Here is a 113,071-nt window from a genome sequence, read left to right on the forward strand (position 1 = left end):
ACTCGCTGCGATCTCTCGTCAGCGGGAGGCGAATTCTACAGCGTTTCAATCCGCTGTCAACCACCTTTTTCACCGCTGCCGATCTTTCGATCGAAGCCCCTCCGGTACTACCTGGAACATCTAACTCGTTGAATCTCAAGGAGTTTTCCGTTCCGACTGCGCCGGAAGTGGGGCGAATTATAGACAGATCCACAGGGGCGTCAAGGACTTATTTCAAATTTGTTTCAGACGGGGTGTTTTGGCTATATATAAGCAAAGCGGGCGCTCCGCGCCCGCTTATAGCTTGTTGCTTCAAACCACCTTGGACAGTTGCAGCCGCTCAATCTCTGCCGACGTCAGGCCAAGCACCTCGCCCAGTACCTGCTGGGTATGCTCACCCAGCAGCGGTGGTGCATTGCGGTACTCCACAGGCGTCTCGGAAAGCCGGATAGGGCTCGCCACCTGTGGCACGTGCCCGGCCAGCGGATGCGGAATCTCGATGGCCAGCCCGCGCGCCTTGACCTGAGGGTCGGCAAACATCTGCGCCAGATCGTTGATCGGCCCACAGGGCACACCTGCCGTCTCCAGCTGCGCCACCCACTCTGCAGTAGTCTTGAACACAGTAGCCTGGCGAATCAGCGGAATCAGCTCCGCACGGTTGGCGACCCGCTGCTTATTGGTAGCGAAGCGCGGATCATCTGCCCACTGCGGTTGCCCGGCCACTTCAGCGAACTTGCGGAACTGCCCGTCATTACCCACGGTAAGGATGAAGTCACCGTCAGCCGTAGGGAAATCCTGGTACGGCACAATGTTGGGATGCGCATTACCCAGGCGCCTTGGCGGCGTACCCGTGGTCAGGTAGTTCATGGCCTGGTTGGCCAGGCATGCCACCTGCACGTCGAGCAATGCCATATCAATATGCTGACCACCACCGCCATGGTCACGGTGGGCGAGGGCGGCCAGGATCGCCACGGTCGAGTACAGACCAGTGAGAATGTCTGTCAGCGCCACACCCACCTTTACCGGGCCGGCACCGTCTTCACCCTCAGGGCGCCCGGTCAGGCTCATCAGCCCGCCCAGCCCCTGGATCATGAAGTCATAGCCGGCACGCTTGGCGTACGGCCCCGTCTGGCCGAAGCCAGTGATCGAGCAGTAGACCAGTCGCGGATTGAGCGCCTTCAGGCTTTCGTAGTCCAGGCCGTAAGCTGCCAGGCCACCCACCTTGAAGTTCTCGATAACCACATCGGACTTCGCCGCCAGCTCCCGCACCAGGCGTTGCCCTTCGGGCTGGGTGAAGTCGATGGTCACCGAACGCTTGTTGCGATTGGCCGACAGGTAGTAAGCGGCTTCACTGGTGTTCTCGCCGTAGGCGTCCTTGAGGAAGGGTGGCCCCCAGGCACGCGTGTCATCACCGGTTCCCGGGCGCTCGACCTTGATCACTTCGGCTCCGAGGTCAGCGAGGATCTGACCGGACCACGGCCCGGCCAATACACGCGACAGGTCCAGCACCCGCAGATGAGATAGCGCGCCCATGGGCTGGCTCCTTATTAGTAGAAGGACTGGATGCCGGTCTGTGCACGCCCGAGGATCAGGGCATGGACGTCATGGGTACCTTCGTAGGTGTTGACCACTTCCAGGTTGACCAGGTGACGGGCGACGCCAAACTCGTCGGAGATGCCGTTACCACCGAGCATGTCGCGCGCCATACGGGCGATGTCCAGCGCCTTGCCGCACGAGTTGCGCTTCATGATCGAGGTGATTTCGACGGCGGCGGTGCCTTCATCCTTCATCCGACCAAGGCGCAGGCAGCCTTGCAGGGCGAGGGTGATCTCGGTCTGCATGTCGGCCAGCTTCTTCTGGATCAGTTGGTTGGCTGCCAGAGGACGACCGAACTGCTTACGGTCCAGGGTGTACTGGCGGGCAGTGTGCCAGCAAGCTTCCGCAGCGCCCAGGGCACCCCAGGAAATACCGTAGCGAGCAGAGTTCAGGCACGTGAACGGACCTTTCAGGCCACGCACTTCAGGGAACATGTTTTCTTCCGGCACGAACACGTTGTCCATGACGATTTCACCGGTAATCGAGGCGCGCAGGCCAACCTTGCCGTGAATAGCCGGGGCGCTCAGACCCTGCCAGCCTTTTTCCAGCACGAACCCGCGGATATCGCCGGCATCATCCTTGGCCCAGACCACAAACACATCGGCGATCGGGCTGTTGGTGATCCACATCTTGTTGCCGGTCAGGCGGTAGCCACCTTCGACCTTCTTGGCACGGGTGATCATCGATCCCGGGTCGGAACCGTGGTCGGGCTCGGTCAGGCCAAAGCAACCGATCCACTCGCCGCTGGCCAGCTTGGGCAGGTACTTCTGCTTGGTGGCTTCGTTGCCGAATTCGTTGATAGGCACCATCACCAGCGAGGACTGCACGCTCATCATCGAACGGTAGCCGGAGTCGACACGCTCGACTTCACGGGCGATCAGGCCGTAGCACACGTAGTTCAGGCCGCTGCCGCCGTATTGCTCAGGAATGGTGGCGCCAAGCAGGCCCACTTCACCCATCTCGCGGAAAATCGCCGGGTCGGTCTGCTCATGACGGAAGGCCTCCAGCACGCGCGGGGCCAGCTTGTCCTGGGCGAACTGATAAGCGCTGTCACGCACCATGCGCTCTTCTTCAGTGAGCTGTTGGTCGAGCAACAGCGGGTCGATCCAGTTGAAGCTTGCTTTACCGGCCATGAGTGAATCCTCGAATGATGGGAGCAGAGTTGCTGTGCCATTGATCCTAGGCCTGTTCAGTGCACGAGACAAACGAGGAATACGCATGGTCTTGTGATAATTTCTCACTTCGTAATGACTGCAAAGGCCATCTTCAGGCCCTATTAGTGAGGTTGGCGTACATGCGTCGGAAAATCCCCAGCACAACGGCACTCGTCTGCTTTGAGGCCGCCGCCCGCCACGAGAGCTTTACCAAGGCTTCTCAGGAACTGTCGCTGACGCAAGGCGCCGTGTGTCGGCAAATCGCCGGGCTGGAGGAGTTTCTCAACGTCGAGCTGTTTCGCCGCTCACGAAGGGGCGTAAAGCTGACCGAAGCGGGGCTTTCGTACAGCCGTCGGGTGGCCACGCAACTCGATGCGGTGGAGCGCGATACCTTGTCGGTGATGGGTCAGCAGGGCGCCAACGTCATCGAGCTGGCCGTGGTGCCGACCTTCGGCACGCAATGGCTGCTGCCCAGGCTCAAGGACTTTCAGCAACGCCACCCGGAAGTGACCGTCAACCTGACCAACCGCACCCGGCCGTTTCTGTTCGCCGACACCAGCTTCGATGCGGCCATTTATTTCGGTGACGCCGACTGGCCCGGCACCCACTCCCACCGGCTGATGGGCGAGAACCCCGTCCCGGTGTGCAGCCCGGCGTTGCTGGGGGGAGCAGGGCGCCTTGATGCCCAACAGATCGCGCAGCTGCCGTTGCTGCAGCAGACCACCCGTCCCTATGCCTGGCGCCAATGGTTCAACAGCCTGGAAATGACTGTTGCACGCGACATGACGGGGCCACGCTATGAGCTATTCTCGATGCTGGCCCAGGCAGCCATGCACGAGATGGGCGTGGCACTGATTCCACCCTTCCTTATTCAGCGTGAATTGGCTGAAGGGCGCCTGGTGGTGGCCAACCGGCACGCGCTGTCGAGCATCAAGGCGTATTACCTGATGATCCCGGAGCGCAAGGTTGAATCCGCTTCGCTGCGCGCTTTTCGCGATTGGCTGGTGACCGAAGCTCACCGCTACGCCGCAGCACACAAGGATGACAGCTATAACTTGACTCCGTAGTCAAATAAAATGTAACCCTACAGATGTACGGAAATGTCGCAATTGATAAAACTGTTATAACACCCCCTCAAACAGCCCTTAACCCTTCTGGCCATGCGGGTTTCACCGCATAAATCGCGTTTTGTTTCGGGCACCCAGAGAATTCGACGGATTTTTTTAAAAAATCATCGTAATCTCCCTAAAGCCCGTCGTTGACGGGCCCGCAGCCTATTCTTGCGACATTCGGTCACAGGGTGACTTGTAGTTTACTTAGCGTCACCCTTCAAAACTGGTTGAAGCGATTCGAGAATCACCTGCAAAATGCCGCGCCCCGCCTGAATTCGGCGGGATCGTGCTGATCGGCCGCCCCAGACGCACCATCCGTAGTGCGCTGGTTTTCCAAAAAAAGATCACGCAGGAGATTTGACGTGCACATTGGTGTTCCTCTCGAAACGCAGACGGGCGAAACACGGGTTGCTGCAACCCCCGAAACCATCAAGAAATTGATTGGCCAAGGGCATCAGGTCACCGTTCAGAGCGGCGCCGGCATTAACGCCAGCGTCCCGGACAGTGCCTATGAAGCAGCAGGCGCCACTATTGGCAGCGCTGCCGATGCGTTTGGTGCGCAACTTGTTCTTAAAGTTGTGGCACCTGACGATAGCGAACTGACCCAGATCAAGAGCGGCACCGTACTGGTGGGCATGCTCAATCCGTTCAATAACGACATCATCGCCAAGATGGCCGAACGCGGCATTACCGCTTTCGCGCTTGAGGCTGCTCCACGCACCTCACGGGCGCAGAGTCTCGATGTCCTGTCGTCGCAAGCCAACATTGCCGGTTACAAGGCGGTGCTGCTGGCAGCGCATCACTATCCGCGCTTCATGCCGATGCTGATGACCGCCGCCGGTACCGTGAAAGCCGCTCGCGTGCTGATTCTCGGCGCCGGGGTGGCCGGGCTTCAGGCGATCGCCACGGCCAAGCGCCTGGGCGCCGTCATTGAAGCCTCGGACGTCCGTCCGGCGGTGAAGGAACAGATCGAGTCGCTGGGCGCCAAGTTCATCGATGTGCCGTACGAGACAGAAGAAGAGCGCGAGTGCGCGGTAGGGGTCGGCGGTTATGCCCGTCCGATGCCGGCCAGCTGGATGCAGCGCCAGGCTCAGGCGGTGCACGAACGCGCGAAACAGGCCGACATCGTCATCACCACTGCACTGATCCCCGGCCGCAAGGCACCGACGCTGCTCAGCGCCGAAACCGTTGCGCAGATGAAACCAGGCTCGGTGGTCATTGACCTTGCCGCTGCCCAAGGTGGCAACTGCCCGCTGACCGTTGCCGACCAGGTAGTGATCGAGAATGGCGTCACCATCGTCGGCCCGACCAACCTGCCGGCGCAGGTCGGCGCGGATGCTTCGGCACTGTATGCGCGCAACCTGCTCGACTTCATGAAGCTGCTGTTCGACAAAGACAGTCAGCTGGTGATCAACCTCGAAGACGATATCGTCGCCGCGTGCCTGATGTGCCGCGACGGCCAGATCATCCGCAAGAACGGATAAGGAGCCAGACAATGGAAGACATGCTGATCTCTCACGGCGTCTATAACCTGATCATCTTCGTGCTGGCGATCTATGTCGGTTATCACGTGGTATGGAACGTCACCCCTGCACTGCATACCCCCCTGATGGCGGTTACCAACGCCATTTCCGCCATCGTCATCGTCGGCGCCATGCTGGCTGCCGCGCTGACCGTGACCCCGCTGGGCAAGATCATGGGTACCCTCGCGGTGGCCCTGGCAGCGGTCAACGTATTCGGTGGTTTTCTGGTCACCCGGCGCATGCTGGAGATGTTCAAGAAGAAAGCCGCAAAGGCTGAGGGGAAGCAGTAAACATGAGCATGAACCTGGTAACACTTCTCTACCTTGTCGCCTCGATATGCTTTATCCAGGCGCTCAAGGGCCTGTCGCACCCGACCACCTCACGCCGCGGCAACTTCTTCGGCATGCTGGGTATGGCGCTGGCGGTCATCACCACCATCGGCCTGATCTACAAGCTCGGTGCGGAACTGGCCACTGCCGGTATCGGCTACGTGATCGTCGGCCTGCTGATCGGCGGCACCGCCGGTTCGATCATGGCCAAGCGCGTTGAAATGACCAAGATGCCAGAGCTGGTGGCGTTCATGCACAGCATGATCGGCCTGGCGGCGGTGTTCATCGCCATTGCTGCCGTCATCGAGCCGCAGTCGCTGGGTATCGTCTCCAGCATCAGCGACCCGATCCCGACGGGTAACCGCCTGGAACTGTTCCTCGGTGCTGCGATTGGTGCAATCACCTTTTCCGGTTCGGTCATTGCTTTTGGCAAGCTCTCGGGCAAGTACAAGTTCCGCCTGTTCCAGGGCGCGCCTGTGCAGTTCAGCGGCCAGCATCAGTTGAACCTGGTGCTGGGCCTGGCAACCATCGGCCTGGGCCTGGTATTCACCTTCACCGGTAGCTACAGCGCCTTTGCACTGATGCTGATCCTGGCGTTCGTCATGGGCGTGCTGATCATCATCCCGATTGGTGGTGCCGACATGCCGGTAGTGGTGTCGATGCTCAACAGCTACTCGGGTTGGGCGGCAGCGGGTATCGGCTTCTCGCTGAACAACTCGATGCTGATCATTGCCGGCTCACTGGTCGGTTCGTCCGGTGCGATCCTCTCGTACATCATGTGCAAGGCGATGAACCGCTCGTTCTTCAACGTGATCCTCGGCGGCTTCGGTGGCGCCACCGATGCTGGCGGCCCAGCCGGTGCGCAAGAAGCCCGCCCGGTGAAGTCCGGTTCGGCCGACGACGCCACCTTCCTGCTGAGCAATGCCGACACCGTGATCATCGTTCCCGGCTATGGCCTGGCGGTGGCCCGTGCCCAGCACGCGCTCAAGGAACTGACCGAAAAGCTGACCCACAATGGTGTGACCGTGAAGTATGCGATCCACCCGGTGGCAGGCCGTATGCCAGGGCACATGAACGTACTGCTGGCGGAAGCCGAAGTGCCGTACGACCAGGTGTTCGAGATGGAAGACATCAACTCCGAGTTCGGCCAGGCCGACGTGGTGCTGGTGCTCGGTGCCAACGACGTGGTCAACCCGGCCGCCAAGAACGATCCGAAGTCGCCTATCGCCGGCATGCCGATCCTCGAGGCCTTCAAAGCCAAGACCATCATTGTCAACAAGCGGTCGATGGCCAGTGGTTATGCCGGCCTTGATAACGAACTGTTCTACCTGGACAAAACCATGATGGTCTTCGGCGACGCCAAGAAGGTCATTGAAGACATGGTCAAAGCTGTCGACTAAGTCTTTTCCAGGCTGTGACAATTAGCCCCAGCGCGGTACCGGCTGGGGCTTTTTAATGCCCGCCCCGCCGACAGAAGGCTCTGTTTCATGGCTTCGCATTCGACCTTGGTCGCGGGACGCCGGGCTGCTAAATCACTAGACTGCGCATCTAGCTTTAGTAGCCTGAGATAACAATCCATGTACCGTGATCGTATCCGCTTGTCCTCCCTGCACAGCAAGGTAATGAGTGCGGCTGATGCCGCTGGCCTGATCGAGGACGGCATGACCGTCGGCATGAGCGGCTTTACCCGCGCCGGCGAAGCCAAGGCCGTGCCGCATGCACTGGCCGAACGCGCCAAGCAATCGCCGCTGCAAATCAGCCTGATGACCGGTGCCAGCCTGGGTAACGACCTGGACAAACAACTGACCGAAGCCGGTGTACTGGCACGCCGCATGCCTTTCCAGGTCGACAGCACCCTGCGCAAGGCCATCAACGATGGCAAGGTCATGTTCATCGACCAGCACCTGTCGGAAACCGTGGAACAGTTGCGCAACCAGCAACTGAAACTGCCAGACATCGCTGTCATTGAAGCCGTCGCCATCACCGAGCAAGGCCACATCGTGCCGACTACCTCGGTAGGTAACTCGGCCAGCTTCGCCATTTTCGCCAAACAGGTGATCGTCGAGATCAACATGGCCCACAACGCCAACCTGGAAGGCCTGCACGACATCTACATCCCGACCTACCGGCCAACCCGCACGCCGATCCCGCTGGTAAAGGTCGATGACCGCATCGGCAGCACTGCAATCCCGATCGACCCGGCCAAGATCGTCGGTATCGTCATCACCGAGCAACCGGATTCGCCATCTACCGTGCTGCCACCGGATGATGAAACCCAGGGCATCGCCAATCACCTGATCAACTTCTTGAAGCAAGAAGTCGACGCCGGCCGCATGACCAACAAGCTCGGCCCGCTGCAAGCCGGTATCGGCAGCATTGCCAACGCGGTGATGTGCGGCCTGATCGACTCGCCATTCGAAGACCTGACCATGTACTCCGAAGTACTCCAGGACTCGACGTTTGACCTGATCGACGCCGGCAAGCTGAGCTTTGCCTCGGGCAGTTCGATTACCCTGTCGACCCGTCGCAACGCCGACGTGTTCGGCAACCTGGAGCGCTACAAGGACAAACTGGTCCTGCGCCCACAGGAAATCTCCAACCATCCGGAAGTGGTCCGTCGCCTGGGTATCATCGGCATCAACACCGCCCTTGAGTTCGACCTGTATGGCAACGTCAACTCCACGCACGTCTGCGGCACGCGGATGATGAACGGTATCGGGGGCTCCGGTGACTTTGCCCGCAACGCGCACCTGGCCATCTTCGTCACCAAGTCCATCGCCAAGGGCGGTGCGATTTCCAGCGTGGTGCCAATGGTCAGCCATGTCGACCACACCGAGCATGACGTCGATATCCTCGTCACTGAACAAGGCCTGGCCGACCTGCGTGGCCTGGCACCTCGCGAACGTGCCCGGGTGATCATCGACAACTGCGTGCATCCGGATTATCGCGAAGCGCTCAACGACTACTTCACCCGCGCCTGCGAGCGTGGTGGTCATACCCCGCACATCCTGCGCGAAGCGCTGGCATGGCATGAAAACCTGGAAGAAACCGGGCGCATGCTGGCCAGCTAAGCCTCACTGTTTCAGCCGGTTGGGTGCAATGCTCACCGGCTGAAAACAGTTGCCACCAATCATCAGTCAAAAACTGTTCTACTGTACCGGTGTTTTAGCCTCAATTCTCCGACCCCCAACCTCCCTCTCATTCAAAAACGCACCACATAAGTGCGCACCAGTACAGTTGCGTCTATTTTGAGTGCAACAGTGCTCTAAAACAGTTAACTGGCCCATCACAATGTAAGTGAACTGTATCTACTGTTCTGGACGACAGAGGAGGATCATTGGCATCAGTTAAATCACTACCTAATGCCGCCACAAGCGGAAGGATGACATCATGGAACGTACCCTCAGTTCCGATCTGGTTTTCGAAAACACCGCCCAACAATCCAAGGCTGCACTGCCGCTGCGCCTGCTGGCCAACCTGATGCTGTGGCAACGCCGCATCGCCAGCCGCCACCAGCTGGCTCGCCTGGATTCTCGCCTGCTGGCCGATGCAGGTATCAGCGAAGCACAGCGTTACGAAGAACTGAGCAAACCGTTCTGGCGTTGATGCAAGGCTGGTCGGCCGATGCCGACACCTTGAATTCCCAAAACCCGTCGCAGGTGACTGCTGACGGGTTTTGTCGTTCTGGAGCCGCGTAATAGAGCGGCCGCCAACATCACAGGTACAGTTGTAAAAGAGTTATTTTTTATAAGTACAGTTGATACTTTTGCCTGCGACACTGTCGAAGCTCGCAGGCACAATTGGCGTGATAACCTTAAGGCACCCAGCTTGGTGAAAAGTAGCGCAACCAGCTGAGCGTGCGTCTGACACAAACGAACCCGCTTAATCAGGAGATCGACCATGTTCCGTTCACGCTTGTTTGGCGCCGCGCTGGTGCTGGCCGTGGCTTCCACTGCCAATGCAACCAGTTTCGTCGTAACAACTGACACCGTGGTACGCGGTGTTGCCGCTTCCACCGACGCCACGTCCGATGTGACCTCGTCCTTCAAGGACGACAAGGTCGTGCGCGCCGCCCGTGACGACGCGGCCAGCTTTGTTGCCAGCCAAGGTAATATCCGCGGCGTAAAACTCGAAAGCGCATTCGCCCACATCCGCCAGCAGGCCCCAACCCTGCAGGCCAGCGACGCCCAACTGGCCCAGGCTATCCTGGCGCTCTGAGGTCGTCTGTCACCGGCTTCAAGCATGTAACAACATGCAATGAAGCCGGGCACCCTGTGCTGGTCCTTGCCGGCGCATTGGGATAGCCTTTGCGGCCAGTTTCACCGGCCTTGCGAGACCCATGCGCTATCTGTCATTGCTGTTGCTTGTATGCTGCTGGAGCAGTACCGCCCAGGCGTTTGACCTGACTACCAACACCCTGGTCGTCAGCGGCTATGTCACCAGCAAGGTGACCTCGGCGCCCTTCGATCGCAAATTGATACTGCATGCCCAGGATGACGCGGCCATGTTTGTCGCGAGCGACGGCACGGTGCGCGGTGTTCGACTGCAGGCAGCCTTGAATCAGTTACGCCAGGCCTACCCCAAACTTCATGCCGGCGACCTTGAACTGGCGCAGGCAATTCTCGTCCAATGATTACCCATGTTTTTCCGGAGATGTTCCATGCGTAACCCGCTGATTGCCGCCACTCTTGGCTTTCTGTTGCTGGCCGATGTGGCCCAGGCACAAACCCTGGTGGCCACCAGCAACATCATCGTGCGCGCGTTCGGCCGTTCAATCGACTTCACGTCCGATACCACCACCTCGATCCGTGATTCCAAGGTCGTGCGTGAGGCCCGTGACGATGCCGCCAGCTACGTTGCCAGCCGCGGTGAAATCCGTGGAGCACAACTGGAAGCCGCCTTCGATACGTTGCGTCAGCGTGTGCCCGAAGCGCGCCTGGCCAGCGATCAAGACCTGGCTGAAGCCATTCTCGCTCTGTGAGAAACCTGCGCGCCTGGCTATTCGGTGGCCTGCTGACACTACTGGCAGGCCCGGCGCTGGCCGATTTGCAGCTGCAGTTGCAAACCGACGGGCTTGGGCCCGCGCAGCAACGTGCCAGCCAGGCATTGCTGGATGAAGCCATGCAGGCACTGCCGCCCAGCTTCAAGGCGCGCCTGGACCGTCGCGTCCAGGTCAGCTGGAGCGCAAACATGCCGGAAGATGCCTATGGACAGGCCTCGCTGGTATCAACCCTGACGCTCAATAGCCGGCTTCTGCCTGGCCTTGTCGATGGCAGTGCTGCCACCCGCAAGACGGGGCGGCCCCACGGCACCGTGCGCCAGGAGCTGTTGGCTACGGTGCTGCACGAACTGACCCATATCTATGATCGCGCCCGCCTGTGGCAGGGCGCCGAACGCCAGTTGATCAGTCGCTGCACGCAGCAGTTGAACAGCCTGGGCAAGGTTGGCCTGCCCGAGCCATGCCGCGGGCAAACCGAACGACGCTTCACCCTCAGCGATGACCCGCGCCTGCTCGACCTGGCCGGGTGGCCGCAATATGTGGGCAGGCGAGGGGAGCGCGAGCAGTACAACCGTCAAGTCGCGCGCAGTCCTGACAGCTATGAGCTGAGCAGCCCCAAGGAATTCATTGCGGTCAACATGGAGTACTTCCTTCTTGACCCTGGCTTCGCCTGCCGGCGGCCAGCGCTGCACAGCTACCTGAAAGCGCATTTCGACTGGGCTCCGGAGCACCCGGCCTGCCCGCAGCAGCTGCCTTTTCTCAATGCCGGCAACGACTTCGAGAAAGCCCCATTGGGAGAGATCGACCCTGAACGGGTCTACTCCGTGGACTATCTGCTGGCCGAAGCGAACCAGAACCTGGTGAGCCGCTGGGGGCACAGCATGCTGCGCCTGGTGATCTGCGCCCCGGGGCGGCCACGCGGGCCTGACTGCCGACTCGATCTCGACCAGCACCTGGTGTTGTCGTATCGGGCCTTCGTCAACGATGTGCAGCTGTCGAGCTGGGGCGGCCTGACCGGCGCCTATCCGTCACGGTTGTTTGTTCTGCCCCTGGCGCAGGTTATCGACGAGTACACCAAGACCGAGCTGCGTAGCCTCGCTTCCATCCCGCTCAAGCTTGATCGCACCGAGCTGGAAAACCTGGTACGCCAAGCCGCCGAGATGCACTGGAGCTATGACGGCAACTACTACTTCCTGTCCAACAACTGTGCAGTGGAAACCCTCAAGCTGCTGCGCAGCGGCACTGCCAACCCGCGCCTTACAGACCTGGACAACATCATGCCCAATGGCTTGCTCGAGGTGCTGCAAGGGCGTGGCCTGGCCGATACCAGCGTCCTTGATGATCCCCATGAGGCGCTGCGCCTGGGGTATCGCTTCGATTCCTACCGTGACCGCTACCAGGCCATGTTCCTGGTGCTCAAGCAGCAACTGCCGGTGCCACAAGACACGGTCGAAGCCTGGCTTGAGCTATCTGCCAGGCAGCGCCAGCCATGGTTCGAAAAGGCCGACCTGCGCACCAGCGCAGCCCTGTTGCTGCTGGAGCAGGCCAGTTTGCGCCAGCAACTGCTGCTGGCACAGGAAGAGGTCAAGCAACGCTACCTGACCGGTCGTGAAGCGAACGACGCCAGCGTCGCCAAGGCCAACGGCACGCTGCAGCAGATTCTCGCCAACAGCGGCTTTCTCAGCCGGCCGGCCGAGCTGTTGGGCACCAGTGGCTACGGGTTGCCGCAGGCCAGTGAACAGGCGCTGTTACGCCAGGAAACCAACCTGCGGCAGAAGCAGCTGCAAACGCTCACCGCCGAGCTGGACAAGGAAGTACGCGCACTGCTCGGCCCGGAGCGGGCGGCCGAAATCGCCGCCGTCGAGGCCAACATCAAGCAGGTTGGCGAACACCTGCGGGCCCTGCACAAGGCTGCTGGTGGTTTGCAACTGCCCTGAACCCGGCACCTAGAGCGTCTCTTCGGCCTCACCGGGGAGATGCTCATCCAGGTGCAGCCAGGGCAGACGGTTGCTGGTCCAGATGTGCTTTCGCGGCGTTACGCGCTCGGGCTCATCCAGGGAGGTAACGGTGATGTCGATGGTTTCCGGGCTCAGGTCGGTGCTCAATGCCAGGTGGGCACCACAGCGGCTACAGAAGTAGCGCACGCAGCTGGGTGACGAGTCGTAACACTGCGGCGTGCCGCTGAGCCACTGGAAGTCAGTACAGGGCAGGGTGGCCCAGGTCACCAGCAGCCCGCCACTGACCCGGCGGCACACCGAACAATGACAGTGAGCGACGTCCGTCAACGGCCCTTGCACCCGGTAGCGCAGGGCGCCGCAATGGCATCCACCTTCATACGTCTCGCGCATCGTTTCCTCCGCTTCCCGTAACTGCAGTTGATTGATACTCAACAATGCACCTCTCGTCGCCTTTGAGCCAGCGAAAGCTGGCTGAAAGCTTCCCGACTTAGCATTGCAATCACCACCGGCACAGACCGGTCAGCCAGGGCACCCGATTCGCCCGGCCCAATTAACAAAAACAATGGTGATACTGATGTCCTTCTACGCCCGCCTTCTCGCTGCACGCCCGCCATTACTCCCTGCGCCGCGCCTCACGCGCTGATCCCGCCCGACTCGTTCCTTTTCGACGCGATACGCCTGGAGTACTCCCATGCTGACCTTCCTCGGCTTTGCCATGGTCCTTACCTTTATGTACCTGATCATGACCAAGCGCCTTTCGGCCTTGATCGCCCTGATTCTGGTACCAATCCTGTTCGCCCTGTTCGGCGGTTTCTCGGGCGATATCGGCCCGATGATGCTGCAAGGCATCACCAAACTGGCCCCCACCGGGGTGATGCTGATGTTCGCCATCCTGTATTTCGGCCTGATGATCGACTCCGGGTTGTTCGACCCGGCAGTGCGCAAGATCCTCAAGCTGGTCAAGGGTGACCCACTGAAAGTCTCGGTCGGCACAGCTGCACTGGCCCTGATCGTGTCGCTGGACGGCGACGGTGCCACCACCTACATGATCTGCGTGGCGGCGATGCTGCCGCTCTACAGCCGCCTGGGCATGAGCCCGCGGATCATGGCCGGCCTGATCATCCTCGCCGGCGGCGTTATGAACATGACCCCTTGGGGCGGCCCGACCGCACGTGCCGCCAGCGCCCTGCATGTCGACCCTTCGGATATCTTCGTACCGATGATCCCGGCGATGCTTGCCGGCGTAGTAGCAATCCTTGCCATTGCCTACATGTACGGCAAGCGCGAGCGTGCCCGCCTGGGCGAACTGCACCTGCCAGGCGACGAGATCGATCACAGCGAAATCAGCGTTTCGCAGTTTCCTGACGCCCGTCGCCCGAAAATGATCTGGTTCAACGGCGCACTGACCGCAGCACTGATGGTGACCCTGGTCCTCGGCCTGCTGCCGTTGCCGGTGCTGTTCATGGTCGCCTTCAGTATCGCCATGATTGCCAACTACCCTTGCCTGCAACAGCAGAAAGACCGTGTGGCGGCCCACTCCGGTAGCGTGCTGGCCGTGGTCGGCCTGATTTTCGCCGCCGGTATCTTCACCGGCATCCTCTCGGGCACCGGTATGGTCGAGGCCATGTCCAAGAGCCTGCTGGCGGTGATTCCTGAAGCGCTGGGCCCATACCTGGCGGTGATCACCGCAATCGTGAGCATGCCGTTTACCTTCTTCATGTCTAACGATGCCTTCTACTACGGGGTTCTGCCTGTGCTTGCAGAGGCCGCCAGCCACTACGGCATCACGCCGGTAGAAATGGCCCGTGCGTCGATCGTCGGCCAGCCGGTTCACCTGCTCAGCCCACTGGTACCCTCTACTTACCTGCTGGTAGCCCTGGCTGGCATCGAGTTTGGCGATCATCAGCGCTTTACCCTGAAGTGGGCAGTGCTGGTCTGCCTGTGCATAATGTTCGCCGCGCTGCTCATGGGAATTTTCCCGCTGTTCAGCAGCCTATAAGGCTACAGATTCATCTAACCGCAGCGGCGCTCCTTGCCCGGGCGCCCTGCATTTATCGCTTGAAGGAATACACATGGAATGGCTGACCAGCCCAGAGATCTGGGTTGCCTTTTTCACACTGACTGCACTTGAGATCGTTCTCGGCATCGACAACATCATCATGATCTCGATCCTGGTCAGCCGCATGCCCAAGCACATGCAGCCACGCACCCGGATTTTCGGCCTGGCCCTGGCCATGGTTACCCGCATTTTGCTGCTGCTGTCGATTACCTGGGTCATGCGCCTGACCACCGACCTGTTCGTGGTCTTCGAACATGGCATTTCCGGACGTGACCTGATTCTGTTCTTCGGTGGCCTGTTCCTGCTGTGGAAAAGCTCCCAGGAGATCTACCACGGCCTGGAAGGCGAAGATGAATCGCCTGATGAGCCGACCAGCAAAGGTGGCAAGTTCTTCTACACCATCATTCAGATCGCCATTATCGACATCGTGTTCTCCCTGGACTCGGTGATTACCGCCGTCGGCATGGTTTCCCACGTGCCGGTCATGATTGCCGCCATCGTTGTCGCCGTGCTGGTGATGATGCTGTGCGCCGGTGCCATCAGTAACTTCATCGACAAGCACCCGTCGCTGAAGATGCTCGCCCTGTCGTTCCTGATCGTGGTCGGTACCGTGCTGATCGCCGAAGCCTTTGATGTCCACGTGCCGAAGGGCTACGTCTACTTCGCCATGGCGTTCTCCCTGGCGGTCGAAGCCATCAACATCAAGATGCGCACGGCCATGGCCCGGAAGAAAAACCAGGAGCAAACCGAGCCGGTGAAACTTCGCAAGGACATTCCGGGTCAATAAACCTGGTTTGGCAACAGAAAAGGGCCCTGCGGGGCCCTTTTTCATGGGCGTTCATGACGGTTTTGTTTCAAAGGCCACATTGCCTATGCCATGCTGGCGCCCAGGCCTTGGGCCGACTACAGCTTAAGTGAGCACTGGGAAAAACCGCCTGTCACCAGGCCAGGCTCACCGCTTCATCCATTTGCCCCCGCTGGGGCACGCCAACAGGGGGCCCGACCAATGCTGACCCTGCTCAATCTGCTCTCCGCTGTGGCACTGCTGATCTGGGGGACGCACATTGTGCGTACCGGCATCCTGCGCGTGTACGGTTCCAACCTGCGGCGCGTGCTGAGCCAGAACATGTCCAAGCGACCGCTGGCGTTTGTCGCCGGCATTCTGGTGACCGCCCTGGTCCAGAGCAGCAACGCCACCGCCATGCTGGTGACGTCGTTTGTCGGTCAGGGCCTGATGACGCTGACCCCGGCCCTGGCGATCATGCTCGGCGCCGATGTCGGTACGGCGTTGATGGCGCGGGTACTGACATTCGACCTGTCGTGGCTGTCGCCGCTGCTGATCTTCCTCGGCGTGATCTTCTTTCTGTCGCGCAAGCAGACCCGCGCCGGGCAATTGGGTCGTGTCGGCATCGGCCTGGGCCTGATCATTCTCGCTTTGCAGCTTATCGTTGAGGCGGCCGCGCCGATCACCCACGCCCAAGGTGTGCGCGTGCTGTTCGCCTCGCTTACCGGCGACATTCTCCTCGATGCCCTGGTCGGTGCGCTGTTTGCGCTGATTTCCTATTCGAGCCTCGCCGCCGTGCTGCTCACGGCGACCCTGGCCGGCGCCGGGCTTATCAGTCTTCCAGTGGCCATTGGCCTGGTTATCGGTGCCAACATCGGTAGCGGCTTGCTGGCATTTCTCAGCACCAGCATGCAGAACGCGGCCGGGCGCCAGGTAGCGCTGGGCAGCCTGCTGTACAAGCTTATTGGTCTGATCCTGATCATTCCGGTGCTCAAACCGCTGGTGAGCTGGATGGACAGCCTGAGCTTCAGCCCCCAGGAACTGGTGATCGGCTTTCACCTGCTCTACAACAGCCTGCGTTGCCTGATCATGCTGCCAACTGTTACCCCGATGTCGCGCCTGTGCGCCTGGCTGCTGCCTGAACGGCCAGAAACCAATGGCAGGGCTCGCCCCCGTCATCTGGACCCGGCAGCGCTGGGCACCCCGAGCCTGGCCCTGGCCAACGCGGTGCGCGAAACCCTGCGCATGGGCGACCTGATCGACACCATGCTCGACACCATGCAGGACGTGCTGAAGGGCAAGCAAACGGCGATGACCCAACAGATGCGCAGCCTGGGTGAAGATGTCGAAGCCTTGAACAATGCGATCAAACTGTACCTGGCGCAGATGCCGCGCGAAGACCTCAGCGCGCAGGACAGTAAACGCTGGGCAGAAATCATTGAGCTGGCGATCAACCTCAAGCTGGCGGCCGACCTGATCGAGCGCATGCTGCGCAAGGTGCAGCAGCAAAAGACCTCACAACGCCGGGAGTTCTCCGACGTGGGCCTTGAGGAACTGACCGGGCTGCAAAGCCAATTGCTGTCCAACCTGCGCCTGGGCCTGTCGGTATTCCTCAGTGCCGACCCGGAAAGTGCCCGGCAACTGTTGCGGGAAAAACGTCGCTTTCGCGCCCAGGAGCGGCGCCTTGCCCATGCTCATGTCAGCCGGTTGCAACGTAAAGTGGTACAAAGTATCGAAACCAGCGCCTTGCACCTGGAGCTGATTGCCGATATGAAACGATTGAACTCCTTGTTTTGCAGCAGTGCCTATGTAGTGTTGGGTAGCGCCGATACGGGCGGTCTGTTGCTCGACAGCGTCCCGGACGATGCCCATTCACCCTGACTGTTGCCACCCAGAACTCCCGCAAGGAAGCTCGACATGCGTTGCCTGATGTTCCTGTGCCTGCTGCTGGGCGCGATGCCCGGCTTTGCCCTCGACCGTTCGCAGGTCGAAGGCTACCTGCTGCCCAACGGCTTGCAGGTGCTGCTCAAGTCAGGCTATGAACGCAACCATGTGTCGATTCGCCTGGTGGTCGGCGTCGGCTTCGATGACTTTCCTTGCGAGCAGCAAGAGTTGCCCCACTTGCTGGAGCACCTGTTGTTCAGTGGCATCGACGACGGCGGTGAAGGCGGGCTGGAAAAACGCATGCAGGCGCTGGGCGGAGAATGGAACGCCTACACCAGTAGCGCCGATACCACCTTTGTCATTGAGGCGCCGGCGCGCAACCAGCGCAAAGTGCTGGACCTGCTGCTGACGGTAATCAAAGACACCCGCTTCGACGAAAAGGCCCTGGCGCTGTCGAAGAAAATCATCGAGCGCGAAGACGGTGGTCACTATTCCCGCCTGCAACGCTGGCTGGACCGCCAGGACATCGGCCACCGTGCCAGCGATCAACTGGCCATCGAACTGGGCCTGAAGTGCCCGGAACGCTCATCGGTGGCCGACATGACCCTGGAGCAGGTCAACGACCTGCGCCAGCACTGGTACGCCGCCAACAACATGAGCCTGATCGTGGTGGGTGGCCTGGACCGCTTGTTGCCGGCCTACCTTGAGCGCTCCTATGGCGAGCTACCCCCGGCCGAACCCGGCGAGCGCCGGGCACTGGACGGGGTCACCGGCAAAGCCGAATTTCGTCGAGAGCTGGTCCGTGGCTGGCTGGGTGACAGTGCCCGCTTGCACTGGTTGTTCCTGGAGCCGGTACTCGACAACGATCACGGGCAAACCTTCGACCTGCTGCAACGCTACCTGGACTGGGCCCTGTACGAAGAGCTGCGGCTCAAGCACGGGCTGTCTTATGGCCCCTCGAGCCAACGGGAAAGTTTCGGTGACAGCGGCATGATGAGCCTTGATGCCGACCTGGACCGCGCCGATGTCAAAGAGGCCGAGCAGGTGCTGGGCGACATGCTCGACCAGCTGCGCAAGCACGGCCTGGACCCCGCCACCTTTGCGCGGGTCAAACAGGCAACCATTGACCGTGAGGCCTGGAGCACCCAAGGCAACGCAGCGTTGGCGGACTATTACTGGGGTTCGCTGAACGACTACCTCGATGGCCGCTTTGCAGACCCGGTGCGCGCGCTGCGGCGCGTCAGCCTCCACGATGCCAACCGGGCGCTGCAACAGTTGCTGGCGGAACCCGGGTACGTGCGGATCGAGCAACCGCTGATCAGTTACGACGAACTGTATGGCGGGGTAGCGCTAGGGTTTGGAGTGTTGCTTGCCGGTGGCCTCGTCTGGAGCAGGCGGCGCCGTCACTGACGCTATGGCGGGGTAGGCCCGTGTTGCGATCAGCGCCTGCCTGGCGAGGCAAACCGGAGTATCCTTAAGCGGTTTTTACCTGACCCTGCGAACACCTTCATGCCTCTCTACCTTCAGCGCCTGATCGAATTGATCAAGCGCTATCCCGGCGTCATTGCCCTCGGTGGCTTTATCTCCGGTATTGCCAGTTTCATCCTGGTTGACCGCCAGGAAAGCCTGGCCAGCTGGATCGCTATCGTAATGCTCATCAGCTGGGTCTGGCTGATGCTGGAAAACACCTTCACCCAGCTGTTCGCCAAGGTGTTCAAGCGCGAAATTCCGCAGCCGTTGCTGCGCTACGCGACCCAGATGATCCACCAGGAAAGCCTGTTCTTCGTCCTGCCGTTCTTTTTCGTCACCACCACCTGGAACAGTGGCCAGCTGGTGTTTACCGGCCTGCTCGGTGCAGCCGGCCTGATCGCGATCATCGACCCGCTGTACTACAAATGGCTGGCCCCTCGCCGCTGGCTGTTTCTCGCACTGCACACCCTGACCCTGTTCGCCGCTTTGCTCACCGCACTGCCGATCATCCTGCACCTGACCACCTCGCAAAGCTTCAAGCTGGCCCTGATAGCAGCCATGGTGCTGTCGTTCCCAAGCCTGGCCAGCAGCTTTCCGATCAATCACTGGCGCCGGGCGGTAATGCTGGTAGTGGTGACCCTGGCCGTCGGCGCCAGTGGCTGGATGCTGCGCTCCTGGGTGCCGCCAGCCACACTGTGGATGACCGAGGTGGCGGTCAGCACCCAGGTGGAAAACCGTACACCCGGCAAGAGCCTGACAGAACTGAAGGCCAGTGAAATCCGTGCCGGGCTCTATGCATTTACCGCGATCAACGCCCCGCGTGGGCTGAACGAGCGCATTTACCACGTCTGGCAATTCAACGGCAAAGAAGTCGACCGGATTGCCCTGGACATTCATGGCGGGCGCAAGGAAGGCTACCGGGCCTGGACCCACAAGCAGAACTTCCCTGGCAATCCGGTTGGGCGTTGGCAGGTGAGGGTGCTGACCGAAGATGGCCAGGTCATTGGCGTGTTGCGTTTCCGTGTGGTTGACGACGGTCAAGCGCCAACGACCGAGTGACGCTATGCTCAGGGGCTGCGAACCGTTGGTCTGACTGCATGGAGCCTATGACTACACAAGCCGGTGCAACCCTGGACACCACGAGCAGCCCCGCGTGCCTGCGGATTGTGGGTGACTGGACGCTGGCCAACTACACAAGCCTAAAGCGCGACAATGAGGCCTTGATCGGCCAGTACGATACGGGCACCGACGTCGACCTGAAGCAGCTCGGCCAACTGGACACCGCAGGCGCCGCACTGTTGGTCGAACTGCTGGGCCCCGAACGGCTGGCCCAGTTGCTCAAGGGTAACCAGCTACCAGAGGCCAGCCGCGCACTGCTGCAAACGGTGCACTGCTCGGTGCAGGACTACTGCATTCCGCAGAAGCAGCCGGAACAACCTCTTTTCATCCAGCTGCTCAGCCGCATCGGCTGCGCTGTCGATACCGCCTGGCAAGACACCCTGCAACTGCTGGGGTTTGTCGGCCTTATCCTGCAAACCCTGTTTCTGCGCCTGTTCCAGCCTCATCGATGGCGTATCACCTCGGTGGTCGCGCACATCGAGCAGACCGGCCTGGATGCCGCGCCGATCATTGCCTTGCTGACCTTTCTGGTGGGCGCCGTCGTCGCCTTCCTCGGCGCGACCGTGCTGGCCAGCTTCGGGGCCAGCATCTTCACCGTCGATCTGGTCGCCTTTTCCTTCCTGCGTGAATTCGGTGTGTTGCTCACCGCCATCCTGATGGCGGGGCGCACCGCCAGTGCCTTCACCGCACAGATCGGCTCGATGAAGGCCAACGAAGAAATCGACGCCATTCGTACCCTGGGCCTGGACCCGGTCGAATTGCTGGTCGTGCCACGAGTGGTGGCGCTGCTGATCGCCCTGCCGTTGCTGACCTTCATTGCGATGATCTGCGGCATTGTCGGGGGGGCCGTGGTCTGTGCGCTGTCACTGGGCATCTCGCCGGCGATGTTCCTGTCACTGCTGCAAAGCGATATCGGCGTGCAGCATTTTCTTGTCGGTTTGGCCAAAGCTCCGTTCTTTGCCTTTCTGATTGCCGCCATTGGTTGCCTGGAAGGCTTCAAAGTCAGCGGTAGCGCCGAATCGGTTGGCGCCCACACCACCTCCAGCGTCGTCCAGTCGATCTTTGTGGTGATCGTGCTCGATGCCATCGCCGCGCTGTTCTACATGGAGATGGGCTGGTGAACCCGACGATCCCTACCCCCCCCGCCACACGCGAGACCGTGATCGAAGCGCGCGGCATCTGCAACCGCTTTGGCACCCAGAGCGTGCACGAGCAACTGGACCTGGACCTGTACCGCGGCGAGATTCTCGCCGTGGTCGGTGGCTCCGGCAGCGGCAAGTCGGTACTGCTGCGCAGCATCATCGGCTTGCGCAGGCCCAACGAAGGGCAGGTGAAGGTCTTCGGCGAAGACCTTGTCACTCTCAACGACGAGCAGCGCTCGAAGGTCGAGCGGCGCTTTGGCGTACTGTTTCAGAAAGGCGCGCTGTTTTCGTCACTGACGGTGACCGAAAACGTTGCCTTGCCCCTGATTGAACATGCCGGCCTGTCGCGCGCCGACGCCGAACACCTGGCCGGGGTCAAGCTGGCGTTGGCCGGCTTGCCGATCTCCGCGGCCGATAAATACCCCTCATCGCTGTCAGGCGGCATGATCAAGCGCGCCGCGCTCGCTCGGGCCCTGGCCCTGGACCCGGACATCCTGTTTCTCGACGAACCCACCGCCGGCCTGGACCCCATCGGTGCCGCTGCGTTCGACCAACTGATCCTGACCCTGCGCGACGCATTGGGGCTGAGCGTGTTCCTGATCACCCACGACCTGGACACGCTCTACACCATCACCGACCGGGTGGCCGTGCTCTCGCAGAAGAAAGTGCTGGTGGCAGGCCCGATTGCCCAGGTCGAAGACACCGACGACCCCTGGATTCACGACTACTTTCATGGCCCGCGTGGCCGCGCGGCGTATCAGGCCGCCACAGCGGCAAAGGAGAACTGAGATGGAAACCCGCGCACATCACGTGCTGATCGGCCTGGTCTCGGTCATTGTGGTCGTCGGCGCCATGCTGTTCGGCCTGTGGCTGACCAAGTCCAGCGTCGACAGCACCTTCAAGGACTACGAGGTGGTGTTCAACGAAGCCGTCTCCGGTTTGTCCAAAGGCAGCTCGGTGCAGTACAGCGGGATCAAGGTCGGTGACGTCACCAGCCTGCGCCTGGACCCTGCAGACCCGCGCCGGGTGCTGGCACGTATACGCCTGAGCGCCGATACTCCGGTCAAGGAAGACACCCGCGCCAAATTGACCCTCACCGGTATCACCGGCACCTCGTTCATCCAGCTCAGCGGTGGCACCCCGCAAAGCCCCGAGCTCAAGGGCAAGAGCGGCAAGCTGCCAGTGATAGTCGCCTCGCCTTCGCCGATCGCGCGCCTGCTCGACAACAGCAGCGACCTGCTGACCAACATCAACGTGCTGGTGCACAACGCCAACGAACTGTTTTCCGAGGACAACGCCGCGCACCTGAGCAAGACCCTCACCAACCTGGAGCAGACCACCGCCGTATTCAGTGAGCAGCGCGACGACATCCGAACTGCCATCCAGCAGCTGTCGCAACTGGGCAATCAGGCCAGCGCCATGCTCAAGCAGACCAACGACCTGGTGCGCAACGCCAATGGCCTGCTCAGCACCCAAGGCAAGCAGACTTTCGGCAGCGCCGAACAGGCGATGCAGTCGCTGGCCCAGAGCACGGCCACCCTCAACAGCTTGCTCAACGACAACCGCGAGGCCCTGAGCGGCGGCGCACAGGGCCTGAACCAGCTGGCGCCGGCGATTCGCGAGCTGCGCCAGACCCTGACCGCACTCAAGGCGATTTCCCAGCGCCTGGAAGCCAACCCCAGCGGCTATCTGCTTGGCCGTGAAACCAACAAGGAGTTCGAGCCATGAGTCGTCCTTGCCGTTACCTGGCCCTGGCCGTGGCGCTGAGCCTGGCCAGTGCCTGCTCGATCCTGCCCAAGGCGGAGCCTTCCGACGTCTATCGCCTGCCTTCGGCTGCAACCAGCCGGGCAACACAGGGCCCCGTGGCCGACTGGTCGTTACGGCTGAACAAGCCCCTGGCCAGCCACGCCCTCGACAACCCGAAGATTGCCGTCGTGCCTCAGGGTGACCTGATCAGCAACTACAAGGGCGCCCGCTGGAGTGATCCGACCCCGTTGCTGGTGCGCAACCGCCTGCTCGATGCCTTCCAGCGCGATGGCCGGGTTCCGCGCCTGAGTGCCGACGACAGCAACCTGCAGGCCGATTACGAGCTGGCAGGCGAGCTACAGGCCTTTCAGAGCGAGTACAGCAACGATGGCCTGGCGGTGGTGATCCGCTATGACGCGCGGCTTGTAGAGGGGCGCAACCAGCGCATCCTTGCCAGCCGGCGCTTTGAAGTTCGTCAGCCATTGACTGACAAGCAGGTTCCGGCAGTGGTCAGCGGCTTTGGTGTCGCCAGCGACCGCCTGATGGCGCAACTGGTCGACTGGACCTATGCCCAGGCCAACCAGGCGCAACGTCAGGCAAAGAACCAGTAGCAGACACAAATGGCGGCAATCACCCCGGACAGCTCGGCGAGCAGCGCACAGCCCACTGCGTGGCGGGCACGCTGGATTCCGACAGCACCGAAATACACCGCTAGCACATAGAAAGTGGTTTCCGTGCTGCCTTGAATGGTCGCCGCCACCAGCGCCGGGAAGCTGTCGACACCGTGAGTCTGCATGGTTTCGATCAGCATCGCCCGTGCCGCGCTGCCTGAAAACGGCTTGACCAGTGCGGTGGGCAGGCCCTCGACAAAGCGCGTATCCATTCCCAGCCATTCCACCACGTGACGGATGCCGTCCAGGCTCAACTCCAGGGCCCCTGAGGCGCGCAGCACGCCGACCGCGCAGAGCATGGCCACCAGATACGGCAGCAGGCTCTTGGCGACGTCAAAGCCCTCCTTGGCGCCCTCTACGAAGGTTTCATAGACCTTCACGCGCTTGAAGGCGCCAATCACCAGGAACAGGATGATCAGGCCGAACAGGGTCAGGTTGCCCAGGATCGACGACAGCCCGGCCAGCGCCGAAGCCGACAAGGTGCCGAGAAAGGCCATGAAGCCGCCCAGCAGCAGGGCGCCGGGTATCAGGTACGCCAGCACCACCGGGTCCCACAGCCGCAACCGTTGCATCACCGCCACCGAGAGCAGGCCGACCAGGGTCGAGGCACTGGTTGCCAACAGGATGGGCAGGAACACCAGCGTCGGGTCCATCGCGCCTTGCTGTGCGCGGTACATGAAGATGGTCACCGGCAGCAGGGTCAGGGAAGAGGCGTTGAGTACCAGGAACAGGATCTGTGCGTTACTGGCGGTCGTCGAGCTGGGGTTGAGCTCCTGTAACGCACGCATGGCTTTGAGGCCAATGGGCGTGGCCGCATTGTCCAGGCCCAGGCCATTGGCGGCGAAGTTCAGGGTAATCAGGCCCAGCGCCGGGTGACCGGGCGGGACTTCCGGCATCAGCCGGGCGAACAGCGGGCCGAGAATTTTCGCCAGCCAGTCGACGATACCGGCCTTTTCGGCGATCTTCAGAAAACCCAGCCACAGGGTCAGGGTGCCGAACAGCAGGACCATCACCTCGACCGACAGCTTGGCCATGGCAAAGATGCTCTCGACCATCGCGGCGAAAATCCCGGCGTTGCCGCCCACCAGCCATTGCGCCAGCGCGGAGACGGCCGCGACCAAGAAGAAACCAAGCCAAAGGCCGTTGAGCATCCGTTATTCCCCCACACAGTTGCGACGCATGATAGCGGTAGCGGTCGAGCAATGCACCGCTGCGGCCAATCGACTGCAGAAACGAAAAAGCCCCGACCAGGTCGGGGCTCTTCGTTCAGCCGGACTGCACCTTAGTGGTTGGCAGTCTTGCCGGCAGTTGCAGCTTCTTTGCTGCGCCAGTGCGGCAGCGAGTTCCAGTAGCGCTGGCCTTTGGCATCGTCGTACATGCCTTCCCAGCGAGCGATAACCAGTACCGCCAGGGCGTTACCAATCACGTTCAGTGCGGTACGGGCCATGTCCATGATGCGGTCGACACCGGCGATGAAGGCCAGGCCTTCCAGCGGGATACCCACGCTGCCCAGGGTCGCCAGCAGTACCACGAAGGATACGCCCGGCACACCGGCAATACCTTTGGAGGTAACCATCAGGGTCAGCACCAGCAGCAACTGCTGGCTGATCGACAGGTCGATGCCGTACAGCTGGGCAATGAAGATTGCCGCGATGCTCTGGTACAGGGTCGAGCCGTCAAGGTTGAACGAGTAGCCGGTTGGAACCACGAAGCTGCAGATGGCTTTTGGCGCACCGTAGGCTTCCATCTTCTCGATCACGCGCGGCAGCACGGTCTCGGAACTGGCGGTGGAGTAGGCCAGCACCAGCTCATCCTTGAAGATGCGCATCAGCTTCAGGATCGAGAAGCCGAACAGGCGGGCAATCAGGCCCAACACCATGAAGCCGAAGAAGGCGATGGCGAAGTACACCAGCAACACCAGCTTGGCCAGCGGCAGCAGCGAGGCGAAACCGAAGTTGGCAACTGTCACCGCGATCAGCGCGAACACACCGATTGGCGCGTAGTTCATGATCATGTGAGTGACCTTGAACATGGCTTCGGATACGCCCTGGAAGGTTTTCACCAGCGGGTCGCGGATGTCTGCCTGCAGGCTCGACAGGCCCAGGCCGAACAATACCGAGAAGAAGATGATCGGCAGCATTTCGCCACGCATCAGCGCTGCGAAGATGTTCGACGGAATCAGGTTGAGGATGGTCTCGATGAACGCGTGTTCATGCTGAACCTCAGCCGCAGTCGCCTGGTACTTGGAGATATCGACGGTACCCAGAGTACTCATGTCGATACCTGCACCCGGATGGAACAGGTTGGCCAGCACCAGACCGACGACGATCGCGATGGTGGTCACCACCTCGAAGTAGATGATGGTTTTCAGGCCGATACTGCCCAGTTTTTTCGCGTCGCCTACCCCGGCGATACCCACGATCAGCGACGAAATCACGATCGGGATGACGATCATCTTGATCAGGCGAATGAAGATGTCACCGGCAGGTTGCAGGACGTTACTGATCCACCATGCCTTTTCTGCACTGAAATGATTCAGTAAAGCGCCGATTGCAATCCCCAATACCAGACCGATGAGGATCTGCCAGGCGAGGCTTAGCTTTGCCTTCTTCATGTCATTACCTTTTCTTCAAGTGGACACGGGCACCTGGCTGACAACCGCGATCCAGAGCTGTTTCCAGCGTCAATTGATCGTTGATGGTATCGACAGGCGACTCCGTAGAAGGTCACCGCAAGCGAGCGTAGGAACGCTCAGGCCAGCGAAAAAAGGCGCAACTATTCCCACGTGAAGGGGGGGCGTCTAATGCCGTAAACGACTACCCTATGCCGAATCGGCATGACGCTTTCGGATCAAAACGAGCGTCCCAGAGCGTTTTTCGAACCGCGTTCGGAATTCCGACGATGGCCAAAGCGCCACATTTCGGCCGATTTGGACGTATCCACCTGAGTGGAATCACTCACTGTTCGACAATCCGAATGCGTGAAATCACCTGCACCGACACACCCGGACGGGGTGAAAAAATATCGATGTACGGTCACCCGAAAATATGCGTCGCCGCACTCGGAAGGAAAAGAGGATAGGTAGCGTAGGACGATGGAGTGATGAACAAAGCGTTACGGAAGTCAGATCAAGCATCTCCCGGCAGGGTGACGCCCGACCTGTAACTTCCGCTACCGCTCAACCCGACCCGGCCCTCATCGGAGGTACTCCATGTACCCCTAGGCCTCTCCGATCCTGAAACAATCAGAGCAGCCCGGCCCCTTGGTCGTGCGCCGGCCTTCCTCAGGCGGGCGCAACATAGAAGCCTGAAATGGAAAAAGGTTCAGCTTCTATATATGTACTGAATGCCGGAGCGCATTCAGTACCAGTTGGGATCACGTTTGAGTTGCTCCTTCAACAGCGCCTGCATGCCCGAATCCGGCTTGCCCAACCACCGGTAGTCGGCATGACGGGTCGGGGATTTTTCGCCCGGCAGCCCCTCCGGTACCTCGACCAGCATGGCGTAGGCGTCCTCCTTGTCCCAGCTGAAGGCAACGATCAAGCGCTTGTTCAGGCACTTCTGCGCGGCTTCACACAGTGGCCCGACCAAAAACTTGTCGCCATCTTCCACTTCGCCAGACATTTGTTGCTCAGAAACGCCAGAGAGGTTGAGCACCCATTCGGGCAGACGCTCTTCCTTCTCGACCACCTTTTGCCACGTGCTCTGGTATTCGGGGTCCGAAGCCAGCAGCTGGTTGACTCGTACCTGGCCATCACTGGCCGCCATCGCCCAACCGCTGCCGCCCACGAGCAGGGCGGCAGCCAAGGCGTTGTACAGCGTCCCTTTCATGTTCAACCCCTGCCGCGACGACCAAAGAAGAAGGAAGCCACAAACAGCACCAGGAAGATAATGAAGAGGATCTTCGCGATGCCGGTAGCGGCGCCAGCAATACCACCAAAGCCCAGTACGGCTGCGATAATGGCGATGATCAGGAAGGTGATAGCCCAACTCAACATGGTGATTCTCCTTACCGTTCTAGAAAAAATCGCTGCAGTCTCAGAACACCCAGCGCTCACGTACCACGCTGCTTTCAACTGGAGCGGTGGTTGCCACGGCTGACCGCGACTGCATCACGGCCATGGGGGTCGGCTTCGGCACTGTAATCGCCTGTACCGTCCCGACTGCATCACTGGCATCCCCGGCAACCTGCACGCTGCAATAGAGGTGGCCAGCAATCAGGGTCAGCAGCAGCGCCAGACTCAAGAACAACCCTTGGCGTACCAGAAGCGGGGAAACCTGCATTCGGGTGGCGGGTACGTGGTTCATTGCCGGGCTCCTCCTGCTGCATTTATCGATGTCTTGCAGGGGTAGTTGCAGCGTGCATGCCAGCCATAGGAAATTTAATTTCCCTTATTAATCAATATGTTGTTTTGAGTTCTGAATTTCAGCAGGGCGTATCCTGCACGATGCGCCTTGTGACGTCGGGCGTTTTGCATGATTTGTCCGAAACCAGCGACTACCATGCAGGCATTGAAGTAATTCGGTAGCAGGCATGCAACTTGCCCGACTTCTCCGGCACTAATAGAGATCATTCTTAAAAGGAGCGTAGGAAATGGATGCACCCCAGGAACATCAAGGTCGTATCCTGTTGGTCGACGACGAATCTGCCATCCTTCGCACCTTTCGCTACTGCCTGGAAGATGAAGGCTACAGCGTGGCCACCGCCAACAACGCGGCCCAGGCAGAGAGCCTGTTGCAGCGCCAGGTCTTCGACCTGTGCTTTCTCGACCTGCGCCTGGGTGATGACAACGGCCTGGATGTACTGGCGCAGATGCGTATCCAGGCGCCGTGGATGCGCATCGTGATCGTCACGGCCCACTCGGCCGTCGATACGGCCGTCGACGCCATTCAGGCAGGCGCTGCCGACTACCTGGTAAAACCCTGCAGCCCTGACCAATTGCGCCTGGCCGCCGCCAAACAACTGGAAGTACGTCAGCTGTCGGCACGCCTTGAAGCGCTCGAAGGTGAAGTGAACAAACCCAAGGACGGCCTGGACTCCCACAGCCCGGCCATGATGGTGGTGTTGGAGACCGCCCGGCAAGTCGCCACCACCGATGCCAACATCCTGATACTGGGTGAGTCGGGTACCGGCAAGGGCGAACTGGCCCGGGCCATTCACGGCTGGAGCAAACGCGCGCGAAAAGCCTGCGTAACCATCAACTGCCCGTCGCTGACAACGGAATTGATGGAAAGCGAACTGTTCGGCCATAGCCGCGGGGCCTTTACCGGCGCCAGTGAAAGCACCTTGGGGCGGGTCAACCAGGCCGATGGTGGCACGCTGTTTCTCGACGAGATCGGCGACTTCCCGCTGCCGCTGCAGCCCAAACTGCTGCGTTTTATCCAGGATAAGGAATATGAAAGGGTCGGCGACCCGGTAACCCGCCGTGCCGATGTACGCATCCTGGCCGCGACCAACCTCAACCTTGAAGACATGGTTCGCGATGGGCGCTTTCGCGAAGACCTGCTCTATCGCCTGAACGTCATCACCTTGCACCTGCCGCCCTTGCGCGAGCGCAGCGAGGACATCCTGACCCTGGCCGATCGCTTTCTTGCCCGGTTCGTCAAAGAGTACTCACGCCCGGCACGCGGCTTCAGTGACGAGGCACGGGCGGCGCTGCTCAACTACCGCTGGCCAGGCAACATTCGTGAACTGCGTAACGTGGTTGAACGTGCCAGCATCATTTGCCCGCAGGAGCGGGTCGAGATCAGCCACCTGGGCATGGCAGAGCAACCGGCAAGCAACACCCCGCGCATCGGCGCGGCGCTGAGCCTCGATGAGCTGGAGCGCGCCCATATTGAAGCCGTTCTGGCTACCGCCGAAACCCTTGATCAGGCCGCCAAGACCCTGGGCATCGATGCCTCGACCCTGTACCGCAAGCGCAAGCAGTACAACTTATGAAATGGGCGATGAAGCTGCGTACGCGGCTTTTCCTCAGTATCTCGGCGCTGATTACCGTGGCGTTGCTCGGCTTGTTGCTCGGCCTGGTCAGTGTCGTACAAATGGCCAGTTCGCAGCAGGTACTGATCCGTGAGAATGCCGTAGTCCTGGACCTTGGCCTGGAGCTACGGCGAAATCTCGGAGAGCAACTGACCCTGATACTCAATGCATCCCCCGACCCCGCCTTGCTGGAGAGCCTGCAGGCACGCTTTCAGGCATCGCTGGACGAAGGGATCAGGCTGGAGAGCGAGCAGGGCACCGACAAAGGCTTTGCCGACACCAACAACCATTACCAACACTATCTCCAGGTGCTTCGCGACACACCTACACCGCGCAACCTGGGCGCAGATCAACCGCTGGGCAAAGCCTTCAGTGCGCTTCGCAGTGACCTGCTCGAGGCACACAAGCGCGCTCTTGAGCACATCAGTCAAAGCCAGCAGCAGACCTACGACCGCGCCTTGTTGATTGCTGGAGTACTGGGCCTGGTAGGCCTGGCCGTCTTGATTCTGGGGTTCGTGACCGCTCACGGCATCGCCCGGCGTTTTGGTCAGCCCATTGAAGCTTTGGCCAAGGCGGCAGACCAGATAGGCCAAGGCGACTTCGACGTTACCCTGCCCGTGTCCCAGTCGCAGGAAATGAACCTGTTGACCCGGCGTTTCGGCCTGATGGCGCAAGCCCTGCGCAAGCATCAGGCTACCAACGTCGACGAACTGCTCGCTGGCCAACAACGCCTGCAAGCGGTACTCGACAGCATCGATGACGGTTTGTTGATCATCGACCGTCAGGGTCACATCGAGCACATCAACCCGGTCGCGCAACGGCAACTGAGCTGGGACGACAGCCGCCTGGGGATCGGGCTGGGGGAAGCGCTACAGCGTCCTGCGCTGGATGAGCAGCTGCGCCTGGTATTGCGCGGCGCCAGCCTCGACCGGGTGCCCGAAGACCTGAGCCTGGATATAGAAGAAGAGCCCCGCCTGCTGGCTTACAGCCTGACACCGGTCTGCCATCCCGACGGCCAGATTCTCGGCGCCGTCATGGTGCTGCATGACGTGACCGAGCAACGGGCCTTCGAGCGGGTACGCAGCGAGTTCGTCCTGCGCGCCTCGCACGAACTGCGTACACCCATTACTGGCATGCACATGGCCTTCGGCCTGCTGCGTGAGCGCCTGACCTTTGCGCCACAGGCGCGTGAAGCCGATCTGGTCGACACCATCAGCGATGAAATGCAGCGCCTTACCCAGTTGATCAACGACCTGCTGAACTTTTCCCGCTACCAGAGTGGCCAGCAAAAGCTCGAACTCATGCCCTGTGCCGTGGACCAACTATTGGCCAGAGCCAGCGACCGCTTCGCCGCCGTTGCAAGCGACAAGCAGATCAACATCCAGGTGGAATTGGTGACACCACTGCCCCATATCCAGGCCGACGCGACGCAACTGGACCGGGTGATGGACAATCTGCTTGATAATGCCGTGCGCCATACCCCCGTGGCCGGCTGTATCCGCCTGCACGCCAGGCGTAATGCCGAGCGGGTCATCATCAGCATCGAAGACAATGGTGAGGGCATTGCCTACAGCCAGCAGGGACGAATCTTTGAACCGTTCGTCCAGGTCGGGCGCAAGAAAGGTGGGGCAGGGCTTGGGCTGGCGCTGTGCAAGGAAATCGTTCTGCTGCATGGCGGGCGCATGGGCGTCTACTCTCGTCCCGGCCAGGGTACCCAGTTCTACATGGCCTTGCCCGTTTGAAGGCGTTCCGTATCACGCCTCATCATCGAGTCGCCGCGGCGTCATGCGTCGGCCCCGGGTAATCAGCTCGACAAATTGTCGGGCACTCAAGGGGTGGGCGAACAGCCAGCCCTGACCGTAATTCACCCCTTCGCTGTTGAGCAGCATGGCCTGGTTCTCAAACTCGATACCCTCGGCAATCACCCGCAACTGCAGGGCATGCGCCATGCGGATGATGTGCGGCGCCACACCGCTGCTGGCCGCGTCATGCCCCAGCGCATCAATGAAGGCCTTGTCGATTTTCAGGCAGTCCACGGGCAGCGTCTGCAGATAGGCCAGGCTGCAATAGCCGGTGCCAAAATCGTCGATCAGCACTTGATGGCCGACTGCGCGCAACGCTTGCAGGTTATCGCGGGCGACCACCACGTCGATCAGGCCACGCTCGGTAACCTCAAAGGCGATCTGGCTGGCAGCTACATGGTGCAACGCCAGCAGCCGTGCGGCCACCGGGCCTATCCTCGGCACCATGACATCGCACGCAGCGAGGTTGACGGAGATATAGAGTTGCCGGTTGGCACGCAATACCTGGCCCAGCTGCTCAAGCACGCGTTGCAAGACAAAATCGGTGATCTGCCGGATCTGGCCGGTATTTTCTGCCAACGGGATAAACAGATCCGGGCTGGTCAAGGTACCATCCGGCCGCCGCCAGCGCACCAGGGCCTCAGCTCCAACGCAGCGTCGGCTATTGAGCTCGAAGATTGGCTGATACAGCACCTGCAACTCACCCCGACGCAACGCACCTTGCAGCTCTGAACTCATCGAGCGGTGCTGACGGACCAGTTGCAGTACCAGCCAGCCAATACACCACGCCAGCACCAGGCTGCCAGGGAACAATAGCCAAAGCACACCGTTCATCTTCAACGGCAGGCTGGCACGCGGGGCAATCAACACCAGTTGATAATCCGGCGACTTGGTCGGCATGCGGTAGATCAGGCGATCAGGCAGCTCCAGCAACGCATCCAGGGATTTGGGCGGCCAGTGGCTGGAAGGCGGCCAGGCCTGGGGTGGCCCCAGCACCGGTACCGCACGCGCGCCGTTGTCCAGCACCACCAGCAGGCTGCCATTGGGCGGAAGATCGACGACATCGGTCAAATGCCCACGGGACGTCGACACCAGAAACTTGCCTCGCCCCAGCATCAGTGCGGCGAGGTTGTCATCCGGTTCGGTGGTGGTGTTGAGCCAGTAGCTGTAGGTCGGCCCCTGAATGTCCGGGGCCCGCAACGGGTTGATGGTGCGCTGGCCAATGCGATTGGAACAGGCAAGCGTGCCATCGACGTAGGCCGCCTCATACACAAAGCGGTAGCTGAACCCCACATACTGGAGCACCTTGAGCATTTCGGTGCTACAGCCACGCAGGGGTTGAGCCTGGAGTTCGTCGACACCTTCGCGCAGCTGCCCGAAAATCTGCTCCAGGCGCTCAAGAAAACGCTCGCCCTTCGCGTTCATCTGCTCGCTTTCACTTACCTGTACCTGGTGCATCGCCACACCGATACTGGCCAGCAGCAATAGGATTGCGCTGGCCGAAGCCGCGAGTGTGGCCAATAACCAGGGACGATAGAGCAAGTGGCGCAGCACGGATAAGGCAGCTGACATCAAGTAACATCCAGTTGAATACCAAGAGGTATAGCAACTGTCGGACAAGTCAGCCTGGCCGTTTGGCGGCGCCGGTGATCAACGACTGTTGAGCACCTGCAGCATCGCCGCCGTTTGTGCGTCAGGTACCCCGTCAAAACGCTGGGGCCGGAAGCGCATCTGGAAGGCGGCCAGCACATGCTTGGTGCTGACGTCGTAGACGCCGGTCTGCTCAATGGCATAACCAAATCGCGCCAACTGCTGCTGATACCAGGTGATGCTCGGCGGGTTTACGTTGAACCGCGCCTGCTGCTGGGCCACCGCCCGCGCATCCGGCCAGACGCCCAGGCCGGCATCCGCCAGTCGCTTCCAGGGGAACAACGGGCCCGGATCGAGCTTGCGCAACGGTGCGATGTCGCTGTGGCCGATGATGTAGCGAGGCGCGATATTGTTACGCTTGACGATGTCTTTGAGCAGCACGATCAGCGCCTGGATCTGCTCTTCGGTATAGGGATGCCAGACCCGGCCGTTCGGCGAGTCGGTAAAGCCCGGATTGACGATCTCGATGCCGATGGAACTGGAGTTGAGCCAGGTACGGCCATCCCACTGGCTGTCACCGGCATGCCAGGCGCGACGACTTTCGTCGACCAGTTGATAGACGGTCGCCGGCGAATCACCGATCAGGTAATGGGCGCTCACTTCGCCATGCGTCAGCAACGACAACGAACGCTCAAGCGAGGCATTGGTGTAGTGCAGGACAACGAACTGGATACGGCTGTCCTGATTGACCGAAGGGTGGCTGCGGTCGATCCGCAGGCCACTGCTGCAGCCTGCCAGGGTCAGTAGCAGCAGCGCAGTAAAAAAGGCTTTCATCGGGTAGGGCACATGTGGTGATCTGTAATGCAATAGCATAACGTATCCTCCTTGTTGCCACTCAGCCCTGTTCGATCCGATTTCTACCCAGATGTTTCGCGCGATACAGGGCTTCATCAGCGCGCTTGAGCACCACGTCGCTACGCTCCCCGGAGCGAAATGCACTGATGCCGATCGACAGGGTGATGGTGACCCGCTCGCCTTTGAAATGGAACGGGCAGGCCTCAATCGCCGCCCGCAAGGCTTCGGCCAACTGACAACCGGCCGCCATCCCGGTCTGCGGGATCAGCAAGACAAACTCCTCGCCGCCGAAACGGGCAATGAAATCCCGCGTTCGCAGGCGCTTTCTCAGCACGTTGGCGACAATTTTCAGTACCTTGTCGCCAGCCTGATGGCCATAGCTGTCGTTGATCCGCTTGAAATGATCAAGGTCGAGGATGGCCATCAGCAAATGCCCACCCTGTTCCTGCCACTGCTGCACTTCCTGGTCCACGCGCTCTGACCAGGCCGCTCGATTGGGCAGACCGGTAAGCGGATCGATCAAGGCTTTTTGCCGTTGCTCTTCCAGGTGTTCACGATAGCCCATGGCTTCCTGCTCCATGCTGGCTACCCGTTCAGCCAGGCCTTGAAGGCGACTGGCCATTTCCTGTTCGCGCTGATCACGCTGCTGCTGGTGCTCATCCATCGTGCCCAGCAGGCCTTCGAGGCGGTTTTCCAGAATATGCTTGAGGCTGCCCAGGTCAGCAGCACCTTGCACGCTGCTTTGCAGCCCATCGACCTGCTCGCGCAACTGGCTGTCGAGGTGGCGGGCGGCCGTGCTGTTGTCCGCGTGCCCTTCGCTGGCTTCCTGCAAGTGACTCTGAAACGATTCCAGCCGCTCGTTGAGTTGCTGCAGGTACTCTTCGAATTCGTGCTGGCCACTGTCGTTGATGGCCAACATGAGGACGGCCAGGTCGTCGAGTACCGGCAGCAGTTCATACCAGTTCAGGCCATGTTCCAGGCGCTCACGCACATGCTGCGCCTGGGCTTTGTGCCGCTCTGGAAAGTTCAGGTCGTCGAGCAACCCCAGCAGGGTTTCTTCGATGTGCGCGGCGACTGAACTGTAGCTTGGCTCAGTGCCATCGGGCAGGGCATAGTGGATCGACTCTTCCAGCAGCTCGGCGGCGTGCTCCGGTGCCTCGGACGGGGCTTCTGCTACCGACGCCTGCGGCCCAGGCGCTTGCAGTTCAGCCTCGGGCGCCTGCGCCGGTTCGCTCGCCGCCGGCTCAAGGCTAATCTGTTCCGCTTCGGCTTCGGCTTCGGCTTCGGCTTCGGCTTCGGCAACAAGAGTCTCAGGTTCAGCCTCAATCAGCGGCTGCAATTCATCGACATCCACCGGCTCATCACGGGCAACAGCGGGTTCGGCAGACGCCACGGGTGGAGGCGCTGCAACAGCACTCGACAACACCTGCGCCTCACCTGCCAACACCGGCTGCAACCCCTCGGCTTCCAGCTCCCTGCCACCAAACAGACGCTGCAGCAGACCGGGGCGTTGTGCCGCTTCTGGCCGCTCCAGTGCCGCCAGCGCCTGGCCCTGCAAGCCACTGAGCTCGCCCAGCAACAATGGCATTTCCCGTGACTGAGTGGCCCGCGAATCCAGTTGCTTGGCGAACTTCTTCAACGGACGACTGACATCGCTGGGCAATGGCAGGCTTTGTAACTGGCTTACCAGCGAATTCAGCGCGGTGCTGACCTGGCCAATACGCGTTTCACGACGTTGTTCGGAATCCAGTACTGCTTTTTCCAGGCGTGGAATAAGCCCCGCCAGCGCCGCGTCCATGTTGTCGGTACGAATGACCTCGCGCATTTCCTTCATGCACTGGTCCACGGCGCGGTCGCTGCCTTCAGCCGCCAGGGTGCTGCGCACCAGGCCACGGCGCAACAAGTCGAGCCGCGCTTCCCAACGGCGCTCGAGCTTCTCTTGCTGTTCGATACTCTTGAGGTATTTTTCTTTCCAGCGCTGGGCTTCGTCGGTCATGCCTGGGTCCACAAAGGGGTGATGGCAATTAGCTCAAAGCGGGCAGCGTATCCACAGCGAGAGCTTCAGGCAAACGAATCTCAACTGCGACCGGAAGATGATCGGAAATGGGCTGGGCCAGCACCTCGACCCGCTCCAGGGTCAGGCTCGGGCTGAGCAGAATATGATCAAGGCAACGCTGTGGCCGCCAGCTGGGGAAGGTGGCTTGCACTTGAGGCGCAATCAGGCCGAGGTCGCGCAGGGGCGAATGCTCGAGCAAGTCGGTGGCATGCGTGTTCATGTCGCCCATCAACACCTGGTGCCGATAGCCGCCGATCAGTTCGCGGATATAGGCCAGTTGCAGGGCACGGGTCTTGGAGCCTAGCGCCAGGTGCATCATGACCACCACCAGCGCATCTTCACCCTCGCCAAAACGCACGAGAATGGCACCGCGGCCGGCCGGGCCGGGCAGCGGGTGATCTTCAAGCAGTTGCGGCTTGAGGCGGCTGAGTACACCGTTGCTGTGCTGGGCAAAACGCCCCAGGTTACGGTTCAGCTGCTGGTACCAGTAAGGAAAGGCGCCCAACTGGGCCAGGTGTTCGACCTGATTGATGTAGCCGGAGCGCAGGCTGCCACCATCGGCTTCCTGCAGTGCCACCAGGTCGAAATCGCCGAGCAGCGAGCCGATCTTCTGCAGGTTGCCGGCACGACCGTTGTGCGGCAGCAGGTGTTGCCAGCTCTTGGTCAGGTAATGCCGGTAACGCTCAGTGCTGATGCCCACCTGGATGTTGAAACTGAGCAGGCGCAGCCGCCCATCCTCTGGCAGGCCGTTAGCCTGCAGGTGATGTTCGTTGACCCGCGGATCGTGCAGGCCAACGCCTCGCTCAGCTTTCCAGCGGCGCATGGTGGTCGCCGCTTACTTGGCGGCGCGCTCCTTGGCGATCAGCTGGTCGGCAACGTCCAGGACGCCTTCAGGACCGCCTGCGCTGCCCAGGTCGAAGCGGTACTTGCCGTTGACCACCAGGCTAGGAACGCCGGTGATCTCATATTTCTTGGCAAGCTCTTTGGCCTGCTTTACCTGACCTTTGATGGCAAAGGAGTTGAAGGTGGACAGGAACTTGTCCTTGTCGACACCCTGGGTCGCCAGGAAATCGGCCATGTCTTCAGGCTTGGTCAGTTGCTTGCGCTGGTTCTGGATGGCGTCGAATACCGCCGCATGGACCTTGTGCTCAACACCCATGGATTCCAGGGTCAGGAACATCTGGCCGTGGGCATCCCAAGGGCCGCCGAACATGGCAGGCACGCGCTTGAAGTTGACGTCGGCCGGCAGCTTGTCCGCCCATGGATTGATGGTCGGTTCGAAGTGATAGCAGTGCGGGCAGCCGTACCAGAACAGCTCAACCACTTCGATCTTGCCAGGCACCGACACCGGAACCGGGTTGCTCAGCTCGATATACTGCTTGCCGGCTTCGATAGGCTCCGCGGCCTGGGCGGTCATACCGAATACGCTGGCAGCCACCAGCGCAGCGCTGAGAATCAGTTTACGCATGCTTCACTCCTGAGCAGTCAATTTGGTCGCCTCTACGCGACCTGCCGTGAGACAGGTCGAAGCGGGCCCGAGTTCGTTAGTGTAACGGCAGCGGGCATAAAAAAGGGTGGCCCAAGCCACCCTTTTCATCATTACGCCGCAGTATTAACCCAGCGTTAACGTTGCCACCGGGATCAGTGCAGACCCTGGATGTAGCTGGACAGTGCTTCGATGTCCTTGTTGCTCAACTTGGCGGCGATGGTACGCATGGTGGTGGCATCACCATCGTTGGTACGGTTGCCTTCACGGAAGTCGGTCAGCTGCTTGGCCACGTAGGTTGCATGCTGGCCGCCCAGGTGCGGGAAGCCCGCCAGGGCGATGCCGGCACCGTTTGGAGAGTGGCAACCGGTGCAGGCTGGCAGGCCCTTGTCGATGTCACCACCGCGAAACAGTGCTTCGCCCCGCTCTACCAGTTTCGGATCAGCAGCACCCACGCTGCCTTTCTGGCTGGAGAAGTACGCGGCAATGTCGGCCAGGTCCTGATCGCTGAAGGCTGCGAGCATACCGGTCATTTCCAGTACGGTGCGCTTGCCCGACTTGATGTCGTGAAGCTGTTTCTCCAGGTACCGCTCACCCTGGCCGGCAAGTTTCGGGAAGTTCGGCGCCATGCTGTTGCCGTCCGGATTATGACACGCGCCACATACAGCAGTTTTGGCCTGACCAGCCGCGGCATCGCCTGTAAGATTGCCTGCGGCATTGGCTACACCGGTGACGCCCAAGGTCAACAGCAGACTCACGAGTAGTTTGTTCATCAGCTAATCCAACTACGGCTAAGGGTGAAAGAGTTATGTATCGGGACTCCGGCTCATCCACTGGATGATCGCCTGATAGTCCTCGGCACTGCAGTCCATGCACAATCCACGCGGCGGCATAGCCTTGAAACCCTGTGTGACATGCTTCACCAGCGTCTCCATCCCCTGCGCCAGCCGTGGCTCCCACGCCGCCTGGTCACCCGGTTGCGGCGCCTGCGGTAGCTGTCCGGCATGGCAAGCGACACATGCTCGCTTGTACACTGCCTGGGGATCCTGTGTAGCCTGAGCGCTGAAAAACGGTATCAAGACACCTAGAGCAAGCAGCCATTTCGTCATACGAACGACCTTTCAGGGTTGGCGGTTGCACTGCGTTCTACCGCGCAAGCTTGATTCAACCGCCCTCGTGCACATCCTCCTACGCTGGGATAATGCGCACACAAAAACTGGGGCATTATATACTCCCGTTACTGAAACGGAAACGACACCGCTTGCCGAGACGCCCTCGTGCAACGCCCAACCGGATAAACCATGCAAGTCAAAAACCCCATCCTCGGTCTCTGCCAACAGGCCAAATTCGCTCTCAGCGCTGCCAAGGTCGACCAGTGCCCGGAAGACCAGGGTTATGAAGTAGCCTTCGCCGGCCGCTCCAACGCCGGCAAGTCCAGCGCGCTGAATACCTTGACCCACGCCAGCCTGGCCCGTACCTCGAAAACTCCGGGACGCACCCAGCTGTTGAATTTCTTCAGTCTGGACGATGAACGGCGTTTGGTCGACTTGCCGGGCTACGGATATGCAAAAGTTCCTATTCCGCTCAAGCAACACTGGCAAAAGCACCTGGAGGCCTACCTGGGCAGCCGTGAGTGCCTCAAGGGCCTGATCCTGATGATGGACGTGCGCCATCCGATGACCGACTTCGACAAAATGATGCTCGATTGGTCGCAGGCCGCCGGCATGCCGATGCATATCCTGCTGACCAAGGCCGACAAGCTGACCTTCGGCGCGGCCAAGAACACCTTGCTCAAGGTGCAGTCGGAAATCCGCAAAGGCTGGGGTGATGCGGTGACCATCCAGCTGTTCTCGGCACCAAAACGCCAAGGCCTGGAAGAGGCCTACGGTGTGCTGGCGAACTGGATGGAACTGCCTGACAAGCCCGCAGAATAAGGGCTGCCCGGCAAACGCCGGGCAAAAAAAACCCCGGACTTCGTATGGGGAGGGGGAAGTTCGGGGTCCAAGTTCCGGACCGCTAGGGCGGGGTCCAGATATCTGCCAACACTTAACACAACATAGGAGCATCGAAGGGCTTCACCAGCCATTCAGTTACTCTGAGTCGTGGTTCACCGGTTTAGTTCCGAAGGTTTAGAAACTATTTGCGATAACGCAAAAAAACTTCATTTAGCCCGCTTATAAACGCAGAGAAAGCCGCGACGATATGCCGCAACGTTTCCCTGCATTTAGCTGCTTTTTTAGTGAGCTTCGTCCCAGTTCGCCCCTGTTCCGACCTCAACCAGCAGCGGCACATCCAATTGGGCCGCATTGCTCATGTGCGGACGAATTTGTTCCTTCACCTGCTCAAGCAAATCCTCGCGAACCTCCAGAACCAGTTCGTCGTGTACCTGCAGGATCACGCGGGCATCAAGGCCCGAGTCGGTCAGCCAGTTATCCACAGCAACCATGGCGCGCTTGATGATGTCTGCCGCCGTCCCCTGCATCGGTGCGTTGATCGCCGTGCGTTCCGCGCCCTTGCGCAAGGCCGGGTTCTTCGCATTGATCTCCGGCAGGTACAGCCGACGCCCGAACAGGGTCTCGACAAAGCCTTGCTCGGCGGCTTGCGCGCGGGTGCGCTCCATGTAGGCCAGCACCCCTGGGTAGCGGGCGAAATAGCGATCGATATAAGCCTGTGACTGTTTGCGGTCGACACCGATCTGTTTCGCCAGACCAAAGGCACTCATGCCGTAGATCAGGCCAAAGTTGATCGCCTTGGCACTGCGCCGCTGGTCGGTGGTGACATCCGCCAGGTCGACCCCAAAGACTTCGGCCGCCGTGGCCCGGTGCACGTCCAGGTCGTTGCGGAAGGCATGCAGCAGCCCTTCGTCCTTGGCCAGGTGGGCCATGATGCGCAGTTCGATCTGCGAGTAGTCCGCTGCCAGCAGCTTGTAGCCGGGCGCTGCAATGAACGCCTGACGAATCCTGCGGCCTTCGGCGGTACGGATCGGGATGTTCTGCAGGTTCGGATCACTGGATGACAAACGGCCAGTCGCCGCCACAGCCTGCTGGTAGGAGGTGTGGATACGTCCGGTACGCGGGTTGATCTGCTCCGGCAAGCGGTCGGTATAGGTGCTTTTGAGCTTGCTCAGCGAGCGGTACTGCATCAGCACCTTGGGCAGCGGGAACTCCATCTCGGCCAGTTCCGCCAGCACTGCTTCAGCCGTGGACGCCTGGCCCTTGGCAGTCTTGTTGAGCACCGGCATACCGAGTTTTTCGTAAAGGATCACCCCCAGCTGCTTGGGCGAACCGAGGTTGAACGCTTCACCAGCGATGTCGAAGGCTTCGCGCTCCAGCTGCACCAGCTTCTCGCCCAGTTCGACACTCTGGATGCCGAGCAGGTTGGCATCCACCAAGGCGCCCTGACGCTCGATCTTCGCCAGTACGGGCACCAGCGGCATCTCGATATCGGTCAGTACCGGCAGGACGCTAGGCGTCTTCGCCAGTTTCTGTTGCAGCGCCTGGTGCAGGCGCAGAGTGACGTCGGCGTCCTCGGCGGCATAGGGGCCGGCCTGTTCCAGGTTGATCTGGTCGAAGGTCAGCTGCTTGGCGCCCTTGCCGGCGATGTCGGTAAAACCGATCGTGGTGTGGTTCAGGTACTTGAGCGCCAGGCTGTCCATGTCGTGACGGGTAGCCGTCGAATCGAGCACATAGGATTCAAGCATGGTGTCGTACGCCACGCCCTGCATCTGAATGCCGTTGGCGATATCGCCGCCGATGGCGCAGTTGGCGAGGATGTTCATGTCGTACTTGGCGTTCTGCCCGACCTTGAGCTTTTTCGGGTCTTCGAGCAGCGGTTTCAGCGCCAGCAGTACCGTGTCGCGATCCAGTTGCTCAGGCACGCCCATGTACGTGTGGGTCAGCGGCACATAAGCGGCCTCGTGGGCCTGCACGGCGAACGACAGGCCAACCAGCTGCGCTTGCTGTGCATCCAGGCCGGTGGTCTCGGTATCGAAGGCGAACAGCGGCGCGTTACGCAGCTTTTCCAGCCAGACGTCGAAGCGGGCCTGGTCAAGGATGGTTTCGTACTTGGCTTCGACGACCGCCTCAGGCTCGTCAGCGACGATCTCCTGCCCGGCCCGCTTGGCCTCGCGCTGCACCTCATCGATCCAGCTCTTGAATTCCATCTCGGTGTACAGCTCAAGCAACGCCTCACGGTCCGGCTCGCCGCAGACCAGCTCATCGACTTGCACGTCCAGCGGCACATCAATCTTGATGGTCGCCAGTTCGTAGGAAAGGAAGGCGGCATCACGGTGTTCTTCGAGCTTTGCCGGCAAGGTCTTGGCGCCACGAATGGCCAGGCCGGGAACCTTGTCGAGGTTCTCGTACAGCTCGCGCAGACCACCGCCGATGCCAGTGAGCAGACCCACGGCAGTCTTTTCGCCAACACCGGGTACGCCCGGGATGTTGTCGACCTTGTCGCCCATCAGGGCGAGAAAATCGATGATGTGCTCAGGGCCGACGCCGAATTTCTCATGGACGCCCGGCACATCCAGCACGGTGCCGGTCATGGTATTGACCAGGGTAATGTGGCCATCCACCAGCTGGGCCATGTCCTTGTCGCCGGTGGAAATCACCACCGGGCGCCCGGCAGCGGCGCTGCTGCGGGCGAGGGTGCCGATCACGTCGTCGGCTTCGACGCCTTCGACACACAGAAGCGGGTACCCCAGCGCGCGGACGCTGGCGTGCAACGGCTCGATCTGCACCCGCAGATCGTCCGGCATGCTCGGCCGGTTGGCCTTGTACTCGGCAAACATTTCGTCGCGGAACGTGCCGCCCTTGGCATCGAAGACAACCGCGAACAAACTGTCCGGGTACTGCTTGCGCAGGCTCTTGAGCATGTTCAGCACGCCTTTGACTGCACCGGTCGGCATGCCCTTGGACGTAGTCAGCGGCGGCAGCGCATGAAAGGCGCGATAGAGGTATGAGGAACCGTCCACCAGGACGAGGGGAGCTTGGCTCATGAGCAGAATCAACCTTTTCGACGGGCCCGGCGCTAGAATGTCCGGAACATTGACGACAAAGGGACAAGGTTATCATGCGTACACTAAATCGCCTGTTGCTGCTCAGCCTGTTGGCAGTCACGCCGGTCGTCGCGCTGGCAGCGGATGACGCACCAACGGCCGAACCCGATGTAACCATTCGCCAGGAAGGCGATAAAACCATTCAGGAATACCGCCAGAATGGCTTTTTGTACGCAATCAAGGTCACCCCGAAAGGGGGCAAGCCTTATTTCCTGGTGCGCGCCGATGGTACGGAGGAAAACTATATCCGCTCCGACCAGCCGAACATGCTGATTCCGTCGTGGAAAATCTTCGAGTGGAAATAAGCCGTACCTTTCCTATCAACCCGGCACTTCCCAGTAGAAGTGCCCGTATGGGCAATTTTTGATCATGTCAGTCTTCACCCCCCTGACCCGGCCTGAGCTGGAAACTTTTCTGGCGCCGTATGGCCTGGGTCGCCTGCGGGACTTCCAGGGCATCGCCGCCGGTACCGAGAACAGCAACTTCTTTGTCAGCCTGGAGCAGGGGGAGTACGTGCTGACGCTGGTCGAACGTGGCCCGATTCAGGACCTGCCGTTCTTCATCGAGTTGCTCGACGTGCTGCACGAGGCCGACCTGCCGGTGCCTTACGCCCTGCGCGGGAATGATGGCGTGGCCCTGCGCGAGCTGGCCGGCAAACCGGCGTTGCTGCAGCCACGCCTGCCGGGCAAACACATCAAGGACGTCAACAACCAGCACTGTGTGCAGATCGGCGAGCTGCTCGGCCACTTGCACCTGGCCACGCGCGACAAGGTCCTGGAGCGCAAGACTGACCGCGGCCTGGACTGGATGCTGGAGACCGGCGCCGAGCTCATGCCGCGCCTGGCCCCGGAGCAGCAGGCATTGCTACAGGGCTGCCTGGACGAAATCGCCGAGCACAAGGCGCAGATCATGGCCCTGCCACGGGCTAACCTGCATGCCGACCTGTTCCGCGACAACGTGCTGTTCGAAGGCACGCACCTGACCGGCCTCATCGACTTCTACAACGCCTGTTCGGGCCCGATGCTCTACGACCTGGCGATCACCCTGAATGACTGGTGCTGCGACGACGCCGGCCACATCGATGCGCCACGAGCACGTGCACTGCTGGGTGCCTATGCGTCGCTGCGGCCGTTCACCTCGGCGGAAGCGCAGGTGTGGCCGGTGATGTTGCGCATCGCCTGCGTGCGCTTCTGGCTGTCGCGTCTGATCGCCGCAGAGTCGTTTGCCGGAATGGACGTATTGATCCACGATCCGGCAGATTTCGAAGTGCGCCTGGCAGCGCGCCAGCAGGTGAGCATCGCCTTGCCGTTTGCCTTGTAACCAGGCTTGGCCCCGGGGGCTGCTGTGCAGCCCATCGCCGGCGCTGCCGGCTCCCACAATGATTCGCATGTGGGAGCTGGCGCAGCCTGCGATCGAGCGCGAAGCGGTCGCAATCCGGAACCGAAATATCAAGTGCTATTAACCCAGCGCCCAACCGGTCTGAGACAACTATCCTGCACGCTCCTTCTCATGGAGCACGACATGGACCGTCCAGCTTCCCATCGCCTGCGCCAAGGCCGGGTATCAATCCCGGGTCAGGTGTATCTGCTGACCACCACGGTGGAACATCGCAAACCTGTGTTTGCCGACTTCCACCTGGCCAGAATGGTTGTCGAGCAACTACGACAAACTCAAGACTGCAACCTGGCCAAATCCCTGGCATGGGTGGTGATGCCCGACCATATACACTGGCTCGTCGAATTGCAGCACGTCACGCTGGATGCACTGATGCGGCGAATGAAATGTCGCAGCACAGGTCTGATCAACAAATCCAGCAACCGGCACGGCCGATTATGGCAGAAAGGATTTCACGACCGGGCCCTGCGCCGGGAGGACGATATTTTGGCCGTAGCTCGCTATATCGTCGCCAATCCTTTAAGAGCCGGGCTCGTATCGCGGGTCGGAGATTATCCGCATTGGGATGCGTGCTGGCTCTAAACCGCAAAGCGGCTGTCAGAGCTTCTCCAGACACCCCGCCAGATCATTCCCCAACTTCTCCAGCAGTTGCTCATAGCCCTGAGCACTGGCCGGCTCAGTGCCGCCCAGCGCATCCAGTTCGGCAAGCGTCACCGGCAGGCCCGCTGTCAGGGTTTCGGCCAGGCGCGGACGCATTGGCGGCTCGCTGAACACACAGGTCTTGCCGACTGCCTGCAGGCGCTTGCGCATCGCTGCCACATGCTGGGCACCCGGCTGCACCTCGGCCGCGACACTGAAAACCCCGGTGTGCTTCAGACCATAAGCCGACTCGAAGTAATCGAACGCTTCATGAAAAACAAAGAACGGCTTGCCACTGATCCCGGCCAGGCGCTTTTGCAGGCGTGCATCGAGGGCGTCGAGACGCGCGTCGAAGGCTTTCAGGTTGCTCTGGTAGCGGGCAGCATTGGCCGGATCGGCTGCACTGAGGTCGGCGACCATTTTTGCCGCGATTACCCGGGCATTGGCGGACGACAACCACAGGTGCGCATCAAGGCTACCGGGGCGATGGTCGTGATCGTGCTCGTCGCCATCGTCGTCATGCTCGTGCGAGTGGCTGTCTTCGCCAAAGTGGCGCAACTGCAAGCCGGGCAGGTCCTGCACGGCCACGGTGGTCTTGCTGCGCCCTTTAAGTACCCGAGGCAGGAAGCCTTCCATGTCCGGTCCGATCCAGTACAACAGCTCGACATCGCTCACCTTGCGCACGTCGGACGGGCGCAAGGCGTAGTGATGCGGTGAGGCGCCCGGTGGCAATAGCACGTCAGGGCTGCCAACACCGTCCTGGACCGCCGCCGCGATCTGCTGCAAAGGCTTGATGCTGGCCAGGACGCGGACCTCGGCCTGAACCTGAGCCATCATCACGGTGGCGATAAAAGCGACAAAAAGGGCAAAAAATCGGGACACGATGACCACTCTCAGGGGCAGGAACAGGTAACATAATAACGTCTCTAATCAGAACCGTCGCCGCCCATGCCCAATACTCCGCTGGCCAACCGCCCCCACGACCACTCCCACTGCGTTCACAGCGCGCTGGCCGAGGCCGATGCCCTGTGCGCGCGCCAAGGCTTGCGCCTGACCGCCTTGCGCCGGCGCGTGCTGGAGCTGGTCTGGCAGAGTCACAAGCCACTGGGCGCCTACGACATTCTTGCTGTGCTGAGCGAGCAGGATGGTCGCCGGGCGGCGCCGCCTACCGTGTACCGGGCCCTGGATTTCCTGCTGGAGAACAGCCTGGTACACCGCATTGCATCGCTGAACGCCTTTATCGGCTGCAGCCACCCGGAGCATGCCCACCAGGGGCAATTTCTGATCTGCCGCGAGTGCCACATTGCAATCGAGCTGGAGCAGACCAGCATCAGCGATGCCATTGTCGCCAGCGCCAAGGACGTCGGTTTCAGCGTTGAAGCGCAAACCGTCGAAGTCGTCGGCCTGTGCAGCACCTGCCGGAGCGCCTGATGAGCAACGCGCTGATTCGCCTCGAACAGGTCGGCGTAGCGTTCTCGGGTCAAGCGGTGCTCGACAGCATTGACCTGGCCGTCGAACCGGGACAGATCGTTACCCTGATCGGCCCCAACGGCGCCGGCAAGACCACGTTGGTGCGCGCGGTGCTTGGGCTGCTCAAGCCCCACACCGGCTCTGTATGGCGCAAGCCGCGCCTGCGCATTGGCTACATGCCGCAAAAGCTGCAGGTGGATGCCACGTTACCGTTGTCGGTGTTGCGCTTTCTGCGCCTGGTGCCAGGTGTGGACCGTGCCGCAGCGTTGAGCGCGCTGCAGGAAGTGGGTGCCGAACAGGTCATCGACAGCCCGATCCAGACGATTTCCGGCGGTGAAATGCAGCGGGTGCTGCTTGCCCGTGCCTTGCTGCGCGAACCTGAACTACTGGTGCTCGACGAGCCGGTACAAGGTGTCGATGTGGCCGGCCAGGCTGAGCTGTACGGCCTGATAACCCGCCTGCGCGACCGCCATGGTTGCGGCGTGCTGATGGTCTCTCACGACCTGCACCTGGTCATGAGTACCACCGACCAGGTGGTCTGCCTGAACCGTCATGTGTGCTGCTCCGGTCACCCGGAGCAGGTCAGCGGCGACCCGGCCTTCGTCGAGTTGTTCGGCAACAATGCGCCAAGCCTGGCGATCTACCACCACCATCACGACCACGCCCACGACCTGCACGGTTCGGTGGTTACCCCGGCCGCCGGTGGCCACGTACACGGAGAACACTGCAAGCATGGCTGATTTTCTGCTTTACGCCCTGCTTGCAGGACTGGCCCTGGCGGTGGTCGCAGGCCCCCTCGGCTCATTCGTGGTCTGGCGGCGCATGGCGTACTTTGGCGACACGCTGTCCCATGCCGCACTGCTAGGCGTAGCCCTGGGTTTCGTGCTGGATATCAGCCCGGCCCTGGCGGTCACGGTCGGCTGCCTGTTATTGGCGCTGCTGCTGGTTACCCTGCAACAGCGCCAGCCGCTGGCGTCCGATACGCTGTTGGGGATTCTGGCGCCGAGCACCTTGTCACTGGGCCTTGTGGTGCTGAGCTTCATGCACGATGTGCGCATCGACCTGATGGCCTACCTGTTCGGCGACCTGCTGGCGATCAGCCCTGGCGACCTGGCGTGGATCCTCGGTGGCAGTGCTGCCGTCCTGCTGTTGCTGGTTGCACTCTGGCGCCCCTTGCTGGCGGTGACCGTGCATGAAGAGCTGGCCATGGTTGAAGGCTTGCCTGTCGCCGCCCTGCGCCTGGCACTGATGCTGTTGATCGCGGTGGTGATTGCCGTGGCGATGAAGATCGTCGGTGTATTGCTGATCACCTCGCTGCTGATCATCCCGGCCGCTGCGGCGCAACGTCACGCCCGCTCCCCGGAGCAAATGGCCCTGGGCGCCAGTTTGCTGGGGGTTACCGCGGTGTGTGGCGGCCTTGCATTGTCCTGGTTCAAGGACACCCCGGCAGGCCCCTCGATCGTGGTCTGCGCAGCAGTGCTATTCTTGCTGAGCCTGGCGTTACCTCGGCGTTGATAGCCAGGGTGCAGCCCCGGCGGTTGCACCCTGCATCAGTTAAATCATGCGGGGCCCTGAAGATTTATTTTCGAGTCTGCGGTCAGGGTGTAGACTTGCTCGCTTTTTGCGCAAATAGAGAGTCGCAGGAATGAAGCCGTTCGCCTCCCGTTATCTACTCCTTGCCGCGTTCTCGCTGATCCTGACCGCGTGCTCCAGCACGCCGGCCGACAACGTCGCACCTGCCCAGCCCGATGCCTGGCAGCAACTGGAGCAAAGCATCGCCAGCAGTGAGCTGGCAACCGCAGAAGACCAGCTCGCCGCCTTGCAAGCCCAAGACCCCAACGACAGCCGGGTAGAGCAGCACCAGCGGCAACTGGCCGAAGCCTATCTGCAACGCAGCCAGATCGTCTTGCAAAAGGGTGACGTCAACGCCGCCGCCACAGCGCTGAGCCGTGCCCGTGCCCTGATGCCCAAGGCGCCGGCCTTGACCGGTGGCGTCAACGGTGCCATTGCCCAGGCCCGCAAGGCTGAGCTGGAACAGGCCGAAGCGGCCCTCAAGGCTGCCGAAGCACGGCCGAAGGCCAAGCTGATCGACCCGACTGCACCGAGCACCGTGGTGGCGTTGAAAACCACCAATATTCGCGAAATGCGTCGGCAACTCGACGACATCGCCGCGGATGTGGTGAATTACCAGTGCGACGTGGTGTTCCAGGTACCGCGCAAAGATGACGCGCCGTGGCTCAAGACCCTGCTGGGCAAGCGCGTGCAAAAGCTCGACCACGCGTTCGCCCTGCAGCAATCCCACGAGATTCACCGCAACCAGCCTGCCCAGGCGGTGTTGATCCCACGCCGTCCTTGAGCGACAGGGTGCCCATATGGGCACCCTGACCTGACCCTCAGGCGGGAATCGCCTGAGCCGCTGCCTCCCGCGCCCACACCCGATGCTTGCTGATGGCCTTGATGAAGGCTTTGCAGGCTTTCGCGTCGCTGCCCAGCAACAAGCCGCTGTCGGTCTTCAGGCCCAGTTTGTCGAGCAACGGTTGCGCCTCGCTGGCAAGCCCCATGGGTTTCAGATGCTTGTAAGCCTCGAGGACAAAATGCAGGGCTGTACCGCTGTTCAGCAACGTTTGCAGCGAAGCCTTGCCGGCCGGAATCCATACTGCATCGAAGGCCACGGAAGGCATGCCTTCAATTGACGCATCGACCTCCAGTGATTTGCCCTGAGCCGTTTTCACCGCAGCCGACGTCGGCCCCAGCAGCTTGATCTGCGCACTTTCTGCCTGCAGTGCCTTGACCACGGCATCGACATGCTCGCCATCCACGCCATCCGCAACCAGCATCGCGACCTTGCGGCCCTTGATGCCTTCCCCCAGCAGATTCATCTGGCTCAAGGCCGGCGACTGCTTCAAGCCCGGCGCAGGCACCTCGACCGTGGCCTTTTTCGGCGCCGGCAACCCGAGATTCGCCGCTACCCGCGCCGCCAGCTTCAGGTCGATATTGGCCAGAATCTCATTCACCACCCGCGTGCGGATGGGCACTCGCTCAACTTTGCCCAGCTCAAAGCTGTAGGCACTGACAATGTGCGCCTGCTCAGTCGCGCTCATGCTGTGGAAGAACAGCCGCGCCTGGGAAAAGTGATCGGCAAACGAGGGGCTGCGCTGACGCACTTTGTGCGCCTCGATCCGCTCAGGGTAGGACTCGAAGCCCCCATTGCTGGCCGCTGCCGGAGTTTCCTTCGGCCAACCACCATCGATCGAGTTGGGTTCGTAGGATGCGCGGCCCTTGTCCAGCGTGACCCGATGCTGGGCATCGCGCTGACCATTGTGGTTGGGCGCCAGCGGACGATTGATCGGGATTTCGTGGAAGTTAGGGCCACCAAGGCGGCTGATCTGGGTATCGGTGTAGGAAAATAGCCGCCCCTGCAGCAACGGGTCATTGGAAAAGTCGATACCGGGGACGATATGCCCGGGGCAGAAGGCGATCTGCTCGGTTTCGGCGAAAAAATTGTCCGGGTTACGGTTGAGCACCATCTTGCCCAAAGGGGTCACCGGCACCAGCTCTTCGGGGATGAGCTTGGTCGGGTCGAGCAGATCGAAGTCGAATTTGTGCTCATCTTCTTCAGCGACGATCTGCACCCCGAACTCCCACTCCGGATAATTGCCGGTCTCGATCGCTTCCCAGAGGTCACGGCGGTGGTAATCGGTGTCCTTGCCGGCAAGCTTCTGTGCTTCGTCCCAGAGCAGCGAACAGACCCCTGCTTTGGGCTTCCAGTGGAATTTGACGAAACTCGACCTGCCTTCAGCGTTTATCAGCCTGAAGGTATGCACGCCAAAGCCCTGCATGGTGCGCAGGCTCTTTGGAATGGCACGGTCAGACATTGCCCAGATCACCATGTGCGCCGACTCCGGCACCAGCGAGACAAAGTCCCAGAAGGTGTCGTGGGCTGAGCCACCGGTGGGCATTTCATTGTGCGGTTCGGGTTTCACTGCATGGACAAAGTCGGGGAACTTGATGGCGTCCTGGATGAAAAACACCGGCATGTTGTTGCCGACCAGGTCGAAATTACCTTCATCGGTGAAGAATTTGACCGCAAAGCCACGCACGTCGCGCACAGTGTCGCCCGATCCGCGCGGCCCTTGCACCGTGGAAAAGCGCACGAACACCGGGGTGATCTTCTCCGGGTCCTGAAGGAATCCGGCCTTGGTCAGCGCGGCATGGGATGTGTACGACTGGAAATAGCCGTGGGCGCCGCTGCCCCGGGCATGCACGATACGCTCAGGGATGCGCTCATGGTCAAAGTGCGTGATTTTCTCACGCATGATGAAGTCTTCCAGCAACGACGGGCCACGCGCACCGGCCCGCAGGCTATTCTGGTTGTCGGCGATCTTGACGCCCTGATTGGTACGCAACGCCTGGTCGGTGGCATCGCTGCGAAAGGCTTCCAAGCTTTGCAGCTTGGCGTTGGTGTTGGCCCGGTCGGGGGTCTGGGTGCCGGCCAGTTGACTTTCCTTGGACGGTTTCTTCGTGCTGGGCATTGGAACGCTCTCCTCGATCAGTCGCGGTTCGGCCCCAGGCAGGGCCCTTGCAGTAGTGACCGGGTGTTGACGGCGAGCGTTCATTTGGATTGACCACTGATCGCGTTATTCCTGCAGCATTGGTCAATTGCGAAATAAATGCTAAGAACCTCTATATGAACAGGCTAAAATGCCGGCCCCGGCTAACCGCTGACCCTTATTCCATGCGCCCCACAAGGTTCGCTACGTGATCGAGTTCCAAAATGTGCATAAAACCTACCGCGTCGCCGGTAGGGACATCCCCGCGCTGCACCCGACCAACCTGAGTGTCGAAGACGGCCAGGTGTTCGGACTGATCGGCCACTCCGGTGCCGGCAAAAGTACCCTGCTGCGCCTGATCAACCGCCTTGAGGCCCCAAGCGGCGGCAAGATCATCGTTGACGGTGAAGATGTCACCGCGTTCAACGCCAATGACCTGCGCCGCTTCCGCCAACAGGTCGGGATGATTTTCCAGCACTTCAACCTGCTGGCCTCCAAGACTGTCGCCGACAACGTCGCGCTGCCACTGACCCTGGCCGGCGAGCTGTCGCGCAAGGAGATCGACGCCCGCGTCAGCGAACTGCTGGCCCGCGTTGGCCTGTCGGAACATGCGAAGAAGTACCCCGCGCAGCTTTCCGGTGGCCAGAAGCAACGCGTCGGTATTGCCCGTGCCCTGGCGACCAAGCCGAAAATCCTCCTGTGCGACGAAGCCACCAGTGCGCTGGACCCGCAAACCACCGCCTCGGTGCTGCAACTGCTGGCGGAGATCAACCGCGAGCTCAAGCTCACCATCGTGCTGATCACCCATGAAATGGACGTGATCCGCCGGGTCTGTGACCGGGTAGCCGTGATGGACGCCGGGAAAATTGTCGAAGAAGGGCCGGTGGCCGATGTCTTCCTGCATCCGCAGCACCCGACCACCAAGCGCTTCGTCCAGGAAGACGAGCAAATCGACGAGAACGAGCAGCGCGACGACTTCGCCCATGTGCCGGGTCGCATCGTGCGCCTGACGTTCCAGGGCGACTCCACGTACGCGCCGCTGCTGGGCACCGTCGCCCGCGAAACCGGGGTGGACTACAGCATCCTCGCCGGCCGCATCGACCGTATCAAAGACACCCCGTATGGGCAGCTGACCCTGGCCGTCACTGGCGGCGACATGGAAGCGGCGTTCGCCCGCTTCACGGCGGCTGATGTTCATATGGAGGTACTGCGTTAATGGACGCTCTGAGTTTCTTTGCCAACGTCGACTGGGCCGAAATCTGGCTGGCAACGATCGACACCATGGTCATGCTGTTCGGCTCGCTGCTGTTCACCGTGCTGCTGGGCCTGCCCCTGGGCGTGCTGCTGTTCCTTTGCGGCCCACGCCAGCTGTTTGAGCAGAAGGGCGTGTATGCCCTGCTGTCGTTTGTGGTCAACGTGCTGCGCTCGCTGCCGTTCATCATCCTGCTGATCGTGATGATTCCGTTCACGGTGCTGATCACCGGCACCTCGCTGGGCGTCGCCGGGGCCATTCCGCCGCTGGTGGTGGGGGCTACGCCGTTCTTCGCGCGCCTGGTGGAAACCGCGCTGCGCGAGGTTGATCGCGGCATTATCGAAGCGACCCAGTCGATGGGCGCAACCACTCGCCAGATCATCATGAATGCATTGCTGCCCGAGGCGCGCCCGGGCATCTTCGCCGCCATCACTGTAACGGCCATTACCCTGGTGTCCTACACCGCAATGGCCGGTGTGGTCGGCGCGGGAGGCCTGGGTGACCTGGCGATCCGCTTTGGCTACCAGCGTTTCCAGACCGATGTCATGGTCGTCACCGTGGTGCTGCTGTTGATTCTGGTTCAAGTGCTGCAGAGCGTGGGCGACAAACTGGTTGTACATTTCTCCCGTAAATAACCCCATGGGTCGGCAATGCCGACGCACCGGGGGCCGGACCGGCCCTCACAAGGAGTGATTTGATGAAAAAGCTGCTTGCTGTTGTCGCCGCCGTTGCGGCCTTCTCGGCTCAGGCCGAAACCCTGACCGTTGCCGCCACCCCGGTACCGCACGCCGAGATCCTCGAGTTCGTCAAACCGGTGCTGGCCAAAGAAGGCGTGGACCTGAAGGTGAAGGTATTCACCGACTACATCCAGCCCAACGTGCAGGTTGCCGAGAAGCGCCTTGACGCCAACTTCTTCCAGCACCAGCCGTACCTGGATGAGTTCAACAAGGCCAAGGGCACCCATCTGGTCAGCGTTGCCGGTGTGCACCTGGAGCCGCTGGGCGCTTATTCCAGCAAGTTCAAGACCCTCGCCGAACTGCCATCGACCGCCGCCGTGGTCATCCCCAACGACGCCACCAACGGCGGTCGTGCCTTGCTGCTGCTGGACAAGGCCGGTGTGATCAAGCTCAAGGACAACACCAACATCCTCTCGACTGTCAAAGACATCGCCGAGAACCCGAAGAACCTCAAGTTCCGTGAGCTGGAAGCGGCCACCATCCCGCGTGTGTTGACCCAGGTCGACCTGGCGCTGATCAACACCAACTACGCGCTGGAAGCCAAGCTGGACCCGAGCAAGGATGCCCTGGTCATTGAAGGCGCTGATTCGCCGTACGTGAACATCCTGGTCACCCGTGAAGACAACAAGGATGCCGAGGCCGTGAAGAAGCTGGTTGCAGCCTTGCACACCCCGGAAGTGAAGAAGTTCATCGAAGAGAAGTACAAGGGCGCGGTCAAGCCGGCGTTCTGACCTGACAGCCTTTCGCGGGGCGACTTGCCCCGCGATGCTTTCAATCGCGCTTGACCAATCCCGGCAGTTGCGCCACCAGCTTCTGATTGTTGAACGGCGCACGAATAAAGCCACGCTGCTTGCCATCCGGCCCCAGCAGCGCCAGGTTGCCGCTGTGATCCACCGTGTAGTTCGGCTTGCTGGTATCGGCCGGAATAAACGGAATGCTCACTGCATTGGCCAGCTTCTGGGTGTTGTCCAGCGAGCCGGTCAACCCGCGAAAATCCTTGTCGAAATACCCCAGGTACTGCTTGAGCTGCGCCGGTGTGTCCCGGTTCGGGTCGACGCTGACCAGCACCACCTGCAGCCGCTCCACCGCCTCTTTGGGCAACTCGCTCTTCACCTGACGCAACTGCGCAAGCGTCGTCGGGCAAATGTCCGGGCAGAAGGTGTAGCCGAAGAACAGCAGCGACCATTTGCCCTTGAGCTCATCCATCTGCACCGGCTGACCGTTCTCATCGGTCATTTCCAGGCCCGGTACCGTGCGGCTTTGCGGCAGCAGGATAATGCCCGCATCGATCAGTTCAGTCGGGTTGCCCTGGCTACGGCCGCTGAGCACCTTGTTGACGGTAAGCCCAAGGATCACGGCGACCAGGGCAACGAGAATGAAGACGGTTTTCTGGGTTCGAGTCATAGGTTCAACAATAAGTAGTGGTCTACAAGCAGCGCGATGAACAGCAAAAACAGGTACCCGATAGAGTACTTGAAGGTCTTGATCGCCGCGTGCGGCCGGCTGCCACGGTACAACACCCAGGCCCATTGCAGGAAGCGTGCGCCCAGTAGCACGGCACACACCAGGTACAGCGGCCCGCTCATGTGAATGGCGTAAGGCAGCAGGCTGACGGCCAGCAGCACCAGGGTGTAAAGCAGGATGTGCAGCTTGGTGTAGGTCTCGCCGTGGGTCACCGGCAGCATCGGGATATCAGCCTTGGCGTACTCTTCCTTGCGGTGGATGGCCAGCGCCCAGAAATGCGGTGGGGTCCAGGCAAAGATGATCAGCACCAGCAACAAGGGCTCGGCACTGATGTGACCACTGACCGCCACCCATCCCAGCAACGGTGGGGCCGCGCCAGCCAACCCGCCAATGACGATGTTCTGCGGTGTCGCGCGCTTGAGAAAACCGGTGTAGATCACCGCATACCCGAGCAACGAGGCCAGCGTCAGCCAGGCGGTGAGGGCGTTGGTGAAGACCAGCAGCAAAGCCATGCCCAGCAGGCACAACAGCAGGGCGAAGGTCAGGGCAGCGGCTGGCGCCACCCGGCCCTCTGCCAGTGGGCGCTTGTGGGTACGGGCCATCAGCGCATCGATTCGCCGGTCGACCACATGGTTGACGACTGCAGCGCCACCCGCACAGCAGGCAATGCCCAGGTTGCCGAACAGCAAAATCGTCCAGGGCACGCCGGCACGGGTCGCGAGAAACATGCCGACCAGCGAGGTGATCAGCATCAACACCACGACCTTGGGCTTTGTCAGCTCCAGGTAGTCAGCCCAACCCGCCTGCAGTTTGCGTCCGCTTAAAAGCGTCGCCATGAGTTATCTCCCAGATAATGGACGACACCGCCACTGCTCAGCGGTGTCAGGCGCCAACCCTGGCTGACTCGGCGCACTTTCGCCTTGGCCACCAGGCGAATGCGGTAATTGACCAGGACCATGCACAACAACAGCATGGCGCCCCCGGCGTTGTGTGCCACCGCAACGGGCAGCGGCAGGTGGAACAGCACATTGCTGATGCCCAGCCCAACCTGAACCGCCAGGGCCAGTAGCACCAGCCGGGCCAGCCGGCCAAGCCCATGGCGATGCAGCTTCCAGCTCAACAGCAACAGCACGCCGGTCACCATCAGCGCTCCCAGCCGGTGACTGATGTGAATGGCCGTGCGCGCATCGCTGTCCAGTTGGCCCCCGAGGTAGTTGGGGCCGATGTGCTGGGTGAGGTGAAAGCCATTGGCGAAATCCGCCTGAGGCCACCACTGGCCGTGGCAGGTAGGCAGGTCGATGCAGGCAACCGCCGCATAGTTGGCGCTGACCCAGCCGCCCAGGGCGATCTGGCCGATGACCACCAGCAAGCCCAGGGCCGCCACGCGCCGTACGCTCAGCGGCAACTTGGGCAACGGCGCAAATGCCCGTGACAAGCGCAGGCTGAGCAAAAACAACAGGCTCAAGGTCGTGAAGCCGCCCAACAAGTGGGCGGTGACCACCTGCGGCCACAGCTTGAGGGTAACGGTCCACATGCCGAAGGCTGCCTGGGCGAACACCACCCCCAACAGCAACACCGGCAGGCGATAGGGCTGTCCGTTCCGGCCATGGCGGCGCCAGGCTTGCCAGGCAAGCAGGGTGATCACCAGCGCCAGGGTACCGGCGAAGTAGCGATGCACCATTTCGTTACGACCCTTGTGCGCCTCCACCGGGGTGTCGGGAAAGTGCCGCTCGGCATGCGCCAGCTGGGCTTCGGTCTTGGGCACGCTGATGAACCCGTAACACCCCGGCCAGTCCGGACAGCCCAGTCCGGCATGAGTGAGGCGGGTATAGGCACCGAGCAGCACCACCACCAGTGCCAGCGCGGTGGCAAACACGGCAAGGCGAAATCCAGGTCTGGCCATGATGATGTCCTACCCGATGTTGGACAGTTTCAACAGATGACGGAGGTCATTGAGCAAATCCTTGCCTTTGACCCGGGCGTCGTAGCGCAGCACCAGGTTGCCATGCGGGTCGACGATCCACAGCTGCGCATCCGCTTTGCCGTTGCTCGCGGCGCCGTACTTGTCCAGGTCCAGCGCATAGCGCTGCAGCTGCGGGTATTCACGCTCAAGCCGGGCTTGAAAGTCGCCACTGAGCGGCTGCGCCGTCGCCAGGGCATGGCTGGCGCGACTGGCATCGCGGCCCAGGCCGATCTGGATCTGCCGGGCCAGGTACACCAGTTGCTGGCAGTCCAGCCCGCACTCCCTGGGCGCACTGACCAGCAACTGCCAGCGCTGTTCATCGGCGCTCACCCCTAGGTCGGCGCGGCTCTGGCCGTCGCCAATCATTTCGCCGTGGTAATTGCGGCTGTCCGGTACCCAGAACTGAAACTTGTACATGCCGGTCGCCAGCATCATCGGCCCGATGACCACCAGCAGGATCAGGATCAGTTGCAGGCGCCCCCGCGCCCGCCCTGGCGGCACCTTGCCTTCAGACATGTTGAGAGGACTCGTGACGACTCCCATGCTGTTTCTCCTTGTTTTTATGCCAGCCGAAGTAGAGGTAAAGCAGGACCAACGCCAGCGCCAGGGCAAACCATTGCACGGCGTAGCCAAGGTGTTTTTCCGGCCCCATGGCGACCACCGGCCAGTCCAGGCGATAGCTGGCCGGGCCCGCTTCGAGGCGCAATTCATGAGCAAAGCCTTCACGGGCCAGCTGTGGCCACAGGTGACTGGCATCAACGGCGGTCAACAGATGCGGCCAGCTGCCGCCTTCGGGATCGGCATGCAGCTGGAACGTTGCCCCGGGAGCAACATAGACCCAGGCATCCAGGCTCAACGCCTGGTCGGGAGTGGAGAACTGCACCGGATTTCGTCGATCCGGCCAGGGCAGCCAGCCGCGATTGACCAGCACCCAGAGCCCGCTAGCCTGGTCGAGAAAGGGTTGCAGCAGCTCGACGCCCACCTGGCCATTGCGCACGCGGTTATCCAGCAACAGGCTGTGCTCGGCATCGAAATGGCCAAACAGCTGTACCCGGCGAAAGGCGGGATCGTCCATCGCGGGCAGTTCGCCAGCGCGCACTTGCTCCCCGGCCTGCCGTTCGGCATAACTGGCCAGCAGCACGCGCTTTTCCTGGGCGCGCCCAAGCTGCCAGCAGCCCAGTGCAATCAGCCCGGGCAACAGCATCAGCACGACCAGGGTGGGCACCCAGCCGGGGCGAAAGTGCTTCACCTGATCACCACAGGGTCAGTCGCTATACTTGAACTCATCGATGCATCCCCCCGGAGTTTCGCCATGCTTAAAGCTGCGATTGTCCTGATGCTGCTGGCAACCATTGCCAGTCTGTTCAGTGGCCTGTTCTTTCTGGTCAAGGACGATGGGCACTCCACGCGTCTGCTCAAAGCGCTCACCGTGCGGGTCAGCCTCGCTGCACTGACCCTTGCGCTGATTACCTGGGGCTTCTACAGCGGCCAGTTGGTCTCCCACGCGCCTTTCTGAACAGCGCTACAGCACATAAACGAAGATAAACAGTCCCACCCAGACCACATCGACAAAGTGCCAATACCAACTGGCAGCCTCGAAACCAAAGTGTTTGTCAGCGTTGAAGTGCCCGCGCATGATCCGCACCAGCATCACGATCAGGATCAGGGTGCCCATGGTCACGTGGGCGCCGTGAAAACCCGTGAGCATGAAGAAGGTCGCGCCATAGATGCCCGAGCCCAAGGTCAGGCCCAGCTCGGTGTAGGCCTCGTGGTACTCGTAGGCTTGCAGAATCAGGAAGCTGATGCCCAGGAGAATGGTCAGCGCCAGCCAGAATTTCAGCGCACCGCGGTGATCCTTGCGCAATGCGTGGTGGGCGATGGTCACGGTGACACTGGAACTGACCAGCAAGATGGTGTTGATCAGCGGCAGGTGCCACGGATCAATGACCTCCCTCGGAGGCGGGAAAAGTTTCGGATCCGGCGTATTGAGCAGCGGCCAGGAAAACTCGAAATTCGGCCAGAGCATGTGCGCCACGCCTTTCGCGCCTTCCCCACCCAGCCAGGGCCCGGCCAGGTTGCGCACATAGAACAGCGCACCGAAAAAGGCGATGAAGAACATCACCTCGGAAAAGATGAACCAGGACATGCCCCAGCGAAACGAGCGATCCAGTTGCGGGCTGTACAGTCCGGCTCGGCTCTCCTTGATCACCGCGCCAAACCAGCCGAAGAACATGTACACCAGGCACAGCATGCCGAAGAAAAAAATCCACGGCCCATGCGACTCCGGATGCCCGGCCTTGAGGTCGTTGAACCAGGTGCCCAGGCCAAACACGGTGATGAACATGCCGATAGTGGCAATGATCGGCCACTTGCTTTGCGCCGGTACGTAATAGTGCTGATGCGAAGCCATGGTGCGTTCTCCTTATCGGGCGCCCTGTGCGGCCGGGCCCGCCACCTGTGCAACCGGCGGATGGCGAGCGGTGATATCAAACAGCGTGTAAGCCAGTGTCAGGTGTTTCACATCGCTGGGCAGGTCACGGTCGACGATGAAGCGCACCGGCATCTCGATGCGTTCCCCCGGCTGCAATACCTGCTGGGTAAAGCAGAAGCATTCGGTCTTGTGAAAATACGCGGCGGCCTCGGCCGGGGTAATGCTGGGGATTGCCTGGGCACTCATGGGCTTGTCGGTCGGATTGCGGGCAACAAAGATCATCTGGTTGACCGCCCCGGGATTGACGTCGATCTGGTCGGCGGTTGAATAGAAGTCCCAGACCATATCGCTGGCATTGGTCGACATGAACTGCACCTTCACGCTTCTGTTCGGGTCGCTGACCTGCGTCCCTTCGTATTGCCCGCCCGTCTTGCCGTTGATTCCGAAGGCCTTGCACATCACGTCATAGATCGGCACCAGGGCAAACCCAAAGGCGAACATCACCACGGTCAGCAGCAACAGCCGCGCAACCAGGCGCTTAAGCGATGTCCCTTCACTCATGGCAGCCTCCTTGGGCCTGTGCCGTTCACTTCACTTCCGGTGGGGTCTGGAACGTGTGATAGGGGGCTGGAGACGGCACTGACCACTCCAGACCCTCGGCGCCGTCCCAGGGTTTGGCCGGTGCAGGTTTACCGCCACGAATGCACTTGATGACAATGAACAGGAAGAAAATCTGCGTGGCACCGAAGGTGAATGCACCGATCGACGAGACCATGTTGAAGTCGGCGAACTGCAGGTTGTAGTCTGGAATCCGCCGCGGCATCCCGGCCAGGCCGACAAAATGCATCGGGAAAAACGCCATGTTCATGCCAATGAAAGAAAGCCAGAAATGCAGCTTGCCCAGGGTTTCGTCATACATGTGCCCGGTCCATTTCGGCAGCCAGTAGTAGGCCGAGGCAAAGATGCCGAAGATCGCCCCGGGCACCAGCACGTAATGGAAGTGAGCCACCACGAAGTAAGTGTCGTGGTACTGGAAATCCGCCGGGGCAATGGCCAGCATCAACCCAGAGAAACCGCCGATGGTGAACAGGATGACGAAGGCAATGGCGAACAGCATCGGCGTTTCGAAGGTCAGCGAGCCTTCCCACATGGTGCTGACCCAGTTGAATACCTTCACCCCGGTGGGCACGGCAATGAGCATGGTGGCGTACATGAAGAACAGCTCGCCGACCACCGGAATGCCGACCACGAACATGTGGTGGGCCCAGACAATAAAGGACAGGAACGCAATCGCCCCGGTGGCATAGACCATCGAGGTGTAACCGAACAGCGGCTTGCGCGAAAACGCCGGGATGATCGAGCTGACCGCGCCGAACGCCGGCAGGATCATGATGTACACCTCGGGGTGGCCGAAGAACCAGAACACATGCTGGAACAACACCGGATCACCGCCACCGGCGGCACTGAAGAAGCTGGTGCCGAAGTGGATATCCATCAGCATCATGGTCACCACCCCCGCCAGCACCGGCATCACCGCGATCAAAAGAAACGCAGTGATCAGCCAGGTCCAGACGAACAGCGGCATTTTCATCAGGGTCATGCCCGGGGCACGCAAGTTGAGGATGGTGGCGATAACGTTGATCGCGCCCATGATCGAGCTGATGCCCATCAGGTGAATGGCAAAAATGAAGAAGGTCACGCTTGCCGGTGCGTAGGTGGTGGAGAGCGGGGCGTAGAAGGTCCAGCCGAAGTTCGGTCCGCCACCGGGCATGAACAGGGTCGAAACCAACAGCAAGAAGGCCGCTGGCAGCAGCCAGAAGCTGAAGTTGTTCATCCGCGGCAGGGCCATGTCCGGCGCACCGATCATCAACGGGATCATCCAGTTGGCCAGGCCGACGAAGGCTGGCATCACCGCACCGAAGACCATCACCAGGCCATGCATGGTGGTCATCTGGTTGAAAAATTCCGGCTGGACGATCTGCAGGCCAGGCTGGAACAGCTCGGCGCGGATGACCATGGCGAAGGAGCCACCCAACAGGAAGGCGATGAAACTGAACCACAGGTACATGGTGCCGATGTCTTTGTGGTTGGTGGTCAGCACCCAGCGCATCAGGCCCTTGGCCGGTCCGTGGGCGTGCTCATGACCCTGGCTGTGGTCGTCGATCACTGCGCTCATGTCCTGTCTCCTGCAATCCGGTGGCTGGTGCGGGAAAAGCCTTCAGGCCGGCTCATTTGCTTTCTGCCTGTTTGATCGCCAACACGTCCTTGGGTGTGACCATGTCACCCTTGTTGTTGCCCCAGGCGTTGCGCTCGTAGGTCACCACGGCAGCGATATCCACTTCCGACAGCTGCTTGCCAAACGCGGCCATGGCCGTGCCCGGTTTGCCGTGGAAGACAAGGCTCAGGTGATCTTCCTTGGGACCGGTGGCGACTTTCGAGCCCTTGAGCGCCGGGAACATCGGCGGCAGGCCCTGGCCTTCGGCCTGGTGACAGGCCACGCAGGTGGTGTGGTAGACCTTGTCACCGCGCTCGACCAACTCCTGCAGGGTCCATTCCTTGCTGGTCAGCTCCTTGAGTTTGGCGGCCTCGGCCTTGCGTTCGGCGAGCCAGGTGTCGTAGTCGGCCTTGGACTTGACCTCGACCACCACTGGCATGAAGCCGTGGTCCTTGCCGCACAGTTCAGTGCATTGACCGCGATAGATGCCGGGCTTCTCGACCCGGGTCCAGGCCTCGTTGACGAAACCGGGGATGGCGTCACGCTTGACCGCGAACGCCGGCACCCACCAGGAGTGGATGACGTCGGCGGCAGTCACCAGAAAGCGCACCTTGGCGCCGACGGGCAGCACCAGCGGCTGATCGACTTCGAGCAGGTAATGTTCGTCTTTGGGGGCTTTGTTGTGAATCTGGTCGGCAGGGGTGGCCAGGTTGCTGAAGAACTCGACGTCCTGGCCCAGGTATTTGTAGTGCCACTTCCACTGGTAGCCGGTGACCTGGATATCGATGTCCGATTCGCTGGCATCGTAGATATCGATCAGGGTTTTGGTCGCCGGAATGGCCATGGCAACCAGGATCAGGAACGGTACCACCGTCCACATGATCTCGACCCAGGTGTGCTCATGAAAATGTGCAGGCTGCTGCCCTGTGGAACGACGGTGGATGATCATCGACCAGAACATTGCGCCAAAGACCACCACGCCGATGATCACGCAGATCCAGAAAATGGTCATGTGCAGATCGAATACGGCGTTGCTGACTTCCGTCGCCCCTGGCGCCATGTTCACCGTCCAGGCCGCATTGGCCTGTCCGATTATCGACCACAACAGAAGGCCCATCCATACGCGTGGATGTCGCATCATTGCGGGTTCCCCTTATCGTTCTTGTTATCCCGGAGGCATGGACCTACGGCTAAGGGTACGGCGGCCAAGACTGCTAACTTCGACAACCACCCCCCTGCGAACTGCAGTCGGGCCTCATCAGCACATCACTTTCAACCGGAGTATAGACAGCGACCTCGACCACGCAACGCGACAGGAAAATTCAACTTGCTCAAGTTGATCGTTTGCGTCTCAGGCCGCGAACCACGCGGGCTGGGGCACAATGATGGCACATTGATATAATTGCCGAGCATTAAATGGCTTTCGGTTATGCAAAATGCGTCTTAAACATCTGCAGAACCGAGCTACCTTATGTCTTCCGTTTGTCACGCCTTTACCCTGGAGTTGTCATGAACATCGCCGCTTTGCGCGAGCAGATTACCCGTGCCCATCAACATGAGACCGAAACCGGCCAACTGAAACAGCAGCTCGACACTCAATTGCCACACCTGCACCCGTCGATCCAGCTTCCTGAAAACGATGCCAAGGGTGCATTGGTACGCTTCGTCACTGCCTACATCGAGCAGGTTCCGGAACTCCTTGAGGCCGCCAATGAAGTGGCCCGCGAAGCCGGTATCGAATCGCAGATCAAGCCGGTGCTGAAAATCGCCGAAGAGTATTTTCTGCAGCCACCGCAAATCATGAATGGCCATGTCGGCCTTGATTGCCTGCTGGACGAAGCCTACCTGGCTCACCGCCTGGTGGAAGAAGTAAACGATCTGTACATCAAGCATTTTCAGCAGCCGCTGATCCCGCTGGACACCACCGTGGCCAACCTGATCGCCCACCAGCTGATCGGCGAAGAATTCGCCAACCAGCTGGATGAAGTGGTTCACCACTCAGTGGACGAAATGCTCAATGAAGAGAGCTTTGCCCTGGAATCGGTGGAGCAATACCGCGACAAACTCAGCAGCCCGGACACCGGCGCCGCGTGGAAACGCTGGCCTTGCCTGTCGCGGCAGTTGGGGGTTGGACTGGAGCTGGATCAGCCGGCTTGAAGCACGCTCACCGGGTCAGAATCAGGCGCCCAACCCGACCGTTGTGCGCGCCCGGCCTTCGACCCGGCGCTTGAGCCTGCGCTGTTCAATCACCAGGCGTGAGCCGTTGCCGGCATTGGCGCGCCCCCAATCTTCCAGCAGCTCCAGGCAGGAATGGTCGATGTAGCTGAGGTTGGCCAGCGGCACATGCAGCGTGGTGCCGGGCGCAATGCCTTCGAGCACCTGCGCCAGCGCCGGTACCTTGAGAAAGGTTGCCGCGCCGCTCAACCGCAGTTCCATGTGTCCCGGGGCCTCCAGGCTGGCAACACTGATCTTCAAGCGCGCCGCCTTGAGCGCCAGCTTGAGCAAGGTCAAGGCAAAGCCAAGCAGCACACCGGTCAACAAGTCGGTGAAGATGATCGCCAGGGCCGTCGCGGCATAGGTGAACATCGGCATCCGGCCATAGCGGCCCAGGCCACGAAAGGCTTTGAAGTCGACCAGCTTGATGCCGGTATACACCAGTACACCTGCCAGACTGGCAACCGGAATCTGTTGCAGCACCGCACTGAGTGCGACCACAAACGCCAGTAGCCAGCAGCCATGCAGGACGGCTGACAAACGCGTCCGGGCGCCTGCCTGAACATTGGCCGAGCTGCGTACGATCACCCCCGTCATCGGCAACGCACCGAGTACACCGCAAAGCATATTGCCCAACCCTTGAGCGGACAGTTCGCGGTCGAAGTCCGAGCGCTGGCCGTTGTGCATACGGTCAACGGCAGCTGCCGACAACAACGTTTCGGCACTGGCGATGAAGGCCAGGGCGAAGGCCGCAACCAGCAGGTCCGGGTTGGCAAGATTGAGCAGGTCGACCGGGTTCAGCCAGTCGACTGCCTCACTCAGGTCAGCAGGCACCTGAACGCGGTTTACCGGCAGCGCCAGCCAGAGACTGATGGCGGTCATCGACGCCACGCCGAGCAAGGCCCCTGGTACAAAACGCAGTGACTGCGGCCGAAAGCGTTCCCACCCCCACATCACCGCAATCGTGCCAAGGCCCAATGCAGCAGCCTTCCAGCCATTACCCCGGGCTTCCAGCGGCAATGCCTGACTGACCGTGGCGGGAAAACCCAGCAGGTTGGCCAGGCCTGAAGGTTGCGGTGCACTGTCGAACATCACATGGACTTGCGACAGCACGATCAGCACGCCGATACCGGCCAGCATGCCGTAGACCACGGCCGGTGCCGTGACCCGAAACCAGCAGCCCAGGCGCAAGCGCCCGGCCAGCAGTTGCAGCAAACCGGCCAGCAGCAGAATCGGTCCCAGCATCGCCACGCCATGCTGGCGCACCAGCTCGAACACCAGTACTGCCAGGCCTGCGGCCGGCCCACTGACCTGAAGCGGCGAACCGGCCAGCCAGCCGACCACGATGCCGCCAATGATTCCGGTAATCAGGCCCTTGGCCGGCGGCATGCCGGAAGCAATGGCGATCCCCATGCACAGCGGCAGGGCAACCAGAAACACCACCACCGAAGCCAGTAATTCACGCGGCAATGCCGCTTTGATCTGTGTTTTGTTCACCGTGTTACTCCTTCTTTCACGTTCAAGGCCATTCCTGGGGCCAAAGGCACACCCCTGACGTGCGCGCAGGTGCAAACCGCCAGCAAGCCGGCAGGCAGTCAGGGAAATTCAAGGCAGCCGATGACCAGGCCGCACCGGTCAGGTGCAGCCGTCAATCAGCTTGTTGCGGGGGGTGTCAGGGACGCTTAGTAGCGTCCTCTCGGCGTAGCGCAGGGGATTGGCTGACCCGCAGCCAGGGGCAGGAAACGATCGCTTTCTGCGTCGTACGCTTCGATCTGGCTGGACTCGATGTCATAGATCCAGCCATGGATGTACAACTGACCGGCAGCCAGACGCGAGGCCACCGAAGGGTGCGTGCGCAGGTGGTGCAACTGGGCGATGACGTTTTCTTTGGTCAGCACCTGCATGCTTTCATGCTCAGTGCCGCACGAGCAGTTGTCTTCAACCACGGTGCGGGCCACTTCGGCATGGCGCAACCAGGCTTTGACCGTCGGCATCTTCTCCAGCGACTGCGGGTTGAGTACCGCGCGCATGGCTCCGCAATCGGAGTGACCGCAAATGATGATGTGGTGTACGCCCAGCGCCAGCACGGCGTATTCGATGGCGGTGGATACGCCACCGTTCATCTGTCCGTAGGGAGGAACGACGTTACCTACGTTACGGGTAACGAACAGGTCGCCAGGGGAGCTCTGGGTGATCAACTCGGGGACGATGCGTGAGTCGGCGCAGGTGATGAACATCGCACGGGGCTTTTGCGCGGTGGCGAGCTTCTTGAACAGCTCTTGCTGTTCTGGGAAGACATCGTGATGAAAGCGCAGAAAGCCGTCGACAATATGCTTGAGCGCAGCATCGGCGCTCTCGGCAGGTACGTCTGGAACAACCTTGGATGGGTCCTTGACGGGCATGATTCATCCTCTTTGACGGTTTGGGTTAAATCCATTTTACCGGGTTGATGATTCAAACGGCGTATGTCATTTGGATGACACGTGCGCACCAACAATCACATCAGTTGCTGGCTGAATTCCTACGCTACCCGGCGAAACTTAACTCAAACTGAATGCAGAGGCTCTAGAACGGGCATTACAAGCCTGCAAAGAGTGGCAGAAACGATATCAAAAAAACATCAATGGCCAATACCCACTATCCAGATCAGAGCAACGACATCTGCCTGCCGGGCGGGCAAAAGGCACTGCAATCAAGGGCATAGCCTTCACGCTGATTCAAACCCAAACGGCGAATCGCCTTGCTGAAACGCTGTGCCAGCAGATCGGCAAATATCCCCTCACCGCGCATGCGTGCACCGAATCGGCTGTCGTACAACTCGCCGCCGCGGCTCTGGCGGATCAGGCTCAGGACGTGCTCGGCCCGCTGCGGGTAATGATCCTGCAGCCACTGCTCGAACAACGGCGCGACCTCCAGCGGCAGGCGCAACATCATGTAGGCGGCACTGCGCGCGCCGGCGTCCTTGGCGGCTTCCAGCAAGCGCTCCAGCTCGCTGTCGTTGATCATCGGGATCATCGGTGAGCACAGCACTCCAACGGGAATGCCGGCTTCACTGAGCACGCGAATGGCCCGCAAGCGGGCCTTGGGCGCCGCTGCGCGAGGCTCCAGGGTGCGTTTGAGTTCGTCGTCCAGCGTCGTCAGGCTGATCATCACGCTGACCAGACGCTGGTGCGCCAGCTCGGTGAGCAGGTCGAGGTCGCGCAGAACCAGCGAGCCTTTGGTGACGATGGTGACCGGGTGCCGGTAGCGCAGCAGTACCTCCAGCAAACGCCGGGTCAGTTGTTGTTCACGCTCAATGGGTTGATACGGGTCGGTGTTTGAACCCAGGTTGATCGGCGCACAGACATAGCCGGGCTTGCTCAGTTGCTGCTCAAGCACAGTGGCAGCGTTGGTCTTGGCGATCAGCTTGGTTTCAAAATCCAGCCCCGGGGACAAATCCCAATAGGCATGGCTGGGGCGCGCATAGCAGTAAATGCAGCCATGTTCACAGCCACGGTAGGGATTGATCGAGCGGTCGAAGGGCAGGTCGGGAGAGCTGTTGCGGGTGATGATGCTCTTGGCCGTTTCAATGCGCACCTCGGTACCCTGGGTCAGCGGTACTTCCTGGTACCAGCCGTCATCCTCGGCGACCGACTGGCGTGGGGCGAAACGATTGTGAGGGTTGCTGGTGGTGCCACGCCCGCGTTGCGGCCCTTGTGGAGGGAACATTGAACGACACCCCGGATACTGTTTTTATATACAGTACCCGAGGTGCGTTACTGGTTCCAGTACCACCGATCGCGCTTACTCAGCCGGCTTCTTCAGCTTGGGGTTGGGGAAGAACTGTACCGTCTGCACCTTGGCCTCGGCCGCTTTCACTTCGACCTTGTTGACCCGGGTACCCAGCTCCTTGGGCACCGACAAACCCTGCTCGTTGAGGGTGTCGGAGAACCCGCATGCCACGCATTCACGGTGCGGAACGCTGTCTTCGCTCCACATCATCAATTTGTCCGGCTCGCTGCACGCCGGGCAGACAGCCCCGGCGATAAAGCGTTTTTTCGTCTTGATCACGGGCGCATCGCTCATGCCGCCACTTCCTCACTCAGGCCACTGTGACGCAAGAGTGCATCGATTGACGGCTCACGGCCACGGAAGTCGACGAACAGCAGCATCGGCTCCTGGGAACCACCGCGAGCCAGGATGGCTTCACGGAAGGCGCGACCGGTCTGCGCGTTGAGCACACCTTCTTCCTCGAAGCGCGAGAACGCATCGGCAGATAGCACTTCAGCCCACTTGTAGCTGTAGTAACCCGCGGCGTAACCGCCGGCAAAGATATGCGCAAAGCTGTTGGGGAAGCGGTTGTACGCCGGTGGACGCATGACCGAGACCTCGTCACGCACGCCTTCAAGTACCTCAAGCACACTGCGGCCGTCGCCATGGCTGGCATGCAGTTCGAAGTCGAACAGCGAGAATTCCAGCTGGCGGACCATCATCAGGCCGGACTGGAAGTTTTTCGCCGCCAGCATTTTTTCCAGCAGGTCCTGCGGCAGGGCGTCGCCGCTTTCGTAGTGCGCGGAAATCAGCGCCAGGCCTTCAGGCTCCCAGCACCAGTTTTCCATGAACTGGCTCGGCAGCTCCACGGCATCCCAGGCGACGCCATTGATCCCGGACACACCGGCGTGATCGATACGCGTCAGCAGGTGGTGCAGACCGTGACCGAACTCGTGGAACAGCGTAGTGACTTCATCGTGGGTCAGCAGCGCAGGCTTGCCCGGTGATGCCGGGGTGAAGTTGCACACCAGGTTGGCCACCGGGCTTTGCAGCTCGCCTGCTTCGGTACGGCGACGATCGCGCGCGCCGTCCATCCAGGCACCGCCCCGCTTGTTGGCGCGGGCATACAGGTCGAAGAAGAACCGCCCGACGTGCTGGCCGTGCTCTTTGATTTCGAACAGGCGAACGTCCGGATGCCAGGTGTCAAAGCCCTTGAGTTCGGCAATTTCGATACCGTACAGGCGCTGAACAATGGCAAACAGGCCGGACAGCACCTTGTCGATCGGGAAGTAGGCACGCAGGGTTTCCTGGGAAACGCTGTAACGCTGCTCACGCAGTTTCTCCCCGTAGAAGCCGCTGTCCCAGCTTTGCAGGTCCGGGCAGCCTTGCTCGGCGGCATACGCCTTGAGCTGGACCAGGTCCTGGGCGGCAAACGGCTTGCTGCGCCTGGCCAGGTCACGCAGGAAGCTCAGCACCTGGTCACTGGACTCGGCCATTTTGGTCGCCAGGCTCAGCTCGGCGTAGTTGGCATAGCCCAGCAGCTCGGCCAGTTCTTGACGCAGGTCGAGGATTTCGCGCATTACCGGGCCGTTGTCGAACTGACCGGCATTTGGCCCTTGGTCGGAGGCACGGGTGCAGTAAGCCGCGTACAGCTCTTCACGCAGGGCGCGGTCTTCGGCGTAGGTCATTACCGCGTAGTAGCTGGGGAATTCCAGGCTAATCAACCAGCCATCCAGGCCTTTTGCTTGGGCGGCGGCGGCCATCTGTGCCTTGGCCGAGTCGGTCAGGCCGGCCAGCGCGGCTTCATCGGCCACGTGCTTGGTCCAGGCCTGGGTGGCGTCGAGCAGTTGGTTGGAGAAACGGCTGCCCAGTTCGCTGAGCTTGCTCTGCACTTCGGCATAACGCTTTTGTTTATCCGCCGGCAGGTCGATACCCGACAGGCGGAAGTCACGCAGGGCGTGTTCCAGAATAGTCTTCTGGGCGACATCGAAGCCGGCGGCCTCAGGGCTGGCAATCAGCGCCTCATACGCCTTGAACAGCTCGCGGTTCTGCCCCAGTTCGGTGGCATAGGCACTCAATGCTGGCAGGCAGCCTTCATAGGCTTCGCGCAGTTCGGCGCTGTTGCACACGGCATTGAGGTGGCTGACCGGGCTCCAGGCAGCGCCCAGGCGGTCATTGAGTTCGTCCATGGCCAGCACCAGGCCGGCCCAGCTTGGCTGCTGGCTCTGGGACTTGAGAATGTTGGCAATGGCGGTACGGTTGTCGGCCAGGATCTGTTCAATCGCCGGCTGCACATGCTCGGCGCGGATTGCCGAGAAGGGCGGCAAGTCATAAGGCTGCAGTAGCGGGTTGTTCGCACTCACGGTTAAACACCTTGGCAGAAGAAACACGCGACCATCTTAATTACAATCGACGCCGACCGCAGCCCTATCAACACTAAAGAGAGTCCCTATCATGGCCATCCGTAGCTTCCAGAACCATTCCCCCCGCCTGGGCGAACGCGCCTTCGTGGACCGCAGTGCGGTGGTGCTGGGGGATGTCGAGATCGGCGCAGACAGCTCGGTATGGCCATTGACCGTGATACGCGGCGACATGCACCGTATCCGTATCGGTGCGCGCACCAGTGTGCAGGACGGCAGCGTGTTGCACATTACCCACGCCGGGCCCTTCAACCCTGACGGTTTTCCGTTGCTGATCGGCGACGAAGTGACCATCGGTCACAAAGTGATGCTGCACGGCTGTACCCTGGGTAACCGGATTCTGGTCGGTATGGGCAGCACCATCATGGACGGTGCGGTGGTCGAAGACGAGGTGATCATCGGTGCCGGCAGCCTGGTGCCGCCGGGCAAGCGCCTGCAAAGCGGCTTTCTGTATGTCGGCAGTCCGGTCAAGCAGGCCCGCGCCCTGACCGAGAAGGAACGCGCCTTCTTCCCCTACAGCGCCAGCAACTACGTGAAACTCAAGGATCAGCATCTGGCCGAAGGCTACCACCTGCCTGAATGAGCCTGCCGACAGCCACTAGCGAGACCACCATGCACCAGCAAAACATCCTTTTCGACCTCGACGGCACCCTCACCGACCCGCGCCTGGGCATCACCCGTTCGATCCAGTACGCCCTGGCCAAGCTCGGTATCGACGAGCCGGACCTGGCGCGCCTTGAGCACTTCATCGGCCCGCCGCTGCTGCAGGCATTCATGCAGTTCTACAGCTTCGACGAGGCCAAGGCCTGGCAGGCCGTCAACTTCTACCGTGAACGCTTCAAGGTCACCGGCTTGTACGAGAACCTGGTGTTCGACGGTGTCCAGCCGTTGCTTGAAGCCTTGAACGGGCAGGGCAGGACGCTGTACATCGCCACGTCAAAACCCTGGGAATTCGCCCGCGAGATTGCCCGGCACTTCGAATTCGATCATCACTTCAAGGTGATCTACGGCAGCGAACTCGACGGCACCCGTACCAACAAGGTCGAGCTGATCGCACACCTGCTGGCCGAAGAACAGCTGGACCCTGCGCAGACGCTGATGATCGGCGACCGCAAACACGACCTGATCGGTGCCCGCAGCAATGGCCTGGAGGCCGTGGCGGTGGGCTATGGCTTTGGTAGTCATGAAGAGCTGACCGCCGAGCAGCCTGCTTACCACTTCGCCACGCTGCATGAACTGCATCAGGCATTTCTGCGCGCTTGATGGCCATGCCCCCTGTAGGAGCGAGGCTTGCCCGCGAACAACGATGACGCGGTGTAGCAGGTACACCGCAGCGTCCGGTTCGCGGGCAAATCGGAGCCCCGCCCGCTCGCTCCTACAGTGGTCGGGAATCTGGATCGAGATCTTTCAACGCCTGCCGACGCTGCTCATGCGGCAACTTGCCCAGCGCCTCAACCCGCCGATAAAACACTTCCCAGTCCCTGCCGGCCTGAACAAAAAGCTGCGCAAACGCCGGTACCCACTGGTCGTACAAACCAAAAGGCAGCAGCTTGGCATTGTTCATCGGCGCATTGATCCAGCCGTCATACCGCCCCTTACCCTGCCACTGGCTGTCACGCAGCGCCCGGTAGTCACGGCGTAGCCGTTCAAACTCAGCCTGCTTGCCGGCGCGTTTGGCGGGCGCGGTCAGCGGTGATGCATACAGCGCCTTGAGCCGTTCCCGGCTGGCCAGCACCAGCGCGACGAACTGGTCGCGTTGCTGTCCGTCATGCTCGGATTGCGCCGGCAGGCCACGCGACGCCCGCCACTGGCGGGTGCCTTCCTGCTCCACGAAGGTGGCAAAGGATTCGTTGAACGCGGTGTCGTCGCGCACATACACACGCTGGTGCGCCAGCTCATGAAAGATCACCGTCGCCAGGCGCTCGTCGCCCCAACCAAGCATGGAGCTGAGGATCGGGTCATCGAACCAGCCCAGGGTCGAATAGGCCTCCACGCCGCCGACATACACGTCCAGCCCCTGCTGTTTCTGCAGCGCTGCGGCACCTCGCGCCGCACCCTGGCTGTAGTAGCCGCGGTAGGCGACACAACCGGCAATCGGGAAGCAGTGGGTGTGCGGCTCGAGAGAAAACTCCGGCGTGGCGAACACATTCCACACCACGAACGGCCGGCCTATGTCGGCATACACCCGGTAACTGCGGTTATCCGGCAATCGAAGCTGCGCACTGGCGAAACTCCTGGCCTGCTCGGCCTGCAACAGGTGCTGACGCAGTTTTGCCGGGGTCGCGGGGTCGGCTACCACTTCAGCCACCGGTTTTCGCGCCTGCAACAGTTGCAGTTGCCCGCTGGCCAGTTGCCCGTAGTAATCGAGGCTGGAACAACCGTTCAGCAGCCCGAGTAGCAACAGGGGAACCAAGTAGCAAAAAAAATGGTCGAGTGCCCCAAGACTTGAGCGCAATAAAAGAAATAGTCGAAGCATCCGTCCCGTCGTCTCGCTCAAGTGCTCATCCGCTTCAAGACTATCCTGCCCAGCTGGAGTTTTACCATGCGTACACTGCTCGTCCTTGGCGGTATGGTGCTGTTGACCGGCTGCGCCGTCTTGCCCCCTGCCGATCCCAACCAGGCCTGGATTGACCTTGCGCCCAATCCGGACGAATCCCTGCATGCCCTGCAGGTGGATGATCGCGACTGGGCAGACAAGCGCTATTTCGAAGTCCAGCCCGGCAGCCACGAATTGACCGTGCGTTATCAGTTTCTAGTAACGCCAAGCAACATCGGCCCAAGCAGCGAACCGCTATGGCGCGATTGCCAGCTGAATGTGAAATTCAAGGATTTCAGTGCTGGGCAACGCTATCAGATCGAAGCCGGAAGTATCGGTTTCCGGCCTTGGGCCAAGCTCTACGACGAACAGCGAAACCTGGTCAGCAAAGGGCTACCGGCGGGCTGCCAACGTACCTGATAGCGTGAATGGCGCTATGCTTGTGCTTTGTAGTTTGCAATCTGGAGTGTGCCATGCGCCAGCCAATGATGCTGATCGCCCTCAGTGCCCTGGGGGCTTGCGCTAGCCCATTGCCCCCAGTCGACAGCAAACAGGCATGGATCGACTTGTACACCATGACCCCAGGCAAGCTGGTCATGGCCGACCGACTCGATGGCGAACGCCTCAAGGACGGACGTTTTTTCCAGGTCACGCCCGGTAGCCACGAGCTGACCGTGCGCTTCGACTTCGAAGTGTACGGTGGTCGTTTGTCGCTCAACCCCGTGGAGCGAACCTGTTACCTGAAGGTGAACTACGACCACTTCGAAGCCGGCAAGCGCTATCGCCTGGAAGCACGGGCACCGGCCATGCAGCCCAGTGCCTACCTTTATGACGCCCAGCGCAAGCTGCTGGCAGAAGAAAAGAACGACATCTTCTGCATACCTTGAGGCCTAGCGGTCATTCTTCTGGTAGATGATTTTCTTGGTGCCACCCTCACAGCTGCCCACCACCATGTTCTGGTCGTGGACTTCGTCGTTGCGCACGATTTCCAGGGTGTAGGAACTCACATTGTTGGCCTGGATCTTCGCTTCGATCTCGGCCTTGAGCGCTTCGCAGGGCTTGGGCGCAGCCAGGGCAGCGGTGGCCAGCATCGATGCCAGCACAGCGATTGCAACACGGGTCATGAGACAGCTCCTTGTGGCGGCAGAGAGTTTGCCGACTCCCATTTGACCACAAGAAGCGCGTCGCAGTTCTACTTCAACCCGCCAGCGTGGCGTCCAGGCTGATGGTCGCGTTGAGCACTTTTGATACCGGGCAACCTGCCTTGGCCTTGTTCGCCACCTCCAGGAACTGCGCTTCGCTGGCGCCGGGCACCTTGGCGTTGAGAATCAGGTGAACGGCGGTAATAGCGAAACCATCAGCCTGTTTTTCCAGGGTGACTTCAGCCGTGGTGTCGATGCGCTCGGCAGTGAAACCTGCCTCACCCAGCATCATCGACAGGGCCATGGAAAAGCACCCTGCGTGGGCGGCGCCAATCAGTTCTTCCGGGTTGGTGCCAGGTTGGCCCTCGAAACGGGTGTTGAATCCGTACGGATTGTCCTTGAGCGCCCCACTTTCGGTGGATATCAGCCCCTTGCCGTCCTTCAGGCCACCTTGCCAGATTGCCGATGCTGTCTTTTTCATAGTGCCTCCCGAGTACCTACAGGGCGCAGGTTTGCGCAGCCTAAAATTCAGAGGCCAGCTGCCCGGGCAAGTTCAGCTTGATTGCACCCCAGGCATTGAATCCTCAGGATGTGCCCATACAACGATCACAAGGTTCCGGTCTTATGCCGGGCGAACGACTGCCCTGGAGGCTCATCAGCCCATGAAGCGACTTGCGGATATCAAATTCTCCACCCTCGACCTGGTACCGGTTCGCGAAGACAGCGGCCCGGCACAATCCCTGCGCAACTCCCTGGACCTGGCACAGCACGTAGAGAAGTTCGGCTTCAACCGCTTCTGGGTCGCTGAACACCACAACATGGACGGCATTGCCAGTTCGGCGACCTCTGTGTTGCTCAGCTACCTGGCCGGCGGCACCTCGACAATCCGGGTAGGGGCGGGCGGGGTCATGCTGCCCAACCACGCGCCGTTGGTCATTGCCGAACAGTTCGGCACCCTCGCCAGCCTGTATCCCGGCCGTATCGACCTTGGCCTGGGACGCGCGCCGGGTTCCGACCAGATGACCGCGCGGGCCCTGCGCCGCGAGCGCTCAGGCAGCGCCGATGATTTTCCCGACGACGTCGAGGAACTGGTGCGTTACCTCGGGCCGCGCACCCCGGATCAGAAAGTCATCGCCGTGCCCGGCTACGGCACCGAGGTACCGATCTGGTTGCTCGGCTCAAGCCTGTTCAGTGCCCAGCTGGCCGGTATGCGCGGCCTGCCGTACGCCTTTGCCTCACATTTCGCCCCGCGCTACATGCACGAGGCCATTCGGGTCTATCGCAACCACTTCCAACCCTCCGCGGTGCTCGACAAGCCCTACGTCATGCTCGGTGTACCGCTGGTGGCTGCCGACAGCGACGAAAAGGCCGACTACCTGGCGACCTCGGTGTACCAGCGCATCCTTGCTCTGATGCGCGGCCAGAGCCTGATGCAGCGTCCACCGGTAGAAAGCATGGATGGTTTGTGGCTGCCTCACGAGCGCGAGGCAGTAGGTAACTTCCTGGGGCTGGCGATGGTCGGCGGCCCGGAGAAGATTCGCGCCAAACTCGAGGTTCTGCTCGAGCAGACACAAGCCGACGAGCTGATCTTCACCTGTGACCTGTACGAACATGCGGACCGGATCCGCTCCTACGAGCTGCTGTCGCAGGTGATGCGCGGCAACTGATAAGCCTCATCGCCAGCCATGCTGGCTCCCACATGGAGTGCAACTGCATCGATCTGTGGGAGCCGGCAGGACCGGCAATGAAGTCATTGCATCGCTGGTGCGGATGCCGTGATTAGCGCTTGTAGACGATTTCCTTGGTGCCACCTTCGCAGGTACCTACGACCTTGCCGCCTGCCGCCGCGCCCTTGTCGACGATCTCCAGCGAATAGCCGCTGACGCCCTTGGCATCGAGCTTGGCTGCTATTTCGCCCTTCAATTCTTCACAGGGTTTGCCCGCGGCCAGCGCAGTGCCGGCCAGCATCATCAAACCCAGTGCAACTACCAACTTCTTCATCGATCGCTTTCCTTGTTCAGATCAAAGTGGAGGGTGGCGCCGGAGCCGGTCCAGGCGCCTCAGAACTGTGTAACTCAATTGACCCGGACATGCCAGCGCAATGCTTTCAGCTGTTGGCGATACGGAACCCGACCTTGAGGGTTACCTGAAAATGCGCCGCCTTGTTGTCCTTGATGTGCCCGCGGGTTTCGAGCACTTCGAACCATTCGAGGTGCTTGATGCTTTTGCCCGCTTCGGCCAGGGCATTGTTGATGGCCTCTTCGATGCTGGTGGGCGATGAGCCAACCAGCTCGATTTTCTTGTAGGTGTGATGATCGGACATGACCTGTCTCCTGCGCAGATATGAACTTTCAGCCTAGCAGCGCCAGCCTGATTTACCTGCGCGCCCGCCACCCGAACACTTCGCACTGCACTTTCTCGCCTGGCTGAAGTCGGAACCATAACAACTCAATCACACCTCGAAGGAGGAGAGTCACCATGACCAACCACTCGCTGCGTCAGGCGTCGCTGCAAAGTATGGAAGCGGAGATCGAAAACCTTCTGAAAACATTGGAAACCCTCAAGGACGACGCCTCGGACGAGTCGCGCAAAACCTTGAAAACACTCAAGAGCAACGCCGAAAGCGCGTTACGCCACTCCCGCAGCCTGCTGGGCGACGCCTATGCGGAGGTGAAAAGCAAAACCCGCGAGACCGGGCTGGCCACGCGCGATTACGCCCAGGAGCACCCGTGGACGACGGCGGGGGTGGCTGTCGGCGCCCTGGGCCTGCTGGCGGCGTACCTGATGTGCAGCCGCCGCTAATCGGCCTGGCGCGCCAGCTCGGCGCGTAGCCATCCGGCCAACTGCTCGGCGCGCCCATCTGCGGCGCGTCGGGGCACCCACAACGCCAGCACCGCCTCGGTTTCACAAAATCCCCACGGCGCCGCCAGACGCCCGGCGCGCAGGTCGTCGGCGACCAGCGGTTGCGGGGCGATGGCCACCCCCAGACCGGCAACGGCGGCTTCGAGCAAGTAATACAGGTGCTCGAAATCCTGGCCGTAGCGCAGTGCCTCGGGATCGATGTGCTGTTGCACAGCCCAGTTGGGCCAGGCCTGAGGGCGTGATGTGGTCTGCAGCAGGGCTTCTTCGAGCAAGGCCGACGCCGGTGCCTGGCACAGGCGGGCGAAGCCGGGAAAATGCGGGCTCAGCACCGGGCCGATACGTTCCTGCGCCAACACATGCACCTGCATGTCCGCCGGCCATGGCGGCTCGGCAAACACCAGCAATGCATCCAGCCCGGGACGACGCGGGTCCAGGTCACCCTCACCGGCCGACAGGTGCAGGCGCAGTTCCGGCAGGTCTGCCTTGAGCCTGCCCAGGCGGGGAATGAACCAGCGCGCCAGCAAACTGCCAGAGCAACCGAGGACGAACGGCGCGTCGTCACCGCTTTGACTCAACTCGGCGCACACGCTGCGCAAGCGATCAAAAGCGTCGGCACTGGCATCGCGCAGGCGTACACCGGCATCTGTGAGTTTAATGCCGCGCCCGTCCTTGACGAACAGGCTGACCCCGAGAAATTCCTCCAGCACTTTCAACTGGCGGCTAACGGCGCCATGGGTCACATGCAGTTGCTCGGCGGCCTGGCTGACGCTGTTGAGCCTGGCAGTGGCTTCGAACGCCCGCAGGGCATTGAGGGGAGGCAGGTCCTGGCGCATGACGTGTGAGATTTCCTGACATGTTGCAGCAATCTTATCGGTTTTCAGCCGGGCCTGTCGTGGGTAGAGTAAAGCCATTCCCAGATTTCATTACGCCCTGGAGCGACCCATGACCCAGACCAACTTCCGCGCCGGCCCTGATGCCAATGGCCTGTTTGGCGCATTCGGCGGCCGTTACGTGGCTGAAACCCTGATGCCCCTGGTGCTCGACCTTGCCCGCGAATACGAAGCAGCCAAAGCCGACCCAGAGTTCCTCGAGCAACTGGCGTACTTTCAGCGCGACTACATCGGTCGCCCCAATCCGCTGTACTTCGCCGAGCGTCTGACCGAACACTGCGGCGGTGCGAAGATTTTCTTCAAACGTGAAGAACTCAACCACACCGGCGCGCACAAAGTTAACAACTGCATCGGCCAGGTGTTATTGGCCAAGCGCATGGGTAAAAAGCGCCTGATCGCCGAAACCGGTGCCGGTATGCACGGTGTTGCCACGGCCACGGTTGCTGCCCGTTTTGGCCTGCCTTGCGTCATCTACATGGGCGCCACCGACATCGAGCGCCAACAGGCCAACGTGTTCCGCATGAAGCTGCTGGGCGCCGAGATCGTCCCGGTGACCTCCGGTACCGGCACCCTCAAAGACGCCATGAACGAAGCCCTGCGCGACTGGGTGACCAACGTCGATGACACCTTCTACCTGATCGGTACCGTGGCCGGCCCGCACCCGTACCCGGCGATGGTCCGCGACTTCCAGTCGATCATCGGCAAGGAAACCCGCGCCCAGTTGCAGGAAAAGGAAGGGCGCCTGCCCGACAGCCTGATCGCCTGCGTCGGCGGCGGCTCCAACGCCATGGGCCTGTTCCACGACTTCCTTGATGACAGCAGTGTGCAGATCATCGGCGTCGAAGCCGGTGGCCACGGTGTCGAAACCGACAAGCATGCCGCCAGCCTCACCGGCGGTATCCCGGGCGTACTGCATGGCAACCGCACCTACCTGCTGCAGGACGCTGACGGCCAGATCACCGACGCCCACTCGATTTCCGCCGGCCTCGACTACCCGGGCATCGGCCCTGAGCACGCCTGGTTGCACGAGGTGAAACGCGTCGAGTACGTCAGCATCAACGACGAAGAAGCCCTGGCTGCGTTCCACACCACCTGCCGCCTGGAAGGCATCATTCCGGCCCTGGAAACCTCCCATGCCCTGGCCGAAGCGATCAAACGCGCCCCGACCCTGCCGAAGGATCACCTGATGGTGGTGTGCCTGTCCGGGCGTGGTGACAAAGACATGCAAACCGTGATGAGCCATATGGCCGCCCAGGAGAAACAGGCATGAGCCGTATTGAACAACGCTTCTCCGAACTGAAGGCCGAAGGCCGCTCGGCACTGGTTACCTTCATCACTGCCGGCGACCCTGGCTACGATGCCTCGCTGGCAATTCTCAAAGGCCTGCCGGCTGCGGGCGCCGACGTCATCGAACTGGGCATGCCGTTCACCGACCCGATGGCTGACGGCGTGTCCATCCAGCTCGCTACCCTGCGCGCCCTGGAGGCCGGCCAGACTCTGGCGAAAACCCTGCAGATGGTGCGCGAGTTCCGTGTAGACAACCAGACGACTCCGATCGTGCTGATGGGCTACTACAACCCGATTCACCGCTTTGGCGTCGAAGCTTTCGTTGCCCAGGCCAAGGCAGCCGGTGTCGATGGCCTGATCATTGTCGACCTGCCACCTGAGCATGACGCCGAGCTGGCTACTCCGGCCCAGGCAGCCGGTATCGACTTCATCCGCCTGACCACGCCGACCACCGACGACGTGCGTCTGCCACGGGTACTGGAACGCAGCTCCGGCTTCGTCTACTACGTCTCGGTGGCGGGCGTCACCGGTGCCGGTTCGGCCACTTCCGAACAGGTCAGCAACGCCATCGAGCGCCTGCGCCGGCATACCGACCTGCCGATCAGCGTCGGCTTCGGTATCCGTACCCCCGAGCAGGCAGCGGCCATTGCCAGGCTGTCGGATGGCGTGGTGGTCGGTTCGGCACTGGTCGACAAGATTGCCCAGGCCAAATCGGCTGACCAGGCGGTTGGCGATGTGCTGGAGCTGTGCTCGGCGCTGGCCCAGGGTGTGCGGACCGCGCGCAAGGCCTGATTTTTTAGCCCAGCTCCTACGGATCACCCCACCGTAGGAGCGAGGCTTGCCCGCGAAGCTCGCTCAAGAGGGCTCGAAGATCGACAGATCCAGCGGCCGGATCGCCCCCATCCAGATCGCATGATCGCGATGATCCGCCAACTCGTCTCCGGTCAGCGGATGCAGGAACACCACCAGCCCGTGGCGATACAGCGCCAGCCAGGGCAACACCACCCCCACCAGCTCCGGCCCGAACGCCAACTGGCAGCTCCAGTCCGGATGCGGCCCGACCGGATTCTGGTGCATCCGCCCCATCGTCACGCCAAACAGCGTGGCAGCCTCTTCACAGAGCTGCCGAGCCTGTTCCATAGTGTTGGCATCATAGTAAACGTGGGCGTGATAGCCCTTGATCCTCTGCACGAATACTCCTGAGTCACAAGAACCCCAAGCCAGCCCCGGGGTCAAATGATCACCCGCATCAAAGGGAGTGATCTGGTGAAAAATGCCGAAACCCCAGTGTTCAAACTGATCCTGATCGGCGGTTTGAGCAGCCTGGGCAGCGCCCTGATGGCAGAACTGCTCAAGCGCCAGCATGAAGTGATCTCCGTGGTCGACGACCTCAACACCTTGGCACCACGCCCGGGCCTGCACTTCAAGATCGGCGGCCTGAACACCGCGGCGCAAGCCGAACAAAGCGTGGCTGGCGGTTCGGCGGTGGTCTGCCTGCTGACTGCGCTGGCACCCGACGATTTCGCCGCACAGTGGCGCATGAGCCAGGCACTGATAGCCGGAATGTCGCACACAACTATACGCCGGCTGTTACTGGTGGGCGATTTCAGCGTACTCGACAATAGCGAAGGGCATAGCGAGCAGCAACGTGCTTGCGCCGAGCAGATTGTCGATACGCTGCAACGCAGCCCGCTGCAGTGGACCCTGGTAAACATGCCGCAGCAGGTTGCCGACCTGGGTATTGAACATTTCCACCACACCCGCGGCACGCTCGAACCCGGTCTTGCCGAACCGCTGCAACGCCTGGCCCGGGTAGCCGCCGGCATGACCGATTGCCTTGAGCTCAAACTCCACGTTGGCGAGCATGTGAACTTCGTCTGCTGATGTGGTTTCACGTAAGGGAAACAGCGCTTCGACTTGCACCGGCACGCCAGACATCGCACCCTGAGCAGCTCTTCTGCTTGCGATAGAGACTGTCCATGCTCCGGCTTGACCGCTACCGTCTGCTGCCTTTTCTACGCTGGCTGCCCCTGCAGACCCGTGGCAGCGTCCGCCGTGATCTGCTGGTGGGCCTGAGCGGCGCCATTCTGGCCTTGCCGCAATCGATCGCCTACGCCTTGATCGCTGGCCTGCCCGCCGAATACGGGCTTTACGCCGCCATCGTCCCGGTGCTGATTGCCTGCCTGTGGGGATCTTCCTGGCACCTGATCTGCGGGCCGACCGCGGCGATTTCCATCGTCCTCTATGCCAGCGTCAGCCCCCTGGCAGTTAGTGGTAGCGACGACTACATCACCCTGATTCTGCTGCTGACATTCCTCGCCGGGGTGTTTCAGTGGTTACTGGGGATGTTGCGTTTCGGTGCGCTGGTCAACTTCGTTTCGCACGCCGTGGTGCTGGGTTTCACCCTCGGTGCCGCCGTGGTCATTGCCCTGGGGCAATTGCCAAACCTGATGGGGATGGACCTGCCCAGCCAGGCTACCGCATTGAAAACCCTGGGAAGCCTCCTGGAGCATGCAGGCGAAGTAGATTGGCCCTCAGTTGGAGTAGGGCTGGGTACCCTGATACTCGGGATCGCCCTTAAGCTGCTAAGGCCGCGCTGGCCCGGCCTGTTGATAACCCTGAGCATTGCCAGCCTGCTGGTCTGGTTGCTGCCCGGCATGTTCGCGCATGTGCAGCTGGTACCCGGCTTCGTTGGTCAGTTGCCACCCCTGAGCCCGTTGCCGCTGCTGGATGCCGAACTGATCCTGCGCCTGCTGCCCAGTGCCGTGGCGGTTGGCATGCTGGGGCTGGTCACCAGCCTGTCGATTGCCCGGTCGCTGTCGTCACGTTCGGAACAACTGATCGACGCCAACCAGGAAATCCGCGGCCAGGGCCTGTCGAACATGGTTGGCAGCTGGTTTTCCGGTTACCTGTCTTCAGGCTCCTTTACCCGATCGGGGCTCAGTTACGAAGCCGGTGCGCGCTCGCCCTTGGCCGGAGTGTTCTCGGCGCTCTGGGTGGCGCTGTTCGCAGTGGCCGGCGCGCGGCTGATCGCGCATATCCCCATCCCGGCCATGGCTGGCAGCATCCTGTTGATCTGTTGGGGGTTGGTTGACCTGCGGGCAATACGTGCGCTGTTCCGGGTCAGCCGTGCCGAGTTCCTGGTCATGGCCCTGACCGCGACGGCCACCTTACTGCTGGAGCTGCAAACGGCGATCTATGCCGGGGTCCTGGCCTCGCTGTTTTTCTACCTCAAGCGCACCTCGCGCCCACGGGTGCAGCAAACGCGCGAGGGCAATGCCGACGTGCTGCGCGTGGGCGGCTCGATTTTCTTTGGTGCCAGCCATTACCTGCAGGTGCGCCTGCAACGTTGCCAGGGTCCCGATGTGGTGATCGATGCCCGGCAGATCAACTTCATCGACTATTCCGGCGTCGACATGCTTCACCGCGAAGCCCGTCGACTTGCCCGGGCAGGCGGCAGCCTGACGTTGCATCGCGCACGCCCGCAGGTGATCGAGGAGTTATACAAGCTGGAAGGGGCAGCGCACTGCCCGATCCGCTTCGACGAGTGAGGCTAGCGCCGGGAAGCGCTTAGGCCCGCGCCAATTGACGGCGCAGCTCGTCCAGAACCGGAGCGGTGTCCGGTCGCACACCACGCCAGATGAAGAAGGCCTCGGCAGCCTGCTCGGCAAGCATACCCAGCCCATCCAGGACCTTGGCAGCCTTGTGTTCTGTGGCCCAACGGCAAAAGGGCGTCGGCTCTTTGCCATACATCATGTCGTAGCACACGGTTTTACCCGGCGCGATCAAGTCTGCCGAGATCGGCGGCAGCTCGCCGGCAAGGCTGGCGGAGGTGGCATTGATGATCAGGTCCACCGGCTCTTGCAGCCAGTTGAAGCCGCTGGCTGCCACCGGGCCGAGGTCGGCGAATTCGCGAGCCAGTTGCTCGGCCTTCTCAACCGTGCGGTTGGCGATGACCAGGGATGCCGGCTTGTGTGCCAGCAATGGCTCCAGCACGCCGCGCACGGCCCCGCCAGCCCCGAGCAAGAGGATGCGTTTGCCTTCCAGCTGCACACCGGCATTGACTGTCAGGTCACGCACCAGCCCGGCGCCGTCGGTGTTATCACCCTGCAGGGTGCCATCCGCCAGCTTGCTCAAGGTATTGACCGCACCCGCCCGCCGGGCGCGAGGTGTCAGGCTATCGACCAGGCGATAGGCTTCTTCCTTGAAGGGCACCGTGACGTTGGCCCCCAGGCCCTGCTTGAAAAAGCCCTGGGCGCACATGCTGAAATCGTCCAGTGGCGCCAGCAAAGTGCTGTATTCCAGCTGTTGGCCGGTCTGGTCGGCAAACAGCCGGTGAATCAACGGTGACTTGCTGTGGCCGATCGGGTTGCCAAATACAACGTACTGGTCCATTCACGCGGTTCCTGAGTCAAAATCAAGCGGGCCGGAAGTTATCCACAAGGCATCAGTGAGCGGCTTTGGCCTCGCCAAGCCAGTCGCGGTCCTGCAGGAAGTACTCGGTCAGGCGGGCTTCTTCACTGCCAGGGGCGGCCTTCCAATCGTACCCCCAACGCACTTGCGGTGGCAGCGACATGAGGATCGATTCGGTCCGACCGCCCGACTGCAGGCCGAACAGGGTGCCACGGTCGTAGACCAGGTTGAACTCGACATAGCGGCCGCGACGGAATTCCTGGAATTCGCGCTGCTCGGCGGTGTAGGCGATGGCCTTGCGGCGCTGGACGATGGGCAGGTAAGCCTCGATGTAAGCGTCGCCAATGGCACGAATGAAGGCAAAGCAGGTATCGAAGTCCCACTCGTTGAGGTCATCGAAGAACAGGCCGCCGATGCCGCGAGGCTCGCCACGGTGCTTGAGGTGGAAGTAGCGGTCGCACCAGGCCTTGTAGCGCGGGTAGACGTCAGCCCCGAACGGCGCACAGGCGCGCTCGGCGACCTGATGCCAGTGCAGGCAGTCTTCTTCGTTGCCATAGTAGGGCGTCAGGTCGAAACCACCGCCGAACCACCAGACCGCTTCCTCGCCTTCTTTCTCGGCAATGAAGAACCGCACATTGGCATGCGAGGTTGGCACATGCGGGTTGTGCGGGTGGATCACCAGCGATACGCCCAGGGCTTCAAAACCACGCCCGGCCAGTTCCGGCCGATGGGCACTGGCCGACGGTGGCAGGCCGCTGCCGAACACGTGAGAGAAGTTCACGCCGCCTTTTTCGACGACATTGCCATTTCCGATCACCCGGGTCCGTCCACCGCCGCCAGCCTCACGCGTCCAGGCATCTTCGACAAAGCGGGCACCACCGTCTTCAGCTTCGAGGGCGGCACAAATACGGTCTTGCAGGTCGAGCAGGTAGGCTTTCACGGCCTCGGTGCGGCTAGTCATCAGGTCACCTGGAAGCGGGCTTGAGCAAATTCGGCGCGTAGCATACCACCGGCTGCAGGCCGGTCGCAGTTGACGGCGATCAAGCAAAAGCGTCCGATAAGGGTTTTCGAGCCTGAAGGGAGAGTGCAGATGGCCAAGCGTATCCAGTTCAGCCAGCATGGGGGCCCGGAGGTCCTGCAGCTGGTCGATTTCGAACCCGCCGAGCCAGGCCCGCAGCAGGTCCGCGTACGCAATCAGGCCATTGGTCTGAACTTCATCGACACCTACTTCCGTAGCGGCCTGTATTCACCCCCGGCGCTGCCGTCAGGCTTGGGGACCGAAGGCGCCGGCGTGGTTGAAGCGGTCGGCGAGCAGGTCACGCGGTTCAAGGTCGGTGACCGTGTGGCCTATGGCAGCGGCCCGCTCGGCGCCTACAGCGAAGTGCACGTGTTACCTGAAGCCAATCTGGTCAAACTCCCCGACACCATCAGCTTCGAACAGGCTGCCGCCGTCATGCTCAAAGGCCTGACCGTACAGTACCTGTTCAAACAGACCTACGCCGTACAAGCGGGCGACATTGTTCTGTTCCACGCCGCTGCCGGCGGCGTCGGCTCGCTGGCCTGCCAATGGGCCAAGGCCCTGGGCGCCAAACTGATCGGCACCGTGAGCTCGGCAGAAAAAGCCGAACGCGCCAAAGCACTGGGTGCCTGGGCCACCATCGATTACAGCCGTGAAGACGTTGCGCAGCGGGTACTGGAGCTGACCGACGGCAAGAAATGCCCGGTGGTGTATGACGGTGTTGGTCAGGACACCTGGCTGACATCGCTGGACTGCCTGGCACCGCGCGGCCTGCTGGTCAGCTTCGGCAATGCATCGGGTGCCGTCAGTGGGGTCAACCTGGGGATTCTGGCGCAGAAGGGCTCGCTGTACGTCACCCGACCTACCCTGGCCAGCTACGCCAATACCGCCGAGAACACCCAGGCAATGGCAGATGACCTGTTTGCGATGATCGCCAGCGGCAAGCTGGTGGTGGATATCCAGCAGCGTTACCCACTGAGCGAAGCGGCCAAGGCGCAAGCCGAGCTGTCAGCGCGGCGGACCGTGGGGTCTACCGTGCTGTTGCCATAAAAACCTGTAGGAGCCAGCGGGCGGGCGAGGCAGCGTCAACCCGCCCGGACAACTTCCCCGGTGGCCAGATCACGAATCACACTGGGGTTGCGCCGACCGCCCAACGCGCCGCCCAGCACCAGGTCAAGCTGCCCACGGAAGTACTGCTCCACGCGCAAACGCGACTTCGCCGCAGGGCGCCCCTGCGGGTTGGCCGAAGTCGAAACCAGCGGGCCAACCAGCGAACACAGCTCACGCACCACCGGATGATCACTGACACGCAGGGCAACCGTGTCGTGCTGTCCGGTGATCCATTCCGGCAACAGGTTCTGGTGCGGCACCAGCCAGGTATTGGGGCCCGGCCAGGTACTGCCCATGCGGTCCAGCCAGACCTCGGGGAAATCTTCAAACAGGAAGTCGAACTGGCGGATATTGTCGGCAATCAGGATCAACCCTTTGTCGACCGAGCGCGACTTTATCGCCAGCAGGCGATCCACCGCTTCCTCGTTCCAGGGATCACAGCCCAGCCCCCAGACGGCCTCGGTTGGATAGGCAATCACCGCACCGGCCCGAATTTCACGCGCGGCTTGTTGCACACGCCAACTGCTCACCATTGCTATCTCTCCGCATAAAGGCTGATGAGCAGTGTACTTAGCCCGGCCGGGCAAACCAACGCCCAGCTTCATTACACACGCGTCCCGTCACTTCCAGTTCGGTCAACGCCGCCAGTACCTTGGGCAGCGGCCAACCGCTGCTGCTAGCCAGCGCTTCGCTGCTGAGCGGGGCAGCCAGCAGCAACGCTTCAAGCAGGTGTCGACTGCCAGCCGCTTCAACGTCCTGGAGTGGTGGCAGGCGCTGCCACCCTTGCAGCGTCTCGACAATCTGCTCGACGTTTTCCACCAGCAATGCGCCATCGCGAATCAGCTGATGACAGCCCTTGGCCCCCGGGTGGTGGATCGAGCCCGGGATGGCATACACCTCACGCCCCTGTTCAGCGGCCAGCCGCGCAGTAATCAACGAACCGCTGGCCAGGCTCGCCTCGACCACCAGCACGCCCAGCGACAGGCCACTGATGATGCGGTTGCGTCGGGGAAAGTTGCCCGCCACCGGCCCGGCATCGAGCGGAAACTCGGAAACGACGGCGCTGCCTTGCTCGATCATCGCCGCCGCCAGCGCCCGATGCCGTTGTGGATAAAATTTCTGCAGCCCGGTACCCAACACCCCGACGGTTTGCCCGCCGACGTCCATTGCGCCCTGGTGAGCCGCACCGTCGACGCCCAGGGCCAGACCGCTGGTTATGACAAACCCGGCCTGAGCCAGGTGACGGGAAAAGGCCGCCGCCGTGTCCAGCGCCGGGCGTGAGGCGCGGCGGCTGCCGACAATTGCCAGTTGCGGTTTTTCCAGCAGGGCGGGGTTGCCGGCCACAAACAACAGGGGTGGCGCGCTGTCCACTTCCGCCAGCAAGGCAGGGTAGGCGGGCTCGTCCCACATCAACACATGACGGTCGCGGCGCTCTAGCCAGGCCAATGCAGCCGCAGCCCCATCACGCACTTCATGGCTGCGCCGGGCTTCGGCACTCTCCAAGGGGAGCTTTAGCGAACGCCAGGCACTGGCTGGCGCGCTGAGCGCTGCCGAGGCACTGCCGAAGGCTTGGAGCAGTGCATGAAAACGTTGTGGACCTAGCGCCGGCAGACGGTGCAGGCGCAATCGCGCCTCAAGTTCGGCCGGCGAACACGCTTGCGAGGCAAACTGTGGCATGACGATCATCCTTGATCGGGCGAGCTGGCCACCGCGAGAACAAGCTGTGGATAACTCTGTTGATAATACTTTGACAACCGGTTGATGGATTTCTGCCAATGGCGGCCATCCTGGTGTGCCGAAGCAGGGTGGGAAACGCTGCCTGAAACCTTAGCTGACCTTTGCCAGGTGCCGAATGCGCCGATTCCCTTTATTATGTGTATTCATGTTTGAAATTCATCGCACAGTGCAGCTCATACGCTTATGGCCATTCTGAACATTCTCGAATTCCCGGACCCGCGCCTTCGCACCATCGCCAAACCGGTGACGGAAGTCGACGACAGCATCCGCCAGTTGGTCGACGACATGTTTGAAACCATGTACGAAGCCCCTGGCATCGGCCTGGCCGCGACCCAGATCAACGTGCACAAGCGCGTCGTGGTCATGGACCTGAGCGAAGATCGCAGCGAGCCACGGGTGTTCATCAACCCTGAGCTCGAGATGCTGACCGACGAAATGGATCAGTACCAGGAAGGCTGCCTGTCGGTGCCCGGTTTCTACGAAAACGTCGATCGCCCGGTACGGGTCAGGATCAAGGCGCTGGACCGTGACGGCAAGCCCTTCGAAGAAATCGCCGAAGGCTTGTTGGCCGTGTGCATCCAGCACGAATGTGATCACCTCAACGGCAAGTTGTTCGTCGACTACCTGTCGACGCTCAAACGCGACCGGATCAAGAAAAAGCTGGAAAAGCAGCACCGCCAGCAAGCTTGATCCCTTCTTTCAGAAGGCTTGCTCCGGCAAGCCTTTTTCTTTTTAAGCGAGAACTCCATGCGCATTGTCTTCGCAGGCACCCCAGAGTTTGCCGCCGAACACCTCAAGGCCCTGATCGACAGCCCCTATGAGGTGGTTGCCGTATACACCCAACCGGACCGGCCGGCCGGGCGTGGGCAGAAACTGATGCCCAGTGCCGTGAAACAGCTGGCTGTGGATAACGGCATCCAGGTCCTGCAGCCGCCAACCCTGCGCAATGCCGAGGCTCAAGCGGAGCTCGCCGCCCTCAAGCCCGACCTGATGGTGGTGGTCGCCTATGGCCTGATCCTGCCGCAAGCGGTGCTGGACATCCCGCCCCTGGGTTGCATCAACAGCCACGCCTCGCTGCTGCCGCGCTGGCGCGGTGCCGCACCGATCCAGCGTGCGGTCGAGGCCGGTGACAGCGAAAGCGGTGTAACCGTGATGCGCATGGAGGCCGGGCTCGATACCGGCCCGATGCTGCTCAAGGTCAGCACCCCGATCAGCACCAGCGATACCGGTGGCAGCCTGCACGACCGTCTCGCCGAAATGGGCCCTCCGGCCGTACTGCAAGCGGTGGCAGGCCTGGCTGACGGTACGCTGCAAGGTGAGGTCCAGGACGACAGCCTGGCCACTTATGCACACAAGCTGAACAAGGACGAGGCACGCATCGACTGGAGCCGACCGGCTGTCGAGCTTGAGCGCCTGATTCGCGCCTTCAATCCCTGGCCAATCTGCCACAGCACCCTCAATGGCGAAGCCGTAAAGGTGCTGGCCGCCAACTTATCCACAGGCAGCGGCGAACCCGGTGAAATCCTCGGTGCCAGCAAAGACGGCCTGGTCGTCGCCTGCGGTGAGCAGGCCCTGTGCCTGACCCGCCTGCAACTGCCCGGTGGCAAGGCGCTGAATTTCAGTGACCTGTTCAATAGCCGTCGCGAGAAATTCGCCGTCGGTATGGTGCTGGGACAATGAATCCTCGTCTGGCGGCCGCCCGTGCCCTGGCGGCAGTACTCAGCGGCAAGGCCTCGCTGAACAGTTCGTTGCCCGCGCAACTGGACAAGGTCGAGCTACGTGACCGTGGCCTCACTCAGGACCTGGCATTTGGCACCGCACGCTGGCAGCCACGGCTGTCGGCCCTGGCCGAGCGCCTGCTGCAAAAGCCGTTCAAGAAGGCCGACGCCGATGTCGAGGCGCTGTTGCTGGTCGGTCTTTATCAGCTGCTGTACACCCGCATCCCGGCCCATGCGGCCCTGGGTGAAACCGTAGGCTGTGCCGACAAGCTGAAAAAGCCTTGGGCCAAGGCGTTGCTCAATGCCGTACTGCGCCGTGCCCAGCGCGAGAGCAGTGAGATCCTCGCCGAACTTGAGCGTGATCCGGTGGTGCGTACCGCCCACCCGCGCTGGTTGCAGAAGTCGCTCAAGGCGTTCTGGCCAGAACAATGGGAAGCCATCTGCGCCGCCAACAATGCCCACCCGCCGATGATCCTGCGGGTCAATCGCCGTCATCACAGCCGTGACGCCTACCTGGCACTGCTACGCGAAGCCGGTACCGAAGCGGACCCGTGCCAGTACAGCATCGACGCCATTGTGCTGGCGCAAGCCTGCGATGTGCGCAGCCTGCCCGGCTTTGATCAAGGCTGGATCAGCGTGCAGGACGAAGCCGCACAACTGGCTGCCGACCTGCTTGACCTCGCCCCCGGCCAGCGCGTGCTCGATGCCTGCTGTGCCCCAGGCGGCAAGACCTGCCACCTGCTCGAAGCCCAGGCCGGTCTCGACGCCGTGGTCGCCATCGACCTCGAGGCCAAGCGCCTGACCCGCGTGCGCGAAAACCTCGACCGTCTTGGCCTGGATGCCCAACTGATCGCCTGCGATGCCCGCGACACCGCCAGTTGGTGGGACGGCAAGGGTTTCCAGCGCATCCTGCTGGACGCACCGTGCTCGGCGACCGGCGTGATTCGCCGGCATCCGGACATCAAGATGACTCGCCAGGCGGAAGACATTCCGGCCCTGGCCAGCCTGCAGGGAGAGTTGCTCGACGCTCTGTGGCCAACCCTCGAAGTCGGCGGCATCCTCCTGTATGCCACCTGCTCGACGCTGCCAACGGAAAACACCGAAGTCATCGCGGCCTTCCTCGCGCGCACCCCGGGTGCCCGTGAGCTGGACCTGGCGACCCAGGCCGGCCTGCGTCAGCCCCATGGCCGCCAGTTGCTGGCCCAGGAAGGCGGACACGATGGCTTCTACTATGCCAAGCTGATCAAAATCGCCGCCGCGCGCGGATAACCACAGAAGGGAAGAGTGGATGAAGATCATCATCCTCGGCGCAGGGCAGGTCGGCGGTACGCTGGCCGAGCACCTGGCCAGCGAAGCCAACGACATCACCGTGGTCGACACCGATGGCGACCGCCTGCGCGACCTCGGCGACCGCCTGGACATCCGTACCGTCCAGGGTCGCGCCTCGTTCCCGACTGTATTGCGCCAGGCCGGCGCCGACGACGCCGACATGCTGGTAGCGGTGACCAACAGTGACGAGACCAACATGGTCGCCTGCCAGGTTGCCTACACCCTGTTCCACACCCCAACCAAGATCGCGCGCGTGCGTGAGTCGGCCTACCTGACCCGCGCCGGGCTGTTCGACAACGACGCCATTCCGGTGGACGTGCTGATCAGCCCCGAGCAGGTGGTGACCCATTACATCAAGCGCCTGATCGAGCACCCGGGTGCGCTGCAGGTGATCGACTTTGCCGAAGGCAAGGCCCAGCTGGTTGCGGTCAAGGCCTACTACGGCGGTCCGCTGGTCGGTCAGCAACTGCGCCAGATCCGCGAGCACATGCCCAACGTCGACACCCGCGTGGCGGCCATTTTCCGCCGCGACCGCCCGATCCTGCCCCAGGGCGATACCGTGATCGAGGCCGACGACGAGGTGTTCTTCATTGCTGCCAAAGCCCACATCCGCGCGGTAATGGGTGAGTTGCGGCGCATCGACGAAACCAACAAGCGGGTGGTCATCGCCGGTGGCGGGCAGATCGGCGAGCGCCTGGCCGAAGCCATCGAAAGCCGTTACCAGGTCAAGATCATCGAGATGAACCCGGCACGCTGCCGCTACCTCTCCGATACCCTGGACAGCACCGTGGTGTTGCAAGGCAGCGCCTCGGACCGCGACCTGATGCTCGAAGAGAACATTGCCGAGGCCGACATCTTCCTGGCGCTGACCAACGACGACGAAGCCAACATCATGTCCTCGCTGCTGGCCAAACGCCTGGGCGCACGCAAGGTCATGACCATCATCAACAACCCGGCGTATGTCGACCTGGTTCAGGGCGGCGACATCGATATTGCCATCAGCCCCCAGCTGGCCACTATCGGTACCTTGCTCGCCCACGTGCGCCGTGGCGATATCGTCAGCGTGCACTCACTGCGCCGTGGCGCGGCCGAGGCCATCGAAGCGATTGCCCATGGCGACTCGAAGTCGAGCAAGGTCATCGGCAAGGCCATTGAAGACATCGCCCTGCCGCCGGGCACCACCATTGGCGCGATCATCCGTGACGAAGAAGTGCTGATTGCCCACGACGACACAGTGATCGAAGCCGGCGACCATGTAATCCTCTTCGTTGTGGATAAAAAGTACATCCGTGACGTCGAGAAGCTGTTCCATGTAGGGTTGAGCTTCTTCTGAAGGAGCAGCACATGCGCGAATCACTGGAAAAGATGCTGGCCAAGGGTGTGGATAACGCCCTGCTGCGCTTTGGCCTGGGCAAGGCCTGGCTGGACGAAGGCAACGGTGCCGAGGCGGCAGTGCACCTGCAACGCTGCGTCGAACTCGACCCGAAGTATTCGGCGGCGTGGAAGCTGCTGGGCAAGGCGCATCAATTGCACGGCGATAAAGCGGCAGCGCGCCAGGCCTGGGAACAAGGCCTGGAAGCAGCCAGGACCCACGGTGACAAGCAGGCCGAGAAAGAGATGACGGTGTTTCTCAAAAAGCTGGATAAGACCCTGTAGGAGCTGGTTTACCTGCGATCGGCGGCGAAGCCGTCGTAAATCCTGAGTCCCGGTTGCATCTGTCAAACCGGGGATTCAGGTGTTGCGGCCGCTGCGCGCCCGATCGCAGGTAAACCAGCTCCCACAAAAGCGTAACAACCCTCAGTACCAGCGCGCCTCGCCTGGCGGTCGCTTCTTGAAGCGCTTCATGCTCCACATGTACTGGCTCGGATACGCCCGGACATAGCGCTCGACCACCTGGCTCATGGCAGCCGCCGAGGTCTCGGTGTCTTCGCTGTACATAGCCTCCGGCGCCGCTTCCAGAATCACCTTGAAACCGGAACCGTCGGGCAGACGCAGGGCATGCAGGAACACCCCGACCGCCTTGCCGCCCGCCAGCATGTTGGGGACGAATTTGCTGGTCAGGGCCTTGGTGGCGAAGAACGGCACAAAGATACCTGCCGATTCGGCCGGCTCCGGATCCGCTGGAATGCCCACCTGGCCGCCTTTGCGCACTTCCTTGATGATGCTCAGGATGCCTTCTTTGGTCGACGCCGCCACGCGGTTGCCCAGTTGCACGCGTTGTTCGCGCAACAGGTCATCAACGGCCTTGAGCTTGGGCGGGCGGTAGAAAATGATCGGTTTGCACTGGTTGCAATAGAAGTGGTTGAGCACTTCCCAGTTACCCAGGTGACTGGTAATGCCGACCACACCCTTGCCTGAAGCCAGGGCCGCCTGCAGCACTTCCAGGCCTTCGACTTCACGAACCAGGGCAATCGAGCGCTGGGCCGGCCAGATCCAGGCACAGGCGCTTTCGGTAAAGGATTTGCCGATGTCCATCAGGGTACGGCCGACCAGTTGCTCGCGTGCTGCCGGGTCCATCTCGGGAAAACACTTGGCCAGGTTGATGCGCACCACGTTGCGTGAACTGTTGGGCACCTTCCACATGATCCAGCCGATGGCTGCGCCGACCCGCTGCACCGCGCCCCAGGGGAGCTTGGCAAACAACCGCAACGCCCCGACCATCAAGGCGCCTTTGAATTTATCCACAGGCTGGTTCCTCTCTTTGCAAGCCGGCCATTGTACCCCTCAGCGCAGCAAAGCGGCGTAGCGATCACAATCGGTGGTGTGGTCCATCACCATGCCGGTTGCCTGCATGAAGGCATAACAGATCGTCGGGCCGACGAAGGTGAAGCCGGCTTTTTGCAACGCCTTGCTCATGGCCTTGGCCTCATCGGTAACCGCCGGCACGTCGCTGCGCTGGCTGAAATGGTTGATTTTCGGCGCGCCGCCGACAAACGACCAGAGCCATTCCCCCGGGCGCTCCAGCGCCAGCCAGGCACGCGCATTGCGCCGCGCGGCATTGAGCTTGAGACGGTTGCGAATGATGCCGGGATCGAGCATCCGCTCTTCGATTTCATCGTCGCTCATCTGCGCCAGGCGTTCGGGATCGAAGCCGAACAGCACCTCGCGGTAGCGTTCGCGCTTTTTCAGCACGGTGATCCACGACAGCCCGGCCTGGAAGCCTTCGAGCAACAGCATCTCGAACAGCTGCGCCGGGTCGCGCTGTGGCGTGCCCCACTCCTGATCGTGATACGCCTGGTAAAGCGGATCGTCGGTACACCAAAAGCAACGTGGCATAAGGCCCCAAGGGTAGAGGCTCGAGCGAATCGGGTTATACTCCCGCTCTTTATATTCGCAGCCCTAGAAACAGGTGAATTTCGTGAGCCAGCCTACGCCAGCCGTGCGTACCTTCCAAGACTTGATCCTCGCCCTGCAAAACTACTGGGCGGAGCAAGGTTGTGTGGTGCTTCAGCCCTACGATATGGAAGTAGGCGCCGGCACTTTCCATACCGCCACGTTCCTGCGCGCCGTCGGCCCGGAAACCTGGAACGCCGCCTACGTACAGCCGAGCCGTCGTCCGGCTGACGGTCGTTACGGCGAAAACCCCAACCGTTTGCAGCACTACTACCAGTTCCAGGTCGTACTGAAGCCGAACCCGGCGAACTTCCAGGAACTGTACCTGGGTTCGCTCAAAGCCATCGGCCTCGACCCGCTGGTCCACGACATCCGTTTCGTCGAAGACAACTGGGAATCGCCAACCCTCGGCGCCTGGGGTCTGGGTTGGGAAATCTGGCTCAACGGCATGGAAGTCACCCAGTTCACCTACTTCCAGCAAGTAGGCGGCATCGAGTGCATGCCGGTCACCGGTGAAATCACCTATGGCCTCGAGCGTCTGGCCATGTACCTGCAGGGCGTCGACTCGGTCTACGACCTGGTCTGGGCCGACGGTCCGTTCGGCAAGGTGACCTACGGCGACGTGTTCCACCAGAACGAAGTGGAGCAGTCGACCTACAACTTCGAACACGCCAACGTCGAGAAACTGTTCGAGCTGTTCGACTTCTATGAAAGCGAAGCCAACCGCCTGATCGAGCTGGAGCTGCCGCTGCCGACCTACGAAATGGTCCTCAAGGCGTCGCATACCTTCAACCTGCTCGATGCTCGCCGTGCCATTTCGGTCACCGCGCGCCAGCAGTACATCCTGCGCGTACGTACCCTGGCCCGGGCCGTGGCGCAAAGCTACCTGCAAGCCCGCGCCAAGCTGGGCTTCCCGATGGCGACCCCTGAATTGCGTGATGAAGCATTGGCCAAGCTGGAGGCTGCACAATGAGTGCTCAAGATTTCCTGGTTGAACTGGGCACCGAAGAACTGCCGCCAAAAGCCCTCGGCGCCCTGGCCGACGCGTTCCTCGCCGGTATCGAAAAAGGCCTGCAGGCCGCGGGCCTGAACTACACCGGTAAACAGGTCTACGCTGCCCCGCGTCGCCTGGCCGTACTGATTCGTCAGCTCGATACCCAGCAGCCAGATCGCAGCATCAACGTTGACGGCCCACCCCGTCAGGCCGCGTTCGATGCCGAAGGCAACCCAACCCAGGCTGCCCTTGGCTTCGCCAAGAAGTGCGGCGTAGAGCTGTCGGATATCGACCAAAGCGGTCCGAAGCTGCGCTTCTCCCAGCACATCCCGGGTAAAGCCACCGCCAGCCTGCTGCCGACCATTGTCGAAGACTCGCTGAACGACCTGCCGATCCCGAAACGCATGCGTTGGGGTGCCCGCAAGGAAGAGTTCGTGCGTCCGACCCAATGGCTGGTCATGCTGCTCGGTGACGACGTCGTCGACTGCACCATCCTTGCCCAGACTGCCGGCCGCCACTCCCGTGGCCACCGCTTCCACCACCCGGAAGACGTACGCATCAGCGCCCCGGCCAACTACCTGGACGACCTGCGCAAAGCCTACGTGCTGGCCGACTTCGCCGAGCGTCGCGAGATCATCAGCAAACGCACCGCCGAACTGGCGATGCAGCAGGAAGGCACTGCCATCGTGCCACCTGCGCTGCTCGATGAAGTGACCGCGCTGGTTGAATGGCCGGTGCCGCTGGTGTGCTCGTTCGAGGAACGTTTCCTTGAAGTGCCGCAAGAAGCCCTGATCACCACCATGCAGGACAACCAGAAGTACTTCTGCCTGCTGGATGTCGACGGCAAGCTGCTGCCGCGCTTCATCACCGTCGCCAACGTCGAGAGCCGCGATCCGAAGCAGATCGTCGAAGGTAACGAGAAAGTTGTGCGCCCGCGCCTGACCGACGCCGAGTTCTTCTTCAAGCAAGACAAGAAACAGCCGCTGGAAAGCTTCAACGAGCGCCTCAAGAACGTGGTGTTCCAGGCACAGCTGGGCAGCGTCTACGACAAGGCCGTACGCGTCGGCAAACTGGCCGCCTTCATTGCCCAGCGTATCGGCGGCGACGCCCAGCGCGCATCCCGCGCAGGCCTGCTGTCGAAATGCGACCTGGCCACCGAGATGGTCGGCGAGTTCCCGGAAATGCAGGGTGTGGCCGGCTACTACTACGCCCTCAACGATGGCGAGCCGGAAGATGTCGCCCTGGCCCTGAACGAGCAGTACATGCCGCGCGGTGCCGGTGCCGAACTGCCGTCGACCCTGACCGGTGCGGCCGTGGCGATTGCCGACAAGCTCGACACCCTGGTCGGTATCTTCGGTATCGGCATGCTGCCAACCGGTAGCAAAGACCCTTACGCCCTGCGCCGCGCAGCGCTGGGCGTGCTGCGTATCCTGATCGAGAAGCAGCTGGACCTGAACCTGAACGAAGCGGTGGAGTTCGCCGTTACCCAGTTCGGTGGCAACGTCAAAGCTGCTGGCCTGGCCGACCAGGTACAGGAGTTCATCTTCGACCGCCTGCGTGCCCGTTACGAAGACGAAGGCATCGATGTGGCCACTTACCTGTCGGTACGTGCCTTGAAGCCAGGCTCGGCACTGGACTTCGACCAGCGCGTGCAGGCCGTGCAGGCCTTCCGTCAGCTGCCTGAAGCCGCCGCCCTGGCCGCGGTGAACAAGCGCGTGTCGAACCTGTTGAGCAAGGCCGAAGGCGCCGTCGCGGCCACCGTCGAGCCGAAGTACTTCGACAATGCCAACGAGTTCTCGCTGTACTCGGCCATCCAGCAAGCCGACCAGGCCGTACAGCCCATGGCTGCTGCGCGTCAGTACAGTGAGTCGCTGGCACGTCTGGCAGCCCTGCGTGAACCGGTCGACGCCTTCTTCGAGGCGGTGATGGTCAACGCCGAGGACGCCAATGTACGGGCCAACCGTTACGCCTTGCTCAGCCGCCTGCGCGGTCTGTTCCTGGGCGTAGCCGACATCTCGCTGCTGGGGTAAGTCTTGAAACTGCTGATTCTCGATCGTGACGGGGTGATCAACCAGGACTCCGACGCCTACATCAAGTCGCTGGACGAGTGGATACCGATCCCTGGATCGATCGAGGCCATCGCGCAGTTGAGCAAGGCCGGCTGGACGGTGGCGGTTGCCACCAACCAGTCCGGCATCGCCCGTGGTTACTACGACCTGGCCACCCTCGAGGCCATGCATGCGCGCCTGCGCAGGCTGGTGGCCGAGCAGGGTGGCGAGGTTGGCCTGATCGTCTATTGCCCGCATGGCCCGGATGAAGGCTGCGATTGCCGCAAGCCGAAGCCGGGCATGTTGCGAACCATTGCCTGTCATTACCAGTCTGATCTGGCCGGCGTATGGTTTGTCGGTGATAGTAAGGGTGACCTGGAAGCCGCATTGACCGTCGATGCTCAACCGATTCTGGTAAAAACCGGAAAAGGCGAGAAGACCCTGAGCAAGGGCATTCCGCAAGGAACATTGATTTTCGATGATCTGGCAGCCATCGCCAGAGAACTTATCCACAAATAGCGCGTCTGCGAACCAGGCGCACTTTTACTAGGCGGGCAAGCCCGCAACGGTACATGCCGCTATGTCGATCCTGCAGGCGATCAGAATCTTTCTTTTTTACCTGCTACTGGGTACCAGCTCGTTGCTGTGGTGCACCCTGAGCTTTTTTATCGCGCCGTTTCTGCCGTTCAGTGCCCGTTATCGCTTCATCAACGTTTACTGGTGCCGCTTCGCACTGGTGTTGGTGCGGGTGTTCCTGAACATCAAGGTCAAGGTCAGCGGGGCTGAAAACATCCCCAAACAACCCTGTGTGATCCTCTCCAACCACCAGAGCACCTGGGAAACCTTCTTCCTTTCTGCCTATTTTTCGCCCTTGAGCCAGGTGCTCAAGCGTGAATTGCTGTACGTGCCGTTCTTCGGCTGGGCAATGGCCATGCTGCGCCCGATTGCCATTGACCGCGACAACCCCAAGGCAGCCCTCAAGCAGGTGGCCAGCGAAGGCGACAAGCTGCTTAAAGATGGCGTCTGGGTACTGATCTTCCCGGAGGGCACCCGCGTGCCTTTCGGTCAGATCGGCAAATTCTCCCGCGGCGGTACCGCCCTGGCGGTCAACGCAGGTCTGCCGGTACTGCCGATTGCGCACAACGCCGGCAAGTTCTGGCCCAAGCAAGGGTGGGGCAAGCGCGCCGGTACCATCGAAGTGGTCATCGGTGCTCCGATGTACGCAGAAGGCACCGGCCCACGGGCCATTGCCGAGCTCAACGACCGTGCCGCAGCCTGGAACGAACAGACCCAGCGCGACATGGGATCGTTGCCTGCGGCGGCACCCAATGCTGCCAAAGGTGTTGCCTGACGATCTGTGGATAACTTGTGTACAGTATTTTGAATATTTCCCGCGAAATGACCTAAGTTACTAATTTTTATACTTATTTCTTCGCATGACAATTTTCTGACAATCGTGCATAAGTTTTTTCGCGGCATAAAAAAACCGGCGCTTACGCCGGTTTTTTTGCCCGCAGATCACTCAGACCTTGTCGAGGTCCACATTGCGGGTTTCCTTGAGACAGAACAGCCCGACCACCAGGCTGACACCGGTCACCAGCACCGGGTACCAGAGCCCGTAGAAGATGTCGCCGGTGTACACCACCAGGGCAAACGACACCGTGGGCAGGAAGCCGCCAAACCAGCCGTTGCCAATGTGATACGGCAGCGACATCGAGGTGTAGCGGATGCGGGTCGGAAACAGCTCGACCATCACCGCCGCCAACGGGCCATAGGTCATGGTGGCGATCAGGATCATGGCCACGATCAACACCACCACCATGGTTTCGTTGACACTGGCAGGGTCTGCCTTGGCCGGGTAGCCGGCTTTTTCGATCGCGGCACGCAGCGCCGCTTCATCAAAGCCGTTGATGCGCTGCTCGCCTACGGTCACCACCACTTCACTGCCTGGCGCAACGGATTCGGAGCTGTACGGCAGGCCTTGCTTGACCAGGAAGGTCTTGACCTTGTCGCATGGGCTGTCAAAACGTGCCTTGCCGACCGGGTCGAACTGGAAGGTGCAGCCTTGCGGATCGGCCATCACCACAATCGGCGCCTGGCGGCTGGCCGCGTCGATTTGCGGGTTGGCGTAATGGCTCAGCGCCTTGAACAACGGGAAGTAGAGCAGGGTAGCTAACAGCAGGCCGAGCATCAGGATGGGTTTACGGCCGATGCGGTCCGACAGCCAGCCGAAGAATACAAAGAACGGCGCGCCGATGATCACGCTGATAATCAGCAAGGTATTGGCCTGGGCCGGGTCCATCTTGAGCATCTGCGTGAGGAAGAACAGCACGTAGAACTGCGCGGTGTAGAAAGTGACGGCTTGCCCTGCGTTGATGCTGAACAGCGCCGTGAGTACGATCTTGAGGTTGGCCCAGGACCCGAACGACTCACGGATCGGCGCCTTGCTGGTCTTGCCCTGGGCCTTCATTTTCACGAAAGCCGGTGATTCGTGCATGCTCATGCGAATCCAGGTGGAGATCGCCAGCAACACGATCGACAGCAGGAACGGCAGGCGCCAGCCCCAGACTTCGAACTGATCACCGCTGATGTAACGGCTTCCCAGCACCACCAGCAGCGACAGCAACAAGCCCAGGGTCGCCGTGGACTGGATGAAGCCGGTATGGAAACCCCGCTTGCCCGGCGGTGCGTGTTCCGCCACATAGGTCGCTGCGCCACCATATTCACCGCCCAGTGCCAGCCCCTGAAGCATCCGCAGGATCACCAGAATGATCGGTGCTGCAATACCGATGCTGGCGTAGGTGGGAAGCAGGCCAACGGCAAACGTCGACAAGCCCATCAGCACGATGGTCACCAGGAAGGTGTACTTGCGTCCGATCATGTCCCCCAGGCGACCGAACACCAGTGCACCGAACGGCCGCACCAGAAAGCCGGCGGCGAAGGCCATCAAGGCAAAAATGAAGGCAGTGGTGTCGTTCACCCCGGCAAAGAACTGCTTGCTGATGACCGCGGCCAGTGCCCCGTACAAGAAAAAGTCATACCACTCGAACACTGTCCCGAGGGATGACGCGAAAATGATCTTGCGCTCTTCACGGCGGCTACTGCTGGCCGCGACCGCGCCCTGCTCCTGAATGTAATCCGACATCGTTGCTGTCCTCGGCCTTTAGGCCACAGTGATTATTCTTGTTGTTCCACTGCCGACGTCGGCAGACTGCGTCCGACGTCGTTGTTGCTACGCACCCTGATCAGGGCGTCGGTACGGCATTTTCTTCATCGCTTCGGGCTGTGGATAACGTCCCCCGGGTAATCAGTTGTGCCGCCTTTTCGGCAATCATCAAGGTCGGTGAGCAGGTATTGCCGGAGACAATCTGCGGCATGATCGAAGCATCGGCGATACGCAGCCCCGGTATGCCGTGCACGCGTAACTGGTCATCCACCACATCCAGCGGCCCATGGCCCATTCGGCAGGTACCGACAGGGTGGAAGATGGTCGTGCCGATCTGGCCGGCGGCTTCGTGCAGTTGCTCTTCGCTCTGCAACTCGGGACCAGGCAGGTATTCACGCGGGCTGAATGCCGCCAGGGCAGGGGCCTGGACGATGGTACGGGTGAGTCGAATGGCTTGCGCGGCGACCTTCAGGTCTTGCGGGTCGCTCAGGTAGTTGGGGTCGATCAGCGGAGCGTCGTCCGGGTTGGCCGAGCGGATGTCGATACGCCCGCGACTCGCCGGACGCAAGTTGCACACCGAGGCGGTAAATGCCGGGAAGCGATGCAACGGCTCGCCGAAACGTTCGAGCGACAGCGGCTGAACATGGTATTGCAGGTTGGCCGACGCCTGTTCCGGCCCGGAGCGAACAAAGGCCCCCAACTGGCTCGGCGCCATGGCCAGCGGGCCACTGCGGTCATAGAGGTAGCGCAGGCCCATGCCCAACTTGCCCCAGGCACTGTTGGCCACCTGATTGAGGGTGCGCGCACCGTTAACCTGGTAGATCAGCCGCAGTTGCAGGTGGTCCTGCAGGTTGCCGCCCACTCCCGGCAATTCATGCCGGACAGTTATCCCCAGGCTCTCCAGCAAACTGCGCGGGCCGATGCCGGAGCGTTGCAGAATGCCAGGAGAACCTACCGCACCGGCACAAAGGATAATCTCGCGGCGGGCACTGAAGTTTTGCCAGCTGCCTTGCCAGCGCGCCTTTACCGCAGAGGCGCGACCGGCATCAAGAATGACCTGATCGACCAGCACGTCGGTCAGCACGGTCAGGTTAGGGCGATTGCGTACCGGGCGAAGAAAGGCCTTGGCCGAATTCCAGCGCACCCCGGATCGCTGGTTGACCTGAAAGTATCCACAGCCCTGGTTATCCCCAGTGTTGAAGTCAGCCACGCTTTGAATACCGCTTTGCGCGGCCGCTTCGCGAAACGCATCGAGGATCGGCCAGGCATAGCGTTGCTGCTCGACCCGCCATTCGCCTTGATCACCGTGTGCCTCACTGGCACCGGCAAAATGATGTTCACTGGCCTTGAACAGTGGCAACACGTCTTTCCAGGCCCAACCGGCATTGCCCTGCTCGGCCCAGCGATCGTAATCGCCGGCCTGGCCGCGCATGTAAATCATGCCGTTGATGGAGGAGCAGCCACCCAGCACCTTGCCCCTTGGATAACCCAGGGCACGCCCGTTGAGGCCGGTTTGCGCTTCGGTCTTGAAGCACCAGTCGGTACGCGGGTTACCGATGCAATAGAGGTAACCCACCGGGATGTGAATCCAGGGATAGTTATCGCGACCGCCCGCCTCAAGCAACAACACCCGGCAGCCCGGGTCGGCAGACAATCGATTGGCCAGCAGGCATCCTGCAGGGCCGGCACCCACGACCACATAGTCGTAGACAGGATCGGCTGATGGCATGGCAACCTCGCGCCTGATTATTATTCTTGTCGCAGTCCATGTTATTGATTAATTTCGAGATGAAAACGTTAGATTTCACTCAAGTGCTGTGCGTTTTAACACAACGTTCGTGAACACCTGATTCACAAGGAAAAGCATGTTCGACTGGAATGATCTGCGGTTTTTTCTCGAGTTGCAGCGTAGCGGACGGTTGCTGACTGCAGCCAAGCGCCTCAACACCACCCACAGCACTGTCGCCCGGCACATCGAGAATATCGAGCAGAGCCTGGGCACCGCCTTGTTCGTCCAGCACGCCCAGGGCTACGAACTGACACCTTCCGGCCAGGCGTTGCTCAAGCATGCCGAAGCCATGGAAAACGTCGCACTGCTGGCCCAGGAGGAAATCACCCAGGCCATCACCCCGCTGGGCAAGATCCGCCTGGGGGTCACCGAAGGCATCGGCATCATGTTCTTCACACCGCGCATGGGCAGCCTGTTCGAACGCTATCCGGGGCTGGAGGTGGAGTTGGTGGCCGTACCCAGGTTCGTCAGCATCCTCAACCGCGAAGCGGAAATCAGCATTCATCTGGAACGGCCGAATGCCGACCTGTTGATCACCCGCAAACTCACGGACTATCGCCTGGCGTTGTACGCCAGCCCCGAATACCTGGTCAACGCGCCCGCCCTCGAACATCGCGAGGACCTGGCCAGGCACAGCTGGATTGGCTATGTCGACGATCTGTTGTTCAGCCAGGAGCTGTTGTTTCTAAACAGCTTCTGCCGGGCACCGAATGTCGTGTTTCGCAGCACCAGCGTGATTGCCCAGCAGCAGGCCGCCCGGGCCGGTTTGGGCATCGCCGTACTGCCCAACTACATGGCCCGGCATGACCCGGCGCTGGTCCGGGTGCTGCCCAGCGAGACCATTCAGCGCAGCTACTGGATCTGCACCCGCCGCGAACTGCACAAATCAGTGCGCCTGCGGGTGGTCTGGGATTTTCTCCTGGAACTGTGCGCACAAGAGCAAGACGCGCTGCTGGCGGAGTAGGGCTCATCCTCCCAGGGTTTTCACCACCAGCAGCAGCGCGGCGCAAATGCCAACGGTGGCGAACAGTTGCTGCAGGCGCGGCCCGGCCAGGCGACTGGCAAACTGCCGGGCGATCAACAGCCCGAGCACCGCACCTGCAGCAAAGGGTGCGCCTACGCTCCAGTGCATCACTCCGCCGACACTGGCACTGATGACGCTCCCGGTAGACACCAGGGCAATCACCGCCAGCGAAGTGGCGACGATGCTTTTCATGTCCAGGTTGGTGTAGCGACTCAGCGCCGGGATGATCACAAAGCCGCCACCGACGCCAAGCAATCCTGAGAGCAACCCGGACAGTGCACCGGTAAAGGCCAGAGCCCGGGCGCAGGGCAGGGTCCAGCGCAGGCGGCCCTGCAAGGGGTTGAGCACACAGGGCATGAGCGTGCGCTTGCCCAGGGGCGGCTCGCCGCGAAGCTCGCGGCGCGCCTTGAGCAACATGCGCGCGCAGGCGTATACCAACACCACCGAGAAGGTGAGGGCGAGCGGCGCATTGGGTAGCCGGTGAGCCAGCATCAAGCCGAAGGGCGCCGCAACAATACCGATTGCTGCCACAAACGCCGCCGCGCGGTAGCGCACCACACCCTGACGCAACCCCAGCAAGGCGCCGACGGCGGCGGCCATACCAACGGCCAGCAGGCCGACTGGTGCAGCTTCCACCATCGACAGACCAAGACCAAACACCAACAACGGCACCGCCAGGATGCCGCCTCCTGCGCCGGTCAGCGCCAGCACGGCACCGATGATCGCGCCGAGCCCTGCGGCCAGTAGTTCGTGTTCGATCACTGCCCGACCTCGACAACCGTTTGTGGTTTGGCCAGCCATTCGCGGCCTTTGAGCATGCAGCGCCAGTACAGTGGCGGCAGGATCTGCGCCTTGAGCAACCACGCCAGGCGGGTGGGCCTGCGGCCATCCAGCAGCCAGCGCGGGAAGCTCGGCGCCAGCTTGCCGCCGTAGGTAAACTCGGCCAAGACGATCTTGCCGCGCTCAACGGTCAGCGGGCAGGAACCGTAGCCGTCGTAATGTGCCAGTCTCGGTAAGCGGCCCAGAGCAACCAATACGTTATTAGCGACCACAGGTGCCTGTTTGCGCGCGGCTGCAGCGGTCTTGGCATTGCTGGTATTGATCACATCCCCCAGGCCGTGAACGTTGGCAAACTGGCGATGACGCAAGGTTGCCGGGTCAACATCGACCCAGCCGGCAGCGTCGGCCAATGGGCTGCTGCGGATGAAATCAGGGGCGACTTGCGGCGGGACCACGTGCAGCATGTCGAAGGGCTGTACCCGGGTTTCGCTGCTGCCATCGGGCAGGGTGCGAACAAAAGTGGCCTGGCGGGCCGGACCATCGACGGCAACCAGGCGATGGTTGTACTGGAGGTCAACGGCATACTTGTCGATGTATTTCATCAACGCCGGTACGTAGTCGGCCACACCGAACAACACCGCCCCGGCATTGAAGAACTGCGCCTGGATGTTGCCCAGGCGGCCGCTGCGTAGCCAATGGTCACAGGACAAGTACAGTGCTTTCTGCGGTGCCCCTGCGCACTTGATCGGCATCGGCGGCTGGCTGAACACGGCGCGGCCTTCGCGCAGGTTCTGCACAAGCTGCCAGGTGTAGGGGGCAAGGTCGTAACGGTAGTTGGAGGTCACGCCGTTGCGACCGAGCGTTTCGCTCAAGCCTTCAATCGCCTGCCAGTCGAGCTTGAGGCCAGGACACACAATCAACTGCTCGTAGCTCAGCACACTGGCATCATCCAGGGTCACCGTCTGGGCGTTGGGGGCAAACTGCTCGACCCGTGCCTTGATCCAGCGAACACCTTTCGGCAGGGCTGATGCCATTGGCTTGGCGGTACTGGCTGGCGAGAAGACACCCGCTCCCACCATGGTCCAGCCGGGCTGATAGTAGTGAGTGTCGGCCGGGTCAACGAGGGCAATGTCCAACGAGGGATCGCGGCGAATCAGGCTGGAAGCCACGGCAATGCCGGCAGCTCCTGCGCCGACAATCAGGACTTTGTGATGATCGCTTTTCAGCGACGGGGAGAGGGCAGGCATGGCAGGTGTTCCTTTAATAATAATTCTGGGTAGTGCTCAGAGCGCGTTCAGCGGAATCTTCAGGTAGCGCACGCCGTTTTCTTCGGGTTCCGGCAACTGCCCGCTGCGCATGTTGATCTGCACCGACGGCAGGATCAGCACCGGCATGTCGAGGGTTGCATCGCGGGCTTCGCGCATGGCGACAAACGCGTCTTCACTGATGCCCTCGCGCACATGAATATTGCTGGCGCGTTGTTCCGCCACCGTGGTCATGTAACGCAGCTCACGGCCACCCGGCAGGTAGTCATGGCACATGAACAATCGGGTTTCAGAGGGGAGGGCGAGAATGCGCTGGATCGAGCGGTACAGCGTGCGCGCGCTGGCACCGGGGAAATCGCATCGCGCCGTGCCGTAGTCCGGCATGAACAGCGTGTCACCGACAAAGGCAATGCTTTGCCCCTCACTCTCTACCACGTAGGTCATGCAGGCCGGCGTATGGCCCGGTGTGTGCAGCGCCCTGGCGCGCAAACCACCGATGGCAAACACCTGCTCATCCTCGAACAGTACATCGAACTGGCTGCCATCGCGGGCGAACGATGGCTCGGCATTGAACAGCGATCCGAATACTTTCTGCACCTGGGTGATCTGGCTGCCGATCGCTACCTGACCACCCAGCGCCTGCTTGAGGTACGCCGCCGCCGACAGGTGATCGGCATGCACATGGGTTTCCAGAATCCACTGGACCTTGGCCCCCAGTTCCTGAACCCGGGCGATCAGGGCGTCAGCCGAGGCCGTGCTGGTACGACCGGCCTTGGGGTCATAGTCGAGCACGCTGTCGATCAGGGCACATTGACCGCTACCACGATCCATCACCAGATAACTGATGGTCGAGGTTGCACTGTCGAACAGCGCCTCCACATGCATATTGCCGCCGATGATCATTACCGCTCTCCAGAGTTATCCGTGTGCCATGGCGTAAAGCCGTGCGCGCATTGATGAGCCTGATATCAAGATGCGTGCCACCCCTTGAAGCGGCCTTTTTCCAGGCTAAAGCGCCGGTTTCATTGACTGCCAGTGAACTGCCAACTGGCAGACTGCCGTTGTTTCTGCCAGGTCATGGCAGTCCCTGGCAGTTTTTGGCAGTCCCTCTCGCCTTCAGTTAAGCTGCTCGGGAGATTTCCCTGGTGTCTTATGGCTTATTCTTCGCAAGAAATTCCTGATCCTACCGTTCAGTCGTTGGTGTCCTATCTCGAACATGACCCGCAACCGACCATCGTGCTGGACACCGACTACAACATCCTGGCGGCCAACGCGGCCTATCAGCGTCAGTTCACCGCAGGCGAGCAATCGCCCGTCGGTGGCAAATGCCATCGGGTGTCCCATCACTACGCCGTGCCCTGCGATCAGGCGGGCGAGTTGTGCCCGATGCGCAAAGCCTGGGACAGCCGCGCCCCGGAACGGGTACTGCATGTACATCACACCCCGCGCGGGCCGGAGCACGTGGATGTCGAGTTGCGGCCGATCCTGAACGCGAAAGGTGAAGTGGTGGCCTTTGTCGAACGCCTCACCAGCATTGCCGTGGCGTCCGCACAACCTCAACAACAAGGTCTGGTCGGTCGCTCGAGCGCGTTCACCGACGCTTTGTCCAGCCTGCAACGCGCCGCGCCCGCGCAGATCCCGGTGCTGCTGCAGGGCGAATCAGGCACCGGCAAAGAACTCTTTGCCCGCGCCTTGCATCTGGGCAGCCCCCGCGCCAACGGCCCGCTGGTCGTCGTCGACTGCACCGGGCTGAACGAGTCATTGTTCGAGAGTGAGCTGTTCGGGTACGAGAAAGGTGCATTCACCGGCGCGCTGCAACGCAAGATCGGCCTGGCTGAAGCAGCCCATGGCGGCACCCTGTTTCTCGATGAAATCGGCGAAGTACCGCTGGCCATGCAAGTCAAACTGCTGCGCCTGATCGAGTCCGGCAGCTTCCGTCCGGTCGGTAGCCTGCGCACTGTTCATTCGGATTTCAGGCTGGTGTCGGCCACGCATAAGCCTCTCAAGGAAATGGTGGCCGGGGGCAGCTTTCGCGAAGACCTGTATTACCGAATCAGCGGCTTTCCCATTCGGTTGCCGGCGCTCAGAGAGCGGGTCGATGACTTGCCGTTGCTGATCGAGAGTTTGTTGCAGCGCATCGCAGGCAAGCCAGTGCCAACGGTCGACAGCGACGCCATGAAGCGACTGAGCCTGCACAGTTACCCCGGGAATATTCGCGAACTGCGCAACATCCTTGAGCGGGCGAGGTTGTTTGCCGACGAGGGCGTTATCCGTACCGAGCACTTGCCGGCAGATCTGCGTGGCCAGAATGAAAACCTGAACCTGCCAATGCCGCGACGCAGTAAAGAAAACCTGGGGCAATTGGCTCAAGCGCTGGAGAGCTTTGATGGCTCGCGCAGTGCGTTGGCCGAGCATCTGGGTATGAGTGAGCGAACCCTCTATCGACGCTTGCGCGAACTCGGAAGTTGATCCTTCAGAAACAACAAACCCCGGCCAGACCGGGGTTTGTGTACTGCATCAAGCCTGATGTAGGTTCTCAGAAAAGTTGAGAAAACCCTATTCGCTTTTCACAATATTTGGTTCCACGTGGAACAAGTAGATATAACCTCGGGTTACGGAGTGGCTTGCCCCTACCGCCTAGCCGGCTTAAGGCAAGGAGGTATCTACCAAACCCTGCGTCAGGCAGGGGATCGGTGACGGAGGGGGTTTACCACTTGTAGGAGAGTTCGGCGACTACGCTGCGTTCTTCGCCCAGGTTGCACGCCTGGTAGAAGAAGCATGTGGCGACGTAGTACTTGTTGGTCAGGTTATTGACGTTGACGGCGGCTTGGGCCCCACGCAGGCTCGGGTCGAGCTTGCCAAGCTCGTAACGCACGGCGGCGTCATACAGGGTGTAGGACGGTACCTTGAAGGTGTTCATGCTGTCGCCAAAGGTCCAGCCGGTGTAGCGCACGCCAAAACCGACGCTCAGGCCCTGCAGCGGGTCGAACGGGATGGCGTAGTCAGCCCACAGCGAGGCCAGTTTGGCAGGAACCTTGTATGGGCGCTTGTCTTCGTTGCCGTCGTTGCTCTTGGTCACTTTTACGTCGCTGTAGGACAGCGATCCGATCAGTTTAAGGTCGTCCATCACGGTGGTGATGGCTTCCAGCTCTATCCCCTTCGAGCGAATCTCGCCGGTCTGGATGCTGTTGAACAGGTCGTTCGGATCGGTAGTGACCGCGTTTTGCTTGGTCAGGTCGTAGGCCGACAAGGTGATCTGGGTATCCGTGCCTGGCGGCTGGTAGCGCACGCCCACTTCATACTGCTTGGCGGTTTCTGGCTCGAAAGGCTTGCTGCCACGGGCTGGGCCGGTGGAGCCGACGACCGGATTGAACGATTCGCTGTAGCTGACGTACGGTGCAAAGCCACTGTCGAACAGGTAAACCAGGCCAGCACGGCCAGTGAAGTCATGCCAGTCCTGATCGGCCGTCTCGCTGTCGGTGAAGCGATTTTCGGTGCGGATGCGCGCGCGATCCTCGCGGCCGCCCACGGTCAGCACCCAGCGATCCCATTTGAGCTGGTCCTGAAAGTAGTAGCCAATCTGGGTGGTGCGCTGCAGGTTGTTGACCCAACTGGTGTTAACCGAGGTGTCAACCGGGCTGCCGTAGGACGGATCGAACACGTTGATTGGCGTGGCACTGCCCCAGCGCTCGTTTCGCACCGCCTTGCTCCAGCTGTAATCGATACCAAACAGCGCGGTGTGAGCAATCGGGCCTGTATCGAAGCTAGCCTGCAACTGGTTGTCCAGTGCCAAGTGGCTGCCGTAGGCGTGGCGGATCTGCCACTCGCGGTTGATTGAGGCGCCGGGAACCCCATCGGGGCCGGTGATCAGACCGGTCGCACTGGCACCGAAGGAACGTGCCAGGTAATTCTCCTGATTGTCGAAGTCGGCCCAGCGTACGTTCTGGCGCACGGCCCAGGTATCGTTGAACTCATGGCTGAACTCGTAGCCAAGCGAGGTGCTTTCAACTTCCTCGAAATCGAAGTCCGGCTCGCCGAGGAAGCGGCCCATGGGTACCTTGCCATAGGGGCTGGAGCCGTTGACGGCGGCCCAGGGAATGGTGGTAGGGGCCAGACCCTTGTTCTTCTGGTACGACGCCAATACGGTCAGGCGGGTCTGGTCATTGGGGCGCCAGGTGAAGCTGGGTGCGATGTAACCGCGATCGTCATCGGTGTGGTCGTACAGGCCATCGGCCTCACGGCCTAGGCCGACCAGGCGGTACATCAGGGTCTTTTCGTCGTTCAGCGCGCCGCTCACGTCGAACTTGGCCTGGCGACGGTGGCCATTACCCACGGAAACACCGATCTCGCCACGGTCATAGTCGGTGGGGCGCTTGGAAATCGAGTTGATCATGCCGCCCGGCTCTGCCTGGCCGTAGAGGATCGAGCTCGGACCCTTGAGCACCTCGATGCGCTCGATGCCGTACGGCTCTTCGCTGAACATTCCGAAGAAGCCCAGTGGCCGCAGACGCAGACCATCGCGGTATGTGAGCGAAATGGCGTAGCCACGCAGGAAGATGTTGTCGGCGGCGTTGCTGGCGCCGCCGCTGTCGGAGCGAACACCCGAGGTGTAGCGCAGCGCCTGGTCTAGGCGCTGTACACCCATATCCTCCATTTGCTCGCGGGTCACCACCGAGATGGCCTGGGGGGCTTCCAGCATTGAAGTGTCTGTCTTGGTTGCCGTGGCGATACGGCGGGCAACGTAGCCGTCTACCGGATCCCAGGCGCTTTCAAGGTTCGCCGGAGCGAAAACGGTGCTGGGGGCGAGAGTGAGTGCATCACCAGCGGGTTGAAGACTGTAGTTGCCGCCTGCGCTTGGCACCACTTGCAAGCCACTGCCCAGGAGCAATTGCGCGAACCCCTGATCCACGCTGTAGTTGCCCTGCAGTCCCTGACTGCTCTTGCCGTTAGTCAACGCGGCATCGAACGACAGCACTACACCCGCCTCGTTGGCGAAACGGCTGAGCACCGAGCCCAGGGTGCCAGCAGCGATGGCGTAGGCCTTTACCGCCTCTTCAGCATGGACCTTGCTGGCGTCGCTCAACAGCGGCTGGATAAAGCCAGCGTGCAGAGCCAGGGTGGCGCCGAGGATGGCGATGGCCAGAGGCTTTCTGGGGTGCTGGTGCATATGCGACATGAGGGCTCCTTCAAATGCCGGTAAGGCGGTTTGCAAGAGAGGTCGAGCGAGATTGGAAAACCGACAATCGCTAATGAAAAATATTTTCACTTGCTCGCTTTGATGCTCACCCAGTAGCGCGTGCGGGTTTCGATGCGCACCGGCAGCGCCTGGGCGATGGCGGTCAAGGCGCGGTCGGTATCGTCCAGCGGGTAGGCGCCGGACAGACGCAGGCCGGCGACCTCATCGGCACACGCGATAACACCAGGACGGTAGCGCTGCAATTCGGCAAGGGTGCGGTCCAGGCGCCAGTCATCGATCACCAGGCGCCCTTGGCTCCAGGCGCTCTGGTTGGTATCGATAGGGTGCGGGGCGGCCATTGCGCCAGCGGCGAAGTCGAGCCCCATGCCGCTCTCGACACGGACTTCTTCACGGCCCGGGGCGTTGCGCACGGCGACGGCATGCTCCAGCACACTGAGTGCGGTGCGATCTTCATGCTGACGCACGTTAAAGCGCGTGCCCAAGGAGCGCATCTCGCCATGGGCGCTGCGCACCTTGAACGGGCGCGAATCCTTGGCCGTCTCAACGAGGATCTCACCAGCACGCAGGATGATCAGCCGCTGTTCGGCGTCGAAACGGATATCCACCGCAGTGGCGGTATTGAGGGTCAGCCGGGTGCCGTCCGGCAGGGTCAGGCTGCGTCGCTCGCCGGTGGCGGTGCGTTGATCGGCGAGCCAGATCGGCGTCTGCCGATAGCCCGTCCAGGCCAGGCCGGAAACACCCAGGCCGAGTACCAGGCCCTTGAGCAGCGTGCGCCGAGTCGCCTGCACACTCCCACCCATGGCGCGACGCGCCAATGGCCCCGGCAGACCGTGGAGTTCAGCCTGTAGATTTTCCAGACGCTGCCAGGCCCATTGGTGCAAGGCGTTCTGTTGGTGCCAGAGCTGCCATTGCTGCTGGGTGCTCCGGCAATCCGGCGCGGCGCCGAGGCGCGCATGCCATTGGGCCGCATCACGCAGCGCCAGGCGCTGTTCGGCGGGATTGTTCACCCTTCGGCATCCAGGGCGAACAGCAGGCACTGCTCGGTGGCCTTGGCCATGTACTTGGTCACCGAACTGACGGAAACATCCAGACGCTGGGCGATCTCGGCATAGCTCAGGCCTTCCAGTTGCGCGAACAGAAACGCCTGGCGCACCTTGAGGCCGAGGCCGTCGAGCATGGCGTCGAGTTGCAGCAGGGTTTCCAGCATCAGCAGGCGCTTTTCCGGCGAGCACTCCTGCAGTTCCGGCTCCCGCGCCAGGGCTTCCAGATAGGCCTGCTCTAGGCTACGCCGACGCAGATGATCGACCATCGCCCGCTTGGCCACGGTCGCCAGAAAGCTGCGCGGCTCGCGCAATGGATAAGCCACGGTGGAGGCGATCAGGCGCACGAAAGTGTCATGGGAAATATCCTCCGCACGCTGCCGATCGCCCAAGCGTTTGCGCAGCCATCCTTGCAGCCAGCCGGCGTGATCGCGATAGAGGCAGTGCATTTCATCGTGCAGCGAGGCGCGGGACACCCGGATCTTCCTTGTAAAAAAAACGATGCGGATAAGAATTAATCGCGATTGTATTCGGATGGCCAAGGTGATGGCAATTGCGCCGTGGTACTGTGCCGACGCAGAGGTTTGTGGGGATGCGGAGTGTCCTGGGATGGGCTGCTGCTTTGGGAACCGATACGCCCACCGACAGGGAGTGGGAGCAAGCCCGCAGATTCAAGACGAAAAAAAGCCCGCTTTCGCGGGCTTGGTGTTAACTGGGTCACCGTGGGAGTCAGAGGCGGCCGGTCATCTTTTTGAAAATCCGGTCACCTTTTCTGCAACCCTACACCTGATCAGAAGTCCAGGTTAGACACCGCCAACGCGTTGCTCTCGATGAACTCACGACGCGGTTCAACGGCATCGCCCATCAGGGTGTTGAAGATCTGATCGGCAGCGATCGCGTCTTCGATGGTCACCTTGAGCATGCGGCGCACGGTTGGGTCCATGGTGGTTTCCCACAGCTGGTCCGGGTTCATCTCACCCAGCCCTTTGTAGCGCTGGATGGTGTGGCGCTTGGTGCTTTCGGTCATCAGCCAGTCGAGTGCTTCCTTGAACTCGGTGACTGCCTTCTTGCGCTCGCCACGTTGCACGTAAGCACCTTCGCCGAGCAGGGTGCTCAGTTGTGCGCCCAGTGCCGTGACAGTGCGGTAGTCGTTACTGCCGAAGAAGTCACGGTTGAAGGTGACGTAGCTGGCCAGGCCATGGGAGGTGATTTCCACTTCCGGCAACCAGACATTGCGTTCCTTGTCTTCACGCAGGCTGGCCTTGTACAGCAAGCCGGACTTCTCGACGCTGCGCAGACGCTCTTCGAACTTGCCCAACCACGCCTCCATGGCAGCATGGTCGCCCAGTTGCTCCAGAGGAACGGCTGGCAGGTAGACGAAGTGCTCGGTCAGTTCCTGAGGGTACAGGCGCGACAGACGCTTGAGGGTCTTCATCACGGTACGGAATTCGTTGACCAGGCGTTCAAGCTCGACACCGGAAACTGGTGGCGCCGATTCGTCCAGGTGCAGGCTGGCGTCTTCCAGGGCCGACTGGGTCATGTACTCTTCCATGGCCTCGTCGTCTTTGATGTACTGCTCCTGCTTGCCTTTCTTGACCTTGTACAGCGGTGGCTGAGCGATGTAGATGTAGCCGCGCTCGACCAGCTCTGGCAGCTGACGGAAGAAGAAGGTCAGCAGCAAGGTACGAATGTGTGAACCGTCAACGTCAGCATCGGTCATGATGATGATGTTGTGATAGCGTAGTTTTTCGATGTTGTACTCTTCGCGACCGATACCACAGCCCAGTGCAGTAATCAGGGTGCCGACTTCCTGGGAAGAGATCATCTTGTCGAAACGTGCTTTCTCGACGTTGAGGATCTTACCCTTGAGCGGAAGGATGGCCTGGGTCTTACGGTTACGACCCTGCTTGGCCGAACCACCTGCGGAGTCACCCTCCACCAGGTAGAGTTCGGAAAGGGCAGGGTCCTTTTCCTGGCAGTCAGCCAGTTTGCCTGGCAGGCCGGCGATATCCAGCGCACCTTTGCGGCGGGTCATTTCCCGCGCTTTGCGCGCTGCTTCACGAGCACGTGCGGCGTCGATCATTTTGCCAACGACAGCTTTGGCTTCGTTCGGGTTCTCCAGCAGGAAGTCGGAGAAGTACTTGCCCATCTCCTGTTCCACGGCTGTTTTGACTTCCGAGGACACCAGCTTGTCTTTGGTCTGCGAGCTGAACTTTGGATCTGGAACCTTAACCGAGATGATCGCAGTCAGACCTTCACGGGCGTCGTCGCCAGTGGTCGAAACCTTGTTCTTCTTGGCCAGGCCTTCCTGCTCGATGTAGTTGTTCAGGTTACGGGTCAACGCCGAGCGGAAGCCGACCAGGTGGGTACCACCGTCGCGCTGCGGAATGTTGTTGGTGAAGCACAACAGGTTCTCGTTGAAGCTGTCGTTCCACTGCAGGGCGATCTCTACGCCCACACCGTCTTCACGCTGAACATTGAAGTGGAACACCTGGTTGACCGGGGTCTTGTTGGTGTTCAGGTACTCGACGAAGGCACGCAGGCCGCCTTCATACTTGAAGTACTCCTCTTTACCCGAGCGCTCATCCTTGAGGAGGATGCCAACACCGGAGTTGAGGAACGACAGTTCACGAATCCGCTTGGCCAGGATGTCCCAGCTGAAGTGGATGTTCTTGAAGGTTTCGGCCGACGGCTTGAAGTGGATATGAGTACCGGTGGTCTCACTCTCACCAACGATTTTCATCGGCGCTTGTGGAACACCGTGAACGTAGGTCTGCTCCCAGATCTTGCCGCTACGACGCACCGTCAGAATCAACTGCTCGGACAGGGCGTTTACCACCGACACACCTACGCCGTGCAGGCCGCCGGAAACTTTATAGGAGTTGTCGTCAAACTTACCGCCAGCGTGCAAGACGGTCATGATGACCTCGGCGGCGGAGACGCCTTCCTCTTTGTGCACGTCGACTGGAATGCCGCGACCGTTGTCGCGAACACTGATGGATTCGTCCGGGTGAATGATTACGGTGATGTCATCACAGTGGCCGGCGAGTGCCTCGTCGATCGAGTTATCGACCACCTCGAACACCATGTGGTGCAGGCCGCTACCATCATCGGTGTCGCCAATGTACATACCGGGACGCTTGCGCACGGCATCTAGCCCTTTCAGCACCTTGATGCTGGAGGAGTCGTACGTTTGATTTTCGCTCATGCCTTCACTCCCGATGGTCGTGGGTCTGGGTGATACGGCCCTGTTCCACGTGGAACAAAGCAACTGGCGTTTCCGTCTGCCAGCCTTCCCTCAATAATTCTTGATCTACACAGGTGATAAAAACCTGGCAGCGTAAGTCTTCCAACAAGCGACATAGTGCGAGACGGTGCTGCTCGTCCAGCTCGGACGGCAAGTCATCCACCAGATAAATACATTGGCCGCGTCGAGCCTGGCTAACCAAATGCCCCTGGGCGATGCGCAATGCACAGACCACAAGCTTCTGTTGGCCCCGAGACAGAATATCGGCAGCATTGTGAGCGCCGAGTCTCAGAC

111 protein-coding genes (1 of these 111 cut by a window edge) are annotated in these 113,071 nt (G+C 61.1%); 56 read left to right on the forward strand and 55 right to left on the reverse strand.

The annotated features are described in order from the left end of the window. Positions 1-291: 291 nt before the first annotated feature. Complete coding sequence (locus I5S59_RS02235) at positions 292-1,512, reverse strand: CaiB/BaiF CoA transferase family protein (RefSeq protein ID WP_197875217.1); 1,221 nt, start codon at positions 1,510-1,512, stop codon at positions 292-294. 14 nt (positions 1,513-1,526) lie between these two features. Further along, positions 1,527-2,708, reverse strand: coding sequence for an acyl-CoA dehydrogenase (locus I5S59_RS02240; protein WP_128322125.1), 1,182 nt, complete (start codon positions 2,706-2,708; stop codon positions 1,527-1,529). A gap of 161 nt (positions 2,709-2,869) precedes the next feature. On the opposite strand from I5S59_RS02240, the gene I5S59_RS02245 reads away from it, so the two are divergent. The 10 genes from I5S59_RS02245 to I5S59_RS02290 all read left to right on the forward strand — a co-directional run bounded on the left by I5S59_RS02245 (position 2,870) and on the right by I5S59_RS02290 (position 12,629). Beyond that, positions 2,870-3,796 (forward strand): LysR family transcriptional regulator, encoded by a 927-nt coding sequence (locus I5S59_RS02245; protein ID WP_197875218.1) that lies wholly within the window; start codon positions 2,870-2,872, stop codon positions 3,794-3,796. A gap of 407 nt (positions 3,797-4,203) precedes the next feature. Further along, positions 4,204-5,325 carry a Re/Si-specific NAD(P)(+) transhydrogenase subunit alpha gene (locus tag I5S59_RS02250; protein WP_128322123.1) on the forward strand — a complete coding sequence of 374 codons (1,122 nt, stop codon included), beginning with the start codon at positions 4,204-4,206 and terminating at the stop codon, positions 5,323-5,325. An 11-nt stretch (positions 5,326-5,336) separates the two neighbouring features. Next, complete coding sequence (locus I5S59_RS02255; RefSeq protein WP_107024308.1) at positions 5,337-5,654, forward strand: NAD(P) transhydrogenase subunit alpha; 318 nt, start codon at positions 5,337-5,339, stop codon at positions 5,652-5,654. A gap of 2 nt (positions 5,655-5,656) precedes the next feature. After that, entirely contained in the window at positions 5,657-7,093 is a 1,437-nt protein-coding gene (locus I5S59_RS02260) for an NAD(P)(+) transhydrogenase (Re/Si-specific) subunit beta (RefSeq protein WP_128322122.1), read from the forward strand. A 177-nt stretch (positions 7,094-7,270) separates the two neighbouring features. Beyond that, positions 7,271-8,764: an acetyl-CoA hydrolase/transferase family protein gene (locus tag I5S59_RS02265; RefSeq protein WP_197875219.1), complete on the forward strand. Its 1,494-nt coding sequence runs from the start codon at positions 7,271-7,273 to the stop codon at positions 8,762-8,764. Positions 8,765-9,083: 319 nt separating this feature from the next. Further along, the gene (locus tag I5S59_RS02270; RefSeq protein ID WP_128322120.1) at positions 9,084-9,299 is read left to right on the forward strand and encodes a DUF1127 domain-containing protein; all 216 of its coding nucleotides are present in this window, start codon (positions 9,084-9,086) and stop codon (positions 9,297-9,299) included. Between the two features lie 294 nt (positions 9,300-9,593). Further along, a complete protein-coding gene (locus tag I5S59_RS02275) occupies positions 9,594-9,911 on the forward strand; it encodes a DUF2388 domain-containing protein (RefSeq protein ID WP_197875220.1) in 318 nt (105 codons plus the stop codon). A 121-nt stretch (positions 9,912-10,032) separates the two neighbouring features. After that, positions 10,033-10,326 (forward strand): DUF2388 domain-containing protein, encoded by a 294-nt coding sequence (locus tag I5S59_RS02280; RefSeq protein WP_197875221.1) that lies wholly within the window; start codon positions 10,033-10,035, stop codon positions 10,324-10,326. Positions 10,327-10,353: 27 nt separating this feature from the next. After that, positions 10,354-10,674, forward strand: a complete 321-nt coding sequence (locus I5S59_RS02285; RefSeq protein ID WP_197875222.1) for a DUF2388 domain-containing protein — start codon at positions 10,354-10,356, stop codon at positions 10,672-10,674. Then, on the forward strand, positions 10,671-12,629 hold the full coding sequence (locus tag I5S59_RS02290) for a DUF4105 domain-containing protein (protein ID WP_197875223.1): 1,959 nt from the start codon (positions 10,671-10,673) through the stop codon (positions 12,627-12,629). The genes I5S59_RS02285 and I5S59_RS02290 overlap by 4 nt, the downstream gene beginning before the upstream one ends. A gap of 9 nt (positions 12,630-12,638) precedes the next feature. Here I5S59_RS02290 and I5S59_RS02295 read toward each other — a convergent pair whose 3' ends face one another. Next, the gene (locus tag I5S59_RS02295; protein ID WP_197875224.1) at positions 12,639-13,040 is read right to left on the reverse strand and encodes a GFA family protein; all 402 of its coding nucleotides are present in this window, start codon (positions 13,038-13,040) and stop codon (positions 12,639-12,641) included. 301 nt (positions 13,041-13,341) lie between these two features. Here I5S59_RS02295 and I5S59_RS02300 point away from each other — a divergent pair, with 301 nt between their 5' ends. The 9 genes from I5S59_RS02300 to I5S59_RS02340 all read left to right on the forward strand — a co-directional run bounded on the left by I5S59_RS02300 (position 13,342) and on the right by I5S59_RS02340 (position 23,465). Further along, positions 13,342-14,649, forward strand: a complete 1,308-nt coding sequence (locus I5S59_RS02300; RefSeq protein ID WP_197875225.1) for a CitMHS family transporter — start codon at positions 13,342-13,344, stop codon at positions 14,647-14,649. 73 nt (positions 14,650-14,722) lie between these two features. Then, the gene (locus I5S59_RS02305) at positions 14,723-15,496 is read left to right on the forward strand and encodes a TerC family protein (protein WP_197875226.1); all 774 of its coding nucleotides are present in this window, start codon (positions 14,723-14,725) and stop codon (positions 15,494-15,496) included. Between the two features lie 219 nt (positions 15,497-15,715). Beyond that, on the forward strand, positions 15,716-17,374 hold the full coding sequence (locus tag I5S59_RS02310; RefSeq protein WP_197875227.1) for a Na/Pi cotransporter family protein: 1,659 nt from the start codon (positions 15,716-15,718) through the stop codon (positions 17,372-17,374). Positions 17,375-17,410: 36 nt separating this feature from the next. Beyond that, a complete protein-coding gene (locus I5S59_RS02315) occupies positions 17,411-18,787 on the forward strand; it encodes a M16 family metallopeptidase (RefSeq protein ID WP_197875228.1) in 1,377 nt (458 codons plus the stop codon). Positions 18,788-18,886: 99 nt separating this feature from the next. Next, positions 18,887-19,906, forward strand: coding sequence for a DUF5924 family protein (locus I5S59_RS02320; protein ID WP_197875229.1), 1,020 nt, complete (start codon positions 18,887-18,889; stop codon positions 19,904-19,906). A 38-nt stretch (positions 19,907-19,944) separates the two neighbouring features. After that, positions 19,945-21,087 carry an ABC transporter permease gene (locus I5S59_RS02325; RefSeq protein ID WP_197875230.1) on the forward strand — a complete coding sequence of 381 codons (1,143 nt, stop codon included), beginning with the start codon at positions 19,945-19,947 and terminating at the stop codon, positions 21,085-21,087. Between the two features lie 38 nt (positions 21,088-21,125). Beyond that, positions 21,126-21,896: an ABC transporter ATP-binding protein gene (locus I5S59_RS02330; protein WP_420066433.1), complete on the forward strand. Its 771-nt coding sequence runs from the start codon at positions 21,126-21,128 to the stop codon at positions 21,894-21,896. Position 21,897: 1 nt separating this feature from the next. Next, on the forward strand, positions 21,898-22,836 hold the full coding sequence (locus I5S59_RS02335; RefSeq protein WP_197875231.1) for an MlaD family protein: 939 nt from the start codon (positions 21,898-21,900) through the stop codon (positions 22,834-22,836). Beyond that, positions 22,833-23,465: an ABC-type transport auxiliary lipoprotein family protein gene (locus I5S59_RS02340; protein WP_197875232.1), complete on the forward strand. Its 633-nt coding sequence runs from the start codon at positions 22,833-22,835 to the stop codon at positions 23,463-23,465. Before I5S59_RS02335 ends, I5S59_RS02340 begins: the two co-directional genes overlap by 4 nt. On the opposite strand, the gene I5S59_RS02345 is transcribed toward I5S59_RS02340, so the two are convergent. From I5S59_RS02345 to I5S59_RS02365, 5 genes are all read right to left on the reverse strand, one after another. Continuing rightward, on the reverse strand, positions 23,447-24,676 hold the full coding sequence (locus I5S59_RS02345) for a nucleoside recognition domain-containing protein (RefSeq protein ID WP_197875233.1): 1,230 nt from the start codon (positions 24,674-24,676) through the stop codon (positions 23,447-23,449). The two genes, I5S59_RS02340 and I5S59_RS02345, sit on opposite strands and share 19 nt — an antisense overlap. 131 nt (positions 24,677-24,807) lie before the next feature. Then, on the reverse strand, positions 24,808-26,139 hold the full coding sequence (gene gltP, locus I5S59_RS02350; protein ID WP_197875234.1) for a glutamate/aspartate:proton symporter GltP: 1,332 nt from the start codon (positions 26,137-26,139) through the stop codon (positions 24,808-24,810). 745 nt (positions 26,140-26,884) lie between these two features. Continuing rightward, on the reverse strand, positions 26,885-27,355 hold the full coding sequence (locus tag I5S59_RS02355) for an inhibitor of vertebrate lysozyme family protein (protein ID WP_197875235.1): 471 nt from the start codon (positions 27,353-27,355) through the stop codon (positions 26,885-26,887). A gap of 2 nt (positions 27,356-27,357) precedes the next feature. Further along, positions 27,358-27,522 carry a DUF1328 domain-containing protein gene (locus I5S59_RS02360; protein ID WP_197875236.1) on the reverse strand — a complete coding sequence of 55 codons (165 nt, stop codon included), beginning with the start codon at positions 27,520-27,522 and terminating at the stop codon, positions 27,358-27,360. Between the two features lie 40 nt (positions 27,523-27,562). After that, positions 27,563-27,832, reverse strand: coding sequence for a hypothetical protein (locus I5S59_RS02365; protein WP_197875237.1), 270 nt, complete (start codon positions 27,830-27,832; stop codon positions 27,563-27,565). Between the two features lie 286 nt (positions 27,833-28,118). Here I5S59_RS02365 and algB point away from each other — a divergent pair, with 286 nt between their 5' ends. Beyond that, positions 28,119-29,465 (forward strand): sigma-54-dependent response regulator transcription factor AlgB, encoded by a 1,347-nt coding sequence (gene algB / locus I5S59_RS02370; RefSeq protein WP_197875238.1) that lies wholly within the window; start codon positions 28,119-28,121, stop codon positions 29,463-29,465. Then, positions 29,462-31,246, forward strand: a complete 1,785-nt coding sequence (locus I5S59_RS02375) for an ATP-binding protein (protein ID WP_197875239.1) — start codon at positions 29,462-29,464, stop codon at positions 31,244-31,246. Before algB ends, I5S59_RS02375 begins: the two co-directional genes overlap by 4 nt. A 12-nt stretch (positions 31,247-31,258) precedes the next feature. Here I5S59_RS02375 and I5S59_RS02380 read toward each other — a convergent pair whose 3' ends face one another. From I5S59_RS02380 to I5S59_RS02410, 7 genes are all read right to left on the reverse strand, one after another. Further along, entirely contained in the window at positions 31,259-32,878 is a 1,620-nt protein-coding gene (locus I5S59_RS02380) for an EAL domain-containing protein (RefSeq protein ID WP_197875240.1), read from the reverse strand. A 78-nt stretch (positions 32,879-32,956) separates the two neighbouring features. Further along, positions 32,957-33,730: an N-acetylmuramoyl-L-alanine amidase gene (locus I5S59_RS02385; protein ID WP_197875241.1), complete on the reverse strand. Its 774-nt coding sequence runs from the start codon at positions 33,728-33,730 to the stop codon at positions 32,957-32,959. Between the two features lie 61 nt (positions 33,731-33,791). Further along, a complete protein-coding gene (locus I5S59_RS02390; RefSeq protein WP_197875242.1) occupies positions 33,792-35,747 on the reverse strand; it encodes a sensor domain-containing diguanylate cyclase in 1,956 nt (651 codons plus the stop codon). 28 nt (positions 35,748-35,775) lie between these two features. Beyond that, positions 35,776-36,630: an endonuclease/exonuclease/phosphatase family protein gene (locus tag I5S59_RS02395; protein WP_197875243.1), complete on the reverse strand. Its 855-nt coding sequence runs from the start codon at positions 36,628-36,630 to the stop codon at positions 35,776-35,778. A 12-nt stretch (positions 36,631-36,642) separates the two neighbouring features. Beyond that, the gene (gene dsbA / locus I5S59_RS02400) at positions 36,643-37,275 is read right to left on the reverse strand and encodes a thiol:disulfide interchange protein DsbA/DsbL (RefSeq protein ID WP_197875244.1); all 633 of its coding nucleotides are present in this window, start codon (positions 37,273-37,275) and stop codon (positions 36,643-36,645) included. Positions 37,276-37,448: 173 nt separating this feature from the next. After that, entirely contained in the window at positions 37,449-38,066 is a 618-nt protein-coding gene (locus tag I5S59_RS02405) for a c-type cytochrome (RefSeq protein ID WP_197875245.1), read from the reverse strand. 33 nt (positions 38,067-38,099) lie between these two features. Then, a complete protein-coding gene (locus tag I5S59_RS02410) occupies positions 38,100-38,402 on the reverse strand; it encodes a c-type cytochrome (RefSeq protein ID WP_197875246.1) in 303 nt (100 codons plus the stop codon). Between the two features lie 192 nt (positions 38,403-38,594). Here I5S59_RS02410 and yihA point away from each other — a divergent pair, with 192 nt between their 5' ends. Beyond that, entirely contained in the window at positions 38,595-39,227 is a 633-nt protein-coding gene (gene yihA / locus I5S59_RS02415) for a ribosome biogenesis GTP-binding protein YihA/YsxC (protein WP_128322093.1), read from the forward strand. Positions 39,228-39,529: 302 nt separating this feature from the next. On the opposite strand, the gene polA is transcribed toward yihA, so the two are convergent. Continuing rightward, a complete protein-coding gene (polA, locus tag I5S59_RS02420; protein ID WP_197875247.1) occupies positions 39,530-42,292 on the reverse strand; it encodes a DNA polymerase I in 2,763 nt (920 codons plus the stop codon). 74 nt (positions 42,293-42,366) lie between these two features. Here polA and I5S59_RS02425 point away from each other — a divergent pair, with 74 nt between their 5' ends. The 3 genes from I5S59_RS02425 to I5S59_RS02435 all read left to right on the forward strand — a co-directional run bounded on the left by I5S59_RS02425 (position 42,367) and on the right by I5S59_RS02435 (position 44,329). Further along, on the forward strand, positions 42,367-42,657 hold the full coding sequence (locus I5S59_RS02425) for a DUF2782 domain-containing protein (RefSeq protein ID WP_128322091.1): 291 nt from the start codon (positions 42,367-42,369) through the stop codon (positions 42,655-42,657). Positions 42,658-42,721: 64 nt separating this feature from the next. Then, entirely contained in the window at positions 42,722-43,672 is a 951-nt protein-coding gene (locus tag I5S59_RS02430) for a homoserine kinase (protein ID WP_197875248.1), read from the forward strand. 201 nt (positions 43,673-43,873) lie between these two features. Then, entirely contained in the window at positions 43,874-44,329 is a 456-nt protein-coding gene (locus I5S59_RS02435) for an REP-associated tyrosine transposase (RefSeq protein WP_197875249.1), read from the forward strand. Between the two features lie 15 nt (positions 44,330-44,344). Here I5S59_RS02435 and I5S59_RS02440 read toward each other — a convergent pair whose 3' ends face one another. Further along, entirely contained in the window at positions 44,345-45,268 is a 924-nt protein-coding gene (locus I5S59_RS02440; RefSeq protein WP_197875250.1) for a zinc ABC transporter substrate-binding protein, read from the reverse strand. A gap of 66 nt (positions 45,269-45,334) precedes the next feature. Between I5S59_RS02440 and zur the strand changes: the two genes are divergently transcribed. The 4 genes from zur to I5S59_RS02460 all read left to right on the forward strand — a co-directional run bounded on the left by zur (position 45,335) and on the right by I5S59_RS02460 (position 48,212). Further along, complete coding sequence (gene zur, locus I5S59_RS02445) at positions 45,335-45,817, forward strand: zinc uptake transcriptional repressor Zur (protein ID WP_197875251.1); 483 nt, start codon at positions 45,335-45,337, stop codon at positions 45,815-45,817. Beyond that, positions 45,817-46,596 (forward strand): zinc ABC transporter ATP-binding protein ZnuC, encoded by a 780-nt coding sequence (znuC, locus tag I5S59_RS02450; RefSeq protein WP_197875252.1) that lies wholly within the window; start codon positions 45,817-45,819, stop codon positions 46,594-46,596. The genes zur and znuC overlap by 1 nt, the downstream gene beginning before the upstream one ends. Continuing rightward, entirely contained in the window at positions 46,589-47,371 is a 783-nt protein-coding gene (znuB, locus tag I5S59_RS02455; RefSeq protein WP_197875253.1) for a zinc ABC transporter permease subunit ZnuB, read from the forward strand. Before znuC ends, znuB begins: the two co-directional genes overlap by 8 nt. Positions 47,372-47,501: 130 nt before the next feature. Then, positions 47,502-48,212, forward strand: coding sequence for a PA5502 family lipoprotein (locus tag I5S59_RS02460; protein ID WP_197875254.1), 711 nt, complete (start codon positions 47,502-47,504; stop codon positions 48,210-48,212). Positions 48,213-48,249: 37 nt separating this feature from the next. Here the strand turns inward: I5S59_RS02460 and katE are convergent, their stop codons facing one another. Further along, positions 48,250-50,472, reverse strand: coding sequence for a catalase HPII (gene katE, locus I5S59_RS02465; RefSeq protein WP_197875255.1), 2,223 nt, complete (start codon positions 50,470-50,472; stop codon positions 48,250-48,252). Positions 50,473-50,614: 142 nt separating this feature from the next. Here katE and I5S59_RS02470 point away from each other — a divergent pair, with 142 nt between their 5' ends. The 3 genes from I5S59_RS02470 (at position 50,615) to I5S59_RS02480 (ending at position 53,126) form a co-directional block, all read left to right on the forward strand. Beyond that, on the forward strand, positions 50,615-51,622 hold the full coding sequence (locus tag I5S59_RS02470; protein WP_197875256.1) for a methionine ABC transporter ATP-binding protein: 1,008 nt from the start codon (positions 50,615-50,617) through the stop codon (positions 51,620-51,622). Continuing rightward, positions 51,622-52,293, forward strand: coding sequence for a methionine ABC transporter permease (locus I5S59_RS02475; RefSeq protein ID WP_197875257.1), 672 nt, complete (start codon positions 51,622-51,624; stop codon positions 52,291-52,293). The genes I5S59_RS02470 and I5S59_RS02475 overlap by 1 nt, the downstream gene beginning before the upstream one ends. 62 nt (positions 52,294-52,355) lie before the next feature. Then, the gene (locus I5S59_RS02480; RefSeq protein ID WP_197875258.1) at positions 52,356-53,126 is read left to right on the forward strand and encodes a MetQ/NlpA family ABC transporter substrate-binding protein; all 771 of its coding nucleotides are present in this window, start codon (positions 52,356-52,358) and stop codon (positions 53,124-53,126) included. 40 nt (positions 53,127-53,166) lie between these two features. Here I5S59_RS02480 and I5S59_RS02485 read toward each other — a convergent pair whose 3' ends face one another. From I5S59_RS02485 to I5S59_RS02505, 5 genes are read right to left on the reverse strand one after another with little or no spacing between them, the layout of a single operon-like run. Further along, entirely contained in the window at positions 53,167-53,799 is a 633-nt protein-coding gene (locus I5S59_RS02485; RefSeq protein ID WP_197875259.1) for an SCO family protein, read from the reverse strand. Continuing rightward, complete coding sequence (cyoE, locus tag I5S59_RS02490) at positions 53,796-54,695, reverse strand: heme o synthase (RefSeq protein WP_197875260.1); 900 nt, start codon at positions 54,693-54,695, stop codon at positions 53,796-53,798. Before cyoE ends, I5S59_RS02485 begins: the two co-directional genes overlap by 4 nt. Next, the gene (locus I5S59_RS02495; RefSeq protein WP_197875261.1) at positions 54,680-55,762 is read right to left on the reverse strand and encodes a COX15/CtaA family protein; all 1,083 of its coding nucleotides are present in this window, start codon (positions 55,760-55,762) and stop codon (positions 54,680-54,682) included. The genes cyoE and I5S59_RS02495 overlap by 16 nt, the downstream gene beginning before the upstream one ends. A gap of 9 nt (positions 55,763-55,771) precedes the next feature. After that, positions 55,772-56,365, reverse strand: a complete 594-nt coding sequence (locus I5S59_RS02500; protein ID WP_197875262.1) for a hypothetical protein — start codon at positions 56,363-56,365, stop codon at positions 55,772-55,774. After that, a complete protein-coding gene (locus tag I5S59_RS02505; protein WP_197875263.1) occupies positions 56,331-57,071 on the reverse strand; it encodes an SURF1 family protein in 741 nt (246 codons plus the stop codon). The genes I5S59_RS02500 and I5S59_RS02505 overlap by 35 nt, the downstream gene beginning before the upstream one ends. A gap of 63 nt (positions 57,072-57,134) precedes the next feature. On the opposite strand from I5S59_RS02505, the gene I5S59_RS02510 reads away from it, so the two are divergent. Continuing rightward, positions 57,135-57,338, forward strand: coding sequence for a twin transmembrane helix small protein (locus I5S59_RS02510; protein WP_128322075.1), 204 nt, complete (start codon positions 57,135-57,137; stop codon positions 57,336-57,338). 6 nt (positions 57,339-57,344) lie between these two features. On the opposite strand, the gene I5S59_RS02515 is transcribed toward I5S59_RS02510, so the two are convergent. From I5S59_RS02515 to coxB, 4 genes are read right to left on the reverse strand one after another with little or no spacing between them, the layout of a single operon-like run. Beyond that, the gene (locus I5S59_RS02515) at positions 57,345-58,232 is read right to left on the reverse strand and encodes a cytochrome c oxidase subunit 3 (RefSeq protein WP_197875264.1); all 888 of its coding nucleotides are present in this window, start codon (positions 58,230-58,232) and stop codon (positions 57,345-57,347) included. A 12-nt stretch (positions 58,233-58,244) separates the two neighbouring features. Continuing rightward, the gene (locus tag I5S59_RS02520) at positions 58,245-58,814 is read right to left on the reverse strand and encodes a cytochrome c oxidase assembly protein (protein WP_197875265.1); all 570 of its coding nucleotides are present in this window, start codon (positions 58,812-58,814) and stop codon (positions 58,245-58,247) included. A 25-nt stretch (positions 58,815-58,839) separates the two neighbouring features. After that, complete coding sequence (gene ctaD, locus I5S59_RS02525) at positions 58,840-60,429, reverse strand: cytochrome c oxidase subunit I (protein ID WP_197875266.1); 1,590 nt, start codon at positions 60,427-60,429, stop codon at positions 58,840-58,842. Positions 60,430-60,481: 52 nt separating this feature from the next. Next, positions 60,482-61,609, reverse strand: a complete 1,128-nt coding sequence (gene coxB, locus I5S59_RS02530; RefSeq protein ID WP_197875267.1) for a cytochrome c oxidase subunit II — start codon at positions 61,607-61,609, stop codon at positions 60,482-60,484. 368 nt (positions 61,610-61,977) lie between these two features. Between coxB and I5S59_RS02535 the strand changes: the two genes are divergently transcribed. Continuing rightward, a complete protein-coding gene (locus I5S59_RS02535; RefSeq protein WP_128322070.1) occupies positions 61,978-62,625 on the forward strand; it encodes a hypothetical protein in 648 nt (215 codons plus the stop codon). A 21-nt stretch (positions 62,626-62,646) separates the two neighbouring features. On the opposite strand, the gene I5S59_RS02540 is transcribed toward I5S59_RS02535, so the two are convergent. From I5S59_RS02540 to prlC, 5 genes are all read right to left on the reverse strand, one after another. Then, positions 62,647-64,179 carry a SulP family inorganic anion transporter gene (locus I5S59_RS02540; RefSeq protein ID WP_197875268.1) on the reverse strand — a complete coding sequence of 511 codons (1,533 nt, stop codon included), beginning with the start codon at positions 64,177-64,179 and terminating at the stop codon, positions 62,647-62,649. Between the two features lie 185 nt (positions 64,180-64,364). Further along, the gene (locus I5S59_RS02545; RefSeq protein ID WP_197875269.1) at positions 64,365-65,084 is read right to left on the reverse strand and encodes a carbonic anhydrase; all 720 of its coding nucleotides are present in this window, start codon (positions 65,082-65,084) and stop codon (positions 64,365-64,367) included. A 244-nt stretch (positions 65,085-65,328) separates the two neighbouring features. Then, positions 65,329-66,390 carry a PA0069 family radical SAM protein gene (locus tag I5S59_RS02550; RefSeq protein WP_197875270.1) on the reverse strand — a complete coding sequence of 354 codons (1,062 nt, stop codon included), beginning with the start codon at positions 66,388-66,390 and terminating at the stop codon, positions 65,329-65,331. Positions 66,391-66,465: 75 nt separating this feature from the next. Next, positions 66,466-66,747 (reverse strand): YheV family putative zinc ribbon protein, encoded by a 282-nt coding sequence (locus I5S59_RS02555; protein ID WP_128322066.1) that lies wholly within the window; start codon positions 66,745-66,747, stop codon positions 66,466-66,468. Next, on the reverse strand, positions 66,744-68,795 hold the full coding sequence (prlC, locus tag I5S59_RS02560; protein WP_197875271.1) for an oligopeptidase A: 2,052 nt from the start codon (positions 68,793-68,795) through the stop codon (positions 66,744-66,746). Before prlC ends, I5S59_RS02555 begins: the two co-directional genes overlap by 4 nt. Positions 68,796-68,886: 91 nt before the next feature. Between prlC and I5S59_RS02565 the strand changes: the two genes are divergently transcribed. Further along, entirely contained in the window at positions 68,887-69,435 is a 549-nt protein-coding gene (locus I5S59_RS02565; protein WP_128322064.1) for a gamma carbonic anhydrase family protein, read from the forward strand. 29 nt (positions 69,436-69,464) lie between these two features. After that, positions 69,465-70,115: an HAD family hydrolase gene (locus tag I5S59_RS02570; RefSeq protein WP_197875272.1), complete on the forward strand. Its 651-nt coding sequence runs from the start codon at positions 69,465-69,467 to the stop codon at positions 70,113-70,115. Positions 70,116-70,227: 112 nt separating this feature from the next. Here I5S59_RS02570 and I5S59_RS02575 read toward each other — a convergent pair whose 3' ends face one another. Beyond that, the gene (locus I5S59_RS02575; RefSeq protein ID WP_197875273.1) at positions 70,228-71,328 is read right to left on the reverse strand and encodes an aminopeptidase; all 1,101 of its coding nucleotides are present in this window, start codon (positions 71,326-71,328) and stop codon (positions 70,228-70,230) included. Between the two features lie 66 nt (positions 71,329-71,394). On the opposite strand from I5S59_RS02575, the gene I5S59_RS02580 reads away from it, so the two are divergent. Continuing rightward, a complete protein-coding gene (locus I5S59_RS02580) occupies positions 71,395-71,808 on the forward strand; it encodes a hypothetical protein (protein WP_197875274.1) in 414 nt (137 codons plus the stop codon). A gap of 53 nt (positions 71,809-71,861) precedes the next feature. Then, positions 71,862-72,275: a hypothetical protein gene (locus I5S59_RS02585; protein WP_197875275.1), complete on the forward strand. Its 414-nt coding sequence runs from the start codon at positions 71,862-71,864 to the stop codon at positions 72,273-72,275. A gap of 3 nt (positions 72,276-72,278) precedes the next feature. Here the strand turns inward: I5S59_RS02585 and I5S59_RS02590 are convergent, their stop codons facing one another. Together I5S59_RS02590 and I5S59_RS02595 are read right to left on the reverse strand one after the other, a co-directional pair. After that, entirely contained in the window at positions 72,279-72,512 is a 234-nt protein-coding gene (locus I5S59_RS02590; RefSeq protein ID WP_197875276.1) for a DUF1161 domain-containing protein, read from the reverse strand. A gap of 73 nt (positions 72,513-72,585) precedes the next feature. Continuing rightward, on the reverse strand, positions 72,586-73,011 hold the full coding sequence (locus I5S59_RS02595; protein WP_197875277.1) for an OsmC family protein: 426 nt from the start codon (positions 73,009-73,011) through the stop codon (positions 72,586-72,588). Between the two features lie 181 nt (positions 73,012-73,192). Between I5S59_RS02595 and I5S59_RS02600 the strand changes: the two genes are divergently transcribed. Continuing rightward, positions 73,193-74,197: an LLM class flavin-dependent oxidoreductase gene (locus tag I5S59_RS02600; RefSeq protein ID WP_197875278.1), complete on the forward strand. Its 1,005-nt coding sequence runs from the start codon at positions 73,193-73,195 to the stop codon at positions 74,195-74,197. Between the two features lie 112 nt (positions 74,198-74,309). Here I5S59_RS02600 and I5S59_RS02605 read toward each other — a convergent pair whose 3' ends face one another. Both I5S59_RS02605 and I5S59_RS02610 read right to left on the reverse strand, forming a co-directional pair. Then, positions 74,310-74,531, reverse strand: coding sequence for a DUF1161 domain-containing protein (locus tag I5S59_RS02605; RefSeq protein ID WP_197875279.1), 222 nt, complete (start codon positions 74,529-74,531; stop codon positions 74,310-74,312). 106 nt (positions 74,532-74,637) lie between these two features. After that, the gene (locus I5S59_RS02610; protein ID WP_128322056.1) at positions 74,638-74,853 is read right to left on the reverse strand and encodes a dodecin; all 216 of its coding nucleotides are present in this window, start codon (positions 74,851-74,853) and stop codon (positions 74,638-74,640) included. Between the two features lie 155 nt (positions 74,854-75,008). Between I5S59_RS02610 and I5S59_RS02615 the strand changes: the two genes are divergently transcribed. Then, the gene (locus I5S59_RS02615) at positions 75,009-75,332 is read left to right on the forward strand and encodes a DUF883 family protein (RefSeq protein ID WP_197875280.1); all 324 of its coding nucleotides are present in this window, start codon (positions 75,009-75,011) and stop codon (positions 75,330-75,332) included. Here the strand turns inward: I5S59_RS02615 and I5S59_RS02620 are convergent. Then, entirely contained in the window at positions 75,329-76,225 is an 897-nt protein-coding gene (locus I5S59_RS02620) for a LysR family transcriptional regulator (RefSeq protein ID WP_197875281.1), read from the reverse strand. The genes I5S59_RS02615 and I5S59_RS02620 overlap by 4 nt on opposite strands. A gap of 109 nt (positions 76,226-76,334) precedes the next feature. Here I5S59_RS02620 and trpB point away from each other — a divergent pair, with 109 nt between their 5' ends. Both trpB and trpA read left to right on the forward strand, forming a co-directional pair. Continuing rightward, a complete protein-coding gene (gene trpB / locus I5S59_RS02625) occupies positions 76,335-77,552 on the forward strand; it encodes a tryptophan synthase subunit beta (RefSeq protein WP_197875282.1) in 1,218 nt (405 codons plus the stop codon). Further along, positions 77,549-78,361, forward strand: a complete 813-nt coding sequence (gene trpA, locus I5S59_RS02630; RefSeq protein ID WP_197875283.1) for a tryptophan synthase subunit alpha — start codon at positions 77,549-77,551, stop codon at positions 78,359-78,361. Before trpB ends, trpA begins: the two co-directional genes overlap by 4 nt. A gap of 63 nt (positions 78,362-78,424) precedes the next feature. Here the strand turns inward: trpA and I5S59_RS02635 are convergent, their stop codons facing one another. Beyond that, positions 78,425-78,760, reverse strand: a complete 336-nt coding sequence (locus I5S59_RS02635) for a DOPA 4,5-dioxygenase family protein (RefSeq protein WP_197875284.1) — start codon at positions 78,758-78,760, stop codon at positions 78,425-78,427. Between the two features lie 75 nt (positions 78,761-78,835). On the opposite strand from I5S59_RS02635, the gene I5S59_RS02640 reads away from it, so the two are divergent. Together I5S59_RS02640 and I5S59_RS02645 are read left to right on the forward strand one after the other, a co-directional pair. After that, a complete protein-coding gene (locus I5S59_RS02640; RefSeq protein WP_197875285.1) occupies positions 78,836-79,453 on the forward strand; it encodes an NAD(P)-dependent oxidoreductase in 618 nt (205 codons plus the stop codon). 95 nt (positions 79,454-79,548) lie between these two features. After that, a complete protein-coding gene (locus I5S59_RS02645; protein WP_197875286.1) occupies positions 79,549-81,120 on the forward strand; it encodes a SulP family inorganic anion transporter in 1,572 nt (523 codons plus the stop codon). Between the two features lie 19 nt (positions 81,121-81,139). Here the strand turns inward: I5S59_RS02645 and aroE are convergent, their stop codons facing one another. Continuing rightward, entirely contained in the window at positions 81,140-81,964 is an 825-nt protein-coding gene (aroE, locus tag I5S59_RS02650) for a shikimate dehydrogenase (protein ID WP_197875287.1), read from the reverse strand. A gap of 52 nt (positions 81,965-82,016) precedes the next feature. Continuing rightward, entirely contained in the window at positions 82,017-82,943 is a 927-nt protein-coding gene (gene hemF, locus I5S59_RS02655) for an oxygen-dependent coproporphyrinogen oxidase (protein WP_197875288.1), read from the reverse strand. 129 nt (positions 82,944-83,072) lie between these two features. Here hemF and I5S59_RS02660 point away from each other — a divergent pair, with 129 nt between their 5' ends. After that, the gene (locus tag I5S59_RS02660; protein WP_197875289.1) at positions 83,073-84,050 is read left to right on the forward strand and encodes an NADPH:quinone reductase; all 978 of its coding nucleotides are present in this window, start codon (positions 83,073-83,075) and stop codon (positions 84,048-84,050) included. Positions 84,051-84,085: 35 nt separating this feature from the next. Here the strand turns inward: I5S59_RS02660 and I5S59_RS02665 are convergent, their stop codons facing one another. Further along, positions 84,086-84,643 (reverse strand): L-threonylcarbamoyladenylate synthase, encoded by a 558-nt coding sequence (locus I5S59_RS02665; RefSeq protein ID WP_197875290.1) that lies wholly within the window; start codon positions 84,641-84,643, stop codon positions 84,086-84,088. 37 nt (positions 84,644-84,680) lie between these two features. Next, entirely contained in the window at positions 84,681-85,787 is a 1,107-nt protein-coding gene (dprA, locus tag I5S59_RS02670; protein ID WP_197875291.1) for a DNA-processing protein DprA, read from the reverse strand. Positions 85,788-86,030: 243 nt separating this feature from the next. Between dprA and def the strand changes: the two genes are divergently transcribed. Genes def through I5S59_RS02695 form a run of 5 tightly spaced genes read left to right on the forward strand, consistent with a single transcriptional unit; the run spans position 86,031 to position 90,550 of the window. After that, positions 86,031-86,537, forward strand: coding sequence for a peptide deformylase (def, locus tag I5S59_RS02675; protein WP_197875292.1), 507 nt, complete (start codon positions 86,031-86,033; stop codon positions 86,535-86,537). Between the two features lie 57 nt (positions 86,538-86,594). Continuing rightward, complete coding sequence (fmt, locus tag I5S59_RS02680; RefSeq protein ID WP_197875293.1) at positions 86,595-87,527, forward strand: methionyl-tRNA formyltransferase; 933 nt, start codon at positions 86,595-86,597, stop codon at positions 87,525-87,527. Further along, positions 87,524-88,834, forward strand: a complete 1,311-nt coding sequence (gene rsmB / locus I5S59_RS02685) for a 16S rRNA (cytosine(967)-C(5))-methyltransferase RsmB (protein ID WP_197875294.1) — start codon at positions 87,524-87,526, stop codon at positions 88,832-88,834. The genes fmt and rsmB overlap by 4 nt, the downstream gene beginning before the upstream one ends. Positions 88,835-88,853: 19 nt before the next feature. Further along, on the forward strand, positions 88,854-90,227 hold the full coding sequence (trkA, locus tag I5S59_RS02690; protein WP_128322041.1) for a Trk system potassium transporter TrkA: 1,374 nt from the start codon (positions 88,854-88,856) through the stop codon (positions 90,225-90,227). An 11-nt stretch (positions 90,228-90,238) separates the two neighbouring features. Further along, on the forward strand, positions 90,239-90,550 hold the full coding sequence (locus I5S59_RS02695; protein ID WP_197875295.1) for a tetratricopeptide repeat protein: 312 nt from the start codon (positions 90,239-90,241) through the stop codon (positions 90,548-90,550). 141 nt (positions 90,551-90,691) lie between these two features. Here the strand turns inward: I5S59_RS02695 and I5S59_RS02700 are convergent, their stop codons facing one another. Together I5S59_RS02700 and I5S59_RS02705 are read right to left on the reverse strand one after the other, a co-directional pair. Further along, entirely contained in the window at positions 90,692-91,579 is an 888-nt protein-coding gene (locus I5S59_RS02700) for a lysophospholipid acyltransferase (RefSeq protein ID WP_128322039.1), read from the reverse strand. 39 nt (positions 91,580-91,618) lie between these two features. Beyond that, positions 91,619-92,170, reverse strand: a complete 552-nt coding sequence (locus tag I5S59_RS02705) for a DNA-3-methyladenine glycosylase I (protein WP_197875296.1) — start codon at positions 92,168-92,170, stop codon at positions 91,619-91,621. Between the two features lie 82 nt (positions 92,171-92,252). On the opposite strand from I5S59_RS02705, the gene glyQ reads away from it, so the two are divergent. The 4 genes from glyQ (at position 92,253) to I5S59_RS02725 (ending at position 96,620) form a co-directional block, all read left to right on the forward strand. Beyond that, positions 92,253-93,200, forward strand: coding sequence for a glycine--tRNA ligase subunit alpha (gene glyQ / locus I5S59_RS02710; RefSeq protein ID WP_164897201.1), 948 nt, complete (start codon positions 92,253-92,255; stop codon positions 93,198-93,200). Then, positions 93,197-95,251 (forward strand): glycine--tRNA ligase subunit beta, encoded by a 2,055-nt coding sequence (glyS, locus tag I5S59_RS02715; RefSeq protein WP_197875297.1) that lies wholly within the window; start codon positions 93,197-93,199, stop codon positions 95,249-95,251. Before glyQ ends, glyS begins: the two co-directional genes overlap by 4 nt. A 3-nt stretch (positions 95,252-95,254) precedes the next feature. Further along, positions 95,255-95,788, forward strand: a complete 534-nt coding sequence (gmhB, locus tag I5S59_RS02720; protein ID WP_197875298.1) for a D-glycero-beta-D-manno-heptose 1,7-bisphosphate 7-phosphatase — start codon at positions 95,255-95,257, stop codon at positions 95,786-95,788. 61 nt (positions 95,789-95,849) lie between these two features. After that, positions 95,850-96,620, forward strand: coding sequence for a lysophospholipid acyltransferase family protein (locus tag I5S59_RS02725; RefSeq protein WP_128322034.1), 771 nt, complete (start codon positions 95,850-95,852; stop codon positions 96,618-96,620). Positions 96,621-96,791: 171 nt separating this feature from the next. Here the strand turns inward: I5S59_RS02725 and I5S59_RS02730 are convergent, their stop codons facing one another. Continuing rightward, positions 96,792-98,414, reverse strand: a complete 1,623-nt coding sequence (locus I5S59_RS02730; RefSeq protein WP_197875299.1) for an MFS transporter — start codon at positions 98,412-98,414, stop codon at positions 96,792-96,794. Between the two features lie 100 nt (positions 98,415-98,514). After that, on the reverse strand, positions 98,515-100,164 hold the full coding sequence (locus tag I5S59_RS02735; protein WP_197875300.1) for a GMC family oxidoreductase: 1,650 nt from the start codon (positions 100,162-100,164) through the stop codon (positions 98,515-98,517). A 136-nt stretch (positions 100,165-100,300) separates the two neighbouring features. Here I5S59_RS02735 and I5S59_RS02740 point away from each other — a divergent pair, with 136 nt between their 5' ends. Continuing rightward, positions 100,301-101,188, forward strand: coding sequence for a LysR family transcriptional regulator (locus tag I5S59_RS02740; protein ID WP_197875301.1), 888 nt, complete (start codon positions 100,301-100,303; stop codon positions 101,186-101,188). Positions 101,189-101,191: 3 nt separating this feature from the next. Here I5S59_RS02740 and I5S59_RS02745 read toward each other — a convergent pair whose 3' ends face one another. Genes I5S59_RS02745 through I5S59_RS02755 form a run of 3 tightly spaced genes read right to left on the reverse strand, consistent with a single transcriptional unit; the run spans position 101,192 to position 104,196 of the window. Continuing rightward, on the reverse strand, positions 101,192-102,010 hold the full coding sequence (locus I5S59_RS02745; RefSeq protein ID WP_197875302.1) for a sulfite exporter TauE/SafE family protein: 819 nt from the start codon (positions 102,008-102,010) through the stop codon (positions 101,192-101,194). Next, a complete protein-coding gene (locus I5S59_RS02750; RefSeq protein ID WP_197875303.1) occupies positions 102,007-103,275 on the reverse strand; it encodes an NAD(P)/FAD-dependent oxidoreductase in 1,269 nt (422 codons plus the stop codon). Before I5S59_RS02750 ends, I5S59_RS02745 begins: the two co-directional genes overlap by 4 nt. A gap of 36 nt (positions 103,276-103,311) precedes the next feature. After that, positions 103,312-104,196, reverse strand: a complete 885-nt coding sequence (locus tag I5S59_RS02755) for an MBL fold metallo-hydrolase (RefSeq protein ID WP_197875304.1) — start codon at positions 104,194-104,196, stop codon at positions 103,312-103,314. 249 nt (positions 104,197-104,445) lie between these two features. On the opposite strand from I5S59_RS02755, the gene I5S59_RS02760 reads away from it, so the two are divergent. Continuing rightward, a complete protein-coding gene (locus I5S59_RS02760; protein ID WP_232239547.1) occupies positions 104,446-105,762 on the forward strand; it encodes a sigma-54-dependent Fis family transcriptional regulator in 1,317 nt (438 codons plus the stop codon). Between the two features lie 238 nt (positions 105,763-106,000). On the opposite strand, the gene I5S59_RS02765 is transcribed toward I5S59_RS02760, so the two are convergent. The 5 genes from I5S59_RS02765 to recF form a co-directional block, all read right to left on the reverse strand. Continuing rightward, the gene (locus I5S59_RS02765) at positions 106,001-108,469 is read right to left on the reverse strand and encodes a TonB-dependent siderophore receptor (protein WP_197875305.1); all 2,469 of its coding nucleotides are present in this window, start codon (positions 108,467-108,469) and stop codon (positions 106,001-106,003) included. A gap of 86 nt (positions 108,470-108,555) precedes the next feature. Next, the gene (locus I5S59_RS02770; RefSeq protein WP_197875306.1) at positions 108,556-109,497 is read right to left on the reverse strand and encodes a FecR domain-containing protein; all 942 of its coding nucleotides are present in this window, start codon (positions 109,495-109,497) and stop codon (positions 108,556-108,558) included. After that, complete coding sequence (locus I5S59_RS02775; protein ID WP_197875555.1) at positions 109,494-109,979, reverse strand: sigma-70 family RNA polymerase sigma factor; 486 nt, start codon at positions 109,977-109,979, stop codon at positions 109,494-109,496. Before I5S59_RS02775 ends, I5S59_RS02770 begins: the two co-directional genes overlap by 4 nt. A 341-nt stretch (positions 109,980-110,320) precedes the next feature. Further along, positions 110,321-112,738: a DNA topoisomerase (ATP-hydrolyzing) subunit B gene (gene gyrB / locus I5S59_RS02780; protein WP_197875307.1), complete on the reverse strand. Its 2,418-nt coding sequence runs from the start codon at positions 112,736-112,738 to the stop codon at positions 110,321-110,323. 4 nt (positions 112,739-112,742) lie between these two features. After that, positions 112,743-113,071: the 3' end of a DNA replication/repair protein RecF gene (gene recF / locus I5S59_RS02785; RefSeq protein WP_128322021.1), read on the reverse strand. 775 nt of this gene lie beyond the right edge of the window; the window shows 329 of its 1,104 coding nt (coding positions 776-1,104); the start codon falls outside the window, past its right edge; its stop codon occupies positions 112,743-112,745.

Origin of the sequence: Pseudomonas alkylphenolica (genome assembly GCF_016009175.1) — a bacterium.
In the GTDB taxonomy this organism is placed as follows: domain Bacteria; phylum Pseudomonadota; class Gammaproteobacteria; order Pseudomonadales; family Pseudomonadaceae; genus Aquipseudomonas; species Aquipseudomonas alkylphenolica_B.

Bases quoted from the DNA above. Each gene is read 5' to 3' on its own strand.
- I5S59_RS02235 (WP_197875217.1), bottom strand. From the start codon at position 1,512: ATGGGCGCGCTATCTCATCTGCGGGTGCTGGACCTGTCGCGTGTATTG.
- I5S59_RS02240 (WP_128322125.1), bottom strand. From the start codon at position 2,708: ATGGCCGGTAAAGCAAGCTTCAACTGGATCGACCCGCTGTTGCTCGAC.
- I5S59_RS02245 (WP_197875218.1), top strand. From the start codon at position 2,870: ATGCGTCGGAAAATCCCCAGCACAACGGCACTCGTCTGCTTTGAGGCC.
- I5S59_RS02255 (WP_107024308.1), top strand. From the start codon at position 5,337: ATGGAAGACATGCTGATCTCTCACGGCGTCTATAACCTGATCATCTTC.
- I5S59_RS02260 (WP_128322122.1), top strand. From the start codon at position 5,657: ATGAGCATGAACCTGGTAACACTTCTCTACCTTGTCGCCTCGATATGC.
- I5S59_RS02265 (WP_197875219.1), top strand. From the start codon at position 7,271: ATGTACCGTGATCGTATCCGCTTGTCCTCCCTGCACAGCAAGGTAATG.
- I5S59_RS02270 (WP_128322120.1), top strand. From the start codon at position 9,084: ATGGAACGTACCCTCAGTTCCGATCTGGTTTTCGAAAACACCGCCCAA.
- I5S59_RS02275 (WP_197875220.1), top strand. From the start codon at position 9,594: ATGTTCCGTTCACGCTTGTTTGGCGCCGCGCTGGTGCTGGCCGTGGCT.
- I5S59_RS02280 (WP_197875221.1), top strand. From the start codon at position 10,033: ATGCGCTATCTGTCATTGCTGTTGCTTGTATGCTGCTGGAGCAGTACC.
- I5S59_RS02285 (WP_197875222.1), top strand. From the start codon at position 10,354: ATGCGTAACCCGCTGATTGCCGCCACTCTTGGCTTTCTGTTGCTGGCC.
- I5S59_RS02295 (WP_197875224.1), bottom strand. From the start codon at position 13,040: ATGCGCGAGACGTATGAAGGTGGATGCCATTGCGGCGCCCTGCGCTAC.
- I5S59_RS02300 (WP_197875225.1), top strand. From the start codon at position 13,342: ATGCTGACCTTCCTCGGCTTTGCCATGGTCCTTACCTTTATGTACCTG.
- I5S59_RS02305 (WP_197875226.1), top strand. From the start codon at position 14,723: ATGGAATGGCTGACCAGCCCAGAGATCTGGGTTGCCTTTTTCACACTG.
- I5S59_RS02310 (WP_197875227.1), top strand. From the start codon at position 15,716: ATGCTGACCCTGCTCAATCTGCTCTCCGCTGTGGCACTGCTGATCTGG.
- I5S59_RS02315 (WP_197875228.1), top strand. From the start codon at position 17,411: ATGCGTTGCCTGATGTTCCTGTGCCTGCTGCTGGGCGCGATGCCCGGC.
- I5S59_RS02320 (WP_197875229.1), top strand. From the start codon at position 18,887: ATGCCTCTCTACCTTCAGCGCCTGATCGAATTGATCAAGCGCTATCCC.
- I5S59_RS02325 (WP_197875230.1), top strand. From the start codon at position 19,945: ATGGAGCCTATGACTACACAAGCCGGTGCAACCCTGGACACCACGAGC.
- I5S59_RS02335 (WP_197875231.1), top strand. From the start codon at position 21,898: ATGGAAACCCGCGCACATCACGTGCTGATCGGCCTGGTCTCGGTCATT.
- I5S59_RS02340 (WP_197875232.1), top strand. From the start codon at position 22,833: ATGAGTCGTCCTTGCCGTTACCTGGCCCTGGCCGTGGCGCTGAGCCTG.
- I5S59_RS02345 (WP_197875233.1), bottom strand. From the start codon at position 24,676: ATGCTCAACGGCCTTTGGCTTGGTTTCTTCTTGGTCGCGGCCGTCTCC.
- gltP (WP_197875234.1), bottom strand. From the start codon at position 26,139: ATGAAGAAGGCAAAGCTAAGCCTCGCCTGGCAGATCCTCATCGGTCTG.
- I5S59_RS02355 (WP_197875235.1), bottom strand. From the start codon at position 27,355: ATGAAAGGGACGCTGTACAACGCCTTGGCTGCCGCCCTGCTCGTGGGC.
- I5S59_RS02360 (WP_197875236.1), bottom strand. From the start codon at position 27,522: ATGTTGAGTTGGGCTATCACCTTCCTGATCATCGCCATTATCGCAGCC.
- I5S59_RS02365 (WP_197875237.1), bottom strand. From the start codon at position 27,832: ATGAACCACGTACCCGCCACCCGAATGCAGGTTTCCCCGCTTCTGGTA.
- algB (WP_197875238.1), top strand. From the start codon at position 28,119: ATGGATGCACCCCAGGAACATCAAGGTCGTATCCTGTTGGTCGACGAC.
- I5S59_RS02375 (WP_197875239.1), top strand. From the start codon at position 29,462: ATGAAATGGGCGATGAAGCTGCGTACGCGGCTTTTCCTCAGTATCTCG.
- I5S59_RS02380 (WP_197875240.1), bottom strand. From the start codon at position 32,878: ATGTCAGCTGCCTTATCCGTGCTGCGCCACTTGCTCTATCGTCCCTGG.
- I5S59_RS02385 (WP_197875241.1), bottom strand. From the start codon at position 33,730: ATGAAAGCCTTTTTTACTGCGCTGCTGCTACTGACCCTGGCAGGCTGC.
- I5S59_RS02390 (WP_197875242.1), bottom strand. From the start codon at position 35,747: ATGACCGACGAAGCCCAGCGCTGGAAAGAAAAATACCTCAAGAGTATC.
- I5S59_RS02395 (WP_197875243.1), bottom strand. From the start codon at position 36,630: ATGCGCCGCTGGAAAGCTGAGCGAGGCGTTGGCCTGCACGATCCGCGG.
- dsbA (WP_197875244.1), bottom strand. From the start codon at position 37,275: ATGCGTAAACTGATTCTCAGCGCTGCGCTGGTGGCTGCCAGCGTATTC.
- I5S59_RS02405 (WP_197875245.1), bottom strand. From the start codon at position 38,066: ATGAACAAACTACTCGTGAGTCTGCTGTTGACCTTGGGCGTCACCGGT.
- I5S59_RS02410 (WP_197875246.1), bottom strand. From the start codon at position 38,402: ATGACGAAATGGCTGCTTGCTCTAGGTGTCTTGATACCGTTTTTCAGC.
- yihA (WP_128322093.1), top strand. From the start codon at position 38,595: ATGCAAGTCAAAAACCCCATCCTCGGTCTCTGCCAACAGGCCAAATTC.
- polA (WP_197875247.1), bottom strand. From the start codon at position 42,292: ATGAGCCAAGCTCCCCTCGTCCTGGTGGACGGTTCCTCATACCTCTAT.
- I5S59_RS02425 (WP_128322091.1), top strand. From the start codon at position 42,367: ATGCGTACACTAAATCGCCTGTTGCTGCTCAGCCTGTTGGCAGTCACG.
- I5S59_RS02430 (WP_197875248.1), top strand. From the start codon at position 42,722: ATGTCAGTCTTCACCCCCCTGACCCGGCCTGAGCTGGAAACTTTTCTG.
- I5S59_RS02435 (WP_197875249.1), top strand. From the start codon at position 43,874: ATGGACCGTCCAGCTTCCCATCGCCTGCGCCAAGGCCGGGTATCAATC.
- zur (WP_197875251.1), top strand. From the start codon at position 45,335: ATGCCCAATACTCCGCTGGCCAACCGCCCCCACGACCACTCCCACTGC.
- znuC (WP_197875252.1), top strand. From the start codon at position 45,817: ATGAGCAACGCGCTGATTCGCCTCGAACAGGTCGGCGTAGCGTTCTCG.
- znuB (WP_197875253.1), top strand. From the start codon at position 46,589: ATGGCTGATTTTCTGCTTTACGCCCTGCTTGCAGGACTGGCCCTGGCG.
- I5S59_RS02460 (WP_197875254.1), top strand. From the start codon at position 47,502: ATGAAGCCGTTCGCCTCCCGTTATCTACTCCTTGCCGCGTTCTCGCTG.
- katE (WP_197875255.1), bottom strand. From the start codon at position 50,472: ATGAACGCTCGCCGTCAACACCCGGTCACTACTGCAAGGGCCCTGCCT.
- I5S59_RS02475 (WP_197875257.1), top strand. From the start codon at position 51,622: ATGGACGCTCTGAGTTTCTTTGCCAACGTCGACTGGGCCGAAATCTGG.
- I5S59_RS02480 (WP_197875258.1), top strand. From the start codon at position 52,356: ATGAAAAAGCTGCTTGCTGTTGTCGCCGCCGTTGCGGCCTTCTCGGCT.
- I5S59_RS02485 (WP_197875259.1), bottom strand. From the start codon at position 53,799: ATGACTCGAACCCAGAAAACCGTCTTCATTCTCGTTGCCCTGGTCGCC.
- cyoE (WP_197875260.1), bottom strand. From the start codon at position 54,695: ATGGCGACGCTTTTAAGCGGACGCAAACTGCAGGCGGGTTGGGCTGAC.
- I5S59_RS02495 (WP_197875261.1), bottom strand. From the start codon at position 55,762: ATGGCCAGACCTGGATTTCGCCTTGCCGTGTTTGCCACCGCGCTGGCA.
- I5S59_RS02500 (WP_197875262.1), bottom strand. From the start codon at position 56,365: ATGGGAGTCGTCACGAGTCCTCTCAACATGTCTGAAGGCAAGGTGCCG.
- I5S59_RS02510 (WP_128322075.1), top strand. From the start codon at position 57,135: ATGCTTAAAGCTGCGATTGTCCTGATGCTGCTGGCAACCATTGCCAGT.
- I5S59_RS02515 (WP_197875264.1), bottom strand. From the start codon at position 58,232: ATGGCTTCGCATCAGCACTATTACGTACCGGCGCAAAGCAAGTGGCCG.
- I5S59_RS02520 (WP_197875265.1), bottom strand. From the start codon at position 58,814: ATGAGTGAAGGGACATCGCTTAAGCGCCTGGTTGCGCGGCTGTTGCTG.
- ctaD (WP_197875266.1), bottom strand. From the start codon at position 60,429: ATGAGCGCAGTGATCGACGACCACAGCCAGGGTCATGAGCACGCCCAC.
- coxB (WP_197875267.1), bottom strand. From the start codon at position 61,609: ATGATGCGACATCCACGCGTATGGATGGGCCTTCTGTTGTGGTCGATA.
- I5S59_RS02535 (WP_128322070.1), top strand. From the start codon at position 61,978: ATGAACATCGCCGCTTTGCGCGAGCAGATTACCCGTGCCCATCAACAT.
- I5S59_RS02545 (WP_197875269.1), bottom strand. From the start codon at position 65,084: ATGCCCGTCAAGGACCCATCCAAGGTTGTTCCAGACGTACCTGCCGAG.
- I5S59_RS02550 (WP_197875270.1), bottom strand. From the start codon at position 66,390: ATGTTCCCTCCACAAGGGCCGCAACGCGGGCGTGGCACCACCAGCAAC.
- I5S59_RS02555 (WP_128322066.1), bottom strand. From the start codon at position 66,747: ATGAGCGATGCGCCCGTGATCAAGACGAAAAAACGCTTTATCGCCGGG.
- I5S59_RS02565 (WP_128322064.1), top strand. From the start codon at position 68,887: ATGGCCATCCGTAGCTTCCAGAACCATTCCCCCCGCCTGGGCGAACGC.
- I5S59_RS02570 (WP_197875272.1), top strand. From the start codon at position 69,465: ATGCACCAGCAAAACATCCTTTTCGACCTCGACGGCACCCTCACCGAC.
- I5S59_RS02575 (WP_197875273.1), bottom strand. From the start codon at position 71,328: ATGCTTCGACTATTTCTTTTATTGCGCTCAAGTCTTGGGGCACTCGAC.
- I5S59_RS02580 (WP_197875274.1), top strand. From the start codon at position 71,395: ATGCGTACACTGCTCGTCCTTGGCGGTATGGTGCTGTTGACCGGCTGC.
- I5S59_RS02585 (WP_197875275.1), top strand. From the start codon at position 71,862: ATGCGCCAGCCAATGATGCTGATCGCCCTCAGTGCCCTGGGGGCTTGC.
- I5S59_RS02590 (WP_197875276.1), bottom strand. From the start codon at position 72,512: ATGACCCGTGTTGCAATCGCTGTGCTGGCATCGATGCTGGCCACCGCT.
- I5S59_RS02595 (WP_197875277.1), bottom strand. From the start codon at position 73,011: ATGAAAAAGACAGCATCGGCAATCTGGCAAGGTGGCCTGAAGGACGGC.
- I5S59_RS02600 (WP_197875278.1), top strand. From the start codon at position 73,193: ATGAAGCGACTTGCGGATATCAAATTCTCCACCCTCGACCTGGTACCG.
- I5S59_RS02605 (WP_197875279.1), bottom strand. From the start codon at position 74,531: ATGAAGAAGTTGGTAGTTGCACTGGGTTTGATGATGCTGGCCGGCACT.
- I5S59_RS02610 (WP_128322056.1), bottom strand. From the start codon at position 74,853: ATGTCCGATCATCACACCTACAAGAAAATCGAGCTGGTTGGCTCATCG.
- I5S59_RS02615 (WP_197875280.1), top strand. From the start codon at position 75,009: ATGACCAACCACTCGCTGCGTCAGGCGTCGCTGCAAAGTATGGAAGCG.
- I5S59_RS02620 (WP_197875281.1), bottom strand. From the start codon at position 76,225: ATGCGCCAGGACCTGCCTCCCCTCAATGCCCTGCGGGCGTTCGAAGCC.
- trpB (WP_197875282.1), top strand. From the start codon at position 76,335: ATGACCCAGACCAACTTCCGCGCCGGCCCTGATGCCAATGGCCTGTTT.
- trpA (WP_197875283.1), top strand. From the start codon at position 77,549: ATGAGCCGTATTGAACAACGCTTCTCCGAACTGAAGGCCGAAGGCCGC.
- I5S59_RS02645 (WP_197875286.1), top strand. From the start codon at position 79,549: ATGCTCCGGCTTGACCGCTACCGTCTGCTGCCTTTTCTACGCTGGCTG.
- aroE (WP_197875287.1), bottom strand. From the start codon at position 81,964: ATGGACCAGTACGTTGTATTTGGCAACCCGATCGGCCACAGCAAGTCA.
- hemF (WP_197875288.1), bottom strand. From the start codon at position 82,943: ATGACTAGCCGCACCGAGGCCGTGAAAGCCTACCTGCTCGACCTGCAA.
- I5S59_RS02660 (WP_197875289.1), top strand. From the start codon at position 83,073: ATGGCCAAGCGTATCCAGTTCAGCCAGCATGGGGGCCCGGAGGTCCTG.
- I5S59_RS02665 (WP_197875290.1), bottom strand. From the start codon at position 84,643: ATGGTGAGCAGTTGGCGTGTGCAACAAGCCGCGCGTGAAATTCGGGCC.
- dprA (WP_197875291.1), bottom strand. From the start codon at position 85,787: ATGCCACAGTTTGCCTCGCAAGCGTGTTCGCCGGCCGAACTTGAGGCG.
- def (WP_197875292.1), top strand. From the start codon at position 86,031: ATGGCCATTCTGAACATTCTCGAATTCCCGGACCCGCGCCTTCGCACC.
- fmt (WP_197875293.1), top strand. From the start codon at position 86,595: ATGCGCATTGTCTTCGCAGGCACCCCAGAGTTTGCCGCCGAACACCTC.
- rsmB (WP_197875294.1), top strand. From the start codon at position 87,524: ATGAATCCTCGTCTGGCGGCCGCCCGTGCCCTGGCGGCAGTACTCAGC.
- trkA (WP_128322041.1), top strand. From the start codon at position 88,854: ATGAAGATCATCATCCTCGGCGCAGGGCAGGTCGGCGGTACGCTGGCC.
- I5S59_RS02695 (WP_197875295.1), top strand. From the start codon at position 90,239: ATGCGCGAATCACTGGAAAAGATGCTGGCCAAGGGTGTGGATAACGCC.
- I5S59_RS02705 (WP_197875296.1), bottom strand. From the start codon at position 92,170: ATGCCACGTTGCTTTTGGTGTACCGACGATCCGCTTTACCAGGCGTAT.
- glyS (WP_197875297.1), top strand. From the start codon at position 93,197: ATGAGTGCTCAAGATTTCCTGGTTGAACTGGGCACCGAAGAACTGCCG.
- I5S59_RS02725 (WP_128322034.1), top strand. From the start codon at position 95,850: ATGTCGATCCTGCAGGCGATCAGAATCTTTCTTTTTTACCTGCTACTG.
- I5S59_RS02730 (WP_197875299.1), bottom strand. From the start codon at position 98,414: ATGTCGGATTACATTCAGGAGCAGGGCGCGGTCGCGGCCAGCAGTAGC.
- I5S59_RS02735 (WP_197875300.1), bottom strand. From the start codon at position 100,164: ATGCCATCAGCCGATCCTGTCTACGACTATGTGGTCGTGGGTGCCGGC.
- I5S59_RS02740 (WP_197875301.1), top strand. From the start codon at position 100,301: ATGTTCGACTGGAATGATCTGCGGTTTTTTCTCGAGTTGCAGCGTAGC.
- I5S59_RS02750 (WP_197875303.1), bottom strand. From the start codon at position 103,275: ATGCCTGCCCTCTCCCCGTCGCTGAAAAGCGATCATCACAAAGTCCTG.
- I5S59_RS02755 (WP_197875304.1), bottom strand. From the start codon at position 104,196: ATGATCATCGGCGGCAATATGCATGTGGAGGCGCTGTTCGACAGTGCA.
- I5S59_RS02760 (WP_232239547.1), top strand. From the start codon at position 104,446: ATGGCTTATTCTTCGCAAGAAATTCCTGATCCTACCGTTCAGTCGTTG.
- I5S59_RS02765 (WP_197875305.1), bottom strand. From the start codon at position 108,469: ATGTCGCATATGCACCAGCACCCCAGAAAGCCTCTGGCCATCGCCATC.
- I5S59_RS02775 (WP_197875555.1), bottom strand. From the start codon at position 109,979: ATGCACTGCCTCTATCGCGATCACGCCGGCTGGCTGCAAGGATGGCTG.
- gyrB (WP_197875307.1), bottom strand. From the start codon at position 112,738: ATGAGCGAAAATCAAACGTACGACTCCTCCAGCATCAAGGTGCTGAAA.